We start from the raw sequence: 111650 nt of genomic DNA on the forward strand, positions 1-111650 counted from the left end.
CGCGGACTGCTTGTTATTGGTGACGCCGAAGACCTCATCGAGGGCAGGCGGAAAGTCGATCTCGACCCCCCACCACCGCTCGACCGGGTCGTACGAGTTGGTCCATCCGGTGTCGAGGTCGAGTTCCCGGTCGGCTCGGATCAAGGAAATGCCGAGGTTCTTGGCCGCGTGCTTGCCCCAGGGAGTATCGCCGGGCTTGAGACTGGGGGAGATTTCGCTGGGCCATTCCTGACCCTCGATGTCAGGGCGCCGAGAGGCATCCACGGCGAGCGAGGAGCGCACAAGAACGGGGTGCTCCTTGCCATCAGCACCCTCGACCATGAAACGCTGAACGCCGATCTCGCCGGTGTTACCGCCTCCAACGGGCCGGAACATCGGCCTGGTGTCGAACGGGACCGGCGTCGAGCTCGGGGCGGTCAGGTAGAGCGGATCGTTCGGCAGCGTGTCACGCACGCCTGGTAGTTCAGCCCAGCCGCGCACGGGGACCAGCTTGATCCGGGTTCCCTGAATGATCTTGCGTCGGTAAATCCGTCCGATGAGCTGCTCGGTGTTACCCAAGGTGGCTTCGGCACCACGCCATTGAACACGTTCCAGCTGCGTCCACTGGACGAGGGTCCCGGTGGGGCCAAGCCCTTCGGTGAGTGCCTGCCACTCAATGGGCAAACCGTCGTGCTTGGGCTCGGGTACCTCTTCCAGCCCCCGGCGCAACTCCGCCAGATCGAGGTAGGTATGCATCGCATTATCGGGACCATTGGTCCAGGACCAGACATCGACGCGGTCGCACTGGGAGATGCTGGAGTTGGGCAGGCCCACACCGAATCGCCCTATACCCTTGCGCTGCTGACGGGTTCCAGCACCAAAACGCAGGGACTGGCGCAGCGTCTCAGGGTCCATGCCAATGCCGTTGTCCAGTACAGCGAGCTTCTCCACCCTGTGGCGGGCGCGCAGGGACGGTCGGTCGGGGGACTCGACGACGAAGAGTTCCACGAGTTCGGCGCCGGCCTCGATGCCGTTGTCGATCAGTTCTGCGATGGCGTGTGCCGTGGATTTGTATCCGCTGTCCTGCAGGGCCTTGACCGTCAGATCGGCTGTGACGATCGAATACTTGGATGTCATTGGGCCTTCCACACGTCTTCCCAGTTGGTGAATGCGTCTGCCACGTCTCCGAAGCCCGGGAGTGTGGGATCAACAACGGTCACTACGTCGCATGTCGGGGTGCCGCCAGCTTTGGGGCCGCGGATGACCCGTCCGACCATCTGGCTGTAGAGCACCAGAGACCGAGTGGGTCGTGCAATGACAGCGGCGCTGGCCGCCGGGGCGTCGAATCCGGTCGTGAGCACACCGTAGTTGGACAGGACCATCGGTCGAGTGCCGGCGCCCTTGAAACGGTTGATGACCCGGTCGCGGTGCCGTGGTGAGGATTCAGCGGTGACCTGGTCGGCGTCGAGTCCGAATACGGACAGGATGGCGACCAGCAGGCGGCTGTGTTCGACGGAGGCGGCGAACAGCAGGATCCGGCGGTGCTGCTGGCTCAGGTCGAGGATGGTGCGTACGACCTGCAGGTTCCACTGCACGTTGTTGGCGAGTTGCCCGATCAAAGCTTCGGGGATATCAAAGGATGCAGCCAGTGCCTGCTTGTCTCGTGTGCTGAGCTCCATGCCGGAGTCAGCAGCCACGGTGCGGAAGTCCGGCCGTGCGAGGTACCCCTGCTCGATGAGGGCGGTAACAGGGTTGTCGTAGCCGTCGATCTCCAGCATCACCTTCTGGCGCGCGAAGAAGTCGGACAGCTTCTCGTCTTCGGAAATGTTGGCCCAGGTGCGGCCCGGGGTGGCTGTCAATCCCATCAAGCTCGCGTCACTACGTAGCGTGAGTGCGTCGACAATCCTGCGGTAGGTGGGTGCGATGGCCTGATGGGCCTCGTCGAAGACCGTGAGGGTGGCGGTCAGGGCGAGCCGGTCCAGGAAGGTCGGATCAGCCTTGGCGGCTGCGCTGGCCTTGTCGAGACCGAGCACGACAATTCCGTCCGTCACGCCACCGAGATCGGTGGGGGCATCGCCCCACATGCGAAGGACGGTGACTTCGCGGTTGCCGAGGTTGCCCCAGGCCCGCTCGAATTCCGCTGCGGCCTGCTCCAGCAGCTCTCGGCCACGAGCTAGCCACACTACGACGGTCGGCTCGCCCTGTCGCAGGTGGTCGCAGATGAGGTTCATGCCGGTGCGGGTCTTCCCGACGCCGGTCGGCAGATGTAGCACGGCCCGGCGTTCCCCGGAGTACAGCAGGCGCCGCACCTTGCTGGCGGCGAGCCGTTGGTGGGGGAACATCGCGTAAGCGGGCTGACTGCTGCTGCGGAAGGAAACGGGGACCTCGGGCGCCCGGTCGACGACCAGGCCGAGGAAGCCGAGAAGCGTACGGCGCTGTTCGAGCGACCACGGCTGTCCCTCAAGGAGCGAGCCCGGCTCGCCTGTACCTTCGAAGCCGAGTCGGACAGCGAGTTCCGCCCGCTTGGCGTCGGGCATCAGTTCCAGGAGCTGTGCTCGCTCTTCGGGGTCGCTGATCAGCTGTTCTGGCGACACAGCCGTTGCTGCTACCTTGCGGAGAGTCTCTTCGGTCCCGTTTCCGCCGTGGAGCAGATCGAGCAGCTCGCAGGCGTGCTCACCGAGCAGCCTCTTCACGTAGGCCACGGGAGCTGCGTCGAGGAGCGACTGAAACGCGATGCCTGGAGATCCGGTCATGGTGTTCCCTGGCTCCTGCCTGCCCGACGAACACCTGGTATTTCCCCGAATCGCAACCTTGGCCCCTTGTCTCTGCGTGCGGCGCGTCACATCACGGTGCGCAGAGGGTGCGCCGCGACCTGCGTACAAACACTAGTGGGGACCACTGACACCTCGCAGGACCCTCGGCGGAATCCGCGGCCCCGGCGCTCACCAGGCGAGATGGTCTGGCGATCGGAGAACTCAACTCCAGTGTTCTGACGCCCACTTCAGCTATGGGCACCAGCCGCCACCTATGCGAACATTAGTTCTCACAAGTGGCGCAACACGGGCACCGAACTGCACAAATCCAACCGGTTACCACCGCAGCGTGCTCGTCCGGCTAGGATCTCGGCGTACTGCTGGTGGAAGCAGTCGCACCGGGCGACGACTTCCTCCAGCTCAAGCGAGCAGCGGGTCGCAAAGCGGGGTGGAGCATGACAGAACGGGATCTTGATTCAGATCTGGCATACCTGGACTACAACGCGACCGCACCGACACGCCCTGAGGCCCTTGCGGCCACCCTTGACGCCATGCGCACCGTGGGTAACGCCTCTAGCACGCATCGTTCGGGACGCGATGCCGCACTGCGCGTTGACATAGCCCGTCGTCAGGTGGCCGGTCTACTCAACTGCTCTCCCGGAGAGATCGTCTTCACCTCTGGGGCCACCGAGGCGAACAACCTCGCCCTACGTGCGGCGTTCAGCGCGGACGGGGCTCTCGTAACAAGCACGGTCGAGCACCCCGCAGTGCTGGAGACCGCTAAGGCCCTTACGGGCGACGCCCCCAAGTCGCTCGTGCTGCTGTCGGTCGATGAAGACGGCCTGGTGGATCTGAGCGGCCTACACCTCGCGCTAGCCGGAAGAAGCGTAGCGATCGTTTCGTTGATGGCTGCCAACAACGAAACGGGCGTCCTCACGGACCTCGCCCCGATCGTCAATGCTGCCCACGCGGCAGGCGCCCTGGTCCATACCGACGCGACTCAAATGGTCGGTCGGTTGCCGATCGACCTGCTGGAGACCGATGTGGATCTGCTGTCGCTGTCGGCTCACAAGTTCGGGGGGCCGCAGGGCGTCGGTGCGCTGTTTGTTCGCCGTGGCATTGCCCTGCCGTACCGGCCGCTGATCTTCGGCGGCGGACAAGAGCGCGGCTGGCGGGCTGGAACCCTGAATGTCGCCGGTATCGCGGGCGCAGGAGCAGCGGCAGAAGCCTCCCGCCGCGATCTGATCGGCGACGGGGCCCGAATCGCACAGTTGCGTGACTCTTTGGAGCGCACGCTCGTTGAGCAGGTCGGCGATTGCCGGATCAACGGCGCGGTCGATCAGCGGCTTCCTGGAGTTACCAGCATCACGTTCCACGGCGCGCCGGCTGATGCGGTGCTCGCTGCTATGCCGGACGTCGCGGCCTCTGAGGGGAGCGCGTGTGCCGCCGGAGCACCAACTCCCAGCCACGTGCTCTTGGGCATGGGTCGCAGTCGGGAAGAAGCAGACTCCACGGTGAGGTTGTCCCTTGGGTACGCCACCACGGAGCGTGATGTCGATCGGGCTGTTTCCTCCATCGTCCGGGCCGTACGGAAGGTGCGAAAGCTCCTGTCGGCCCCGATCTGATTTCACGCATCAGCTTTGAAAACCACTGAAACCTGAACGGACACGGAGAGATCCCGCATGTCAGACACTCGGCTCGCGGAAGCCGCCCATTCTTCCTTCGCGCGCCATGAGACGTTCGCGCCGCGCTTTGGGTGGCTCCACAAGGCGTACATGCAGGTGAAGGACAACCCGCAGACGTTCCTCGCAGATGACGCTCCGGTGCAACTTGGCGTCGGCAAGAACATGGTCAATGCCATGCGCTATTGGTCCCGGGCGTTCAAGCTCACCCGTGAGCACTCCGGCGACGACACCAATTCGCGCGCCATGTTCTCGTACCCGACATGGGAGGCGCGGTGGCTGCTCGACGAGGACGGAGCCGACCCCTATCTGGAGGAGCCCGGCAGCCTGTGGTTGCTGCACTGGTGGCTTCTCTGCTCCCGGCCGGGTGCCAAGAGCTGGGCCCCGGCTTGGTATGTCGCTTTCCACATCGCGCCGTTCTCCCGGTTCACCGGGGAAGATCTGACGCAGCTGATCGTGCGTCACGTCAACCTGTCCTTCCGCGAAGGGCCGGTGGAGGCGTCCATCGCCAAGGACGTCGACTGCATCACCAAGATGTACGCCCCCGCGCCTCGGGGGAAGATCGGCGCCCCTGGCGCACTTGAGGACTTGCTCGCCTGCCCCTTCCGTGAACTCGGGCTACTGGAGCAGGTTGGGCAGCGGGGCAAGATGGAATGGCAGTTCACCACCGGCGTTCGCACGTCCTTGCCGGCCCGCATCGTGGCGTACGCCTGCCTGGACTACGCGGCCCGCACGACCAACGGTGCCGGCTCCATCTCGCTGGCCCGCCTCGCCAACGAGCACGGCGGTCCCGGCCGGGCGTTCCGTATCCGCGAACCGGATATCGCCGCAGCCCTGGAGAAAGTCTCCGGTGACCATCCTGGCTTGCAGATTATCGAGGCAATTGGGCAGCGGAGCCTCGCGTTCTCCTCTGATCCGTTCGAGCTGGCCTGGGACGTTCTGGATGAGCAGTACGACAAGGTCCGCTCACGACCGGGGTTTCCCACTCGCGATGACTGGAAGCGCCAGTACCCCAAGCTCGTGGACGCTGAGAAGCGCGAGCTGAAGAACCAGGACGCCGTCGAGCCGCAGCTCGCCCTGACCGAGGAGACCGTGTGACCACCGCGACCCCCATGCGGCGCAACGCCGCCGACAAGAACCCCGGTGGCCCGCAGTTCCCGACCGGCATCACCTTGGTCGGCTCTCAGATGCGCTCGACCAATCTGGAACGCGACGTCCAGACCGAGCTGAACTCTCTCTACATGGGCACGCGGGCCGTCGATGTACTGGAACGCGTCACGAGTTCCCTTGGTAATTTGCGCCGCCCCCGGTCCTGGTCGTTCACCGGACCGTACGGCTCCGGCAAGTCCACTCTGACCAACCTGATCGATGCGCTCCTCGGTCATGACAAGGTTCGACGCACCGAAGCGGAGTCCCTGCTCGAAGCCACCAGCCCCAGTCTCGCCAAGCGTCTGCCCGCCGGCCGGGAGCAGCTCGCCCCTGCCGGCTTTCTCGGCGCTGTCGCCACAGCCCGCCGCGAGCCGCTCGTCGCGACGCTGTCGCGGGCTCTACACACTGCGGCTCAACGGCGCTGGAAGACCCGCCCGCCCAAGGCAGTCGCTGCGGCCCTCGGCGCCTGCGCCGACCCGGCGACCGCATCACCACAGAACATCCTGAAGGCCGTCGAAACCCTGTGCGCGCTGCAGCCGCTGCTGCTGGTCATCGACGAGTTCGGCAAGACCCTTGAGCACCTAGCCGGACACAGCGAGTTCGCCGGCACCAAGGACGACCTGTTCCTGCTGCAGGAACTCGCCGAGAAGAGCGCCGGCGATGAGGGTCTGCCGCTGTTCATGATGACGCTGCAGCACATGTCGTTCATGGACTACGCCGCCCGCTCCAGCGAACTACAGACCCGCGAGTGGGCGAAGATCCAGGGCCGGTTCGAGGACATCACCTTCACCCCGCACATCGGCGACGCCGTTCAGCTGATGCGCCGCCGGCTCGACCAGTCCGCTGCCCCTGAGTCCGGCCAGAAGCTGATTCGGGCCCAGGCCGAGGCCGCCGAGGAGGCCTGGAAAGATCACGGCCTGAACACCGTCGTTGACCTCAAGGCAGGGGACTTTGCGGATCTGTACCCGCTGCACCCGCTGACCGCGGTCGCGGCCCCTCTCCTCGCTGCTCAGATCGGCCAGCACGACCGCAGCCTTACGAACTTCCTCAACAGCGACGAGCCCAACACCGTCCGCCGCTCGCTGGACCTGTTCTCGCTCGCCGAACCGCAGCGGGCCAGCACCATCCAGCTTCCGCAGCTGTACGACTTCTTCCTCGACTCCGGCCGTACCTCCCTCCTGGCCTCCACCAACGCAGGCCGCTGGATCGAGATCGAGGCCAGGGTCACCGAGGCCAATGGACTGTCCACGGCCGACCAGAACCTGCTGCGCACCATCGGCATGCTGAATCTGATCGACTCGGACGGTGCGCTTCGAGCGACCGCCGCAATGATCTACTTTGCGCTACATGAGCCGTCCGACGGGGCGGACGCGAAGGCTTTCGCCGCCCTTGAGAAGCAGCTGCAAAGCCTGGTCGACCGGGGCTTCCTGGTACACCGCAAATTCAACGGTGAGTACCGGACATGGCTCGGCACGGACGTCGACATCGACGGCCGTCTGAAGGACATCACCAACCATCTCGACAGCACGTACGTCGTCCAAAGGCTCGGCGAATATCTTCCTCAGGCGCTCACCGCCGGCCGTCACAGCCAGGTCACCGGGATGATGCGCGCCTTGTTCACCCGCGTCACCGGCCCTGAGACCAAGACCGTCAAGGGCCCGGATGAGCTCAACGACCACGCTGACGGGCTGCTCGTCTTCCACCTCGGTACGACCGATGACCGGCCCGTGGTCAAGTCCTCGCTGCCGGTAGTGCTCGGCGTCACCGAGGAGCCGGAACTCGTCCTAAGCGCCGCGACGTACCTCGTAGCCCTCCAGGAGCTACTGCTCGACAAGTCGCTGGACCCGGTAGCACTGCGTGAGATCAGGGAACGCACGACAGGGGCCAAACGCGAGCTGCTGGAACTCCTCGACGCAGCCTTCTACCCGCAGACCCAGCGTGCGACCTGGCGGTTGTGGCGCTCGGGGATCGCCGCCGACGACAGCGAAGGTGAGGTGATCGAGGGCCGCAGCCTCAGCGGCCTGGCCTCGATCGCCTGCGATCGCGTTTTCTCAGCCACTCCGCACATCCGCAATGAGATGCTCGGCCGCCACGAACTCACCAGTCAGGGTGCCAAGGCCCGCGGAATACTGCTCACAGCGATGCTGCTGAAGTCCGGTGAGCGGTATCTCGGCATCGTCAAGCACCCGGCTGAGCGTGCCATGTACAGCGGAGCCCTGGAATACATGGGCCTGCACCGGGAGAACACCGGCACCCCGGCGGACGACTCGTCGACCTCCCTGTTCCCGTACGGCTTCTCCCGCCCGGGTGCCTCCCACCCGTACACCCTGCCGGTCTGGGAGGCCCTGGAGGCGTCACTCACCACGGCGGACAAGCGCACCAGTCTCGACGAAATCTTCCGTGCTCTGATGGTGCCGCCGTACGGTGTCAAGGCTGGCGCCGTGCCGTTGCTGGTCGTCACCGCACTGATCCTGCGCAGCCAGGACGTAGCGCTGTTCGAGGAGGGCACCTACCTGCCCCGCCTTACACCCGACATCGTCGAGCGCATGCTCAAGGCCCCGAAGCGCTTCTCCGTAAAATCCACTCCACTCGGTGACGGCCTGCGCCAGAGCGTCGTAAAGAATCTGTCGCTTGCCCTGAAGGTGGACTCTCCGCGCTCTCAGGCCATCCGTAATCCAGCGCTGCTCGCGGTCACCCGGGCGTTGATGGAGCGGGTGATGGTCCTGACTCCCTACGCCCGCCGCACCAAGCGAATCAGCAAGGACGCCGTCGCTGTCCGAACCGTCCTGCTCACCGCTCAGGACCCGGACGACCTGCTCTTCCACACGCTGCCGCAGGCCATGGGGCTGGATCCGATCAGCCCTGAGGCGCGCATCAGCACCAGCGGCAACAAGGGCTACGCGGAACGGCTCGCTGCCGCAGTGGAGGAACTCTCCGGAGCGGAGACGGCACTGCGGGCCGAGGTCATCGAGACCGTCAGCCGCGAGTTCCGTCTGCCCGCCTCACTGCCGAAGCTCCGCCGTGAGCTTGCCGCACGTCTCAAGGGCTTCGCCGGCGTCTCCCTGAGCCTGGACCTGCGGGGCTTCGTCTCCATCGCTCTCAACGAGTACCTGGCGGATGAGGACTGGCTCGACCCGCTGATCGTACGGCTGTCGAACTCGGCCCTCGGCGACTGGTCCGACAACGACGCGACCGTCTTCTCCCGCCGCGTCAAGGAGATGGCTTCCGCTCTCGACCGGGTCAGTCACCTGTACGAGAGCCGCGAGCAGACCACCGACGAGACCGAGAATCTCCAAGCCAGGCTGCTCACGCTGACCGACAACGACGGCGTCGAACAACGGACACTGATCTACGTTCCGGAGCAGTCCCGCCAGGAGGCCGACAGCCTCGCTGTCAGTGTCTTGGAGCAAGCTAGGAACATGCTCGGTCCAGACGGCGCCCGCATTCTGCTCGCCGCCCTCGCCCAGCGCGTGGCCGAGCCCGTTACCAACACTGCAGTCGAGAGGACGGAGTGACCATGACCGACGACACCACTTCCAAGAAGAGGGTCCGGCACGTCCTGGGTCTGTCCGGCGGCAAAGACTCCTCCGCACTGGCGATCTACATGCGTGACCGCGTGCCGGAGATGGAGTACTTCTTCTGCGACACCGGGGCTGAGCTGCCGGAGACCTACGAGTACCTCAACAAGCTTGAGGCGGCAGTCGGCAAGCCCATCACCAGGCTGAACACGGACCGGGACTTCGACCACTGGCTGGAGGTCTACCAAGGCACCCTGCCGAGCCCCCAGATGCGCTGGTGCACCAAAAACCTGAAGATCAAGCCGCTGGAAGAGTGGGTAGGCGAGGACGAGGTGATCTCCTACGTCGCCATCCGCGCGGACGAGAACCGACTCGGCTACGTCAGCACCAAGCCCAACATCACCGCGGTCTTCCCCTTCCGCGAGGACGGCATCGACCGCGAAGGCGTCGGCCGCATCCTCGACGAAGCGGGCACTGGCCTGCCCGGCTACTACGAGTGGCGCACCCGCTCGGGCTGCTACTTCTGCTTCTTCCAGCGCAAGCACGAGTGGGTCGGGCTCAAGGACCGCCACCCCGAGCTGTTCGACAAAGCCGTGGCGTACGAGGAGAAGATCCGGCACCAAGGGACCGCCATGCAGGGCCGCGACTACACCTGGTCACAAGGGGAGTCCCTGCATCAGCTGATAGAGCGTCGGGACGACATCGAAGCGAAGCACCAGGATGCGCTCGATCGCGCTGCGAAGCGCGTGAAGCCGAACCGGCCTCTGCTGGAGGTCCTGTCCGACGCGTTGGACGCGGACGACGACGAGGCCGGCTGCTCGGTCTGCCACCTCTGATTGACCGAAGTACCCCAGTGGGCCCCGATGGTGATGGTTGATCACCATCGGGGCCTACTTTCGTCTCATCGCACCGACTGTCAGTGCCGCGTGCAAGGATGTTCCTTCACCTACCGACACTGCAGCCGGAGTGCCTTGAGGAATGGCGACACCAGACACCCATGAGCGCTCCGTCATCCGCCACCGCACTGAAGCCGGCCCATCACTGGACATCCGACTCGGCATCGCACCCATGCTCGATGTCCCAGCCCACAGAGTCCTGCAGGACGACCTGGAGGAGCATGCCTCTCTCTGGGAACAAGTCCTCGCAGTCGAAAGTCTCGGCAGCGCGCTACCCGACGAGGCCGGGCTCTACATGTTCGTCTGGCGCCCATCGATCAGGCTCGCGATGGCTGACGACTCATGGAGCAGCTTCCACCAGGTTCTCTACATAGGCCAGGCAGGCGGATCAGGCCAACGCGGCAACACGCTCCGAAATAGGTACAAGGACTACAAAAAGCACCTTCGAGGCAACCCCGAGAACCTCTGGACCGAGGAGCCTCCGACCACGCGGGCCGGCCGGCTCACGCACTACCTTGCCCTTCGCCCGCTGGAGTTCTGGTTCGCCACAGTCGACGACCGAGCCAAGATCAAGAACCTAGAGGCCCGGCTGATCAACTTGTACAACCCACCGCTCAACAACCAGAACCGGCCGAAGCTGCGTGGCCGGCTCAGCAGCATCCCCCAACCTGCTCTGCGCGATAGCTGACTTCAGCATCCCGACACCGAGGAAGACATGGCATCCAAGACCTTCGTCCCCGCCTTCAAGGCCCAGGTGGGCAACTGGACCTACTACTCCTGCCTCATGAGCTACGCGCAGGTGGCGCGAGAGATCAACTTCGCGCATGAGCTTGGGGGCAACCAGGACCTCGGCACCATGATCCAGCGAGGCGTCGGAACCCGCACGGCACAGATCACCGACTACCTACTCAGCAACGAGAACCGCTTTCTCGGGGCCATCATCATCGCGGTGTGGGGTGGGGATCCCAACTACCTTGAAGTAACGATGGACACGGACGATGCGAACCAGGCAGTACTTGCCGGCCTCGACCGTAACTTCGGCGTCCTCACCTTCGATGGAACGCAACAGTTCTTCGCCCTCGACGGTCAGCACCGTCTCAAAGCGATCAAGGATGCGATCAAGCGTGACCCCGACTTGGGTGGCGAAGACATCAACGTCATCGTCGTACCCCACTTCGACACCCCGGACGGACGTCGCCGCACCAGGCGGTTGTTCACCAATATCAACCGCAATGCGAAGAGCACCAACGCGCAGGAAAACATCGCGCTCGACGAGGACGACAGCTTCGCTATTCTCACCCGCCGCCTGCTCGATGATCACCCCTTCCTGAGCCGGGACAAGGTCGTCCTCGTGTTCAGCAAAGTCGGCCAGGACGGCGAACTGGTCCTCGCCCAGCGCTCGATCACCGCCACCAGCCCTGCCTGGAGCACGATCGGTGTGCTCTACGACGTCGTCAAGGAAATCGGCTTCGACCTCCCGTGCACCGTGGAGCAGTCGACGCAACGGGCTACGGACGATCTCCTCGACCAGAGCTACGACCTCCTCGCGGTACGTATCCAGGATCTCCTTGACTCCTGCGGGAACCTGCGCCAGCGCTACCTCGCTGCCCAGGCCCCCAAGGATGTGCGCGCTCCGAAGGGTCGCGATGGTGCAGGGCACCCGTTCATGCGGCCGGCGGTGCAAGTGCAGGTTGCTCGGGCCGTACGGCACATCCTGGAGCAGCAAGCGCTGGAGTGGGACGAGTTGGTGAAGCGCTTGTCAGGCCTCGACTGGAAGATGTCAGCAGCACCCTTCTCGTCCATGTGGATCGAGACTCCTGAGGGGAAGCAGCAGGGCAAGATGGCCAGCGGCAAGGACCACACCCAGCTGCTCTACGATCTGCTTCTCGTCCACCTCGCCCCGCGCACAAAGGTACAGATCACCAGGGCACTTCGTTCCTACTCCGACCTGATGAAGACCAAGTACCCTGTCCCGATGGAGTCGTTGACTGCCCTTCTCCCGATGGACGCTGACTGAGCCAACCCGTACCTCAAGTGGGCTGCAGTGAACGGTCACGCTAGATCCTTGTCACCTGTGCGGTCGTTCATCTTTCGGCTCCGACACTGTGGTCATGCAGCACGCGGCCACGTGCGTGAATTCGCCGAATCATTCACAAAACACCACCCTAAAGACGAAACTCATTTAAGAGGTCACCGGTATTAATGTTAGGAGATTGCATGGAAGCCATCAATGAGACATGGACCGTTTACACGGTACATCAACGGCGGCGCAGGATCGATCCACGACCGCCGTATCAGCGCGGTCCGGTATGGAGTCCGAAGAAACAACAACTGCTCATTGACTCCCTACTACGCGGCTATGACATGCCGAAGATTTACCTTCGGAAGGTATCCCGAGACCCGTACTCACACGAGGTAATCGATGGCCAACAGCGATTGCGCGCGCTGTGGTCATTCCTCGACAATGAATATCCAATCGGAGAGGATTCGAGCGATCTCCCCGGAGACCTAGTGGGAAAACTCTACTCGGAACTTTCGGAGGACGAGCAGGATAGTATCGGACTTTTCAAGGTTAGCATCTCCGAACTGCGCGATACATCCGATATCTCCGTGCGCGAACTATTTCTTCGACTCCAGGAAGGAGAATCACTAAACGCAGCCGAGAAGCGCAATGCCATGGGCGGCCCCGTACGGGATTTCGTAAATTCCCTAGCGGAAGAACACCCATTGTTCCCCGTATTGAATGGGAATCCAAACAAGCGGTTTTCTTGGCAGGAACTAGGCGCCATCGCGTTGCGCCTGGAGCTGTCTGACGGCCCAACAGATCTCAAAGCAAAAGATCTGTACGATATGTATAAGGATCAAGACTTCTCCCCGAACGGACCTGTTGCCACTAAGTGCACTGCGACCCTGGATTTTATGGCCCGAGTCGCACGCACCGGCCCGGGGAAGCTAAAGACCCGCTGGGCCTTTGTGGACCTCTACCTGGCACTGCGGATTCTACTCAATGAATACGATCTTAAGGGGCTAGAAAGGGATATTCTAGAGAGTCATCTGGTTCTTGAATCCGAGAGGGTACAAGCATCAGGGTCACTGGATGAGCTTCTTGCACAAGATGATCAAGGCGCGCCCGATCCAGCCAGAGTCGACCTCTTCAACTATATTTCCGCCTTCACACGCGAAGGTGCCACACGTCGCAACGTGGAAGCTCGGCATCAGATCTATCTCAAGAGGCTGCGAAACACTCTATTCTCGGAGGACGAATCCCTCGAAGACTCATCCGCCACTCACGACTGAACGGCATGAGGATGAATACCGCCGTTTCAATCGTGCGCGCTATTATCCAGGCAGCTGCTGCGGCCGTAGTGGCAACCAATAGTTTGCGGGCTCCGAGTCACAAAAATCGAGTAACTCTCGTGACTGCAGTGCTGATTATCGCGGCAATGGCTATTTACGAACCAATCAGAACGTCTCGGAAAGAGCGGAAAGACGCACGAGCCAGAGTAAGACAAAGTAAAGTAATTGCGGCTCTCGGATCCGCCTTGGCCCAGATTGAAGAAGTCACAGCCTTGCGCGCTAACGAGATTGGGTTGCAAGCATTTACCATCGAGCGAAAATGGTACAAGCGAAACGACCGTCTCGTTCGACTCGCCCGCCTTCGATTCAATGAAACGCAACCACCAAGCGAGATCAGTTGGAGTGAAGGAAAAGGTGTTATTGGCGAATGCTGGCGCGTCCGCAGATACCACGAATACAATTTCGACACCAACCACTCTCATCAAAGCATTTGGACTGAGCAGATTTGGGACACCCTAGCTCAAGATTTCACTATGGGAATGAGCTGGCCCGAGTTTGAGCAGGTTCGCGGGCGGTACGGAATAATCGGGGCGTTTCCGATGGTGCATTCAGAGACCCATCGCTTAATTGGCGTTTTTGCTCTCGATGGGACTCCAGGAAATTACAGCAACCTTACAGCTGGTCCAGTGCGAAAGATATGCGCGTCAACGGCAGCGCGCATTGCCGACCTCTTCACCGACGAATAGCGTTCACGATTAAACCGTCACTCGCATCTACCAGGCCGGAGCTTCACCTCAGCGGTCGGCCGACAGCGTCCACCATGGACATCCACCGGGCGGCAGTGATCTGCAATACGCCACGGACGCCCGAGCCCGGAATACTGCCTGCCTCGGGGCGATTGTTCCGTAGAAGATGTTGGGGTGAACGGGAGAAGCCGGTGAACGATCTGAAGCTGTTCCGCGTCGTGGATGGCAGGGCAGTCGAGGTCGCCGGATCGGCGGTGGCGCTGGAGCGTCATCTGCAGACCCTGATCGAGGCGAACATGGAGGCGATGCTCGGCATCCGGTTCCTGGCCTCGGAGTACGCCACCGGCCCTCGTCATCGCGGGAGGATCGATTCACTCGGTCTCGACGAGAACAGCAACCCGGTCATCATTGAGTACAAACGTTCGAATGGCAAGGCGGTGATCACGCAGGCCCTGTCGTACCTGGCGTGGTTGCGAGATCACCGACACGAGTTCGCGAGCCTGGTGAAGCAGCGACTGGGCGGCGAGGCAGCCAGTTCGGTCGACTGGAGCAGTCCCCGTCTGGTGTGCATCGCGGGAGATTTCACCGTGCACGACGTGAACTCCTTGGAGGAGATCGGACGCCGCATCGACTTGGTGAGCTACCGCGACTTCGGAGACGGGCTCCTGGCGCTCCAGCTCGTGGCCTCCATGGCCGGCTCCTCGACATCACCTCGGAACCTGGTCGGTGCCATTGGTGCCCCGTCGGTCGCGTCTGCGGGTGGCGGTTCGGCGGTCAAGTCCGTACGGCAGATCTTCGAGGGTGCACCCGAGTCCCTGCGGGATCTGTATGCCGACCTTGATGCGATGCTGATCGGCCATGGCGATGTCCAGAAGGAGTTCCAGCTCCACTACATCGCCTACCGCAAGATCAAGAATGTCGCTACGGTCCGCTTCCAGCCCCGCAGCCACACGCTCGTGGTCCGGCTCACCATCGATCCAGACACGGTGGAGCTGTGCGAGGGCTTCACCCGCGACGTTCGGGGGATTGGGTGTCTGGGCACCGGCCCCCTAGAGCTACGGATCCGATCCCAGGAGGATCTGGCAAGGGCTGGCGACCTGGTTCGGCGCAGCGTCGAGGGAAGCTGATCCCAGGACTTCAGGGTGTTCGGGTCATCGGCATGCCGATGACCCGAACACCCTTTTTGCGTTCAGCGGTGGTTGTCTGGGGTGCTCTGGTCTCATTCTTCGGGTCCTGCGAGCTCGAAGTCATCCTGGGTGAGGGCGTTGTGCAGGCGCTGTTCCGCTATCGCGGCGTACTGGGGATCGAGCTCTATTCCGACGAACTGCCTTCCCTCAAGCAGTGCGGCGACGCCTGTTGAGCCGGATCCGGTGAAGGGGTCCAGGATCGTGCCTCCGGGAGGGCAGATCTTGACCAGTTCCTGCATGACCTCGACGGGCTTCTGGGTGATGTGGACGCGGTCCTTGCGGGGCTGGCTGGCGGTGTAGAGGCCGGGGAGGTAGACGGGGTTGCGGTCGGCGTCGACCGATCCCTTGGTGCCCCAGACGATGTACTCGCATGACTGCTTCAGTCGGCCCTTCTGGGGGCGGGAAACGGGCTTGTGCCAGGAGGCGATGCCGCGCCACGTCCATCCGGCCGCCTGCAGCGCGTCCGTGGTCGTGGGGAGCTGCCGCCAGTCGGTGAAGACCAGCGCGGCGCCGGACTCCACGGTGGCGCGGTAGGCCTCGGTGAGCAGGAGGCTCAGCCAGAAGCCGTACGAGCGCTGGTCGCGGTTCTCGCCGGGGAAGTTCGGCAGGCGGTGCTCGGCGTCGGCGGAGGTGTACTTCGCGCGGGCGGTGCGGCTGGTGCGTTCGGAGCTGGTGCGTCCGCCGCTGTTGTAGGGCGGGTCGGTGATGACGGCATCGACGCTGTTGTCGCCGAGGCCGGCGAGCACGGTGAGCGCGTCGCCTCGGTGGAGGGTGTAGGGCATTCGGGGTTCTCACTTTCCGGGGATGAGGTAACGCGCGGTTCTCCTGCGGGGATTGCGCGGCACAGGACGTCCCGCCGCCGAGTGACGCAGGGTGTTGGCCATTCGGGGGGAGCGATGAGCGGGAGGTTAGCGGCTTTTTCCGGCCGCACCCAATGAGCTGGTATCCGCCGTGTCAGCGGTGAATCGGGCCGGATCGAGGGGTCGTTTGGTGCGGCCGGAAATCGCGTCTACTGTCTGGCCGTGTTCGCAGGACGGACCCCGGTTCCGTTCCTGCTGACCTGTGCTTTTCTGTGCTGTCCCGTCCAAAGTGGCAGCGCCGAACTGTGCGGTCGCACGGTCCTGCTGTCTGCCGAAGGGGTTTTCGGATGTGGCGTCTGAGATTACGAGCGCGGCTTGCTGCCGCGCGTTCCTGACACCACCGGCATCGGGGAGTTAGCAGCTCCGGGTGTGCCGAATTTCACCCCTTGGCTGGGGAGTTCGAGTTCATTACCTGCGCGGTGCCGGTGGCCTTTTCCACGAGAGACCGGCACCGCGCCCACCACGAGTAAGGAGCTGCGAATGCAGCATGCCCAGATACTCCTATCCCCGCGAAGTTCTGGCATTCGGCCGGAGCCTGATTGCTCTGGTCGGCGGCGGCCGTGAAGAAGGCCGGAGCCATGGTGGGCCTGCTCGCCACAGGTCCGTTGCTGCTCGCTGCCCCGCTGGTCGTCGTGGCGGCCACGGATGCGGCGGCCTGTACGTCCAGCGGTACACAGGCTGTGGACAGCGCGGCGGTCGCCCGACAGGTGGAGTCGATCCTGAGCGGCGGTACGGGTGATGCGGTCTCGGTCGCGGGCCTGGACGACCCGGCCGAGCAGATCCCGAACGCGAAGACCATCGTCGCCACCGGGATCGCGCTCAATGTGCCGGCTAAGGGCCGGGTGGTAGCCCTGGCGACTGCGCTGCAGGAGTCCGGGCTGCGGAACCTGTCGTACGGGGACCGGGATTCCTTGGGGCTGTTCCAGCAGCGTCCGTCGCAGGGCTGGGGCACCGCTGCCCAGATCCTGGATCCCGTCTACGCGTCGACCCAGTTCTACACGCATCTGATGGCGGTGGACGGTTGGCAGCAGCTGACCGTGGCCCAGGCCGCGCAGGCAGTCCAGCGCTCGGCAGACGGAAGCCTCTACGCCAAGTGGGAGCCGCTGGCCACTGCCCTGCAAACGGCCATCGCGAGCGTCCTGGACGTCGGCGCCGGTGCCAGCGAGAGCGGTTCCACGGGCGCCAGCGCCACCTCCGCCTTCTCCTGCACGGACGGTGGGGAGGACGGGTCGGGCTTCGGAACGATTCCGGCTGGCCTGGTGCCCGACGGCTACGAGATCCCAAGCGACGCACCGGCGACGGTGCGTACCGCGATCCGGTGGGCGCTGGGCCAGCTCGGTACCGACTACCAGTGGGGCGGGTCGTGCACGGATCCGCACGGGTCGGACCCGATGGGCCGCTGCGACTGCTCGTCGCTGATGCAGCGCTCGTACGCCGCCGCCGGCGTGACGCTCACGCGCACTACCAAGACGCAGGTCAAGGAGGGCAAGGCCGTTTCGTTGAGCGCGGTCGAGCCGGGCGATCTGCTGTTCACCGAGGGCACCGCTGCGGCGCCGGATCACGTCGGGATGTACATCGGCTCGGGGTTGATCATCAACGCGCCGCACACCGGTGACGTGGTCCGGATCGCCACCCTGGCCGCCTGGAAGGGCGAGGTGCTGGCCGTCCGCCGCATTGTCACCTGAGCGCCCGCTCTCGCTCATCTCCATTGTCTCCGGCTCACTTCGAGCCGTCACTCCCCCGTACGAAGGACCCTGCTGTGAAGCGCATAGCGACCCTGACCACCCTGACCACCTCCGCCGCCCTCGCGCTGGGCGGTTCCCTGCTCCTGGCGCCGACGGCGCAGGCGTACACCTGCACGTCGTCCTACGTCGTCACCGCCAACGCGGTGAACCTGCGGACGGGCCCGTCGACCTCGTACGCGTCCAAGGGCCACCTCTACAAGAACGACTACGTGTGGAAGATCAAGGCCACCACGGCGACGTGGTGGAAGGTCGAGCTGGACGGCAAGTCCAAGACCGGCCTGAAGGACGGCACCCGCGGCTACGTCGCGAAGAAGTACCTCGCCGCCGGCGGCTGCTTCACCCTCGACTGACCGTCGATCACGTCCGGCCGGGGCGGCATTGATCCGGCTCTGAGGCCGTCGTCTCCTCTCCCCTCCACCCGCTCTCCTCACCGGGCCGCTTCTACGTGCCCTTTATCGAACTGGAGTTCCCATGAATCTCGCCGACCATGCCCGTTATCTGGCCTATGACCCGGGTGTCTCGCCCAAAGAGGGCGGCCTGCCCGGGCTTTCGGTCCTGAAGGAAGTCGTCTCTTCGATCAACCTGTTCGGCATCATCGCCGTCGTCGGAGCCCTCGCCGTCTCCGCCGTGGTGTGGGCCTGGGGTCACCACTCGGGCTCCCATCAGGCCGAGGCCAACGGCAAGAAGGGCGCCACCGTCTCCGCCGGCTGCGCGCTGCTGCTCGGCGCGGCCAACGGAATCGTGGCCTTCTTCTCGGCGCTGGGCACGCAGGTCCACTGATGCCGAAACGTTCACCCACCCACGCCCGTACAAGTGACCTCACGACGCACCGCCGCGTCCTGATCGCTGTCGCCGTCTTCGCCCTGCTGACCGCACTGACCGGGCTGCTCCCCTACCTCACCGGCGACCGCCGTACCGCAGGGCATCCCACCAGCCGCGCCACCGCGTCCCCATCGGCCACGGCCACGGCACCTGCCACCGCGAGCCCGACCCCGTCGGCCTCGGCAGTGACAGGCCGGGGTTCGCTGGCTCGGCCGCCGAAAACCACCGACCCGGTGCTCTTCGGCAAAGCCGCCGCGAAGGCCCTGTGGACCTACGACACCCGCACGCTGTCGCAGCCGGAGCAGCTGGCCGGGCTGAAGGCGTGGATGACGACTGAGAAGAAGTACGCCGACTGGTCCTCCGTGACCGCCCAACTGCCCGACCGGCGGCTGTGGAAGCAGCTCCACGGCAACGGCCAGTACGCCACGGCGAAGGTCAGCGAGGGCCACATCCCCTCGGCGTTCACCACCGCGCTCAACGCCGACCCGGGCGCGATCACGACCGCGTACGTCTACGCGGTCACCGTCACCGGCAGGCAGTCCATCGCCTGGGACGACGGCGGCTCCGGGGCCGAGTCCCGCTCGGTCACCCTCGCCGTCCAGTGCCGCCCCGAGCAGCGCTGCGCGCTGTCCGGCATCGCCCCGAGCGTCAGCCCGTGACCTCGAACGCCCATGAAAGGAGGTATTCGTTGTGAGTGTCTGTGACCTGCCGCTGATGTCCAGCGTCTGCAACAGCATCACCAGCGGGGTCGGCACCGCCGTCACCGACAGCATCGGCGCCTGGATCGCCAAGTCCACCGGCGAACTCGCCGCTTCAGCCGCTGACCTCGCCGCAGAGGCCGTCAACGCCACCACCGCCGTGGACTTGAACGCGTCCTGGTTCCGCGACAACTACGAGCTGCTGCTGCCGATCGGGCTGGTCCTGACCGTCGGCACGTTCTGCCTGGCCCTGATCCGGGCGGCCTGGCGCCGCGACAGCGAGTCGCTGTTCGACGCGGTGAAGGGCACGGTCGCCGGCGTCTTCTTCGCGTTCACCGCGATCGCCTTCACCACCGTCGCCCTGACCGTCGTCGATGCCCTGTCGGATGGCCTGTTCACCGTCGCCCACAGCAGCGTCTCCGACGCCGTACGCCGAACCCTGCTGGTCACCCAGTACGGGCGGATGCAGGAACTCGGGTGGCTGGTCGAGTCGATGGTCGCCCTCGGCGCCGCCGTCGGGGCGTTCATGTACTGGGGCGTGATGGTCTTCCGCAAGGTCGGCATCCTGGTGCTCGTCACTCTGGCGGTGTTCGCCGGAGCAGGCGGCGGCTGGGACGTGGCCAAGCGCTGGCGGCGCGGCTGGATCGAGGCCACCGCCACCCTCGTCGTCAGCAAACTGTTGATGACGATCGTGTTCCTGACCGGCGTCTCGGCGATGGGCAAGGCCGACTCGAACGACGGGATGTCCGCCCTGTCGGACGCGATGGCAGGCATCGTCGTCCTCGCCCTCGTCTTGCTCTGCCCGTACGCGACGTACAAGTTCATCCACTGGGCCGCTGATGGCGGCAATGGTGAGGACCTGCACCGCTCCGGGGCCGTCGGCCTGGCCACCGCCGCAGGGGCGGCCAAGACCGCGGGCAGCCTCGCCATGCGGGCCAGCACCGGCGCCCCGGCCCCGCAGGGTCCGGCGCAGGTGCCCGGCATGGGGACGGACGGTGTTGCGTCCGGCATCGACCCCACCGGTGGCAGCAGCGGCAGTTCGCCGAAGCAGACCACTTTCCGGTACGGCGAAGACCCTGGCGCGCCCGGTGACAAGGGCGGTGCGCTCATCAAGCGGCCTCCGACCGACGGCGACCAGGGCCAGCCCCTCATCCGGCGCTCCGGGCAGTCCGCGGGGGTCTCCGCACCGGGCCACGGCCAAGGGAGCGAGGCTTCCATGTCGTCTCCCAGCCCGCAGCCGCAGGGCGCATCCGCTGGCTCTGAGCAGCCGATGGCGGCGCGGTCTGCGCGGCCTCCGGTGACCGGTCCGTCCCCGCAGGGCTCGGACACACCGCAGCGGTGGGTCTACCCCGATCCCCCGCCGGGCGGATCGGGCTCATAGCCCCCGCGTGAAACCGGGGCGGGCCGTAGCCCCGCAGCGCGGCCCGCCCCCCTTCACCCCTCTCCTCCTCTTTCTCTTCGCATCAAGGACGGCTTTGCCATGCTCTCCGACACCACACGGCCCGACATGCCGGCCACCGTCAAGTTCCCGCACCGCTCCCGGCGCGGCGTGCTGCTCGGCCTGAGCGCCGCCCAGCTCGTCGTGGCCGCCGCGAGCGGACTGCTGCTGCTCGCGGTGCTGCTCACCACCGGGGTCACCGGGGCACTGCGGCTGATACCGCTGTGGGCGGTCCTGCTGGTGGCGGTCTTCGCCCGGCAGCGGGGCCGGTCGCTGGCCGACTGGACGCCCATCGTGGTCCGCTACAGCCTGCGGCGGGCCCGGGGCCAGTTGCTGTGGCTCGCCCGCCCATCCACCCGGCCGCGCCGCGAGGGCCTGCTGCACCTGCCCGGCACCGCCGCCTCACTACGTGTGACCGCCTCCCCCGACCGAGCCTTCGGTGCCGTGCACGACCCGCACCACGGCACGCTGACCGCGGTCGTCAGGATCAGCAGCCGGGCGTTCGCCCTGCTGGACCCGGCCACCCAGAACGCCAACGTCTCCGGCTGGGGACGCACCCTTGCCGCCCTCGCCCGCACCGGCCACATAGCGCGGGTCCAGGTCCTGGAGCGCACCGTGCCGGACTCCGGCGACGCGCTCAACCGCTACTGGGACGAACACGGCCACCCCGACGCACACCTGGCTGGTCCCGTCTATGCCGACCTGCTCGCCGCCGCAGGACCTGCCGCCGCACCGCACGAGGCGTACGTCGCCCTCGCCCTGGACCTCAAGGCCGCCCGCCGGCTGATCAACCAGGCCGGCGGCGGGCTGACCGGTGCCTTCGCGGTCCTGGCCCAGCTTGCCTCGACGTTCGACCAGTCCGCCCGCACCGCCGGTCTTACTCCCGCCGGCTGGCTCACCGGCACCGAGATCGCCTCCGTCGTCCGCACCGCGTATGACCCCAAGGCATCAGCTGCGCTGGACCGCTGGTCCGCCTCCGGACGTCCCGAGGCCGACCCGGCTGCCGCCGGTCCGGTGGTGCTGGTGGAGCAGGCAGACCGGATCACCACCGACACCGCGCACCACGCCACCTTCTGGATCGAGAACTGGCCCCGCATCGAAACCAGCCCCGGGTTCCTGCACCAGCTGCTGTTCACCTCCGGTGTCCGCCGCACCCTCTCACTCACTTACGCGCCCAAGGGACTCGATGCCGCACTGAAGGACGTGCAGCGCAAGAAGGCCACCGTCATCGCGGACGCCTCCGAGCGGCAGCGCAAGGGCCAGGTCGACTCCGAAGAGGACTCGGTGGAGTACGCCGACATCAAGGCCCGTGAGCGGCAGCTGATCGCCGGCCACGCCGATGTCGCCCTGACCGGCCTGCTCACCGTCTCCGCCGACTCCGACCAGCAGCTCAACGCCGCCTGCGCGGCCGTCGAAACCGCCGCCGTCGCGGCGCTGGTCGATCTGCGTCGGCTGACCTGGCAGCAGGCCGAAGCCTTCACCGGCGGTGCCCTTCCTCTCGCCCGTCCGTAACACCGCCCCCTGCTCCTCCCTCACCCGCACCTGCCGAAGGGCACCGCCATGCCGACCCCGCAGCCGTCGATGCCCGACCTCGCGCCGGACTTCGTGCCGTTCGCCACCGCCGCCATCGACTTCCACCGCACGATCAACATCCCCGCCGGAACGGTCGCGGCCAGCCGCACCGAACTGGACTCCCTGCACGCCCACCTGATCTCCCTGCACGGCCTGCTCGACACCCACACCACCCGCACCACCGTGGTCGACCAGGCCGAAGGCGACCACCTGCGCGCGGTACGGACCCGGTTGTGGCAGGCCGCCGAACACCTGCACGCCGCCTACCACGCAGCCCCCCACTCCGACGGGCGCGTGCCCGCCCGGGAGGCGTGCCGGGCCGGACTGCCGGAGGGTGCGCCGGAGCTGTCGGTGTGCCAGCGCCACCTCGTTGCCTCCGTCCGGGTCCGCCGCACCACCACCCCGGCCGACCTCCACGACCCATTCACCGGCCTCATCCGCCACTGACCACGCCCGGGAGCACCACCGTCATGCCGATCCGCAACCGTGCTAGCGCCAGCCCCCTGTTCACCCCGCGCAAGACGTCCCGTGCCGCCGCGCGGGCGGCGCGGGAGGAGTTCACCGCCGCCCGTCGCACCGCCCGCCACGCCGCCCGACCCGAAACCCGGCCCACCTCCACCGGCAGCGACCCCGAGCTGCGAGCCATCTACCCCGCTGGGGGCCGGCCGGGGCCGGCTTCGGCCCGGGGCGGCACGCTCAAGCTCCCGGCGCACCGGATGACGACCGCCACCGCGAGCGGGGCGTATCCGTTCCTGGCCGAGGGCGGGCTCGGCGGCGAGGGCATGTACATCGGCCGCGACGTCCACGCCGAAGCCGCCTTCACCTACGACCCGTTCGCCCTCTACGGGCGCCTGGATGGCTTCACCAATCCGAACATCCTGCTCGCGGGGATCATCGGCATGGGCAAGTCCGCGCTCGCCAAGTCCCTCGCTGTGAGGGCCATCGCCTTCGGCTACCGCATCTATGTCCCCTGTGACCCCAAGGGCGAGTGGACCGTCGTCTCCCGGTCCCTGGGTGGCGACACCATCGCCCTCGGCCCGGGCCTGCCCGGGCGGCTGAACCCACTGGACGCGCCCGCCCGGCCATCCGGGATCAGCGAGCAGGACTGGACCGCCGAGGTCCGCAAGCGGCGCCTGCTGCTCCTCGGCTCGCTCGCCCGCACCGTCCTGCGCCGCGACCTGCACCCCATGGAACACACCGCTCTCGACGTCGCCCTCGACCAGGTCGTCGACGCTACCGAAGCCACCGGCACCACACCGTTGCTGGGCGATGTCGCCCAGGTACTGGGCTCACCGGCCCGGCTGGATACGGCGATAGGCGAGCTGTCCGGGCGGCTCGGCCAGGCCGCCGAAGACCTCGCCCACGCCCTGCGGCGTCTGGTCCACGGCGACTTGGCCGGGATGTTCGACGCCCCCTCCACGGTGGCATTCGACCCCAGCGCACCGATGCTGTCCATCGACTTGTCCCGCCTCGGCGGTGCCGGCGACGACACCGGCTTGGTGCTGGCCATGACCTGCGCCAGCGCATGGATGGAGTCCGCGCTCGCCGACCCGACCGGCGGCAGGCGATGGGTGATCTACGACGAGGCGTGGCGGGTCATGCGGCACGTCGCCCTGCTGGAGCGGATGCAGTCCCAGTGGAAGCTCTCGCGCGGCCTGGGGATCGCCAACCTGATGGTGATCCACCGGCTCAGCGACCTGCTGACCGCAGGCGATGCGGGATCGCGAGGACGGGCGCTGGCCGAGGGCCTGCTGACCGACTGCTCCACCCGGATCATCTACCGCCAGGAAGCCGACCAGCTCGCCTCCGCCGCCGCCCTGCTCGGCCTGACCGGCGTAGAGACCCAGGCCGTCTCGGCGCTGACCAAGGGCCGCGGCCTGTGGAAGGTCGCAGGCAGGTCGTTCATTACTCAACATCTGCTCCACCCGCGAGAGCGCGAGCTGTTCGACACCGATGCCCGGATGAACGACGAGCCCTCGTGGGTTCACTCCAACTGAAGGTTTCTCAATTCCTGTGCACCGCACGAAGGTGCAGTGACGCTGGACATCTCCCAGCGTATCGCCGTCATCCCCGAAGTCGCCGCGCCCAAGCACACCGCTCGCGTTGAAGCCGCGCGGGCCCGGTCCGCTCCGGGAGCCTCTCGTGACGCCTCGGCCCCAGTGCCGCAGCCACCCGCCCGGCCGACACCGGACAGCGCACCGCGCCCCCGCCCCCGCTGATCACTACGACGGCGTTGTCCGCCTGAGCCGGGTCTGTGACGCCACCAGAACGGAAGTCTCCGCATGCCCCGCCCCTACGTCCGTCCGAACCTGAACCGTTTCGCCAGCCAGGTCGCGGCCCGCCTGCCCGGTACCTGGAGCGCCCGCTCCCATGACCCCGATCCACTCGATCACGACCCGTACCGCGACATCTGGGACAGCCAGCTCCTGGACTGGGCCATCTGCGAGTACCGGCCCGTCCGGGCCGGCGTCCTGGCTGGCCCCGCCGGCGAGCGGCTGCTGCTCATTGCCCATCCTCTACGTGACGGCGAGTTCATCGTCGGCGCGCTGGCCCCGCCCGGCCTCGCTCACGAAGCGCTCGGCGACGTGCACGCCCCGCTGGCCGTCACGGTGCCGGCCGACGCGGTCCGGGCCGCAGCCGTCATCACCCGCCGGTTCCTGCCCCGCTGGCAGGAAGCCGTTGTCCGGATCCAGCTGCCGGCGCTGGCCTGCGCGATCGAGGGCGCCGAGCAGGCCGAGGCCGGCTGGGACGCGGTCTCCAACAGCCTCTGCGACAACGACGGCCAGCCGCTGGACGAACACGCCTACGGCGAGCGCAAGTCCCAGCAACGCGACGCCCCCGCCTGGCATCACCTGGAGACGTTCCTTTTCCACGGTCCCGCTGCGCTGGCCGACGCCCGCGCCACCGTACGCGGTCTCGGCGTGGAACCCGATCTCGCAGATCGATGGCGGTGGCGGCTGGGCGCACTGCAGAAAGCCCTGGAAGGCGGACTCCGCGTCCGCGCCGAGTGGGAACTCACCCGCCCCAAGCCCGGTCGGCAGCCCCGCGACAACGCCCGCGGCCTGAAGGCACACGCCGACGCAGTAGCCGAGCGGGACGCCGAAGGCTGGTGCTACGCCAGCGAGTTCATCGCCCACGGTCCCGTGCTGCTGGAAATCGCCCAGGCCGCAGCCACGCCGCAGCAGAGCGACCCGGCGCGTGCCTCTGTCCGCGCCGAGGCCGCGCGAGCCCGATCCACCACCCCCGCATCCGGGGCCCGCCCGGCAGACCTCCGCGAGCCACCGCCGAGCCTCCCGCCGCGCAGCGCTTGCCCCGGCCCGCGTACGCGCTGAGGGCTTCTACCTCAATTTCCCGGCCTCGCCAAACGCCACTTCGCCCGGATCCTCGACCCCACCCCGTTCCGCCGAGCGCCTGTGGCCGGTCTCCCCGGCGTCCGCCGCCCGATCGAAAGACCCCTGATGCCCGAGCCCAGCCCGACCATCCGCATCGCCCGCCGGTCCACCAGCGGCGTCACCGCCGAGGGCGGCGATGCCTTCGCCGTCACCCTGCTGCGGCGAGCCGGATTCATCCCGGAGTCCTCGATCCACCGGTTCTGGCACCGTCTCCACTACGACATCGGGACCGACCGCGAGAACAGCCGGGCCACCCACGCCTACGACATGCTCACCGCCGCCCGCTACCCCGTGGTCATCGACCCCTCGCTGCGGCTGCTCCCGCAACCCGCAGACGACCAGCCCCCGGCCACCCTCCCCGAGACGATCAGCCGAGCCCTTCGAGAACTCGGCGAGCAGGTCGGCCGACTCGACGAAGCCGCCGAGGTCAGCTCACTCCTGCGGGTCCTGACCGACACCCGCAACGGAGCGCTCCTGCCGGTACGGGAGCTGGTGGACAAGGCCGTTCCGTGTGTCGAGGGCCTGCACAGCCCCCGCGCCGCCACAGCGGCCAGCGCACTGCGCGAGGCCAGCAGGGCGCTCCTGGCCGCCCATGTCGAACTCAGCATCGCCGCCGACGCGCTGGAATCCCTCCCCGGCGCCCAGCAGCAGCACCCCGACCCGGCTGCCGCCGGCCCGCGCGTCACCGCCGCCCGCGCCCGCGCCGCTACTTCGCCCTCGCCCGGACGGCAGCGCGCCGCATCGACGCCTCCCGTCCCGGCCACGCCTGCCACCAGCGCGGTCACGGATGCCGGTCCCGCCCAGCGCCGCCGCTGACCGGCCCGACCCGAAGGAGCCCTCGATGGACACCGATCCGCACATCGTCATCGGCCGCCACCCCGAGCTGGGGATCGTGGCCGCCAACCGACACAACACTCCTGTCATCGACCATGTCCTGCGCCGGGTGGGCTTCCATCCCATCCCCGGCCGACGGCAGCTGTACGCGCTCGCCGAGCCCGAGCGTGACGGGATCCGCCGCGCCCGGCAGGCGGTGCAGAGCCTGCGCATCGTGCGCTACCAAGTGGCCGCCGACGCCGTCTTCGAACCCGACACCACCCTTGCGTCCGACCCGGCACCGGCCCGGCCGCTGTCCCAGGGAGCCGCCCCCGACCGCGCCGAGGTCCAGGCGGGGCTGTTCGCGCACGCTCGCGCGCTGACCGCGGACATCGCCTCCGGCCGCCTGGTGCTCCACGAGCAGTTGCGCGACCCGGAGGGCACGCTGCGCGCGGTCGGCACTTACACCGACACCGGCGAAGGTGTCCTGCTGCACGGCGAAGGCCACCTGCGCTACCTCGAGACCCGCCTTGCCGACACCGATAAGGCGCTCGACGCCTTCGCGTACGTGCGCGGCAACGGCCGCCCCGCACCGCCACCTCCCGCCGAGCAGCGGGTCCGGGCCGCCACCGCCGTCTCCCCTGCCCGCTCCGCCGTCCGCCGAGCGCCGAGCCCGGCAGCGGACGCCCCGGCGCGGCGCGCTCTCATCGCTCCGGCTGCCCTCGGTCAGCAGCAGCCGGCCACCCGGCGCTCCCGCTGAACCGTCGCTCCAGTTCTACCGACCGTCAGGAATCCCACCGCCATGCCAAACGGCCCCGAGGTCGCCTTCAGCATCCACCCCGAACTCGGCATCGTCGCAGCCGTCGCCGACGAACTGCCCAACGCCGAAGCAGCCCTGCGCACTGCGGGCTTCCACTACATCAATGCCCTGGGCATCTTCGCCCTGCAGGCGGAGGCGAACCGTCTCCAGGACAAGCGCTTGACGGCGCGGCTCGTCCGCGACCTGCAAGCCATCGGTTACATCGTCGCCGCCGACCCCCAACTCCTCGACGCCCCACCCCCGCCCAGCGTCGCCGACCTGACCGCACGCGTCCTGCAAGCCGAGCGGCCGTCCGACGTCGCCGACGTCTTCGACGACCTCCTGGACGACCGGACCGGAGTCATCCCCGAACTCCACAAGCTGCTGGAAGCCTCCGCCGCCTGGAGTGAGCGAAACCTCGGCTACGTAGGCGCTGACGCCGCCCGCAGCTGTCGGCACCTCGCCGCTCAGATCAACGACCTGAGCGAGTACCTCGGCTTCACCGGCGGCGACTTCCTCGACTTGGACGCCCTCCCGCGAACGCACCCGGCGGGCACGGGGTTGTCCGACACCCCGGCGCGCGCCCGCGCCGCCACCGCCACCTCCCCCACCCGCTCCGGCACCGGCACCGGCACCGGCACGCCTACCGCGACCAACGCTCCCGCGCCGGACCCCGCCGCCCAGGTTCCCACCGCCCCGCCGACCCGCAGCCGGTAACGGCTCCTATATATATAAGGAGCGCTTCCGTTGATCTTCGTGCCCGATGTCGCCTTCGGTATCCACCCCGACCTCGGTGTCGTCGCCGCCCTCGCCACGGACCATCCGTACGCCGAGCAGGTTCTGCGGCAGCACTACTTCCGCCACCGCCCCGATTTCGCCCTGTACGCACTGCCGCACGACGCCCCGTACAACCGGGTCTTGCAGGTGGTGGCCGGCGCGACCCGTCTCCTGCAGCAGTCCGGCCTGCTGGTGATGGCCGACCCGCGCATCATGCTGGCCCCGCCGATCCCGCAGTCCCCCGGTGCACCCGTACGGGAGGCGGTCCCCGCGCAGTCACTGACCGCCCTGGCCTGTGAGCTCCACACGGTGACCCGCTCGGCGGAGGCCGCCGAGGTCCTGCGGGAACTCCTCGACGAGCGCTTCGGCGCCATGAGCGAGCTGGAACACCTCGTCGATACCGCCGCCACCTGGTGCGAGCGCCTGGACACCATCGAGGGACGCGAACTGGGCACCCGGCTGCGCACCATCGCCAGCCATGTCGGCTTCCTCAGCGACCGGATCGCCGACGTCGAGGCCGACCTGCAGGACATCGCGGGCGTGATCCCGGCCGACGCGCCGCCGCTGTCGGCCACCCCCGCCCGCACGCACGAGAACCGCCCGGCCTCCTACGGCACCCGCGCCCAGGCTGCCGTTGCCACCTCGTCTCACCTGCCGATCCCCATCCCGACCGGTGCGAGCCCCGAACCCCGGCCCACACCCCCGCTGCCCCGGCCCACGCGCACGCGCTGACCCCACCCCTCAATTCACCACCCCGCACAAGGAGTTCCCCCCATGGCCGTCAAAACGACGTGGACCATCAAGCACACCACCTGCGGTCACACCAGCACCGCTGACCTGTCCGCCCGGCCCGCCGACCGGCGGGCCGGCTACGTCCGCTGGCTGGCCGAGCGCGACTGCTCGGATTGCTGGCAGGCCTCAAGGGACGAGGACGCCGAGGACAAGGCCCTCTGGCTGGAGACCAAGCGCGCCGCCGAGCAGGCCGAGGCCAGCGCCTGGGCGGAGCAGTACCGCATGCCTGAGCTGGACGGCACCCCTGGCGCGGTGGCCTGGGCCGCGCGCTGCCGCCACCAGCTCGTCAGCGCCGCCTACACCGCCCTTGTCCTGGAGGGCACCAGCAGCGAGAGCGAGTGGGAGCAGATCGAGGACGCGGCCCGCACCGTCACCCGGGCCGGGTGGTGGCTGGACCAGCGGGACTGCGAGCCCGCCGACCTGCAGGAACTGCTCCAGGCCGCCACCGATGCGGACCGGCCTACGGAAAACCCGTACGCGTAGCACCAACCGGCCGCCGGGCGCGCGTCTATCACGCGATCCCGGCCGGGCCAAACGCCCGATCGCCCGGATCCTCTTGCGCACGGACACCCGCGCCCCCGGGCTGCTCGCCCGGGGCACCGTGTCCGGCCCGCCCGTTCCCGGCTCCCCGCCGGTGCCGCCCCCGTAGGAAAGAGGCGCCTCGTGCCTGAGCCCCTGATCAGTATCGCCATCGAGCCCAGCGGCCGGGTCAGCGCCAAGGGCGCCGACGCCCTGGCCGCCACCCTGCTGCGCCGGGCCGGCTTCACCGAGGTCAACGACTGGCACGGCCTGCGCCACCGGCTGCCACTGTCCACTCCCGCCGAGGAACAGGCGGAGGTGGCCCTCTACGCGGCGGCCATGCTGCACGCCGCCCGCTATCGCGTCGACCTCGACCCCGCACTCGACCCCGGCCCAGCCGCCACCACCACTCCCACCGACCCGCACGGACGGTACGTCGTCGGACGCGCAGTGCTCGACCTCACCGACCAGATCAACGCCGCCACCACCGCCGGGCAGACCGCCGAAGTCCTCGGCCAGCTCCTCAATCCCACCGACGGCGTCCTGATCCGCCTCCAGGAAGCCATCGAGGCCGCCGCCGAGAAGTGCACCGACTTCGATTCCGATTTCGACAGCGGCAGGAACTTCGAGCTGAGCGACCGGTTCACCGCCGCCTCCGAACTCCTCACCCAGATCGGCCACGACCTCGACGGGGCCGCCCTCGACTTCCATGCCCTGGATCCCACCCCGGCTTCGTCTCAGCCGAGTTGGCAGGCCCAGGTCGCCGCCTACTACGCGACCGCCCGCACCACCGCAACGCCCACCGACACCCGCCGGGCCACCGCCGCCGATGCGGCTAGGCAGCCCGGTCCCCAGCCCGCCCGCCGAACCCGCTGACCGCTCACCCCACTTCCGGAGGTATCCCCGTGCTCCCCGACAACGTCATCATCGGCGGCCGTCCCAACGGCGACATCATCGCCACCGGCGGCAACGACACCGTCACCGCGATCCTCGCCCACCTGGGCTTCCGCACCGACCCGACCGAGAAGCACACCGTCACACTCCGCCTGTCCAGCGACGGCGCATACGACCTGACCGACATGGCCTGCTACGCCGCGCAGCTGCTGCGGGCCGGCGGGTTCCCGGTACTCCTCATCCTCCGGCAGGAGGCCCCGCTGCAGGTCCAGCCCCTGCTCTTCCCGCCCTTCGGTGCGCTGACCGACGCGCTGGACGAGCTCACCCGGCAGTTGTACTTCCGCGACCTCCCCGAAGAGGTCGCCGATCTCACCGAAATGATCTTCCACCCCTACGGCGACGGAATCATCGGCGAACTCCACACCCTCATCAACGGCCTGGGTATGGCCTGCGCCGCGCTGGCCATACCCGAAGGCGAACCGCTGGAGGAGCGCCTGCTGGACCTCGGTGTGCAGCTCGCCGCCCTGGCCAGCCCCGACGTCCCCCTCGACCAGCGCATCCGCGGCCTCGCCCTGGACTGAACACCCAGCGCCGTCCACGCGCTTACCCCCACCAGCTCTGCCTCCGTCACGAAAGACCGATCACCCATGAGCATCGTCATCCGCCGCACCGGCGCCTCCGGCATCATCGCCACCGGCGCCGACCAATTCGCCGCGCTCCTCCTCACCCACGCCGGGTTCACCGCCGACACCGACCCGGCCACCCTGACCTGCCACCGGCTCCCCGCCACCGACACCGCCGAATCCAAGGTCGATCAGGCGATACGGATGCTGTGCATCGCCGGCTACCGCGTCCAGAGCGACCCCGGCATCTGGGCCTACCTGGCCAACGTCCACACCCCCGCACCGGACAAAGACGTGACCCGCGCCGCCGACCAGGCGGTCAACGCCCTGATCGCCCGGCTCTACGACTGCACCGGCCCGACTGGTCTCGCCGAGATCGCCAATCAGGTCCTGCACCCCGAGCACGGAGCGCTCGTCTACCTTCGCGAGTTCCTCACCGTCCTGGCCTCCTGGTGCCGCCAGCAGCAAAGCGCCGAAGGCGACGCGCTGGCCAGGGACCTCATCAGCGGCACTTACCACCTCGACGGCCTGCTCAAGGACTACGGCACCCTGCCCGCCGACCTGCGCGCCCTCGCCCGAATCGCCGAATAGCCCGTACCCGGCCGCTTCCTCCGCCGATCCGGCCACGCCGACCGACCTCGCCCCACCATCCCGGATGGTCCATTCCCTCCCGCCGATGACATCGGAGAACTCCATGTCCAGCAGCCTCGCCATCGAATCCGCCCAGGACCAGGCACGCGATACCAGCACCATCCTGGTCGACCTCACCACCTTCATCCCCACCCTGGAAACCCCGAAGGAAGCGGCCCGCGTCACCCAGGAGATCTTCGATCCCACTTCCGGCGTCCTCGCCCGCGTCACCGACCTCGTCGGTGCCGTCTCCCGGTGGGTGCAAGAGCGCGTGCCGCCCGGCACCAACGACGGCCCTGCCTACGAGCTGTGGCACCGCCTCGGCCAGGCCTCCGAGGACCTCTGGGACATAGCCGAAGCCCTCGGCAGCACCTCGGATGACCTCGCTGAACTCCCGGCCACCGCGCTGGTCTCACCCCGGGCCCAAGCCGCCCGCGCCGTCTCGCCCACCGCCCCCGACGTGTCCGGCACCGCCACGACCACCGCACCCGCCGCACCTGCGGCCTCGTCCCCGGACCGCGCCCCGACCCGCTGAGGAGCACCCGACCCATGACCGCCAGAAGAAGCCCCGCCCGTCTCGCCGCCCTCACCCCGGTCCGCTCCAGGAGCCCCTCGTGCCGTCCCCGCGTACTTCCGCGTCCTCGTCCACCCCCGGAACCGACGCCTTCCTTTATCTTCTGCTCTCCGTCGCCGGCCTCGGCATCATCGGCGGTTCCCTGGCCTGGCTGTTCGGCAACCTCGTCAACACCCTCGCGGGCATCGATCCGTGGGCCGCCTACCAGCCCACCGTCGCCCTGCTCCACCCCGACGAGCTCTGGCCCCATCTCCCCCGGCCTGCCGTCATCACCAGCTGCTACGCCCTGCCCGCCGTGGTTCTCCTGGTGGCCGCTGTCCTCGGCGTGAAGCTCTGGCTCCGCCTGCGCGGCAACCCCAAGGGCCTGGCCGGGCAGCGTGATCTGGCCGGGCTGCTGCCCAAGGAGATCGCCGCCAAGGCCAAGGATCTGCGTCCGAGCCTGGCCAAGGCGAGTGCCAAGCAGATCGCGCCGGACGACCGTGGCGTCCTGCTCGGCACCCTCAACCCCGGCACCGCCGAGATCAGGTCCAGCTGGGAGGACGTCCTCCTGGCGATCATGGCTCCGCGCTCCGGCAAAACCTCCGGGCTGGCGATTCCGGCGATCCTACGCGCTCCCGGCCCGGTGCTGCTGACCTCCAACAAGGCGGCGCGCGACGCCTACACCGCCACCTTGAATGCCCGTGCTGGCGTGGGGACGGTGTGGACGCTGGACCCGCAGCAGATCGCGCACGCCCCGCGCGCCATGTGGTGGGACATCCTCGCCGACGCCCACGATCTGGCCGGAGCCCGGCGGCTGGCCGGGCATTTCGTGTCCGCGTCCGTGGACGAGTCCTCCCAGGGCGACTTCTGGTCCACCGCCGCCGCCAACACCTTGACCGCGCTGTTCCTGGCCGCAGCACGCGACCGCAGGCCGATCACCGACGTGCTCGCGTGGCTTGCCTCCCCGGCCGACCGCACCCCCATCGACATCCTCAACGACACCGGGCTGGAGGCGGTCGCCGCCCAGCTCCAGGGGACCGTGGCCGGCGCGGTCGAAACGCGGGACGGCATCTTCGAAACCGCCCGCCAGTACGCCGCCTGCCTCCTCGACCCCGCCATCGCCGCCTGGGTCTCCCCCGCCAAGGACCTTCCCGAATTCCGGCCGGAGTCGTTCGCGACCAGCCGGGACACGCTGTTCCTGTTGTCCAAGGACGGCGGCGGTTCTGCCTCAGCGATCATCGCTGCCGCTGCCGACGCCGTGATGCGCGCGGCGGTCATCCAGGCCGAACGCGACGGCGGACGCCTGGACCCGCCGCTGCTGGCGATCCTCGACGAGGCCGCGAACGTCTGCAAAATCTCGGACCTGCCCGACCTGTACTCCCACCTCGGTTCCCGGGGCGTCATCCCCATCACGATCCTGCAGTCCTACCGGCAGGGCGTACGCGTGTGGGGCGAGGCTGGCATGGACGCCCTGTGGTCCGCCGCCACCGTCAAACTGATCGGCTCCGGCATCGACGACGCCGACTTCGCCGACAAGCTCTCCCGCCTGGTCGGCGATCACGACGTACAGACCATCTCCACCTCGCACAGCGACTCCGGCAAGTCCACGTCCGTCTCGATGCGGCAGGAGCGCATCCTGCCCGCCGACGCAATCCGCGCCCTGCCCAAGGGCACCGCCCTGCTGCTGGCCACCGGGATCCGGCCCGCGCTGCTGGACCTCAAGCCCTGGTACAAGGAACCCGACGCCGCCGTCCTGGGTGCCGCGTCCGCCCGCGCGACCCAGGCGATCACCGAACGCGCGCTGGCCAAGTCCCTGGGCCGTGACGACTTCGGGACCGTGGCATGACCATCCCCACCCTGGCCCCGCTGCTCGGAATGCTCGGCCGTGGAGTTCTAGACGCTGCCGCGGTCCAGCACCAGGCGAGCCGCAGGGCGGCACGGCCGGCCCAAGTCCGCGGATCGCTTTTCGAAGTCTGCTGGGAGCCACCCTCGGCCCAGCAGGCGCGGGTGGGCGGGAAACGCGGCGAGAGCCGCCAGAACGAAGATCAGCGACGCCCAAGGGGTGCTGAGCTGGACGGTCATCTGCCGCCCGCTGTGGGTGTTGATGAAGGTCGTCTGGAAGACGTCCGGAGCGACGAGGTCGATCGTGTTCAAGCCCGTCCAGTCCAGGTCGAGCGAGCAGACGGGATGGCCGAAGTAGACCTTCCGCGCGGTGACGGTGACCTCACCGGTTCCGTCCAGCACCCATCGCGGCTGCGCGTTGAGCGCGGCGGTGCGGCGTCGGGCCGAGTTGCCGACGGCGGAGGCGGCCATGCTGCCGAGCACGAATCCGGTGCTGCCGAACGCGACGACGCTGGTGTGCGTATAGCTGCCGTTCCCCACGGCCCGCCATGTCAGGCGCTGGGCCGGTCCCACGGCCAGTGCGCGATCGCCGGGCCCCAGTCTGGCCATGGTGGCGACCAGCGGACGCTGGCCCAGCCGACCTTCGACAAGATCGGCAAGGACGTCGCACGAGTGCCACAGGTACTCGTCGAGCGGCGACCACGTCGACGTTGGTGCCGGTCGATAACCGTCCTGGGACGGAGGGGCAAAAGGATCGTCCACATGCTCTCCCCGGTATCCCCGCGCCGAGGCACCCGCGGCCCCGTTCAACGCCCGCCCAGCGTACTGAGACAGGCCGTGTCCCCACGAGGAATTCGATCCCGCCTCCGTACGCAAGGCGTTCTCCGCACCTGCGGTTCCCGCTCCTGGTGAGGGCCGCGCCCACCAGGCGCCAGAAGTCCAGACCCGTGCGCTACCGCTGCCTATCCCGGCCCAGGCCCGGCCGGCCATCCCCGCTGGCCGATCGGCTGGACGCCACCCGCCGCTTCCAAGGCCGCAGTGGAGCACAACCGCACGCCATACCTGCGCCGTTCCGGCGGAAGGCTGCCTCCTCCCCGCCAACCGTTCTTCCCCGTCAGGAGCGTCATGTCCTCGCCCACTCCCACGTTCTCCTCCGTCCGTTCCTCCGAGCGCCTGGCCGGTACCCCGGTGATCCGGCGCGGCGCGCACTGGTGGCTGGTCACCCCCACCGGCTCGATCCTCGCCAACGACCCGGCATTCACCGGCGAGCTGGACCGGTTCGCCGCCGACATGGCAGCCGCCGACCAGGCCGTCGCCGAAGTCCTCGCCACACGCAAAGACCAGCGCAAGGCCGCACGCAAGGCGCGACGGTGAGGCCGCTTCTCCAGGCCGAGCAGGCCGTCCTCGGAGCGATCCTGCTGGACCCCGGGCAGCTGCCGCTGCTGTCGGACTGGCTTCAGCCGAAGCACTTCTACCGGCCGCATCACGCCGCGCTGTACGCAGCCCTGTTGAAACTGCACGCCGCCGGACACCCAGCCTCCGTCACACCCCGCCCGGCCCCGCCCACAGCGCCTGCCAACGGCGGCAAGAGCGTGGGCGCGTGGCCCGTCCCGGCCGAAACCCGTGATCCCGACGGCCAGCTGGCGTGGATGGATGCCGCGATCGCCGAGGCGAACGCCACGCAGGTGCGCGGTCTGACCGCGGTCTACGTACACAGCCTGATCAGCGTCTGCCCGCGCCCGGACCATGCGCCGGTCTACGGGCGGATGGTGCTGGAGGGCGCCATCCACCGCACGGTGGCCGAACACGCCACCCGCCTGCACCAGATGGCCCGCGCCGACGCCCTCCGGGACGGCGTCGAGGACACGCTGCACTACGCGACTGTCCTCGGCGAGGTCCTGGACGACCTCGCCCGTCGCTGGGGCACCGACCCCCGCCCCATCGCCCCGCCCGCACAGCCGCAGTCCGCGGGCGCGAAGCGGCTGCCGGCGACCAAGGAGCAGCTCGCCGACGAGCAGTACCTGCTGGCGGTGCTGACCGCGCAGCCCGACCCGTTGCGCGACCTGGTGGGCTGGCTGCGGCCCGAAGACTTCGCCGATGACGGGCACGGGCGGATCTACCGCTGTCTGGGGGCGCTGCACCACCGGGGCGAGCCGATCGACGAGGTCACCGTGCTGTGGGAGGCACAGCGGCGCGGTGCTCTGGCCGACGGCAGCTTGACCGCGGAGGAGGTCCTGCTGCTGTGCGACTCCGGTGCCGCCGTCGGTCTCGCCGAGTACCTTGGCGAGCACGTCGTCCGTGCCGCGCTGGTGCGTACGGCCGCGATCGCCGCGCGGCAGGTGCGGGCGCTGGCCGACGACGAAGCCCTCGCCCCCGGCCGCCTCATCGGCTACGCCCTCCACGCCCTCAGCCCGCTGGCGGAGATCCTACGGCGCTGGCAAAGCGCCACCGGCGCACCCCAACCACCCGTCTCACCAGCCGGTCCGCCGGAGCACGTGCCCCAGGCCCGTGCGGATGCCGCTCGCGCCCGTAGCCAGCCGCACCCGCCTGCACGGCCTTCATCTCGCCCTGCGCCTTCAGCCGTTGTCCCCTCCCCTGCCCGCCCTGCCCGCCGGAGCCCCTCGTGACCGATCCGACCGCCCTCAACATTCGCATCCTGCGCTCTCTTTCCCAGGACTTCGACACCGCCCGCAGGCAGCTCGAACGGTCCTGGCAGCACGATGGCCCGCTGACCCTCGACTCCGCTGCCCAGCAGTTCACCGGCCTGAGTTCGCTGCTCGGCCGCCTGTCGGACCAGGTGCGCATCGGCGCCACCGTTCCCTGGGCCCCGGCTCCAGAAGAGCGGCGGGCCGTGGTCATGTTCAGCGGTGCCACGGTTCCGGCCAGCCGCGCGTTGCGGCACCTCGGCGAGGCCCTGGTTCACCTTGGCCTCCTCCACGAGCACGCGGACGACCCCGTCACTCCTCCGTTGACCGAGGCTCGGGTCGTGACCGTCAAGTACCACCTGCACGAGGTCCAGGACTCGCTCGAAGAAACGATTCGCCTTCTACGCAGGGGAGCGGAGCGCCTCGGTGATCTCCCGTCGCGGACCGCCGCAGCCCGTAGCCGCACCACCGCCACCGCTGCTCACACCGTCGCGCCCCCTGCCGCTGCCCGGACAGGGTCTGCGCCGGCACCCCGCCGGAGCCTGTGATGGCCACCTTGCGCTCTGCCGATGCTGGCGCCTTGTACGGACTGGCCCGCGAGTTCGACGGCTCACGCGAACAGCTCGCCCTCTCCCGGCAACACGGCATCCCATCCCTCGCCGAGGTCTCCGGGCAGCTCACCGGCCTCAGCGCCATGGTCACCCTGCTGACCGACGAGGTCCTCTTCCGAGTCACCGCCCCCGGCCGGCCCACCGCGCAGCAGCGCCGCGTCGTCGAAGTGTTCACCGAGGCCACGGTCCCCGCGAGCCGGGCCCTGCAGCACCTCAGCGCCGCCTACCGGCAGCTCGGGTTTCTCCACCGCTTCGCCGACCACCCCGCCAGCCCCGACCTGGCCGACGTCCGCGAGCATGCGATCGCGGTCGTCAACGACCAGCTCGACGAAGTCCAGGCCGCGCTTGTGGAAACCCCGCACCTGCTGCACACCGGAGCAGACCGCCTCGGCTATCTCCCGCCCCGGACCGCGGCGGCCCGTAGCCGCACCACCATCCCAGACGCCCCCGCCGGCGCCCGCCCGGGCACCGCTGCCGAACCACAGCTATTGATCGACACGCCTGGGCCGGCCCAGCACACCACGGTCCGCCATGGCCACTGATCCCACCGAAGCTGGCGAGCCGCTGATCGGAAGCTTGTGTTCCGGCTACGGCGGCCTGGACCTCGGCGTCCAGGCCATCCTCGGCGGCACCCTGGCCTGGCACGCCGAGATCAACCCCGACGCCGCGCGCATCCTGTCCCGGCACTGGCCCGGCACCCTCAACCTCGGTGACATCACCGCCGTGAACTGGGCCGACGTACCTCGGGTCTGCGTGCTGACGGCTGGCTTCCCCTGTCAAAGACGTGTCCGTCGCCGGCCGCCGCGCGGGTCTGACCGAGGGCACCCGCTCCGGGCTGTGGCACCACATCGCCCACGCCATCTCCGTCCTCAACCCCTGCCTGGTGGTGATCGAAAACGTCCGCGGACTCCTCACCTCGCCCGCCGGTACCCCTGGCGACCTGGAACCCTGCCCGTGGTGTCTGGGAAATACCGCAGGCCAGCCTGTTGTGCGAGCACTCGGTGCTGTACTCGGATCCCTGGCCGACCTCGGGTTCGATGCGCGCTGGCGCGTGCTGCGTGCCTCCGACGTCGGTGCCCCTCATCGCCGCGAGCGGGTCTTCCTCACCGCCTGGCCCCGACACCGCTCTGCTGAAAACCCCGACGAGCAATCTCGGCTCCAACGGCGGCTCCCAGCACCCGGACAAGCGCAAACAGGGTGGTCACGGTCCGAATCTGGCCGACGAGGTCGAACATCTGCTGCCGACTCCGAAGGCGAGCGACGGGATCAAGGGCTCGCCGAACCAGCGGCACGGCAACGGCGACCTGACTCTCCCCTCCGCGGCAGCCGCGCTGCTGCCGACACCGCGTGCGAGCGACACCGGCACTCCTGGACGGCGTCCGGGCAAGGGATTTCGGCCGCCGCTGTCGGCAGTGGTGCTGCCGCTGTGGACCGAGTCGACACCGCAATCGCCAACTCCCGGTGGGGACCATACGCCGCCGCCATCACCCGATGGGAGACGCTCACGCGCCCGGCTCCCCGCCCCACCGATGACCTCGGCCGCCTGAAGCCGGCGTTCGTGGAGTGGATGCAAGGGCTCCCGAACGGCTGGGTGACCGCCACCCCCGGCCTCGGGCGCCCCGCCCAGCTCACCGCGCTCGGCAACGGCGTCATCCCCCAACAAGCCGCCCGCGCACTGGAGTTGCTGGCACCGCCGTTCCCCGCCTGCTCGCACTGCACAGCGCCCTGACCAGCCTCTATCGCAAAATCCCGGCCGCACCAAGTCCGCCTTTCCGCGGATTCTCAATCCCGGCAGCCACACCGGCTCCCGAAAGGACGCCCATGCCATCGCGCAGACATCCCTCGCCCAGCCCAGCCCCCGCAGGTCCCGCCACCGGTCCGGACCTGCGATTCCTCCCCCGCGCTACACCCGATCACGAAAGGGACGCCCGCTATGAGCGACCCCGCAGCCGACGGCGCCGACGAGGCCGTCCGCGTGCCCGACCACCAGCTCGACCAACTCGCGGCCACCGTCGCCCGGCTGGTGAAGGACACCGACGCCCAGGCCCGGATGCTGGACCACCTCGCCAGCGAGCCCACCGACGCCGAGCCCGCCCCGGACGACGAAAGCGACGAGCCCGAAGAACCGGCCCCGGACGACGAAGACCCGTCGGCGGAGTCCGCGGCGGAGGCGGAGCCCGAGGAGTCCGGTCCGTCTTCGGTGTTCATCCTCGCGCTGGACAACTCCGCGTACGGCATCGAACTCGACGCGCTCTCCGGATGGGTGAACCACCTCATGCTCCCGGTCTACGGGCGGGAGATCACCACCGGCCGACCCTGGTGCTACCAGTGGCACGAGCACCCCGAGGCCGTCGCCCGCCTGCACGCACTGTGGCTGGCCTGGCAGCAGTTCACCGACGTCGAAGCCGGACTCGCCGGCCCCTCGCTCTGGCACCGCGACCACCACGACCCCACCGTGCTGCAACTGCGCGCCCCGGACGGCCCCTTCGCCGCCTGCACCACCAGCCCCAACCGGCCCAACCACCGGGTCCTGCCCACCCCCACCCCTGCCCCCGCACCGACCGCTCCGGGAGCCTGAGCATGCCCGACCTCCAGTACCGCATCAGCGGATTCGCCCCCGCCGACGACGCTCCCGCCGACGTTGAAGCCACGCTCGGCCTGTGGGACAAGGCGATCGCCGTCCTGGCCGAACACCACACCCCCGACGAGGCGGACAGCTTCTTCATCCTCCACGACGGCTCGGCCACCTGGGGAGCCCCCGGAGCACCCCAGCTCATCTCCCTGCACATCACCCGCGACCTCACCGCGCGGACCTTCACCGTCGACGAAGCCACCCACCCGACCGTCCCGTTCGCCCAGCGGTGGCTCGCCGACCGCGGCTGCGCCCCGGACACGATCCGTCTCCCGGAAGGCACGTACGCCGGGCCCGCCGACGCCCTCACCTCCCGGCTGGAGGAGCAGATCCGGCATTCCGGCGCCCGGTACGAGGTCAAGGACCACTACACACACGATTCCGAGCCGTACGAGACGTGGGTCATGGTCCGCGACACCGACCCCAGCTCCGCCGACCGCCCCGTCCGTATCTTCCTCGAAGAAGCTGACCTGAAAGCCTTCACCTACACCCTGCGCGAAGGCGCCTTCCGCGACGGCACGGCCGCCAACCAGTGGCTCTTCGACCGCGACACCCCGCTGCCCAAACCCACCGAGCATCTCGCCCCGGCCGGCCGCAGGGCCCAGGCCGCCCGCGCCCGCTCCACCACCGACCCGCAGAAACCCGGGACCGCCGCGCCATCCGCCGCGGCAACCACGCAGGCGCCAGCGCCAGGCGTTCAGCAGACCCAGCGGGGTGCGCGATGAGCGGCCCGAGGTTCGCGTTCGCCGCGCACCCCGAAGCCCTCGCCGACCTGCGCCAGGTTCCCGACCACATCCGTGACCTGGCCCTGCTCGAACTTCAGCACCTCGTCCACGGCAACGAACGCGGTGCACCCCTCAAGGGCCGCCTGGCCGACTGCCACAAGGTGTACGTCGATCCCGCAGCCGAATGGCGGCTCGTCCTCCAGTTCCGCGAAGCGCCCGCCAGCAGCGCCCACCGGCGGGAGATCTACCTGATCGCCGCCGGGGAGCGCGAAGCCGGCGCCGTCTACCAGGTCGCTGCCCAACGCCTGAACCGTGCCACCGAGACGTCCGAGGCCACCGCGCTCAGCCGCCAGGCCGAAGCCGCCCGCGCCCGATCCCCCCACCTGCGCAGCGTCCCCAACGCCATCACCGCAGCCGCCTCTTCGCCCGCTCCCGCCGCCTCGCCTGCTGACTCCGCTCCTCGAAGGGCCCGCGCATGAACGCCTCCCGTGACGGCCTGACCACCCTGCTCACCCACGCCGCCGAGCAGGTGGGCACCGTCCTGACAGCGGAATACCCCGCTCCGGGCACCTCCGGCCGCCCGTACCTGGCCCCGCTCCTGGGACCGCTGGCTGCCGCCACCGAGGTCCTGCCCACCCTCTCCAGCCAGCTGGACACCTTCTTCACCGACGATTTCCCCAAGACGTCGGCCGGGCTGTTCACCCTCGCCTCCCTGGCCGCCGCGACCGGCTGGCTGTCGGAGTCCACGGGCGAGTTCATCTCCGCCATCGAAGCCGTCTGCGACCGTGCCGGCATCCCGGTCGATGACGCCGAACCGACCGCCACGGGGACGGCCGTGGAAGCCTTTCGGGAATTCGCGGTCCCGTTCACCACCGCCGAACGGCAGGTGCTCCTGGCAGCCGCCCAGACCAGCGGCCTGGAACCCGAGGAGTTCATCGCGGTCTCCGCGCTCGCGCTGGCGGCCTCGCTCACCTTCACCACCACCTGCCGGGAAATCCACGAAGGACTGCTCGCCGACGCCGAGTACGTCCGCACCGAGGCCGACACCGACCGGCCATTCGGCACCGAAAGCGTCATCCTGCCCACCCTCGTGCAGCAGCTCCTCGACACCACCGACGAGGACGCATGACGGCGCCAACGCAGCCGGACCCGCAGCTGGGCACGCGCATGCTTGCCGAGGCTCTCGACATCAGCGATCCTGCCGACCTGCTCGCCCGCCACGCCCCCGACAGCACGCCCGGCGTGCTCGCGCCGCTGGTCGTCCACACGGCCCTGACGCTGGACGATCTGAACGAGCGGCTCGTGCGGGCGGCGGCATCCGCCGCCGAAGATCTGCGCCGTATTGCTCACGGGCAGGACGCCCACCTGGTCGGCAGCACCGGCATCCTGCACTCCGACGGCCCGCAGATCAACGTCCTCGCCGCCCGGCGCGGACAGGAAGTCGGGCACCTGGAACGCCTCGTCAACGCCTACCAGCACTCCCTGGCCTCATCCACCGACCGTGCCACCGCGCCACGGAGGGCCGAGGAACTGACGTCCCAGCAGACCGCCCGCCCCGACCAGTCCGCCGCCCGCCATCGCACCTCCGCTCCGGTTCGCGTGTCCACGGCGCAGTTCACCACGCTGGAGGCGATCGCGCGAGGCGGCGTCATGCTCCGCGAAAGCAGCGTGGTCCGCGGCATGTTCGTCACCGCCCCGGACCGTGTTCGGATCTCCCGCGCCACCGTGGATGCCCTCCTCGGCAAGGAACTAGCGGACCGGGACACCAGCACCTCGCTGTACCAGGGGCAGCGCCTCACCCTGACCGCTCAGGGCGAAGCGGTCCTGGCCGAGGGGCGCCGCCAAACGTCCCCGCGCGCCGAAGCCGCCCGCCGCCGCACCACCACAACCGCCGTCGCGGCCCCGGACTCAGGCGCTGCCGCACCGGCCACCGCCGCCCGCCCGCACGGTCGCGCCCGTTGACCGCCCTCCCCCGAAAAGGCCCGATCATGACGGATCCCTCTGCCCTGGACTCCCAGCGCCGCCTCATCGAGCAGCAGTACGGACGCCCGATCCGGCAACTCCGGTACGACACCATCCCCCACCCCGACCACGCCCACGACCCGGTGCTCTCCGCACTCCTGCACCGCTACACCGCCCTGCACCAGACCGAGAATCAGCTCGACGACGTACGGCGGCGCCTGCGCCGGCTGCTCGACGAGGGCCAGGACAGCACCACCGACGGCACCGCGCTCCTGGTGCGCATCACCCAGGACCTCCACGCCCTGACCGTCCGGCACGGCATCGAGACGCACATCCTCAGCGATCTCCTCAGCACCCGCCCCCAGCCCGCCCGTCAGTCCGCGCCGGCACCACTGGAGGCAGGGCCCAACACCGGCCCAGCGGACGGCGTTGATGACCTGCTGCCGCTCGCCCGGCGGATCGCCGCCGACTCCCCGCGTCTGACCCGCGACCTGCTCGGCACCGCCATCCGCAGCCACGGCATCCGCCTCAGCAACCGCCGCGTCCGCGCGCTCGTCGACCGCCTGCGCGCCGAAACCGTCCTCGGCACCGCCGCCTGAATCACCCACCCGCGCCTTTGACCACGGAGTAGCCGTCATGACTTTCCGGCCGTCCACCGCCGACCCCGACCACCTGGAGCAGACCCTCAGCCGCCTCGCCCCGCGCTGGACCACCTGGACGCTGCTCACCCTCCAGCGCCACGACCAGCTACTTCTGTCCGAACTCAACGACGCCTTGCCGTGGATCTCTGACACATCCCTCAGCATGCGACTGTCCCGCCTCCAGCGTGACGGCCTCGTCGCCCGTACCGGGCGCGGCCAGTACCAGCTCACCGACGCCGCACGACGGCTCGGACCAGTCCACCAGGCCCTCAGCTCCTGGTCGCACACCCACTTCTCCACGGACCAGCCGACCGCCGAGGCCGAGCGGATCGAGGACGCCCTCGACCGGCTCCGCCCCCGGGACACCAGCACCGTGCTCCAGCACCTGGCCCGGCACCCGAGGTCGTCGTTCACCGAACTGCAGCAGCGCGTCGGCCGTCCCGGATCGGCGTACGCCCGCCTTCAGCGGATGCAGAGCGACGCGCTCCTGGTCCGCACCGGTCACGGCCAGTACGAGCTGACCGAGGCAGGCCACGCCCTCGGCCCCGTCTACCAGTCGCTGAACACATGGTCCCCCAGCCCCACCACCGACTCGACACCGGTCCGCGCCGCCGTTCCGGGTGTTCAGGAGACGGTCAGCGCCCGCACTACCGCGGCGCTTCGGCGTACGACGACGGCTGTCCAGGGCCTGTTCTCCCACGCCCCGGTCCCCCCGCCGGCCGTCCCTGCCGCGTGGACCGCCGCCTCCCACCCCCTGCACACCCGGTGAACCCCGCCATGCCCGAACGCAGAACCCCGGCGACTCCGCCGGCCCACGTGCCCCGCGCCCCTGCCCCAACGGCAGGGGCGCAACCCCGCCCACCTCCGAAAGACACCCCGCCCATGCCCACCGCCCCTGACATGCCGCCCGCCCGGGACGACGAACTCCTCGTCGGACCCGTCTACTTGGCCGGCCCCGGCAACGCCGCCTTGATCACCGATCCCCTGCGCGCCGCGCCCGGATGGGCCGAAAGCAACACCCCCGCCGGCCGGGTGTTCTCAAGTCCGTGCCTGCGCGGGCAGATCGCCGACCTGCCCGGATCCCGCTACGGCGGCTGGAAGATCTCCTGGTCCCGCGAACCTCTCGGTATCCCGACCTGGATCGCCGCCTTCAGCCGCGACACCCCCGCCGAGATCGTGGCAGCCTTCACCGCCACCCTGCTGCGTGGCCTGGACAGCAACCACCGGGACTTCCTCCCCGGCGGACGTCACTACACGCCTGTCAGTCCAGGCGACGTCCTGATCGCACGCGGCTGGAGGGACGAGTACAACGAACTCTTCCAGTACCAGCACGCCCCGGACGGGCACGCCTACCTCAGCCTCCGCCAGAACGACGTCGAATTCCACGCCGAGCTTGACGGCGGCGTCCCCGCCGAATGGACGATGTACGGCTGCGTCGATGCCGCCCGCGGCCCCCGCTGGCACGCGGACTTCACCTCCGCCACCCCCCGGTACCTGATCACCGCCGCCACCGAGGTTCTCTCCAGCCCGGCCGCGGTCCACCGGACCTTGCGCGACCTCCCCGAGCGCAACCTTCCGTACCTGACGACCCGGCCCGCCACCACCTCGCGCGCCGAAGCCGCCCGCGCCCGTACCACCACCCCGCGCCCGACTCCCAGCGCAGCCACCGCGCAAGCCCGCGCGCCGGTGGGGCACCCAGGCGTCGCCAATCCCCGGCGCTCGCGCCGCTGACCGCCTCCCGCCCGCTGACGCTTCAGGAGCCATCCCATGCCCGCCCCCGACGACGACGCCTACTGGCGGGAGTACCACGTCATGCCCCGCTACCTCGCCGGATCGCTCAGCACCGACGACGATCCCAGCCTGCAGCCGTTCGTCGGCCTGAACTGGCCGCGCCACCACCTCGACGACGACCTGGGCAAGACCGTCTTCACCTCTCCCGACGGGCGCCTGCGGATCGGCTTCTTCGGCGACGACTACCTGCTGTGGCACGTCTCCGCCTATGAGGACCCCTTCGGCCCCCGCCGCTGGGCCGCGACCTTCAACCAGAACACACCGCCGGAGATCGTCGCCGGACTGACCGTCGCCCTGGCCCGCGACTACGAAGAAGGCAACGACCGCTTCCTGGCACGTCCTCCCATGCGCTGGGGTGAGCAGACCCATCCCCTCACCGAGGCTGGCTGGACCCGCGACTGGGGCGCGGAGACCGGGACCGTGGAGATCATCGCTCCGGACAAGCAGGCCGGCATCCTCCTCGACACCCGCAGCTACGACCCCGAGGACGAGACCAGCCTTCTGTGGTCCGGTCCCCCGGGCTGGGGAACCCGCGTCGAGGCCACCTTCACCGCCAGCACTCCCGGGCACCTGGTCGCCGCCACCGCCGCCGCCATGGCCGACCCCACACCCGTCGTCCGCTACGAGCACAGCATCCCCCGCGGGCTCCGAGCACTGGTCCGTCTCACCCCGGTCGAGCCGCCCGGCCCCCCGGTCCCCACCCCGCTCGATGTCCGCCGCACCGCCGTCGCCCAGGCCCTCCATCGCGCCACCCACCCCGGCGACCGCGCATCGGCCGCCCGCGCCCGCACCACCACACCGCTCACCGCGACGGCATCGAGCCGCACCGCACCGGCGCCCGCCCCGACCGGTGGCACACCCGCGGCACCCGTCCGGTCCGGCTCACGCCGTTGATCACCCGCCCCGTCACTGGAGTCCTCATGCCCACGGTCAACGACGAGCCCGCCGGGGTGTTCTACGTCCGTCCCCGCTACCTCGCCGGATCCACCTGGACAGGCGACCCGGCGCTGCAGCCCTTCTACGACCAGGGCTGGAGCCTTCACTACGACGCTCGCGGCAACCTGCACGTCAACGCACCGGACCAGCGCGTCCGGATCAGCTACCTCCCCGAAGGCGACGACGACACGCTCTGGAAGGTCGCGGCACACCGCGCCCCGTCGGCACCGCCCTGGTGGGTCGCCGAGTTCAACGACGCCACCCCCACCGAGATCGTCGCCGGTCTCACCACCGCCCTCGCCGAGGACTACCGCAGCGGCACGCAACGCTTCCTGGACGGCTCGACGAACCCGGCCGACGGCTACGAACCCCTCGCCGCCGCCAGCTGGAACCGCATGGATCTCGGCCTCTACGACCGGTACCGGATATTCACCGCCCCGGACGACCTGGCCTACCTCACCCTCTACGACCGATACCTGCGCCCGCTGACGGAACCGGCCGACGAGCAGGAGCGGTGGACGTTCTCCGGCGGACCCGAGGGCTGGCGCTCCCTCTGGTACGGCACCTTCACCTCCCGCACCCCCGCCCACCTGGTCGCCGCCACCGCAGCGGCGATCGTCGACCCCGCCCCCGTCGTCCGCGAAGGCTGGGAAATCCCCGAGCAGTGCCGGGACCTGGTCCACCTCACCCCTTTCCTTCCACCGCAGCCGCCGGTGCCGACCCCGCTCGACGTGCGCCGTACCGCCGTCGCCCAGGCCGTCGAACGCGCCACCCGCACCCGCCACGCCAATCCCCGCGCGCTGGCTGCCCTCGCCCGCACCACCGGCCCTCTCCCGCCCAACGGCGCACGCCCTGCGGCAACCCCGTCCGATCAACGGCCATCACCCGCCGCAATACCTCGCCCCGGCCTCCGTCCCTGACCACCGACCGACCGCGAAGGATCCGCTGTGGAACAGCCCGGCCCGACTCCAATGACCGGCCCGTCCGGCGCCAGCGCGCACTGGACGGCCGACCCCGCGCTCATCGAGCGGCTGTTCACCGCAACGCTGACGCTCCTGGATCTCCTGGACATCCAGCTCGGCGACCACCCGGTCTTCTCCCAAGCCCTCGAAGGCGGCGGCGAGCACGTCTGCGAACTGGCAGACCTGGACCCGTCGTGGGCACCGGTGATCGAAACCGACGCCGTACGGCTCGTCGCCGGGGCCGCCGGGCTACCCGCCGCGTCGGCATTCTCACCGGCCATGCCGCACATGATCGCCGCCATCGACCGACAGCCACCCGACGTCCAACGGGCCCTGGTCCAGCGGGCATCCGCCCATCACGTCGGCCAGGGCACCACCATCCCCAACGCCCAGTTCATCGGCGCCGTCGCACAGCGGCCGGTACGCCCTCCGCGCTACGCGCAGCCGAGCAGGAGCGATCTCACGGCCGCGTGGTCCGTGGAGGACGCCCGCGCCCGCACCACCGCGCCTCAGGCAGCGACGCAGCCGGACCGTACAGCAACCGCCCCCGGCCAACAGCACACCTCCGCGCCGACGCCACCCCGGTCAGCTCCCCTCCGCTGACGCTGCCCTCGCCCCTCACCCCTCGCGCTGGAAGAGCTCGATGAACCCGACCGAACCGCCCCGCCCACCGGTCCCCGGCACCAATTCCCTGGGACTCGCGGCCCTGGGCATCACCGACCCGGCCTTCACCGACCGTGCCCGGAACGCCGTGTCGCTGCTGCTGGACTCGGTCAAGGACGTACTCAACGACGTGGACACCTTCTCCGAAGCCCTCGCCGGCGGCGGCGAGTTCGTCTGCGGGCAGCTGGGTCTCGCCTCGTCCTTCGCGCCGTTCCTCGAAGCCGAGGCCGCCCGCCTCGTCGCCGGACTGCCGGCGTCCAACCTGTCCGCACTGGCCCTGCCCGCCATCGTGGCCGCCATCGACCAACAGCCCCTGGAAGTCCAACAAGCCCTGGTCGACGAGGCCGCCGCCCGGCTCACATCGCCCGAGTCCACCACCGTGCAACGGCGCGCTGCCGCAGCCCGCGCCAAGACCACCCGCTACATCGGCCCCGCCACCACCCCAAGGCCGGACACCGCCTCCCGGACGACGGCTCCGGCACCCCGATCAGCCCCGACGCCGCTCGACGTCCGTCAAGCCCAGGCCGCACCCGCGCAGTTCCCCCCGGCCAGCCCCGGCCGAGCCGCTCCACGCGCCAGCCGCTGACACCACCACCTTGCTCTGATCGCCCCCACCCTCGCCCTGGAGTCCTTCCATGCCCCGCCCCACCACTGCCTCCGGCCTGCCCCCGGGCTGGCTGACGCGCTGCTATCTGCTGCGGGCCGCCGACGGCGTTGCCGGCACCACCGTCATGTACGCCGTCCCCCTGATCATCCTGACCACCACCGGATCCACTGCCTGGACCGGCCTGGCGTTCCTGCTGGAATGGGTGCCCCGGCTGGCCACGATCCTCGGCGCCGGTCCGCTCGTAGACCGCCACCGCGCCGAGCGCGTGGCCACGCTCGTCGGCCTCGCGCGCACCACGGCAGCCGCCGCGACCGCCGTCGGCCTAATGCTCCTGCCGCCGACGGCGGGCACCGTGCTGCTGCTCGGCTTCGGCGTCGCCTCCGGAATGCTCACCGAGGTCTCGTTTCTGACGATGGAGGCACTCGGCGCCCAAGCCAGCCGCCACACCCCCGGCCGCGCCCACCGCATCCAGACCGCCCAGGTCGGAATCGACCAGGCCGCACTGCTGGCCGGCCCGCTGCTCGGCGGGATCCTGCTGCTGGCCGGACCCACCGTCCTGCTGACCGCGCTCGCCGTGCTGTCCCTGCTCGCAGCCAGCACCGCCCACACCCTGTCCGCCATCTCCGCCCCGCCAACCGGTCCTACCGCGTCGGCGGTGTCCTCGGCTTCACCGTGGGCGGGGCTGCGGACCGGTTGCCAGGTGATCGCCTCCATCCCCGCGCTGGGCTGGCTCGTGACGGCGCTGACCGCCAGCGGTCTACTGTCCGGCATCGTGCAGGTCAGCGCCCCCATCACGCTGACCACCGGCTTCGGCGTCTCCACCGCCGTGACGGGCACCGTGTGGAGCATCGCCACCCTTCCGTCCCTGGGAGCGATCGCCGCCACCGGCAAGGCCATCGACCGCTACGGGCTGTTCCCCGTCGGCCTGGTCGGCGCGGGCGCACTCTCCCTCGCCGGACTGGCCGCCGCGCTGGCCCCCTCCCCGATCGCCTACGGGGCCGCCCTCGCCATACTCCTCGGCGGTGAAGGCGTGCTGACCGTGGTCATGCGCACCGCCCGCGCCGCGCTCATCCCGCAACCGGTGTTCACCTCCACCCTCGCCGTCACCCTGCTGTTCATCCTCGCCCCGCTCCCCCTCGCCGGAGCCCTGGTCGCCGCCCTCCCCGCCAGCGGCATCCCGGCGCTGGTGCTCGGCTGCGCGCTGCTGCAGGCCGCGGTGACCGCCGTCGCGTTCCGGGGACTGTGGCGGCACCGCGCCGCCTACACCCGCCCCGCCCCAGACAGCCCGCCCGCCGAGGCATCCGCCGAGCTGCTGCACACCGCCTGATCTCGCCCTTCCCCTTGCTTTCTCTGCTGTCCAATCCCTTTGCCCTTGGAGGCTATTCATGCCCAAGCCCGGTGTCCTTCTGATCGCAGGCAGCTCTGAGCGCGCCTACCGCGAGTACGGACTGGCCCAGATCGCCGAGCACTTCCCCATCGTCCTGATCAACCCGACCGAACCGACGTGGCAGCTGCCCTACCTCACCGACCACGCGGTCGCCGACACTCGCGACACCGACCAGCTCCTGGCCGCCGCCCGCGACCTCGCCACCCACTACCGCATCAACGGTGTCCTCACCTGGGACGAGTACGCCGTCCTTCCGGCCGCCGAGCTCACCGCCGCCCTCGGCCTGCCCGGCAACACCCCGGCCGCGGTGGCCGCCTGCCGGGACAAGGCCACCACCCGCCGCCTCCTCGCCCACCACCGCGTGCCCTCCGCCCGCTCCCTGCCCGCCGAGACCCTGCCGCAGGCGGCCCGGGCAGCCGAAGCAATCGGCTATCCTGTCGTCCTCAAACCGGCCAGCCATGCCGGATCCATTGGAGTCATCCGCATCGACACCCCCGACCGGCTCCCCTCCGGCTTCGCGTTCGCCGCAGGTGCCGCCGCCGGCCAGGGCCCCGAGGGCACCGGCGTGCTGGTCGAGGAGTACCTCGACGGCCCCGAGATCAGCGTCGAATGCGTCACCCGGTACGGAGCCACGACCCCGGTCGCGGTCACCCGCAAACGGGTCGGTTTCGCTCCGTACTTTGAGGAAATCGGCCACACCGTCACCGCCGACGACCCGCTCGTGCCCAAGGTCGCCCCCATCGCAACCGCCGCGCTCGAAGCGCTCGGCATCGAGCATGGCGTCTCCCATGTGGAGATGCGCCTGACAACCGACGGCCCGAAGATCATCGAGGTCAACGCCCGCCTCGGCGGTGACTTGATCCCCCACCTTGTCGATCTTGCAACCGGAGTCCAACTCCCGCTGGCCGCAGCTGCCCTGGCCTGCGGGGAAGGCCATCCCCTCACTCCGGACCGACGCAACTCGGCCGCCATCGAACTGCTCTACCCGCCCATCTCCGGCACCCTCGTCACCTGCCACGCCGACCCCACCCTGGACGCAGACGCGGCAGCATGGCTGGACCGGCTGGTGTGGGAACGAGAGATCGGCGACGACGTCACGCTCCCGCCCGACGGCGACGTCGACACCGCCCGCCTCGGCCACCTCGTCGTCACCGCCCCCACCCCCGACCACTGCCACCAGCACGTCGAGACGGCCCTGGCCAAGCTCACCATCCAGGTCAGCCCCTACCCCCATCACAACCTGGCCGCCTGATCACCGCCGGGGCCCAGCCGAGCTGTACCGGCCACCAGCTGGGCCTCGGCCCTGCGGCGTCGCATCATGACCACCCCGCCTCATCATCAGGACGCGTCCCGCCGCAGCGGCGTTCATGAGCGCCAGCCCGCCGCCGCCCATGCGTGGACCACGGTGGACCGAGGTCCCACACCGAGGACGTCGACTGCGGACATCCAGCACCCGCGTTCAGCCTTCGGATGGCGTGGAGCCCAGTTCGCCCACGGCAGACGCGATCACGCGGCAACTGACTGGAGACCTCGGCTCGAACGATGTCAACGTACGGATGTCGGGAAAACCCGCAGGTCAACGAAGGGATAATCGCTCGTGACGATCGCTTCTACCACCCCGTTCCACACTCCCTCCGCCGCTGTGCTCCTCGTCTCCGATGCATCCGGATCCGCGCCTGCCGAGGGGCGCGACTGGCTGATCGGCGGCGGAATCGGCAACCCGGTCACCGACTTCCTGCTCGGCCAAGGCTGGTCGGTCGTCTCCGACGACCTCGCCAACGTGCACTGCTCCAGCCCCGACGGCCGGGTCTACGTCGGCTTTCTGCCCGAGATCCCGGACAACTACCAGCGCCGGATCCTGTGGCGCGTCTCCGTCAGCGCACCCGGCGGCGGGATCGGCTGGACCCAGACCTTCGGCTCGGACACCCCCTCCGAAGCCGTCGCCGGGTTCCTCGCCGCGCTCATCGCCACCCCCAACCGCTGAACCCTGGCCCGACTCCCGCCGGGCCGCCCCATCCCAACGCCTCTGTCGAAAGGCTCTCGTTGAAGCTCTCGGTCGACCCCCACCGGCTGCCCGCCCCCGCGATCGCCGGACTCGGCCCCATCAGCGCGGTCAACACCTCACCGGACAACGCCATCACCTTCGTGCTCAGCCTGGCCGTCACCGTCAGCGGCGCCCTGCTCGCATCCGCCGACATCTACGAGGACTCCCTGCGCCGCGACGCCCGGATCGTGGCCCCCTCGCCAAGGTCCCCGGAGCCCGCACCCGTCAGATCGGCCGAGCCCTGGACCTGCCCGACCCGGCCGTCGGCAGATCGCTCTCCCGCCTGGTCAAGGACGGCCTGGTGGTGCTGGAGGCCGAGAACGAGTCACTCCCCATGCGCTCCTACCGGCTGTCCGCCTGACGATCCCCATCCGCCCGCCGATCGGCTCGCACACCGTGCCGACCGGCCCCCGCCCGGCACGCCGAAGGGAACTCCCGTTGCTCCACCGCGCCCCGCTCACCTCCCATCACGCCGACGGCTCCACCTGCCCGCCCGACCACAAGCACACCACCTCCGGCATGCCACTCCACCCCGACTGCGACGGCCGCGCCTACGCGCAGGCCATCTGCTCGTGCGGCACCTGGAGCCTGAAGAACCCCGGCAAGGGCTACGTCAACGAATGCCGCAAGCGCCACCTCGCCACCCACCGCGAAGCCAAGACCGACTCCGGCCCGGCCGTCCTGAGTGAGCTGCTGCGCTTCACGGACTGACTTGCCCGTGGCGCCGGCGCCTTCCCCCTTTCTCTGCTTCTGCTTCTGCTTCCCGTAGGAGATCTTCCATGCCCCGGTCCCTCACCGTCGGCCAGCTCGTCCACCAGCTCCAAGCGCTCGACCCCGAGTTGCTGGTGCGCCTCGCCGTCAACCCTGACTGGCCGTTCAGCCACTTCGCGGGCGGCGTCCACGAGGCCCGCGGCATCAGCGGCCCGGTCGCTTACATCACTGACGACGGCCAGGAGGACCACCTCCTCCCCGACGTCTGCCGTCAACTCGGATGGGGCCCGGAGAACTGGACAACCGGTCTCACGCCGGACGCCCCGGCCCCGGATTCGGACGCCGAAGACGATCCCTGGTACCTCGATGGCCAGGACGCGGGCTACATCGTCACCGAGCTGCTCCACCGCCCCGACTGGACCATCGACGACAACGATCTCCCTGCCGTCTACACCGCGCCCGGAGGCCACCTGACGGTCCGCTGCGCCGACAGCGGCTGGTCCTTCGAAGCCCGCCGCACCTTGGGCGGCGAGGAGATCTGGCACGCCGACTTCGACCCGACTGTGCCGCCCGCCGCCATCGCGGCCTTCACCAAGGCACTCCTCAACCCCGAGCCCACGAACACCTGAACCTCGTCCGTTTCGGCTCCGCCCCGTGCAAGCGCACCCGCCTGCGCGGGGCGGTTCCTTCGTTCCCTGCCAATCATCAATTGGAGGATCCCCATCACTGCTTCCGCACCCGCCAGCTCGTCACTTGTCGACCTCCCGTCACTGACCTCCCGACCGATGCCAGCCGACGTACGAGGAGCCCTCGTCCACCACGTATCCGCAAGCCCCGCCGACACCATCCAGATCAGCTGGACAGCCGACGACGACCCCGCGCGCATACCACCCGGCCGCATTCTGCTCAGCTGGAAGCCCGCCGCCCGCAGCAGCATGGACGTCACCGCCCACCTCGGCCTTCCCGGAGCCGAGGTCCTGCTCGCAACCTGGCCCGGCCTGACCGGCAACTGGAGTCACGTCGTCCACCCCACTGTCGTCGAGGTGATGGGCCTGCACTCCGCCCTCACCCTCGCCGCGGTTATCGCGGAACTACTCGCCGATTGAGTTCTCGCCGCTCAGCTTCGACGGCCGCCACCGCGCTGCGGTTGCGGCCGTAGAACTACCCCTCGGGAGTGAGCATTCGGGCAGGGCCACCGAGGGCGCCTGACGCCTCATGCACCTTCAGCATCTGTCGATTGGCCGTCGTCACGATCTTGCAATAGAGCCGGGAGTGACTGTCCGGGCGGGGACGGTAACGGGCAAGATGATCGCCATGGCTGGATCTCGTACGCGCCGCGCGGGCCGCATCCTTCTCGGGATGCTTGTCATGAGCCTGATGCTGGCGTTGTGGCTGTCCAAGCAGTTCCACGCCGCATCCGTCGCCGCCACCCTGGTCAGCGTGGTGCTCGCCGTACCCAGCATCGCCTTGGCCTGGTTCGCCTACCGCAGTGACCGCAAGGAGGCTGCCTCGGACCTGGACGCGAAAGCCAGGACGCTGGCAGCCGCAGTCCTCGCCGCTGAGACGGACCAAGTCAAGCAGCTGCTCGGCCGGGGTGGTCACCGCATCAATCTGACGTTCCGCTACTTCCCAGAGCCGGCTAACAACGCCGCCGGTGCCGCCCCCGAGGGTCATCTCAGCGATGTTCTGCGCTACTACCGGGAGTTGCAGCCGGCCCGGTTAGTCATCACCGGCGAGGCCGGCGCGGGCAAGACCCTACTCGCCCTGCATCTGCTCCTCGCCTTCCTGGACGAACAGCCCCGCACTGGCACCGCCCATGTCCCGGTACGTCTCTCACTCGCCGGCTGGGACACCGTGCAGCCGCTGCAACGCTGGATCGCCGAGCAGGTCAGCGAGCGTTTCCACGACCGGGGCATCACCTTCGACGACGCCCGCGCCCTGGTCGACCAACACCGGATCCTGCCCATCATGGACGGTCTGGACGAGATGGACCCCGACAGTATTCCCGTCGCCCGCCGCCGAGCCACCAGCGCTCTGAACCAACTCAACGCCTACCAGATCGCCATGGGCAGCGCGCCAGTCGTCCTGACCTGCCGCACCACTCAATACGCGGAGCTGGCAGCCGTGGACATGCGCATGTACGAGGCGGCCCGCGTCGAGATCGCCCCTGTCACCCCCGGCCAGGCCAACGACTACCTCACCACTCGCACCACCAGCCCCCGACGGTGGGAACCCGTCTGCACCACCCTGAACACGGCTCCCCACGGCACCTTGGCCCGATCCCTGGATACCCCCTGGAGGCTGAACCTGGCCGTCACCGTCTACGAGCAGCGTCACCCCGATACCCTTGTCTACCTCCGCGACCCTGCCGACCTGTGCGCCCTCCCGTCCCCTGGCGCCGTCCGAGACCACCTCCTGGCCCGTTATCTGCCCGCCGCCGCCAGCCAGCACCCCAGCCGCCCCGACCGCTACACCCCTCAGCAGATCCACCAGTGGCTCGCCGCACTTGCCACGCACCTCGCCACCACGGGCACCACCACTGATACGACCACCCGCACCGGCACCGACCTGGTACTCCACCAGTTGTGGCCGATGGCCGGCACCAGGCGCGTCCGCGCCACGGACGGCCTCCTCATCTCCCTCGTCACTCTCGCCTTCGCCGCTCTCATGCTGAGACAAGTCCCCGCCGGCCTCCCTGCCCGCCAGCTGCTGTCCGGCGCGTCCCCTGCCCTGGCCGCGATCGTCGCCATATGGCGAGCCTGCGATGCTTCTGTTCCCGCTCCGAGAACAGGCCAGCTCCAGCGGCTGCGCGGCCCGGTCCGACGCCGCCAACTGGACCGGATGATCATGGGCGGGCTGAAACTGGCATTGGTGCTCGCGCTGGGAGGCGCACTGACGGGTGCACTGGCGCTCGGGCCGACGGGCGCACTCACGGGTGCGCTTTCGGGCGCGCTGGTAGGCATAGTGATGGGCACACTGACCATCGGGTTGACCGACTCCGCAGTGGATACCAGGCCACGAAGCGACTTTGCCCCGCCCACCGACCCCCGGCGCCCCGTCCGAGACGACTACCTGTTCGGGCTCGCGTACGCGCTGATCGCAGCCCTGATGGGCGCGCTGCTGGGCGGCCTGACGGGAGGACTGGCGATCGGCATGACGGTCGGGACAGCAAGCGGACTGACGCTTGGGCTGACGGGCGGGCTGGCGATCGGGACGAGCGCAGGTATGTACGTTCTGGGCGGTGCCGGCCGCCGCTACAAGGTATTCCTGCTGTGCTCCGGCGGCCGACTCCCCAAGCGACTCGGCACTTTCCTCCACTGGTCCTACGGCGCAGGACTCCTGCGAATCTCCGGCATGGCCTACCAATTCCGCCACCGAGAACTCCAGGACTGGCTCGTCCAACATCCCCAGCCCTTGACCGGCCTGGAAAGCCGTGAGGCCGCACCTTGACCTAACAGACCAGGCCGACCTCGTGCGTATCTACCGCAGCCCTCCGGGGAAGACTGACTCCTTGTAGAGTCCAAGGACCTGATTCACGTTGCGGGAGGGGCAGTTGGGGTACCGGGTCGAAACCGTCAACCTGGTGGAATCGTCCTGGGGGATGCTGCAACTACGGGACTTGATCTTCGACATGCTGTCGGCTCTCGTGACCGAGCTTGCCGAGCAGCACGGCATGGCCGGCGACGACGACGCCGGGCGCACCTTCGCCAGCGTCTACAAGGAGTCGGCCCGTACGGTGGTCGATCAGCTCAGCCATGCGTCGTTCGTGATGAGTCGCGGGGCTCAGGGGCTGCTGGACACGGCTACGAACTACATGGCGGCGGAGAGCGCTGCGGCTGCCGAACTGCTCGGCGACAGCGGCGACACGGGTGTGGCGGCGCAGCCGTCGAATGAGGACTGCACGCCCCGACCGAGTCACCAGGGTGAGGATCTGCCGGAGGTGGTGGGCGAGACCAGCGGCGTCGACCAGTTCGTGTTCGATGACCGCTATCGCGGTAACCCGGGGAAGGTCCGTACGGTCGCCGCTACCTGGCGCAGCGCTGCCGGCGTGGTGGAGGTGGCCTTCGACGAGGTCAAGGGCCATTGGCGCCGGGCGAACCTCAATCACGAGGGGGTGGCGGCGGACGGCATTGAGGACTACTTCAAGCGCTTCGTCGGTAAGGGCGACCCGCCCGGCCAGCCGCAGGAGGACGAGCCGCTGCTGCCCAATCTCTACGCCGCCTGCCGGGCCCTGTCCTCGGCCTGCGAGAAGTACGCCGACCACATAGAGACGGCCCTGCAGCAGATACCCAAGGATGAGAACCCCCTGACCGGCGAGTTCCTGTGGCCCTGGGAGAAGGCAGAGTTCGGCGGCAACGGGTACGACGGCGGCCTCAGCGAACTCGTCTCCGGCGACTCCGCCATACTCCGCCTGGCCAGCGTGCCCCACGCCCTCGACAGCTCCAAGGCGCGGATCAAGGTGCCCGAGACCGACACCGGCCCCAGCCTCCCCACGCTGCCGCCCTTCCTGGGGCCGCTCATCCGCGCACCCATCATGGTGCCCGTCGGCTACAAGGTCCCCGACTCCAACGTCCCGTACAGGCAGCCCATCCCGGCACCGGTTCCCCCCGACCCGCGCTTCCCGGCGCTGACGCCCCCCGCCCGCCAGAAGTTCAGCATCTGGCTGGACAGCCTCAGGGACGGCGGCTACTCAGGTGGCCTGGCACAGGACAAGGCCTACCAATACCGCGTGGCCGGCTACCCGGAGAAGGAAGTGCCGATCCCGCCGGGCCTGTCCAAGGGCAACACCTTGATGGTGGACGGCTTCCGCGCCACCGACGGTATGGCGATCGAGGCAAAGCACGTACGGAACCAGCGGTCCTGTCCTCGCACCATCGACGCGATCAGGCAGGCCCATGTCACCGGCAAGAAGGACTTCCTGTACCGCGATGACCGGGAGGAGCTCACCAAGTACGCCGCCGCGATGGCCGACCCGCGCAACAAGGAAATGCGTGGAGTCGAGATCGACACGGACTACCAGGACTCGGTGCCGTACTGGCGCGCGATGATGGCCGCGTACGGCGTCAAGGGCTACTCCCGCTACGTCCCGTAGCCCGCTTGCACAGCCAGAACCCCGAAGGTGACCATGCCACAGCCCCCCACGCCACTGGATGAGATCCGTGTGATGTTCATTCTCACCGCGCCCGACGGCGGCGACTGGGGCATGACCCTAGATTCCTTCGCCGACGCCCTGCGTGAGCGCAATCCAGACGAGTTCATCAAGGTCTGGGAAGACGAACCCGGACCCGGCCCAAGCAGCCCCTCGCTGTCCTTCGGCATCACGCTGGGCGACGAGGACTTCGAAGGCATCGCTCTGACCGCCCCGCAGGGGGCTTCCGTCAAAGACTGCACTGCGGCACACGCAGCCGAGTTCGCGCAGTGGCTGCGCGAGCGCATCGTGCCCGCTAGCGCCGAGATCACCTTCAACACCGAAGCCGGTATGGAGTGGGAACTGCCCGATGTGACTCTCCCAAACGCCCCGGCGGAAGAACTGCGGGACGTCTTCCTCAGCCACCTGGCCGAGGTGGAAGAAGAGGACGAACGCCACACCCGATGAGCGCGGCCGTACGGGCTACGGCACGGTGGGCCACGGCGCGGCGTTGGCCCACAGGGCCTCGATCTGGTCCATGTGAAAGTCGAACCACTGACCGTCAGCAGGGCGGAGGATCATCTTCATGTTCTCCAGCCGCTGGATCTTGTAGGCGTAGTACTGGAGGTAGAGCGTTGCGCGGGATGTTCCTGGTGCGATGAGCGTCCACCCGAAACTCAGCTCCTCCGTCGTCACCCGGACCTCGAGGCGACCGCCCACCGTTGTATGGAGCCGTTGGAGGTGGGTGAGGGTGCCGTGAGTCTGCGCGGTCCGGCGGCCGTGGTCGGCCTGGATGCCCAGCCTGTTCTCGGCCAGTTCCTCGGCTGGTGAGGCGGGCTTGATCACGAGGATCCGGACGAGGCTGCCGGTCTGCAGTCGCCGTTCCAGTGCATGGAGGATGGACGGGACCGTACTGGTTAGGGAGACACCCGCGAGGTACAGCTCACCATCGCCCTGGAGGTCCTCCTCGTGTGCGGCCGGAAACGTCGTCAGGAGTAGCGGGGTCGAAGCAGACTCCCTTGTCGCGGCGATCGCTTCGAGCTTGGTGCGTGTGACCAGCGTTCCGGTGGCGAGAAGCGCGAGCACGGCTAGCAAAGCGCCCAGAACCTTGTCCGCAGAGACGACGCCCGCAAGGTTGAGCACCGCCAGGACGATCGATGCCGCAATCGTCAGGTAAGCGTCGAGGTTCTCTCCCTGGCGAATCTGCCGGCCCGCCTGCCCTATCCACGACACCCGATCAACGTAGTGGAGAGGGGACAGGGGCGGGGCGCAGTTGCCTTGATTCAAATGGCGTGGCTGGTTGGTACCCGATGCCTCGAGTTACTCCCAGTATGTCCCGGCTAGATCTCCGTGGTAGCCGAGTGCCCGGACGGCGGTTTCTTCGGTCTTGAACACCTCGTTTACGGGACCGGCCATCGCCTCGAAGTCCGTACGCCCGAGTTCGCGCTCGACCCACTGGTTGCCGCAGCGGCAGCGGATACTGACTTCATTGCGGTTGCAGATGATCATCCAGTCGCGCCGGGCACCGCACTCGGAGCACATCTGGATGATGCCGGTGATCGTCAGTTCGCCAGGATGCGTCGTGCACTGGAGAAGGATGTCCCCATCGGCCTGCTGCAGCTCGTTCTGGAGCCGCAGCAGTGGGTCTTCGGCTGATGCCGCCGTCGGCATATCAGTTCTCGGTCGAACGGCTTCGTCTCGCAGCACCGGCATCATCTCCTTGGTCACTACATCCAGCCATAACAGGTCAGCTTGTCCGGTGTCCAGCGTTTTGAACGGGACCTCAGCGCCTGGGACCGCGTGGGCGGGACTCTGCCGGCGCAGGGTGGGTGGAGCTTTCGGCCTTCTGCGACGGGGCGCTGCGTGGCTGAGGGCTACTGGACTTCTTGGGCTTGGTCTTGCCAGCGGCCTTCGCGGACGTGCCGGAGGTGTCGGCGGTGGCGGGGAGTTTGCCCAGCAGCCGCAGTCGCCAGACCAGGACGTCGGTGATGTTGTCGGCGGTGTCCAGCTCCCGCCACTCCACGGCCTCCTTCAGCAGCGCTTCGGGGTCGTGCCCGGCGCGTTCGGCCTGGTCGAGGGTGACGGTTAGCGCGTCCCAGCCGGGCTCGCCGTTCAGGCGGCCGATGTGCTCGGGCAGGGCGGTGCCGATGGTGTCGGCGTGCCGTTGGCGGACCGGTTGGGTCAGGTTGCGGCCCTGTTCGCGCATCGCGCGCATCGGGGTCTGGGCGGCGGCGCGGTAGGCGGCGCGCAGGTTAGCTGCGGCCTGCTCGGAGGCGGCGGCTTGTTGGGCGTGGCCCCGGGCGGAGTGCCAGCGGGCAGCTGCGATGGCGACCAGAACCAGGGTGGACAGCAGCATGGCAGTGGCACCGCCGTCCTCGCCCCGGCCCAGAGCCCCGCCGGCCTCGATGATGCCGCGTGCGGCTGCGCGTACGGCTCGGTTGTCGGCCCTCTCGCCTCGAATGTGGGAACGGCTGGCGCGTTCAAAGGAGCGGGCCGCTTCGCGCAGTTCCTTGCGGGTGTGGGCGGCGGAGGTATGGGCGGTGGCGTCGAGGAGTTCGCCGATGCCGACGAGCTGGGCGGCAGCACCTTCGTCGTCGTCCTCGGCGAGGACGCTCAGGGCGCGTTCGGCCTCCTGCGCGGCCTGGCGGCGGGCCTGGGCGGGTAGCGAACGGCGGGCCGTGGAGGTGCCGGGGCGGGCGGAGCGCAGATCGTCGTCGGGGTCCTGGTCCGGGCCGAGCGGGCTGTTGGCGAGGCGTTGGCGGATTCGGGGGAGGGAGAGATCGGGGGCGAGTTTGGAGCCGGAGAACCAGATGGGCTGGCCGTCGCGGTTGTGGTCGCCGGGGATGGCGACGGTGTAGCCGAGGGTGTCGCCGGAAGGGGCGATGCGCTGGTTGACCAGCAGTCCGGCCTCAGTGAGGCGGGTGAAGAACTCGGCCTCGTCCCGGGCACCGGATACGGCACGGCGAACGGTCTCGCGCAGGATCTCGCGTGGGGTGCGGTCGTGGCCGGTGCGCTCGGCTTTGAAGCGCTCGGCGCTGGTGGGGTTCTGGGCTGCGGTGCCGTCGCCGGCCTTGAGTTCGCGCAGGCCCCACTCCTTTTCGATGCGGCGGCACTCGGCCTGCGAGCGCGGCCAGTCGTAAGAGCTGCGTGCTTGTCGCAGGTCGCCCCGGACGGTGGTGGCCAAGATGTGGATGTGGTCGTCGGCATGGCGGACGGCTACCCATCGGCAGCCATCCGGGTCATCTGCGGGTGCGATGTTGGTGGCGTGGACGATCCGGCGGGCGACCTCGCCCCACTCAGTGTCGGTGAGGTAGCGGTCACCGGGGTCGTTGCGGACCGAGCAGTGCCAGACGTGTTCCTTGGGGGCACGGTCACCGAGCTGGTCGACCCGCAGGTCGAGCACCTGGGCGAGCTGGGGCAGCGTGGCGTCGGGGTCACGGCCGGGGTCGGGGGCGAAGCCGTCCCAGGAGGCGACCTGGTGGGGGTCGGTGTGCTCGTCGCGTTTGCCGGGCCCGTACAGGTAGGCCAGCAGGCCGTAGGTGCGCGAGCCCCGGCTGATGTCGGGAACCATCTACGTCCGCTTCCGTACCAGGTCGTGCGCGGCGGCGTCGACTTGGACGAGCGTGCGGACCAGGACCTTGAGGGCGTGGTCGAGTTGACCGGGGCGGGGCTGTCCGCCGGCGTTGTAGACGTAGGCGATCTGGTTGATGTTGTTGCCGACGCGGGCGATTTGGGCGCGCACGGCGGCCAGCTCGTCGATCGCGGTGTCGAGCTGGTCGTTGGTGTCGAGGATGGTGGTGGAACCGCGGGCGACGGCAAGGCCGGCCGTGGCGAGGAAGCCGGAGGGATAGACGTGCCTGCCCGCTGCGGCGGCGATGATCTCGGCTTTCTCGTCGGCGGTGAAGCGGACGGCGATCACGTCTTCGCGATGCGAGGGCTGGTAAGCGCGGCGTCGGGGACGGCGGGCGGGGAACGCGGCGTCGCTCGCGCTCGGCGGGTCGTCGGGCTCGCGGTCGTCGGCTTCTCCCCCCTGCTGTGGCGCCCCCTGGTGCCGCAGGTCTGGCTGGTCCCCGTGCGCCCTCGTGCGGGGACCAGCCAGACCTCCCTCGCCCCCCTGGGCGAGGGCATGCGCCGTGGATATCCCTTTGGGATATCCACGGCAGTAGCTTGCTCCGCTCGTGGTCCCCGGAGCCTCGCGCTCCAGCTCAGGGGTGGTGTCCGCCGGGTCGGCGGTCGTCATCGGCCCGTCTCCGCGCTCCGGCTACGGACATCGCGGAGGATGTCGGCGATGTAGTCGATCGCCAGCACCGGGTGGTGCAGGGTCCAGGACTCCGCGTCGGGGGTGCGTTGCACGGTCCAGGTCCCGTCAGGGTCGGTCTGGACGTGGTGGAGGTGGCCCCGGTCGCGCAGGACGGTGAGCCAGGTGTCGGCTTCGGCGGCGGTGGCGGGGGTGGTGCGCATGTGGCTGTCTCCGGTGCGGGAGGACGACAGGGTTCGGGCTCCAGGGCGGGTGGCCTGACGGGAATGTTCCCGGCCGGCCACCCGCCCCCGGCGGGTGCGATCGGTCAGCCGACGCGGTCCTGGGTGAGCTGTCCGGGCTCGTCCCGGACAGCTCGCATCAGGTCGGTCAGCCGCTGGTTGGACAGCGGGAGACCCTGTCCCCGGATGGCCTCGGCGACCACCGCGCGGGTGGCCCGGCCGGTGTCGGTGACCGCCTTGCGGGCGATCGGCAGCAGTTCCTCGGTCACCGGATCGGCCACCCGGTCACCACTGACCGAAGTGACCGGGTGGGTGACCGGGACGGTCTCCAGCGCCGAGGTCATCGGTCGGTCACCGTGTGGCCAGGTGACCGGCGCGGGTCTGGCTTCCGGGTGACCGACCTGATCAGCACCCTGACCGGGTGACCGAGTGACCGTCTGGGCAGGTCGGGTGACCGGCCCGCCCAGCGGGTCGGTCACCCGAGTCATCCGGTGACCGGCGGTGTCCTGGACCGGCGATGTCCCGGGGGCCTGGCGCGTATTGGATGGGATGACCGATGCTCGGTCACTGTCCTGTCCGGCACGGTCGGTGTCCTGTCCGGGTGTCCCAGTCAGCTCGGCGGGCTGCTGTCCGGGAGTGACCGTGACCTGACCAGCGCCGGTGGTATCCGGCTGGTCGGCCTCGATCCGGTCAATGTGGTGACCAGCGGCGGACAGGTGTCCGAGGGGAGCGGGGACAGCGGTCTCGGTCACCCGGCGAGCGATGAGGATGTACAGGTGGACTGCTCCGGCCAGGGCCAGCGGGGCGATGGTGGACAGGACACCGACCGCGGTGTCCCCCAGCCGCAGCTCGCCCTTGGTGAAGAACTGCTCGTTGAGGCGGACTGCGTGCAGGGCGTTGGCCCAGATACTGGCCGAGGTCGCGGTTCCGAACAGCGTCCACACGTACAGCCGGGCTGCGAACCGCGCCGCGCGCAGGACCACCAGCGCACGGACCCCGTAGGCGATGAAGCCGTCGATCACCAGGGGGAAGAGGTAGGTGAGGACACCTCGGACGTGGATGGCAACGGCGATCTGCTGCAGCGCGTCATACGACAGCGCGCAACCCGCCGCCCCCAGGGCCATGATGGCCGCACGGTCCCAGCCGGTCATCCGCACCGGTATCGGCACGCCGGTACTCACGCCGCCGCCCGGACATCATCGCGGGTTGCGGCTGTCTTCTTCTTCGGGCGCCCACGCTTCTTGGGCGTGGCCGGGGACATGGTGGCATTGCGTAGGCGTCGGCGGGACCGACGGTAGAGCTTGTCGGCGTGCTCGTCGGTGATCTTCAGCAGCCAGGCGAGGCGTCGGGCCGGGATGCCGGCGTGGAAGGCGGCCCGCTCGACGGTCTCGCGTTCCCTCTTGGTCAGGTGGATGTCGCGCCCGGCCAGGACAGCGTTGACGCGGGCGTAGTCCAGGCGGAGCGGGAGGTTTTCGTGCAGCGGTTCGCGCTCTTCCTCAGTCAAGCCGCCTCGGATGCCGTCGCGGTCGAGGTTTTCCAGGGCGGCTTCCAGGCAGGTGCGCCGGACCGGGCACTGGGCGCACAGGGCCTTGGCGGCGGCGATCTTGTCGGTCTCGTCGGGCTCGGGGAAGAACAGCTCGGGGTCGACAACGTGGTCGTCGGTGGAGCGGCAGGCGGCCCGGTCCTGCCAGGTGTGGTCGCCGAGCGTGCGAGGCTGGTGGGCAGGGGTCATCGAGGTCTTGGGCATGCGCGGGGTGTCTCCGATCGCCCTCCACGCGCCCGGCGGGGGCGTCGGCGGAGGGTTGGGCGTGGTCGGGGAGGTGTGCGGGGCACGGCGGTGGGGCCGCCCCGTGGGATGACCTATGGGCCGGTCAGGCGGTGTGACCGCGTCTGCGGTCGGTGCCGGTCAGCACGACGCGCTCGGTCATCTCCGCCAGCCGGGAGGCGACCCGGTCACCGACGGCCTGGCGCAGGTCGCGGATGGCCAGGTTGGTGGTGACCAGGGTCGGCAGCATCTCGTTGTAGCGGTGGTTGACCAGCCGGTAGGTGATCTCCTCGGTCCACTCCGAGGTCTTGGCCGCACCGAGGTCGTCCAGGATGAGCAGCGGGCATCGGGACAGCGCTCGCAGCTCGCGCTCAGGGTCGGTGCCGGGCCGGGGGCGCAGGTGGGCGTACAGGTCGGCGGAGGTGGTGGCGTGCCAGCGCACCCCGACCCCGGCACCGACCAGCGCCCGGATTCCGCCGTAGGCCAGGTGCGTCTTGCCCGTGCCGGTGGTGCCGACGAGCAGGAGCGACGGGCCGGTGCGCACCTGGCGCCGCGCGCCCTGGCTGGGCGCGACGGCCGCCGAAGCAACGGTGCGGACCCAGGCATCGACCTGCGGGTGGTCGGCGACCGCGCTGCGGTAGCGCATCGGGATCCGGGCCTCGGCCGCCTCCAGCGCAGCGATCGGCTCCAGCGCGTCCTGCACCGGCGCGGCGGTCGCATCGATGTTGCGGGCGGCCAGGATCCGGGCGATGCGGGCCATGGTGCCCTCACCGCCAAGGGGCTTGGGGTCGCGGTTACGGTCGCGCATCTAGAGCTCCTCGGCGTAGGCGGCGGCAGCGTCGACCGGGTTGGTCCACGCCGTGTGACCGGGCACGTTAGACCGGATTTCCGGCCGCACCAAACGACCCGGCCCGGCGTTCATCGCCTCGTTGACCAGGCTCGGCAGGACCGACGGGTGCATCGGTTTGGCACGGAAGCGCTCCAGCCCGGCCCGGATGTGTTCCGGGGCGATGCCCTCGTCCAGCAGCTGGTTGATCTTCCGTCCGAGATGGCCGAGCACGTCTTTGGGCGGGCGGCTGGAGCACCCGGCGACGTACTCTCCGATCAAGGCTCGCGCCGATGGTGCTGGTGCGGGCGCTGTGCGCCCCGAAGGATTAGAAGATCCAGGATCCAAGATCCTAGATCCAGTACCCGAGCCCTCACTGAGCCCTTCGGTAGGGCTCACGTAGTCCTCACCCAGTCCTGCGGTAGGGCTGGGTGACTCCTCGGCAAGGGCGTTTTGACCTGCGGATTCGGCCGCTACGGCAGAGCGAAGGGAGTGTTCGGTGAGCCCTGCGGTAGGGCTACCGGAAGGCTCGGTGAGCTCTGGGTGAGGACTCACCGAGCCCTCCATGACCGTGGACGGCGTGAGGCGGACGGCGGGCTTGGCGCAGGGGGTGGCCTTGCAGACGCCGCACTGCTTCTGGTGCTGATGCTCGGAGCAGCCGGGCAGCCGGGAGGCCGAGGGATTGTTGATCTTCTGGTGCTGGAACCAGGTCACCACGTGCAGGTACGGCTTGCCGTCGCATCCCTTGTAGCGGCAGATGAGCCCGGCCGCCTCCAGTTGGGTGAGGTCCTCCTCCACGCACATCGCGGTGTGCTCCGGCCGTAGCGGCCACAGCAGCCCGGCGATGATCGCCGCCTGGTCGCGATGTCGGCCGTGGTCGTCAGCCTGGGTGAGCAGACCGAAGAAGGTCCGCTCAGCGGAGATGCTGACCTTCGCGAGGGACTCGCTGGTGAAAGCCTCGGGTTTGATGGTGCGGATTCTCGCCACGTCAGCGCCGCCGGCCTGCGGCAGTCGGCATGGCGGCGCGACGCAGTTGCGCGGTGGCGAGGTCGAAGGTGTACACCTCTCCGCCCGCGATCTCCGGGTGGGTACGGATGATCCAGCGGGCGGCAGTGATCGCCAGGGTGCGGGTGAGAGTAAGCGGCTCGCCGTCCTCGTCGTACGCGCGGGCGTGGGGGCGCGGCCAGGCCGTGGCCGGGTCGTGGAGGGTCACGCGGAAGGTGGCGGCTCCGGGGACCAGGTCGGCGAGGAGGCCGGCCAGGCGGCGCTGCTGGCCGCTGGCCTCAGCGGAGTTGGTGCTTCCGCTCGGGTGCTCGGACATGCGAGTATCCTTCGTTCATGGTGAGCGAGGCGGCCGTCTCGTGGAAAAGGTCCGGCCGAACCGCTTGGTAGTGAATCCGCAGCTCTTCGGGGCTGCGGCCCGGCGTCTGGGAGCTGCTAACTCCCGGACGCCGGTGTCATGTGCGCTCCGCGCGCCCTCAGGGCGGCATGCACGTCATTGGTTTCTCCTCAATTCGCCGTCCGGCCCGTCGCGTTACCTGCGCGGCGACCAGCACCATATGAGCACCTCTGCCACACGTCCAGGCCGTTCTCACCCTCCCGCTAGGCATATGCCAGTCACGTGGCCGGGTTGCCCGCCCGAGGTCGGTGCAGGGGTAGCGAGCGCGGAAGGGGGTACAACCCGCCGCGTCGGCCGAGACGTTCGACCCTTCGTGGAGGGCAGTCGGTGTGCGACACCGCGTCAAGATCCAGACTTGACCAGAGAACTCTCCACAACTCGCGACGCCGAGCAGCGTCTGGACGGTCTTCGTGCCCGCCCGGCGGAGCGGGCGATGGGCTGGCCAGCGTCCGGGGCGCGAGATTCCGGACGCCGATGACGGGGTCGCCCCGCACCTGGCACACGGCAGGCTCCCCTCTCTTTGCTTCCTCCGGTCCCGGCAAGCCAGGAGGCGGCCGAAGGCGAAGATCGAGTAAGCGTGCGACGCTCCCCGGATTTCGCTAAGCTGAAGCTATTCCGGAGCAAGGGAAAAGTCAACGAGCCGAGGTTCCATCGGTTCGAAGGAAAATGGTGGTGGGATGTCCGCTCGTCACTTCGACCGGGGCCGTGTCCGCACGGTACGGCGGGCTGCCGAGATCTCGCAGGCCGAGGTGGCCGCGGCCCTCGGCGTGGCCGACTCGACAGTCGCCGGCTGGGAGACGGGGGACGCAGTCCCCGACGCGGAGAAACTGCCCGCGCTGGCCCGCGTCCTCCAGCGGGGGCTGGACGAGCTGTTTCCGCGGACAGGGCTGCCCGATCTGACGGATCTGCGGTGCGATGCCGGCTATTACCAGTACGAGACGGCGGCGCTGATCGGAACCAAGAGTGCCGGACCGGTGGCCGGGGCCGAACGCGGGGCGCGGCGGCTCAAGGACAAGTACATCCCGGAGCTAGCGGCTGCCTACGGGGTGCGCGAGGAGGACCTGCGGCGGGCCGAGGATCGGTCGATCGCCAAGGCGCAGGCCCCGGGCGGCGGAGCGGAGTCAGCGGACGCCGAGGCTTTCCCGGCAGCCCCTGCAGGCACGCCCGGCACGCTGGCCGAGAAGATCACCCTGATCCTGGAGCGCTCGTATCCCGGGCCGCAGGGGCCGCCGACGGATGCGGAGATCGCCGATGCGGTCAACGCGCATGCCGGAGCGCAGGTCACCTCCGCAGAGGACGTCCGGGATCTGCGGACCGGCGCTGAGGAAACGGCCCCACCGGTCGTTCTTGAGGGCTTGTCCGCATTCCTCGCGGTGTCCCCGCTGTACTTCCAGCCGGACGATGCTGTGGCGCGTCAGGTCTACGAGGGCCTGCGGCTTCTGTCGGCGTCAAGGAAGGGAAGGGTGGGCCGAGTCAGGGGACGCGGGATGGGACCCCAGGGCTTGCCGGCGAACGTCATGGAGTTCGTCAACGACCTGGTCACGGAGCTGGAGGAGAGACAGCCCGAGGCGAACGACTAAGCACCCTGTCCCGTGCTGCACAAAGCCCCGGACAGGGTGCTGGGTGCCGGTGGCGCTACTGCTGTGCGGCGCTCTCGCGCGGCCCGCGATCCCGGCCTGCGGCGACCACGGCCCGAACAGACTTCAGCGCGCCGAGGTCTTCGAGGGGATCGCCGTCGATCACCAGCAGATCCGCACGGAATCCGGGAGCGATCCGGCCGGTCGTCTCGCCCAGCCCCAGCGCGTCCGCCGCGTTCACGGTCGCCATGTCGAGGATCGTGCTGTTCGGCACGCCGAGGTGTGCGTAGAACGACAGCGCGGACACCAGCCCGTCGAAGCCGGCCCGCTGGACGCCTGCGTCGGTTCCCGCGATGAGGCGGGCGCCGGCCTCGGCCATCTGCCGTACGAGATCGAACATGGCTGCGGCCCGCTCTTCACCGAAGAAACGGGGAAGCATCTGCCAGTGAGGGCTGACCGCCGGGCATACGGCGATGCCTTCGTCGATGATCCGCTTCAGGACGTCCTGCCGCAGGTCGAAGCCGTCGCTGGTCATCCACGTGCAGTGCTCGATCGTGTCCACGCCCGCTTCCACGGCCGCGGTGATGCCGTCCGTGCCGTGGGCGTGGGCAGCCACCGGAACGCCGGCCTGGTGGGCCTCGTCCACCAGGACCCGCAGTTCCTCGGAGGTGAACTGGCTCTCCCAGCTCTTGGGCCCGTCCTTGGTCAGCCCGCCGCCGGTCACCATCGCCTTGATCACGCCCGCGCCCGCCGCGATGTTGCGTCGCACCAGGTCGCGGACCTCCGCTGCCCCGGAGACTTCGCCGCCGAGGAAGTGGCAGTGACCGCCGGGCGGGGTCAGGGGCGTGCCCGCGGACACGATCCGCGGGCCCGGCGTGCCGCCGCCGGCGATCTCGCGATCCAGACGCAGGGCGAGGCCGTTGCGGTCACCCAGGTCCCGCACCGTCGTCACGCCGCTGGTCAGGAGCTGCTGCGCACGGCGGCGCATCTCCGTCAACAAGGTCTCGTCGCCCGATTCGCCCAGGGCGGCGACGGGGTCCGCACCGCCGTCGAACGCGAGGTGGACGTGGGCGTCGATGAGACCGGGCACGACCGTGCCGTCCGGGAACCCTAGACGCGCCACGGTCGGGCCGGCCTGTTCCTCGACCTGTGCCCGTGGCCCCACCGCGGCGATCGTGTCGCCTGTCACCAGGACCGCACCGTCGTCCAGGTAAGCCCCGGAGCCGACCAGAACCCGGGCAGCGGTGATCAGCATCTTGTCTCCTCAGTTCCTTTGAAATCCTTGGTCGTCACGCGGACAGGCGCAGGGCGTCCGACACCGCGATCAGCTGACGGACATCGGCTTCCCGGTCGTCCCCGGCAGGCATCGCCAGAGGCACCGCCGCACGCGGAGCAGGGGTGCCGCTTCCGATTGTGCCCACAGCCCGGCGGAGACGTTCGGCCAACACGGCGGGAGGAAGGTCGAGGACATCGGTGTCCTCGGATTCTTCGACCAGGTAGGGGCTGATGTCGACCAGGCCGTCACGGCACTCCACGATCCGCCGGTGGTAGCGCCGGTGCACGCCGTGTGCACGCCACCGGTCCCACAGCGCCGTCGAACCAGGGGGCAGCACGTTTTCCGGGTAGGCCTCGGACAGCAGCTGCCACAGCGGGACCAGCCGCCGGTGATCACGCCGACGGCGCAGCCAGAGCCGTACCGCCGTGGTCCGGGCGCGGGCCCCCGAGTAGGTGACGCCCGCGACGAACAGCAGGATCGACACCACCAGCCCCAGCGCCACCGTGGCCATGAGCGGCTGCGGAACGCTCCGTCCGCTCCACCGGACGGTGACGATGACCGCGCGGACGGCGCAGGCCACGGCCATCGCGGTCAAGCCGGTCGCGGCCATCCACAGCCCGGTGGCGTGCGGGCGCCGTGACATGCGGGCGTACTGGCGCGTCCACCGCCCGGCCACGCCCAGGGCGTACATCAGGTACAGGCCCGCGCCGGCATAGAAGAAGGCGATCTGCGCAATCGTCATGTCTGCCGTGCTGAACGAACCGGCGAAGACCTCGCGCGGAACCGACAGCGCCGCCACCGTGATCGCCACCGCGACCAGGGCCACGACGACGGCCTCCCGGCGGGCCCGGCGGCGGGCACTGGGCCCGTCGGCCGAGTACAGATAGAAGCACATCAGGAAGTAGACCGTCAGCAACAGCAGCACGTTCTGCAGCAGCTTCGCCGTGCCGTATCCGGCCACGGTGTCGACTCCCGAAGTGCCGCCGGGCATGGCCAGGGGATAGGACAGGACGGCGGTCAGCAGGCACAACGCCACGCAACGCACCGGTGCGTCCCGTGGGGCACGCCACCACTGGTACAGCTTCCAGGCGACAGCCGCCGCCAGGCCCAGGAGGATCAGGTCGGTCACCGCTACAGCCATCCCCGCCGGTCACCGAGTGCCGACTGGACGCGGCGAAGCGCGGGATCCTCCGCCAGAGGGGGCACTTCGTCGAGCACCGACGACCACTCCAGGATGATCGTGGCCGCGAGCTCAACCTCGCACTCCTCCCCGTCTTCGTACGAGCACCGCCGCGCCACCCGGCGCACCAGCGCAGGATCGAGCACCGGGATCAAGCTGGCCCAGCCCTCGACGAAGTCGTCAGGAGCCTCCTGCTCCTCATCGGCGTCCTCGTCATCGGCGACCAGGATGTGGCCCACCTCGTGCAGGATGATGTGCTCTTGGTGCAGGCGCGTCGTCTCCTGCTGGTACAAGATCACGTCCATCTGCGGCGTATCCACCCACAGCCCCGACGGCCCTGGCTTCTCCAGCGGGAAGGGCTTCAGGACGATCGGACGGCCCCGTCGCTCGCCCAGCGCCCGGCACAGCTCCTCCACATCCAGCGGCGGCTGGATGCCGAGAGACTGAAGCTCTCGCCGTAGCCGACGGTGCAGGTCCTTCTCCACCGGCTGCTTCTCAGCACCACGCCACTGCCCCAACCACCGACGGCCCGCTCGGCCCTGCCCAGGCACCGCCGGTTCGGCAGCGCCGCGGTCACGTCTTCCCGGCCACATGAGTAAACCCCTTTGCACCAGCCGCTGTTGGCTCCGACATAAAGCCGCCCGCGACGGCCACGCCCGAAATTGTTCAGCCCCCATCGCACGGCGGGCCGGAAGCGATCAAGAAAGCATGCGTCGTCCTAGGTCGCGAACAGCCGGATCCGTCCGACCCAAGCACCTGCGTGCAACCTCCCGAAATCCCAAAGATCGCTAACACGAACGGGTAGCGATGGTAGGTCGTGCACCCTTGGCAGGCTTTCGGGGACTGGGTCGGACACTACGCGAAAGTCCCAATCAGAAAAAGGCCGGAATGCGACGGTCGCACGGCGGTAGATCCAGCGCCTCAAACCGCACCAAATCGGTATCATCAATTTTTGATCATGCGCTTGACCTGGCGATTCCTGTAAATGTCGTGACTGCGTCAAGAACGCCAGGCGTACTCACATCCGTTACCGATTCGAGATATTTATATTGGGATGTGTGTAGCAAACAGGCATCTAATGACCCTGGCGTCCTTCATGAGAATCGAAGAGGCGGAATGTGCTCCTGGCCACTTTGAGACAGCTGAGACATCGCTCGCCATTAGGATCCTCGACATGCACGACGCGATACGCAGCCAAAGCAATGGCTACCTAGAATTCTGGAACGAGTACCACCTGTGCACGCTGACGACGGTGCGTCCCGATGGTCGCCCACACGTTGTGCCCGTCGGTGTAACCATTGACGCCGACGCTGGTATCGCTCGGGTAATTACCCTCAAATCCAGTAGGAAGGTCGCCAATATCCTGGCGGCGCAGCCCGGTCAAGCCCGTGTAGCCGTCTGCCAAGTCGACGGAGGGCGCTGGGCCACGCTGGAGGGCACAGCGGAGGTTCGCACACACCCGGCTGTGGTCGGCGACGCAGTAACTCGCTACGGCGACCGATACGGGCGCGTGCCAACTCCAGAGCCTGAGCGAGTGGTCATCGAGATCACGATCGAACGAGCCATTGGTCACGTGACTGCGCCCAAGCCCAACGCTGCGAACGCCGCCGCCTAGCCCGTTCAGGGAACGGCTGCTGCGGACGGGCCAGGCGACGGGGTACCCCCGTGTCCCGTCCGGGTGCCGACTCAACCTCGGCCGATCGAGATGAGCGCTGCACCGTCACCCGGTGCTGCTTCGCGGTCCGGTGAAAGCAGACCCGAATAGACATCAGCGCAGCGACGTTGATGACGCATCTGAACGAACCTGCCTGTCGCCCTACCCGCGGTACGTCACATGGACATGGAGATGCTTTGACTCCTGGTACCCACCAAGATTTGTGATCACCGCGCACGCCCCGTACTCCGCCGTGACCTCCGCCGCCACGTGGCTAACCACGTGCATCACCTCAGCCAGAAGAGCAGGACCGCCCTCCCCGAGATCGATCAATGACGGCGTGTGAGCCTTCGGCACCACCACGATGTGCACCGGGTGTGCCGGACGGGTGTGGTGAAAGGCCAGCACCGTCTCCGTCTCCAAGACCACGTTGACTGGCGTCTTCCCGCTGAGGGCTTCATCGCAGTAGAAGTCGGAAGTGCTGGTTTCACTCACGGATCACTTCATCCCTGTCATGGAGTCGACCGGATCCCGGCGGGTGAGGTGCCGCGTCCCTTCAGGAGTGGATCCCGAGGCTGTAGCCGAGGAGCATTTGGAGACTGTCGACGACGATTGGCACCCGCCGCAGGACCGGATACGGACGGTCGATGGTGCGTAGATGGCGCCACGCGGTAGCGACCGGGTCGCTGGGGTCGTCGAGATCGTGACCGAGCGCCTGCAGCCGGGCTTCCCACCGTTGTGGAATGTCCACGGTCTGTTCGCCGGGCCTGGGGTCGGCCATCTCGCGGACTGACGCCATCGGCACCTGGGCTGGGGCGATGCCCTCTTCCCGGGCGATGATGTAGAGGGCGGTCGTCAGTGCCGCAGCGCCGTTGCTGAAGATCTCGTCGCGCACCCGGCAGTCCTTGAATTGCGCCTTGACCAGATCCAGGGTGCGGTCCCAGGCGGCCTGCCATTCGGCCGACCCGCCCTCGGCCTGCCAGGCGCGGAGGTGGTCCATGAGCGGCCGGCGGGTGAGGGCGTAGCGTGCTGCCTCCTCCTGCAGATCGGTCAGCAGGGCGCGTACTGTGCCGGCGAGGAGGCGGCCATCGTCGCTGTCGCCGACGGTGGGTGTGCCGAGGGCGTGAGCGACCTGGACCAGGAGCAGCGTGAGTTGGTTGCCGCTGTGGCGCTTCGGCAGTTTTGGCTGGAGAGTCGAGGTAAGGGCTTGGCGGAGATCGTCGGCTGTCGGATCGATGGATGCGACGACGGCTACGTCGTGATCGTCGGGCCCCCTGTACCAGTCGGTGGCGCGGCGCTTCTCCTCTTCTGCCTGGTATGCGACGACCTGCTGGTGGAGGCGTCGCGCCTCGTAGGCGGGGTCTGCGGCGCACAGGATGAGTCGTTGGAGGAGATGGCGGCCCCAGTCAGCGGAGGGAAACCGCGTATGCTCGGCGGGCGTCGTCACGGTGGCGCCGCAGGAGCAGTGCAACGTCAGCGGATCGCCCCATCGCCCCTCGGCCACGAAGCTGCGGAAATTGCCGCAGGAGGGGCATGTGAAGGCCTCCATGCCCGAGACGTGCTTGTAGTCGGTGACGCTCGCCGACGAGTCGTCCATGATCACCATGTTGTGACGTTCAGCGTCGGCGTCGTAGCGTTCGAGGACGATGCTGTCGACACCGATCTGCCACCGATGGTCCTCGGGGTAACCGGTCGGGGCGCCCTCGATCGGTTCGCCCTCGCGATATCCGCCCTTGATCACTGCTGGCTCCGTCACTCGTCGCCGCCTGCCCACTGACGCTGCTGCACACTCGTCTGTCCAGAACCGCCCGGCGCAGCCGCGGCGCTAACACAGAGTCGCCCTCTTCTCGTCACTTTAGTTTGCCCTAAATCGCTCCGCCGGAAGTCGAGTTGGAGGGGAGTTAACCATCGGGAGCGGGGATCGGCAGTACTTCCTCCGGCGCCATGAGCCAGAGCGCGCAACTGCGCGCTCACTCAGTGCCTGGGGAGTCGGGGACAGCGTGGAACGATTCGGCGGTGTGGTGGCTGGCGTCACTTCCCGCTCGATAGCGGAAGGCGCCGTGCAGCAGTACGGCTGTCGCGCCTCGCGGGACGCTGGCCACGAAGCTGTACCTGGTGGTCAGCCCCGGTTCGATCAGGGTCGCGGCCCACTCCTGCGGCAGCCAGGAGCCCGTGGCGAGGACGTGGGGGATTAACACCTGGCCGCCGATGTATGCACCTCCGGCGACCAGGGGGTCGCCGGGATACAGGCAGCGGAGCTCAAAGGTGAGGTGGCTGGTCGCGTACTGCACCTGCCCTTTGTCGTCGAGCATGGCAGCCAGTTCTACGAGCCAGGCTTCCCCGTGCACGCTCACGAAGCGCACCTCAACGCCGAAGTCGATTCGTTCGGCGTGTTCGCGTTGCTGAAGGAGCCGTCGGTCCTCTCGCCGCCAGATCAGGCTCTGCTGGCGCAGAGCCAACATGTGCCCGAGTACCCCTCCGATCACGGTTCCGCCTACACCCACCAGCACATCTACAGTGCCCACGCCCACCCCTCCGCTGGTTCGGTGCAACGTCATGAGAGCCGCCCGGCTCAGTGTGGTCATTCCCAGCCCACTACGCGAGACCACAACGGCGCCGACACAGCCGGGCGCCCTCCCCCGTACTGGAGGGCTCGGCTCAACATCGCTGAGAAACCGTGAGATGGGGAACGGGAGCAAGTCTGGGGAAAGACCCTAGTGCGGGTGGCGAATTCATGGGTCTGGGCGGAACCAGCAAGCGAGGAATGCTCGTGTCACGACTCGAACACGACTGGGACTCACATGAAGAGGAGACACATGACGACTGCCCAACAGGTCGCTGCATACATCAACGACAGGGCGATCAAGGTACGCGAAATCCTTGGGCTCACGGCCGTGTTCATCGCTGGCTGGCTCGATCTGTTCGCCGTCAGCCAACAAGGGTGGTGGAAGGTCGCCTCTGGCCTTGGAGCGGTGGGCGCGCTCGCAGCCGCCGTGCTGATCACCCGGCCGCTCTTCGACTCCCTCAACCGGAAGTGGCAGCGAAGGCTGAGTAGTCTCACCCTCCTCCTCTACGGCGCGCTGATCTCCGCCTTTCTGGTCGCAGCCACAAACTCCCTGTTCTTCGAGGACAACCGAGGTGGTGCAGCCAGCCTGTTGATCGGGATCTGGGTGATTCACTCCCTCGTGGGCGGTAGCTTCGAGCCTGAGGATTTCCCCCTTGAACGGCTTCGCAGCCGCATCGGACGGGCTGCCGCGCTACGTGTGTTCGCTAACTGGTGCGGCACGATGGGGTTCATCTGGCTCATTCAGTACAACTCCAGCGACAAGAAACTCGACGGGCCGCTGTTCAACATGACCCTGACCTTGTTGGTGACTATCACAGTCACCTCCCTCAAAACCCTCACCCGCGTACGCAAGTTCTGCACTCAGCTGCATTCCGATGCCCAGTCACTGATCCGCGCCTTGGAGGAGATACGCGACGCTGACGGCCTCCAGGAGCAGAAGCACAAGCGAGCAGCGGCACTTCGTACCTGGGACGCGCTCCATCGCACCGTTGTCAACAGAGTCGACACCGGCTTCTACCGCTACGGCACCTTCGTGCTCCCCAAGGACGCAATCGCGGACCTGGAGGAGAAGGTCAGCGCTGCCATCAACGCCGTGCCGGATATGGACACCGCCCACAGACTGTTGACTGACGATCTTCGTGTCATCCAGAAGGCCTGCGAAGGACGCTTGGATAGTGTCGCGTGATCCAAGGTCACCGACGCCTGAGGAGTCGGCGATCGTCGACTCCTGGAGGGCCACTCTGTCCGTCCACGGGCAGCCCCGCCTACGCCTTGCCCGGGTTCGCCCTCGAATCCGGACGGCGACTGGCTACTTGTCCCGGGGATCGAGGTCGTCCGCCCGTGCGATCACGCGGTCGCTGTGCGGAGCGGGGGCCTCCGTCTTGATCGCTCCTTCGATGGTCGACACCACCACCCTCCGCACCTCATTGTCCTGGCCTGGGCCGAGGTCTACTTCGTAGCCGGGCCTTGACCCTGGCACTACGGTGCGGTGCTCGTCGTCCATCAACCAGCGGGGCGTACCACTTGGCCTTCGCGGTATTCGTCCTCGCCGCCGACCACTCGTACCCGCGTACGGGGTGGCAGGCCTGCTGGCCGCTCGGCGGCAAGCGCATCCTGCTCAGCCGCAGAGTTCGTGACCACGTCGACGGCGGGCTCGCAGGAACCGCGCGCGACACCCTCGCGGCATCCCGCCGCTCTTGGCCAGAGCAGGCTCGCTCGGCCAACGGCGGATCAACCAAACCCACTCGGATGCGGCTTCCAGCAGCTGCGTGCCCTCGTCGCTGGCGAGTTCGTACGCCATCGCCGGCCCTTGATTGAGGCGCCACAGCACGCTGCCGGTCTCCACCTCGGCCACAGGTTGGTCCTGGCGCCTGGCCACGCCCGCCAGGGCGACCGCCAGCACGCCACGAATCCCCCGTCCGTCCCACGACGTTGCCGGGTGATGTCCGCGAGCGGCGATCTGATCGGCTCGCTCCATCGCCTGCTGCCAGTCCACGCCGATCATGCTGCGAGCCTCGCAATGGTCTCGAACGGGCGATGCTTGTCGCTATTTCCTGAGACAGCCGTGAGCACGATCCCCGTCCTCGGCACGGGGCAGCGAGAGCCGGTCCGTTGAGACAGCACGGGCCCTGAAACACCCGAACTGTTCCTGACGATCAACGGATCGGCCCTCAGGAGCGCGCCGTTGTCCGCGGCAGCGGCGGGGCATCGTCCGGTGCCGGCCGGTATGTCGCCACCAGCGACTTCACCCAAGTGGGGGTTTCCTCAGAAGACTCCCCATATGCACCCAGGCTCCGTTCCTCGCGGGGCTCTTGTACGTCGCCGGTCTCCTGCGCGTGGACCGTCGCAGCCGTGATGGTGGGAGCCCACCATTGCCTGAACTGGTGGTCGTAGCGGTAGAGGCAGGTCAGCGATTCGACGCGGAGCAACGGGGCGTCCGGCGCATGCCGGATGGTCAGATCATTCCCTGGCATCCAGCGCGTATAGGGCGTATGCCCGTCGGCAAACCGGACGTTGAGGATCTTGACCGTTTCGGCGGTCCGCTCGTGCTCAGGGCCACGTTCCTCCTCCCCCCAGGACAACTGAGCCTCGGCAACCTGTACGTCGTCGTTGTCCAACGGATACAAGACTTTGCCGTAGAGCGGGTCGTCCGCGGCCCGGTAAGAGACCTCGTACCGTTCGTAACCCTGGCGTGCGCCGTTCGACCACCTCTCTTTGAGCGGACCGGCCACGTGGACCGCGTCAAGATGAGGAATCCACTCGTCCCACTCCAGGAAGATCCACCGGGCCAGATCGTCGGCTGAGCAGCGTTCCTTCAGGATGGCGTCCACGTCGTTGAGGCTGCGGCGTTCGAGGCGATCAGCCACCCACGTGTCGAACTCGGCGAAAGCGGTATGGACCGCCACTGACTGGTCGTCGGTGAGGTTGTCCTTCGCGACGACCTCCAGCCTGACGGACCACTGATGCCCGTGCTGGAGATGGCACTCGTGGAAGCTCGGCAACCTCGGGCTGCGGTGTGTCGCACTGAAGTCCGCCTGGCGCGTCAACGTCATCATCAGCAGTCCCCTCCCGTTCTCGTCATCGGGCAGCGCGGCGTCGCCGGCCCTCCGCCCACGCAGGCGGCCGTCGCGACACCGGAGGCGGCCACTGGCGACGCACCGTCGCAGGCAGCGGCAGAAGACGGGCTGCGGTCGCCTGCGGTGGCGGGCGCGTGGTCACCCTCGATCGTCACTGGCAAGGAGCGGCCGGGACCGGATCCGGTCTTTCCACGGCCGGGGGTACGGCCGGCGGCGCGGGCTGTCGTCTCCACCGCCCCAGGATGCCTCATTCGGCAGGCCGCTGACCGGCACATGCCCAGTCCGGTCCCGCCACGAACTGCCGGTGGAGGCATCGGGCCGGTGTCGCCGGAGAGCGTAATGCACTGATGGGGCACCAGCACCTGATGGCTGGGGCCGACCCGTTGGTTGACAGCTGGCGGTGGACGGATCGAGGCCGCACTGGGGCGAACCAGACAGCGCTGGTGCGACGGCACGCGCAGGCCCGTTGACAGCAACCGTGGTTCGGGAACGGGGCATGTGTGGGCTCGCCGTCGGGCAGACTGCCGTTATGACGCTGGCGCCAGACGAGCAGGCCTTCATCCGGGAGTTCCATACCCGGTGGCAGGAGGCGGACGAGCGCTACGAGCGGATCTACGGCCGACACCCCTATACCGATTTGTGGCGGTGGGCGGAGGCGATGGTCGCCTGGCGTGAGCAGACCCCGATCAAGACCTGGCGACGCCTTCCGGCGTTGGAGCCGGGCGACCGCCCACTGCTCGTGGCGGCTGTCGCCGAGGCCCTGCGCCTTGCCACCCGCAACGGCACACCGCTCGGTGATGTGTACCTGGGATACCCGTACGACCTGCACAACTGGCTCTACCCGCCCGCGACCGCAGACGAGGACGAGTGTCCCCCGCCGGGCGGCCTGGGCTGGCCCGCGCCCACCGGGGCGTATGCCGAGCAGTGGCATCACCTCATGCAGACCGTTGACGCCGATCCCGTCTGCCGTCGGCGCATCGACCGCAACGTCATCGATCTCCTCGACGCCCTCGGCATCTACGCGAGCAGCCGCCCGCACCACCAGGAACCCACCATTGAGGAGGGGCTGGAGAGCGGGTCATTCAACGATCCCGTGTACATGACGGTGGCTTCGGTCGCACCGAGCCTGGGCATCGGCCCCATCAACGTGGCCGACCCGAGCAGGTATGAGCGAGCCGGGATGGAGCCAGACGCCGTGGAGCAGGCCGCCTGAGTACACGGCGGAGCCGGTCGGGGAGACATGACAACACCGGGGCAATAGGTTGTCGGCATGGGAGACATGCGGGATCTGTGGTGGGCGGCGGGCCGGTTGGACTTTCCGGTGTCGACGAGCGACTGGATGAACTACCGGTGGAATAGGGCCCTGCGCCGTTCGGCCACGCTGATCGAGCCGGGGTGGCCGAAGCACTACAGCTCCGGACCGTTCACTCATGCCCTGCCCACCGTCGCGCTGGTGCTGTACGCGGGCCGCTTCGAGGAAGAGCCGGACAAGGTGCCGGTGGAACAAGTCGTCGCGGCCCTCACACCTGGCCGGATTGGCGAGCCACAGATCGAGGACACCGTCCGTGAGGCCCTGACCAAACGAAGGCACGACCTGGACGATGACTCGCCGCTGTCCGCGCTGTTCCGTCAACTCACCCAATACCACCAGCCGATCGCCTACACCGCGTCAGGCTTTGAACTGCCCTCCGCCGAGCACTGGCCCGGCGGGACGATGATGCGCGAGGCGGCGCAATGGGCGGCACACTGCCTCAACTACCACCACCTCGGTGTCAGCGACAGCGCCTGACCACCAGCCCGCCCCCCCTCATCTGGGATCGCTCGATGGCCATCGCGAGGGACGCGCCGCCAGTTCGCAGTCGGGTGGGCTTACCCCGTGCGGAGCCTGGGAGCGTCTCCGGCGAAGGTACGTCTCGCACGTGATGCAGGAGAGCCGTCCGCGCTCGCCAGCTACACGCCCGGTCAAGGCCGCAATGCTTCCGACAGATCCCGCCCGGTCACCGCCTCCAGCGCCAAGTTCAGCAGGTGCAGGGGCCCGGTAGCGGCCTGCATCGCCACCTCGGCCTCCAAAGCGCGGGCCCAGGCCCCCACCGGATCGACACCGGGGACCTGGCGCCGCTCCACGCGCTGAAGCAGCGTCATGCCAGACACTCCACGCTGCTCTTCGACATTCGGCCGGTGCCGCATCCAGTCCGCCCGCAGATCAAGCAGGGCCTCGATTTCAACGAGAGCCCGCTCGACCAGCATCGCCAGACCGGCGGGCAGCTCGTGCGCACGCAGGCCAACCACTGCCTGGTAGACCGCCGCACTGTCCTGGACGGACTGAGCCCCCGCGTGCTCACCGGCGCCGGTGAGCACCACCCGGTGCCGTCCTGCGACCGGCATACAGCGGACGATCTCCAGCTGCGCCGCGTACGCCGCGCTCACCAACTGCGACGCATTGGTCATCGGTCTCCATGTCTCGCCGTCACCGGAGGTCATCATGCGGCAGGCTTCCACGGGTTCCACCCCGGCCAGTACGAACAAGCGGGGCCGTCACGGTCGCGAGTGCTGTGCGAGACAGTTCTTCGCTGGTTTCCTCGCATGTATTCCCTGCCTCTGCAGTCATCGGCCCGGAGATTGTCGGCGACACATTGTGGCAGTGGCCTTCGCGGACGTCTCTGGCCAATGGCCGATGACGGTGCGAATCGGCGTCATCGCCTTCGGGGCGGCCCCTCGCCATTGTCTCGGTCATATGCCGGGCGCGGGGAGGAGCAGGAGGCCCAAGCCGGGCACAGTGGGCTAGCCGCTCGGAGACTGGCCACGGGCCGGGCGGTTGTCTATCCGGTTATGGCCCCCTGGGTCCGGCGAAGGAGTCCGGTGGATGGGTGCTGGGCGCCCAACATCCGCGCGGCGGTCGTCAGCGCCGTCTCGATGAGGGCCTGGGCTTCGTCGGCTTGGCTGGCCGCGTGGAGGGTGAGCGCGAGGTCGGCATGGGCGAGCAGAGGGTGCGGGTGTTCGGTGCCGTGGTGGCGCTCTCGCTCGGCGATCACTGACCAAGCCCCAAACCCTGGCTTCTCGTGTCGCCGACAGGACCGACGATCCCCCGCCTGGGTGAGCCGATACCGTGAGAGAGTCGGTGTCCGGCGAGAACGTCGGTACGGGTAGCCAGCGGGAGGACAGCCGGGGTGGACTGGCAGCAGGCGATGGAGCGTGCGGACCAGATAGCCGCTCACGGGTTCGACCCGCCTGATACTTGGGACGGAAGAGCGATACGCGGCGTGCTGACTGTCACCTTCGCAGGCCTGGCCAGGCGACAGGGACGTGCTGTCCCCGATGTTGAGACGGGCAGTGTGCTGTGGCACCTGGACCAGGGCGGGCCCGCCCTGGTGTACGAGCTCGGCGAAGAGCTGGACCTGAACGCCGAAGACGCACAGCCCGTGAACGCGGCCTCGCAGTGGGCATGGTTGACGCGTTCGTGGCCAGGCGAACCTGGGCTGACCAACAGCGACGGCATGCCGCGTGGGATCGGCCGCGGCGCCCCGTTGCCAGCGGTGGACGTCTGCACCCTGTGGGCCGCAGCCGCCGCCCGCGATGCGCTGATCGCCGAACGGCCCGCTGGGCTGGCACCGCGTACCCGCGTTCGGGTAACCGGCGGCGACGCCACGGGACGGACTGGCGAAGTCATCGCCCCGGCCTGGCTGAGGAACGACGAACTGCGCACCATCAAGCCCGGGCCGCCCCACGGCTACCAGGTCGCCCTCACCGCAGCCGAGCAACACGACGAAACTCGGCACATCGCGCTGGCCGCTCGTGATGGTGAGGTCAGCATCGACGTACCCGGCCCGCCCGGCGAAGTGGTCATCATCCACGCTACTGATCTGGCTCCCGTGGACCAGTAACCGGGCACGGACGCGAAGGGAGTGCGCAATGCCGTTTTCACTGCTGGTGCTGGGATCCTCGCGGCCGGTTGGCCGGGCTGTCGCTGCTGAGGCTCGTCGACGGCGCTGGGCTGTCACCGCAACTGCTGGGGATGACCCGCAAGCGGGGCCGAGCGTGGTGGCAGGGGCAGGCCGCCGCTTGGGCTCTGGGCGGCGATGGGATGCGGTGGTCGATGCGGCAGGGTGGGGTCCTCGCGTCCTCGCTGCATCCGGTGGGGTGTTGTCGGAGATGGTGGGCCGCTATGTGTATCTGTCGCAGCTGTCGGCCTACGCCGACTGGCCGGACCAGCCGGTTACCGAGGACTCGCCCCTGCGGGAAGCGACCACCAAGGCCGAAGGCGATGTACGCGCCGTTGCGCGCGGCCGGTGGGCGATATTGCGGCTTGGCCAGGTTCTTGATCCGTTCGACGTGGACGGGGATCTGGGGTGGTGGTTGGTGCGGATTGCTGGTGGAGGCCAGGTGTTGGCCCCCGGCGCGCCGGACCGGCCGCTGTGTCCGGTCGACGTGCGTGATGTGGCGGCGTTCGTTTGTGACCAGGCCCTGGTCGGACATCGCCGCTCGGTTTTCAACGTGGTGGCTCCGGCCAGGCACACCACCACCGGCGCGCTGCTGGACGCCTGCCGCACGGTGACCGGTTCGGACGCGACGTGGCGCTGGGTACCGGATGAGGCGCTGCGCGAAGCCGGCGTAGTGCCCTCCAGCGGGCTGCCCTTGTGGCATCCGTCGGCAGCGGCGTGGCAGGTGGATTCCCACCGGGCTGAACAGGCCGGGCTGACCTGTCGCCCGACGGTTCACAGCGTCACCGATGCCTGGCGGCAGCTGACCGACGGCCGGGCGGCGGTACCGGCCCACTTTCGGGAGGCGATGGCGCGCAGCCGGATCAGCACCGGCCGGGCTGCTGAGCTGATCCAGGCGCATGCTGCTGGCGGTCCGGTCCTTCGACCATGACCGCCGAGGGGGTACGGCGGGTCCACTTTTGTGGCGGACCGTGGAACCGCCCGCTCGCGGCCACGTCGGTGGGCTGATGGGCGGCCCTGCGACGCCCTGTGGGCGCCGCAGGGCCGCGTGGCGTTACCTGTCGACGTCGTCGAAGGAGCCGATGTCGGTCACGCCGGGTTGGGTTACGGGCGGGTGGTCCCGCTGTCGCCGTCGGAGAAGGCGTCGAAGTCGGTGGCGCCGGTGCCTGGGTCGCAGGTGTCGTAGGAGCCGAGGACGGCCGTGACGCTGCGTGCGGCGGGGTTGGTGTCGGATATCGGTTCGGTGTGCGGGGGTGGGGTGGTGGTCATGCAGCATCTCCTGGGCGGTGGGTGTGCGGTGACAGGACGGCGACCAGGTCGCGGTCGGCGTCCGGGTCGGCCACGTCGAGTGCGGCGTGGACGACGGCTTGGCGGGAGCCGCGGCAGTGCGCGGTCTCGGTGACATCGAAGCGGCCGGTTTCGCAGAACCGGTTGGAGGCGTATCCGCCGTAGCACAGTGACCAGAATGGGCAGTTGGCTTTGCAGGCGGTCAGGCCGCGTTCGAAGGCGGCGACGTAGGGGATCGTGTGATGGCGGGTCAGGATGTCCTGGATCGGGGTGGTGAGGATGTTGCCGACCACGAAGTCGTCGTGTTCGGGAACGGTGAGGTTGGTCAGTTCCGGGGAGAGCAGGACGATGTCGCCGTTGTGGGTGACGGTGGGCAGCACGTCACGGACAGGGACGTTGCCGCCGTCGAGGTAGCGGGAGAGGGTGCCGAGTTCCCGGATTTTCGGTGGGGTGGCGGTTTGCCGGCAGTAGGTGATGATCTCGCGCCAGAACCGGCGTGCGGCAGCCTGGCCGACCATCGGCCGGTCCTCGTTGACGCCCTCTCGCTCTTCAAGGTTGAACCCGATGCGGTCAAAGCCGGCCCCGTGCAGGAACTCGATGATCTCCGTCCCCCGATGAACCGTCTCGGGGGTGATGACCGCGATCACCGACAGAGCGAGACCGGCGGCCTGGAGGCGCCGGACACCGGCCATGATCTGCTGGTGCGCGGGCCGGCCGGCGCGGTTGACGCGCTCGGTGGTGGTGTCTGGCGGGCCGTCCAGGCTTACTCCCACGGAGAAGCCGTAGGTGCGGAACAGCTCGCACCACTCGTCGGTGATCAACGTGGCGTTTGTCTGCACGCTGTGCCGCACCCGCCCGGTTGAACGCAACTCCTCGAAGGGTTCGAGGAGTTGGCGGAACCTGGCTGGCGACAGGGCGGTCGGTTCGCCGCCGTGCCACAGCACGGTGACCTGGGCGGAGTCGTCCTGGACGGCGATGTCGGCGGCCACGGCCGCAGCGACGCCCGGCGGCATCTCCAGCCGTTCGCCACGCAACGCCAGGTAACAATAGCGGCAATCCAGGTTACAGAAGGTAGTGGGCTGCATGACCACCATGCGGTAAGCGTCGGCCACACGGGTGGGGTCCGGAGCCAGCGGCACCGCATCGGTTGCGGTGCCGGGCCCCGAAGCGGGGACAGTCCGACCGGTCAGCCTTGCTGTGTGGTCGGAGGTTGTCGTGGAGCTCATGTGTCTCTTCCGGTTACAGAGGCGCCACGAAAGGGGCGCAGTGAGGGGGCGGCCGGTGCCGGGCGGAGCAGGCAGCAGCTGGCCCTTACCGTCCGGCTGTGGTGCGGGTCAGCTGATGGTGATCGCCTGGTGGGTCTGCCGCACCCAGTCGGTACGGGGGTGCTCGGGCCCCAGGGTGCGTTCGCAGGTGGTCAGGGCCTGCCCGATCAAGGTTGCGGCTTCCCGGGGGTTGCCCGTGTGGTGGAGGATCCGGGCGAGGTCGGCGCGGATCATCAGGGTGTGGGGGTGGTTGGTGCCCAGGTGCCACTCGCGCACGGTGAGGAGGGCACGGGCCTCCGGCTCTACCTCATCCCATCGCTGCTGATCGCACAGGACCCGCACCAGCAGGTTGCGGGCGGACCACGTGAGCGGGTGCTCGGCACCATGGACTTCCTCGATATGCCCGACAGCCTCGCGGACGTGCGGTTCGGCCTCGCTGTCCGCGGTGCGGGCCAGGACCCAGGCCAGGGCGAGGCGGTTGTTGAGCGTCACCGGGTGGCGGGCCCCGAGCGCGGTCTCGGCCCGGCGCAGGGCTTCACGGGCGAGTTCCTCCGCCTCGGTCCACCGCTGGCCCTCGCCGATGGCCTCCGCGAGCCGCCCCAGGGTGTCGAGGGTGTCGGCATGGTCCGGGCCGAGCACCCGTTCCCGGGCGGCGAGCGTACGCCGCAGCTGCGCGGCGCCGTCTGCCCAGCGGCCGAGACCGTACAGCGCGAGCGCGCCTTCGTGCCGCACCCGCAGGGTGAACGGGTCCTCCGCACCAAGGTCCTGCTCCAGGTCGGCGAGCAGGTCGGTGTACAGCTGATGGGATGCGGCGTACAGCCCGCGCCGCTGCCTGACCTCGGCCTGCTCGCGCTGTTCGTCGTAGGCGGACGTCTGTATCCGGGTGGTCATGATGCTCTCCAGGGGGCTGGAATCAGGGCGCCGGACTGGGCCGTGATGGGGCCGGGCCGTTGGTGGTGGGTCAGCGGGGTGGAGTGAGCGCGATGGTGGCGACCGGATCCCAGGACAGCTCCCAGCTGTCGGGGTGTTCGCGGAATCCGACGTCCAGCAGGTGCACCGCGCCGATGGTGAGCGGGGCATGGCTGGGGGTGATGCTGCGCAGTGCGGACTGCAGCGGGTCGGAATCGGTTTCGGCGCCTGCGTAGCCGAGCGCGAGGTGGTGTCGGCCGCCCTGGTGCTGCAGCGTCTGCGGACCCCGGGCGGCCACGAGTGCGCCACGGACCCGGCTGCGCAGGTCCAGCAGGTCCGCGTCGGGTGTGAGGTCCAGCAGCGCGCCGGCCCGGTTGGCGATGGGCGAGCCTGCCATGACCTGGAAGGGCGCCACACCATCCAGGTGCGAGCGCAGCGAATCGGCCAGAGTGTCGCGCTCGGTAGCGCTGATCTTGTCGGAGGTGGTGTCGGCGACCATTTCGACGGTGACATGCAGCAGACCGTCAGGCAGCGGCCGGATCGGGTAGGGGGCCATGGCGGTACGGCAGGCCGCCGCCAGGGCTATCAGGTCCGTGTCGAGATCCGCCTCGGGCAGCACGTACACATGCAGTACACGAGCGCCATCGGGCCAGGGCCCGCCCTGGAACCTGGGAGTAAAGCGCTTCACGCGAGGTCCTTTGCGAGGTGGATTTCGTGGATCGGCTCGAACGTGTAGGTGGCGAGGTCTGGGTGCTGGCGTTCCCAGACCAGCCACACCGACGAGACGGTGGCCCAGGTGCGGATACCCGGGCGGATCCTCTGGCCGAGCGCGGAGGCGAGCTGATCGGAACGGGCCGCCAGCTCGGGAGTGTCGGTGTCGGTAATCCCGTAGCCGAGCGACATGTGACACCAGAAATGATCTTCTGCGGGCGGAAGGTCCAGGCCCGCCGACACCAGGGCCCTGCGCACCCTTCGGTTGAGCGCCGCCGGGCCCTCCTCCGGCCAAATCTCGACGATCGCAGCCGACCCCGAGGCCCTGGTCGGACCGATGTCGAGGTCGAACGGCTCAAGAGAGGTCAACTCACGCCGGAGCGCGGAAGCAGCACGTCGCAGGTGGTCGGCACCCACTCGCTCGCCCGCAGTGTCGCGGGACTTGATCGACTGGATCGTCATGTGCAGGTCGGCATCAGCGACCGGTGCGATCACCTCCGGGAACGCAGCGGCCACCTCACGCAGCCGGCGGAAGTAGTCGATCACCTGGAGCTGCCTCTGCGGCAGCCACAGCACGTGCGGCCGGACCCAGTCCTGGTCCGGACCGCCGTCGTGGCCCCACAACCTGGCCGGGGACATGAACCTCCTCAACGTGAGGCCTCCTTGGAAATCAGGCTGTTCGGGATCCGCCGCCACCGTGCGGTGACCGGCGGACGGTGGGGTTCCGCCCGTGGGGTCAGCGATAGGTCCAGGGACTGGTGGTGTCGATCAGGCCGGTGTCGATCACGACGACAAGGCCGTCGTGGTCACTGGCCTTGTCGGGCTCGGTCAGGCGCCGGTAGGACACCAGGGCGGGAACCAGCGGGGAGCTGACCCACAGCTGGTCAATGCGGTCGTCGGTACCGGTCGGCGCCAGCACGTTCTCGTCCCCGCTGCGCTGGTACAGCTCCCACGCGGCATCGCGCAGCCCGTTGGCGTGCAGCTTCCAGGCCACGCGCCGGTCTGGCTGAAGTGGAGCGTCGCTGGCAGGGTCCGTCAGCACCGTGCGGCTGCCGGCGTTATACGGGCGCATCTGGCCGTAGGCCGGCTCCGGACCGCCCTGAGGCGGATAGTTCACGTCACCTCCGACGATGACGTACGGGCCGCACTTGTACGACCGGGACGCAGCGAAGTCGGCCTCCATGACGGCTTTGTCGGCGGAGTAGGGGGTGAAGTGGACCGAAGTGAAGGTCAGCGGGGAGTCCAGGCCGGGTATGGCGAAGCCGGCGGTGCCGAGGCCGTGGTGGGTCTCGTCGATCGCGTAGTCGGTGTTCCAGTACACGTACCGGCCCAGGGTTTCGCGCCGGAAGAGGATGCCGGTGCCCAGGCCGCTGCCCGACGGGGTGAGCAGGAGGTCCATGCCGAGGTCCTGCTGAGCGCGGGCGGCCTGGCGGTGTCCGTCGGCGGTCCAGCCTTCGAGTTCTTGGAGCAGAACAACGTCGGGCTCGCAGGCGCTGATGCGTTCGACGAGCAGCGGCCACCGGTCCTGCGGCTGGCCGGCCCCGGTTTTCAGCCCGCCCCGGCCGGTGTTCTGAACGACAATGGTCAATTCCACGAGGTCTCCTTGTGGCCGCAGGCAGCGGTGATGGGGTACAGGCGTGCTGGGGGATGGTCGATGGGCAGGTCGGGGCGCCAGGCGGTGAGGACCTGCGCGCTGGGCACGAACAGTGGGCTCGGCAGACGGTCAAGGTCGGCCCAGATCCACTGCGCGTACAGTTGCGGCTCCGCGACCGTGGGTTCGCCCTGGTAGGTGGTGATCGTGGCGGCGGCGGTGAGGCGGGTGACTCCGGCGACGTCGTCGAGGAGCATCGCGAACACGCTCACGTCCCGGGGCTCGGCCAGCAGGCCGGTCTCCTCGAACAGTTCGCGGGCGGCGGCGTTGTGGATGGATTCCCCGGCATCGATTTTTCCTGAGGGCAGGTCCCAGGTTCCCTGGTGGTGCAGGCCCAGCAGAACCCGCCCGTGGGGGTCGGTGACGATGACGCCCACGCCGAAGGCCGCCTGGACCTGGGGCGGCTTGGCGCTGCGCGGGCGGCTGGTCACCACATGCGGCCGGGGCTGCACGTGGCGGCGGGCGCGGATCAGAAGGTTCGACACCCGGTCACCGGGGTCGGCGGTCTCGATGACGTCGATCGCCTCGACGGTGAAGCCGTGGTCGTCCAGGAGGTTCTTCCACAGGTCTGGGGCCAGGACCCACATCTGCACGTCGAGCATTTCCCCGCCGGGCAGCGGCAGTTGCTCCCTGCGCGGCTCCACCGTGGTCGACGGGCCGGCCCCGTGGGTGTTGGTGTGGAGGACGGAGAACACCAGCCGCCCGCCGGGGCGTAGCGCGGTGGTGAGCACGGGCAGCAAGCGGAACGGGTCGATGTACGCGAGCCCGTGGACGGAGTAGATGACGTCGTAGGGCTGAGCCTGGAGGAGGTGGTCGACGGCGTCGGCCAGGATGAAGCGCACATCGGGTTCCTGGCCGAAGTGGTCGAGGGCGCGTTGGTGCTGGGTGGGTGAGCTGTCCACGGCGTCGACCACGGCGCCGTGATCACGTGCAAGATGTACGGCGACGTGGCCGGGGCCGGAGCAAAGGTCCAGGACTCGGTGCCCACGGACCTCACCGAGAACCTCGGTACCCGGACCGCCGTCCCGCGAACCCCAGCCCACCCGTCCGGGAACAGGGCGCAGCGTCCCTCGCCGAAGGTGACGCTCCCCGTATTCCCCCCATGCCGCCTCGTTGATGGTTTCCGTGTCGTCCGCTGCCGCGCCGGTCATCACCGGTGGCTTCCTGTCCAGGTGAAGTGGAGCCGGGCGTGGTCCTTGTCGATGACGGACCCGTCGGGGAGGAGGCCGTCCGGGGCCGGGGTGGCGCGGGGCACGACCGTCATGGTCGGTCCGGCACCACCTCGGTGGTCGCGGTCCCATACCCGTACCCGCTCGGCCATCGCGTCCGCGAGGCGCTGCGCCTGCGGTCCGTAGCCGAGGACGAGGAATTCGTAGGTCCCGCGTCCCGGGGCGGGATCCTCGCTCACCTTCGTATAGGTCAGGTAGGCGAGGTTGTCGCCGTCGGTCACGGCGGCGGCGTCACGGGGCTTGGGCAGGGCGGCGAGGCCGGTGTCGACGCCGGGGTCGACGGCCAGGCGGCAGAACCCGGGTGAGGTGGTCGCCAGCCACAGTTGCAGGGTGGCGTACGGCTCCTCGCCCAGGACGGTCACGCCGGTGCGCACCTCCACATGCGGCATGCGAAGGGCATCGGCCAGTGCAGCGACGTCCACCGGCTCGCCGTCCTCGAAACGCACGCCGAGCTGATCGCCTCGCACTGGCAGGACGCTGGTGTGGTGTGCGCCGGAGCCTTGCATGGGGACGAAGCCGCACACCGTGAAAGCCCGGCTGACCAGGCGTCCGTGGCGCTTTTCGAGGGCGATGCCGCGGCTGTAGCCGTGGATGAGGAGCGGGACGACCAGCCGTCCGCCTTCGGCGAGCTGCTCGATCCACGCCGTGGGGATGTCCCATGCCTGGACGGTGACGATGATCGCGTCGAAGCCCTGCTCGGGGGCGTGGCCGGGGGCGCCGTGCTCGCCGTCGCCGAGTACCACGTTGACGTGGTCGTACCCGGTGTCGGCCAGGAACCGGCTGGCGCGTTCGGTGACGAACGGGTCGATATCCAGCGTGGTGACCTCGCCGGCAGGGCCGACCAGTTCCGCGATCAGCGCGGCGTTGTAGCCCCCCGACCCGATTTCCAGGACCCGATGCCCGGGGGCGAGGGCGGCGTCCTCCAGCATCATCGCCTGCAGCCAGGGGGCGGACAGGGAGCTGGTTGCCTTCCCGTCGGCGTCGCGTTTGGTGACGACCACGTCGTCGGCGTACGCCTCCTCCAGCGACGCCTCGGGCACGAAAAGGTGCCGGGGCACCCGCCGCAGGGCCGCCTCCACTCCAGCGGTACGGAAGGCTGCGCGTGCGGCGAGTTTGTCGGCCAGGGCCGTGCGCAAAACGCCGGCGTCGGGCACGGCGGTGATAGTGGTGGCCGGTTCCGGGGCGTGGGACACGAAAATGCCTCTCTTCGCGGTGGCGGTCGTGGTTGGCGGGGTGGTGTCAGGGGTGCAGGGCGTAGCAGTTGAGGGTGTCGAGGGGGTGGGTGTGTGCTGAGGACCAGCCGCTGAGGAGTTGTTCGGCCTCTGTGTCGGTGATGCCGATCTCCTTGCGGGTCTCCAGCCGGGAGGCGAGCGGGGTGCATATCCACAGGCAGCCGCCGGGGGCGAGGAGGGCGCGGACGCGGTCGAGGAAGGCGGCCTTGTCGTGGATGAACGCGTACACCAGGCGGCAGGTGATGAGGGAGTACGCGCAGTGGGGCAGGGCGGTGAGGTCGTCGGTCTCGATGTCCAGCTGCTGGAAGACCAGGTCGGGAACGTCGCCGTGTTCGGCTGCGAGGGCGAGGGCGGCCGGGGAGCAGTCGACGGCGGTGGTGCGATAGCCCAGGTGGTGCAGGTGCCGGGCCAGGGCACCGCTGCCGCAGCCTAGGTCGAGCGCGAGACGTTGGTCGCCAGGGCCGAGGTGCTGGTCGAGCAGCGTGGTTTCGGGGCCGGTCAGGGGGCGGTAGCGGCGGCCGTCGGCCCACAGCGGATCCCAGTAGTCACTGGCAGCGGACGTCACAGAGCGGCTCCTTCGGGGACAGCGGGGCCCGGTGTGGTGGGGCTGGGGATGGCGGGGATCGCGCGCAGGGTGCGGATCGGGGAGAACCACGCCACGGCGAAGGGCCCGGCCAGCAAGGCGGCGCCGACGATCAGGGTGGGCCGGACGCCGATCAGGCTGGCCGAGGCACCGGCCAGCAGCGCGGCGAGCGGCCTGGACCCGGTGCACAGCCAGGTACTGGTCTGCTGCATCCGCCCCTGGTATCGCGGTTCGCAGATCAGCTGCCGGACGCTGCGCTGCGTGGTGCCCAGCGACGCGGCGCAGAACAACTGGACGACCAACGCGGCACCGACAGCCATCTGCCACCCGCGCCCTGGACCGGCCAGGAGCAGAGGGATCTGGGTGAGCGGGGTGAGGGCGAGCCCGGCGAGCATCATGCGGCCCGGACCGGTCCGGCGGGCGATCCTCGGCGCGAGCAGGGCCCCGGCACAGCTGCCGAGACCGCCCACGCCCATCACGGCGCCCAGCCCGGCCGGCCCCAGGTGCAGCGCGCTGATCAGGTAGTACGCCCAGTACGTGTTCATCATGCCCAGGGCGAAGCTGACCGTGGCATTGACCAGCGTCAGCGAGCGGATCAACGGAACGTTCCACACATACTTCAGGCCCTCCCCGATCTCGCCCAGCAGCCTCCCCGGCTTGCGGACCGGGGCGGGTTCGGGGGTGCGGATCCGGGTGATGCACCAGGCGCTGACCAAGTAGGAGAGTGCGTCGGCGGAGACGGCCCGGGCCGCGCCCAGCGCGCCGACCAGGACCGCGCCCAGGTTGCTTCCCCCGGTCGCCGCGACCGCATAGAGCCCGCCGATCTTGGAGTTGCTCTGCTGCAACAGCGACCGGTCCATCAGGGCCGGCAGGTAGCTGACGGACGCCGCGTCCCCGACGGTCTTGGCGATCCCGAGCAGCAGCGCCACCGCGTACAGCTGGGCGAGGGTGACCGTGGCGAACGCGGCGGCGGCAGGCAGGGAGATGAGGGTGGCGGCGGCCACGAGATCCCCGAGGATGATCAAGGGCCGCTTGGGGCGGCGGTCGGCCCATGCCCCGGCGTGCAACGCTCCGAGGAAGGCCGGCAGCTCCCGCAGGAAGGCCAGCAACGCCACCTGACCAGCGTCGGCGTGCAGTTGCGCCACGGCAAGCAGGGGCAGGGCAACGGAGCTGACCGAACTGCCGCCCACGCTGGTGGCCTGACCTCCCAGATAGAAGAGGAAATCGCGGTGCCGCCACACCGACGAGGGCCGCTGAGAAGCATGACCCGACGTCACGCGCACCCCCTTGGGGCGATGCCGGTACTCAACAGGAGCGGGACGCGGACCAGGCCGCGCCGCCAGCCACAGGGAGGCACCACAACAGATCCGCCACGTCGGGAGCGCGGTTTCCCGGCGGACGGCAGCAGTGACGGTGCGCCGTGACCGGGGCGGTGCTGCATGTGCCCAACCCGCGCCGACGGGGTGGTCTGCTCACGGTTCACAGGAGTCCTCCTCCCGAGCTTTCGGCCGGTCACTGGTTGAGGAGCCGGGCGGCGAGGGCGGATACGAGGAAGCGCGGGTGGCGGTCAGAACAGGGCGGTCTGCGACGTGGGTTCGGTGACGCCGGCACGGGTGCGGTCGGCTTGGAGCATCCACAGCTCCCGGAACAGCCCGTCGCACTCCAGAAGTTGCTGAAACGTGCCGTGCCGGGCAGCACCTACCTCGGCCTGCACCCAGGCCATCAGCAGTGGCCGGCATCATGCCGGAGCTCATCGGACCTCCGAGCCTGACGTGGCGACCGCGGCGCGGGCGGCAAGCCAGCGGTCCACGACCTCCCGCAGGTAGGGCGGCATCCGGTAGCCGTCGAGGTCGGCCGGGGCGACGAACCGCAGCTGCCGCCCCTCGCCGAGCACCAGGTCCTCGGCCGTGCCGGAGTACGGCACCGCGAAGACATGCGTCACTTGACCGGAGTCGGGATTGCTGAGCCGCTGGACCACCTGCGGGTCATCATCGACGCGCAGCTGCGCCTCTTCAAGCAGCTCACGCCGGACGGTGTCCTGCGGCGTCTCGCCGGGCTCCGCGCGCCCGCCCAGTAGCGACCAGTACTCGGGCCAGCAGTGGGCGTGCTCGTCGCGCTCGTGCAACAGCAACTCACCCGAGCCGGGGTGGTAGACAATAGCGACGACGCTCTCGCCTCCGGGCCCGTCGGGCAATGACTCCGATGCTTCCGGCCAGCCGGCCTGTGAGTACGGCAGGCCCGTCGCGATGGCCCGCAAAGCCTGGCCGGTGTAGTCGACCAGAGGGACGGGCAAGGCATCGAGCGGCCACCATTGCAGGGCGCTGCAGCGGTCCGGCTCCATGTTGTGGGGCGTTCCGCTCCAGGCCGTCACCTGGAAGAAGAGCTGCATCCTCCCCTGGTGGTCCTCGACTTCCCGGTAATGCAGGACATGAACAAGGCGCAGGTCGTCCTCGGCGATCCTCACCCCAAGTTCCTCGTACGCCTCGCGCGCGGCACAGGCGGTGGCTGATTCGTCCTCTTGATGACCGGCGGGCAGATGCCAGGTATCGGGGGCGAAGGCGGCATCCGGGGAGCGCCGGCCCAGGAGCACGCGGCCTTGGCGTTCGAAGACCAGGTGAATGCCGATGACGTTGGTGTGACGGCTCATTCAGGCTCCCGGGGTGACGGCGATCCGGACAGGTGCTCGGACAACGCAAGTGATCTGCCACCCGTCACGGGGAATGGGGGGCGAATTCTCGCCTTCATGTTCGATATTGATGCCGTGCCCTACGGGGGACGGGCGGGCATTCGCGCCACCCTGTTTTCGATTCACTCCGGCGTGGCGGGTCACCCGATTCGGGGATTGCGCAGCGCCGAGGGCCAAAGGGCCCGCGCATCGTGCGGCCGGGTCCTTGTCGGTGGCGTGCTGGTCGGTCACCGAGGCCGCCGTCTTCCGCTGCACCGGGGGCGGTGGGCGATCAGCACGGTGAAGGTGTTGTCCTCGATCAGCACCCCATCGGTCGCGTAGTCGGTGAGGAGGTTGGTGGCGGCCTGTTCGAACTGCGGCAGCCGGTCGCCGAACAGCGACGGTTTCGCGAAGCTGGTGGAAGCCAGATAGCCCAGGACGGTGGCCACGACCCACGCCCGGACCACCGGAATCCGGTAGGTGCGGACCTGACTGAACGCCGAGGCCGCCAGGACCTGTTCGTACGGGGTGCTGGGCGGGTTGAACACGGCGGTGCCGGCGCGGCGCTGCTCGCCGAGAAATTCCTGGATCAGGGCCCGGATGGCCTGCTGCCACGGGGTGCGGGCGGTCCACAGGCTGTGGTCACTGAGCACCGCGACCGCTCCGTGCGGCGTGACCTGCTGGTCCAGGCGGCTCAGGACAGCGGCTTGGTCGAGCCAGTGGAATGCCCGGCAGATCGTCACCAGGTCGGCCTGCCAGCCGGGCGATGCAGTGAAGTCCTCGGCCGTGCCGTGCTGCAGCAGCAGCCGGGATTGGGCGGGGAGCACGGGCCGCAGCAGGTGTTCGGCCGCGACCAGCATGTCGGGTTCTGGGTCCAGGGCGATGATGTCGTCGAAGTGCGGCATCAGGGCCTTGACCACGAAGCCAGGGCCGGTACCGATGTCCAGCAGCCTGCGCGGCGAGGTCGAGGGAACTGCCCCATCCAGGACCCGGACGACGTCCTCGGGGATCCCGGGACGGAAGGCGGCGTAGTTCAGGACGGTGCCAGAGAAGGCGCTCATGCGTGGAAGCCTTCCCGCCCGGCCACCGGCTGTTCCCCAGTAGAAAACGTGCCGCAGTGGGGGTTCAGTCGTTCCTTGGTGATCCACACCAGCACACCGGCGAACAGCGCGTCGCGGCCCGCCGACATCAGAAGGCCGGACGTGCTCGGCACCGTGCTCAGCAGGTGCGTGATCAGGCACGCCCCGGCGGTGGCGCAGGCGAGGCCCAGGGTGGAGGTTGCCGCGTCCTGTCTGGTGAGCACGAGCTTGATCAGCCAGAACGCGGCGACCGCGGCGCTGGCCAGGTGCAGGTCCTGGGCGAGCAGGGCTCGTGTCGCCGAGGTGAGCGGCTGGTGGTTCAGTGCCGCGATGACGGCCGTGGCCGATGCCGTAGCCGCCGGGCCGCTGGCCAGCAGCACCGGGCCGTACAGCCGTCGGTGCCATGACGCCGACGCGTAAGACCCGGCTGACGGCCGGGTGGACGGGGCGGAGTCCACAGGGGGTACCTCTCCTTGCGGTGAATGGTGGGTGGTCACTGGGCCGGGGATTGGCCGCAGGTTTGGTCCGGACGGCGATCACGCTGCTTGGTGAGCGTCGTCTGGTCTGCTGCGGGCCAGCTGGTGTCTGTGTTTGCGGACGTCGTTCTGGCCCCGGCCGCGCAACCGGATTCCGTTGTCCAGGAGCAGGTTGCGGATCCCGCCGTAGCTGCCGCCGTACGCCTCGACGAGTTCCCGGATCGACGCGTTGTTCTTCCGGTAGTCGCGGATGATCGCCTTGGCCGTTTCGGGCTGGTAGCCGCGTGGGGGCACGTCGATGTTGGCGTCCCGGATCCAGGCCCTCATCGTCTTGCGGCCTACGCGGTACTCCCGGGCGAGGGCCCGCACCGACACCGGCTTGCTCTCGGCGTACGGGCTGGCGATCTCGGCGATCTCCGTGATGGTGGGCTGTCGTGGCATGGGCGCGGTCCTGGCGAAGCGGTCGACGGGGCGTGGACGGTCAGGCGGTCTCGTACAGGTAGGCGGCCTGGCCTGTTGCACGGGCCTGCAAGGCGGCACGGACCCGGCGCTGCTGGTACGGCAGGGCGTGGTCGTCGAGGACGGCGGGGGTGACCCAGGAGTAGCCGCTGAGCGGGGGCTCGCCGTCGTCGGGCTGGGGCAGCGTGATGGATGTGGCGGCGTCGATGGTGCCAGCGTAGAAGACGATGTTGATGCCTTCGGTCGGGTCGCCGTTGGGGTTGGGCGGGATGTGGTGGACGACGAGCAGGTCAGCGTTCGACGGGAGGGTCAGACCGGTCTCGTGGCGGAGCTGGCGGGCGCAGGCCTCGTGCGGCGGCTGGTTCGCGTCGGCAGCACCACCCGGCAGGATCCAGCCGGGCTTGTAGGACGGTTTGACCATCAGCACCGCGTCGTCGGTGTTGAGGACCAGGGCCAGGCAACCGATCCGGCGGGGCGGGTGCTGCACTTTGCGCGTGTCCGAGGCCATGTTGCGCTCCTTCTACGGCCGGGTGGGCGAGCGTGGTGTGGGAGGGGGCCTTTCAGCTGGTGGGCGTCAGGCTCTGCACCAGGCGGCGGCGGGACAGCTGCACGTACACCGCGTCGTGGTCTGACAGGCCCTTGAGGCTGATCACCCGCAGGTCTATGACGGCGGGGAGGATCCCGTCGGTGGTGTAGACGCGGTCGATGCGGCCGGGGCCGCCCTGGTCGGGGTAGCCCTGGGTGGTCGGGGCGAGGTAGCGGGCGCGGTTGGCCTCGTCGGTGGCCGCGAGGTGCCGGGCGATGTCTTCCAGGCCGGCTCGGCGCAGCGTGCGGTCGCTCTCGCAATCCGGGATATAGGTGCCGTCAGCGGCTTTGACCGTGCGGTGCACCCGGTGCCGCTTGTCGGGGATCGCGTCGAAGTCTGGGAGTTCGACGTCGCCGTCGAGGCGGTCCGCAGGAAAGCCGTTGGCGTCTTCGAACACCACGGCCTCGCGGGGCCTGCCGTTGGGGCACTCACCTGTGCGGTCGCGCGTGTCCCGCTTGTCGGCGAGTTTGGTCAGTTCCTCGGCCTCGCGCTGGCGGGCGGTCGGGGAGGCGTAGTGGTGGTGGGCTGCGGCGACACAGATCTCCCGCCGGCAGTCCGGATCACCCGGATACTGGACCAGCCGGACCGTCAGGTTCGTGGGCGGAATCCCCCACGGGTCCCCGTGCTCCCACTCGTTGACGGGCACGAAGACATCGGGACGCAAGAAGATCGCGGTTCTGTTGTCGCTGACGGCGGACGGACCGAGCCAGCCGCGCGGGCGCAGCAGCGGCTGGCCGGGAGGGGCGAGTGCTTCCTCCGCCGCGTGCAGCCCGGCCTTCCCGTTGGCGGCGGTGCCTTGCATCTCGCCTCGCCCGAATATGTGCGGTTCGAGAGAGCGGACAAGGGCGTAAAAGTCACGCCGCAGTTTCGGGTCGCCCTTGCCTTCGTTTTCGAAGTTGGCCCAGAGCAAGTTGATCGTGTCGGGTGCTGCCGGGGTCATGGGTGAAGTCCTCCGTACGGCTTTCATGGGGCGGGCAGGGGCGTCGGTGGGCAGCACGTCACGCGGCGGATGAGTGTCTGACCTGCCGGGGCTGTGGCCCGCGCGTCCCGGGCGAGGCGGTGGTCGCGGGCGCGAGGCGTTGTGACCACTGCCCGCGGGAGGCTCCCAAAGCCTTCTGCGCGAGGCGGTGGAGCTGGATGTCGCCGGTGCCGGCGGGTGCGTAGGTGTGGAAGGCGTCGCGGACGAGGCGTTCGAGCGGTCGGTCGGTTTGCAGGCCGGCGGCAGCGTGGATTTCCATGGCGGTGCGAGCGGAGTCGTTTGATGCTTCGACGTTGAAATGTTTGGCGTTGATCAGGTCCTCGTCACAGGGCTGGCCCTGATCGAGCAGGTGCACGGCGTGGTAAGCGGCCAGTTGCGCGGTCATGAGCTGGGACTGCATCTGTCCGACCTTGTGCTGGATCGTGGGAAGGTCGGCCAGCGGGCCGCCATACCGCTTGCGTTCCAGCACGAAGCCCGTGGTCTCTTCGACGATGGCCTGGTGGAGGCCGAGGGCCACGGCAGTGAGGTTGGGTCTGCCGTACAGGATGCTGGAGGAGTAGGCGATGGCCAGGCCGTCGCCTATGTCCCCGACCAGGTTGGCGGCCGGTATTCGGCAACTGTCCAGGACGATCTCGCCGAAAGAGAATCCGTGCAAACCCATGGCCCGCCGGTGAGGGGCGAGGGAGAAGCCGGGCCGGTCGCCCTCGACCAGGAACGCGGACAGGCCCTTGGAGCCGCGACCGGTGCGCACCACGATGCCGTGCAGGTCGCCCAAGTGGCTATTGCCTACGTAGACCTTGCGGCCGGTGAGCACGTACTCCTTGCCCTTGCGCCGGGCTCTGGACTGCATGCCGAGGACGTGGCCGCCGGATCCGGGCTCGGTCACCGCGATGGTGGGCAGGCATGATCCATCCCCGATCCGGGGCAGCCAGGTCCGCTTCTGCTCGTCACTCCCGAAGTGGATGATTTTGGCGGTGCCGAGCATGGATGCCTGCGCCATGGCGCCCATGGCGCCGCTGACGCGCGAGAGTTCTTCGATAATGAGGGTCTTGGCCAGGTGACCGGCGCCCATCCCGCCATACTCGGCGTCGATGGTCACCCCGATCCACCCTTGCTTGGCGATCAGTGCTGACAGCGCACGTTCAACGGACGCGGTGGATTCCATCTGCTCCACGCGAGGCGCGACTTCGGCCTGTGCGAAGGCCCTCACCTGCTGGCGAAGGCGCTCGTGTTCTTCTGTCAGATACGACGCGGCGGACATTCCCATTCCCCTCTGCTCTCGGGCATCTGCCGGGTTGGCCCGGCAGCGGCTTTCGCTACTGCGGTACGTGGCCGGTGCGCTGGTAGATGAGTTCCATGAGCGCGTCCCGGCGGGCCTTGATGAGCGCGAGCATCGGCTGGCCGGTTTCGCGCGGGAGTTCGACAGTGCCCACGACACACACGGTGCCCAGCACGGTGCCGGTGGGCTCGTGGACGAGCTTGGCCCCGGCGTAGGTGCGGATACCGATCTTGTCGACCACGGGGTTACTCGCGAACCGGGGGGAATCCAGGACGTCGGGAAGGACCAGCGGCGCCTCGCGCTCGATGGTCGCCGGGCAGTAGCCGTGGTCCAGCGGCATGGTCCGGTCGACCTCTGGGAAGTCGCCCTCCGGCGAGCAGTACAGGCCGGCGAAGACCTGCCGGTCCTTGAACAGGTTGACCATGCCGTACGGCAGGCCGGCTTCACGGGCGAGGTCGGCCGCGAACGCGTCGAACTGCGGGTCGGGACCACCGAGCCCGAGTTCGCCGAGCACCTTGATGCGCTGCTCGCGACCCGCGTCGGCGGAGGGAACATAAAGGCTGGATTCGGAATCGAAGACGGTCACGTGTGGGCTCCCAGAGGGTTGACAGGCTGGGTGTTGCGGGCGGTGGACAGGGCGTAGCGGACCAGGGTGATGAGCACGGAGACCGCGGAGCGGGTCTGGCGGGCGTCGCACAGCAGAACGGGGACGTCTTCGGGCAGTTCCAGTGCCTGGCGGACTTCCCTGCAGGTGTAGTCGTAGGCGCCGTCGAACTGGTTGACCGCCACCACGAACGGCCGGCGGTGTTTCTCGAAGTAGCTGACCGCGGTGAAGCTGTCCTGCAGCCGGCGGGTGTCGGCCAGGACGACCGCGCCGATGGCCCCGTGGGACAGGTCGTCCCAGGTGAACAGGAACCGCTCCTGTCCCGGAGTTCCGAACAGGTACAGCACCATGGGCTGTGGCTCGTCGAAGGTGACGCGGCCGAAGTCCATGGACACCGTCGTGGTGGTCTTGGCCGCTACTCCGTTCAGGCTGTCGGTGCTGCTGCCGGCGGTGGTCAGGTACTCCTCCGTGGTCAGCGGGGGGATCTCGCTGACCGCTCGGACCAGGGTGGTCTTGCCGACCCCGAAGCCGCCCGCGACCACGATCTTCAGCAAGGCCGGGACCGTGGCGGTGGAAGCTTGGTCAGGCGGCATCGGGGAATTTGTGGCGTAGGCCGGCAAGAACTGCCTCCAGGAGCTGCGGGTTGTCGGCGGGGTCAGAAACGGTGTCGGGCACCGCGATGATCAGCGCGCCGGAATCGATCAGATCAGACAGAACGATCTTGGTGACCTGGACGGGCTGCTGGAGCGTCGCGGCGATCTCCGCGACCGACCGCCGCTCGCGGCGGCACAGCGCGAAGGCCTGCTCGGCCTCCGGGCCAAGACCGCCGGGAGGCGGCGTGCGTCCTGCCGCCAGCAAGGAGACCAGGCGCATCGTGTGTCTGGGCCGGGTCCGTCCGCCGGTGATCGAGTAGGGGCGTACGTCCTGCTCGTCCTCGTCGCTCCACGCGCCTTGCTCGAAAGCCGCCATCTCACTGGCCGTCGCCGAAGGGCGCGTCGCTGTGACGGGTGGGAATCACCAGATGCTCCGCGACGCTCTTGAGCAGGGTCGCCATCTCGTATCCGACCATGCCCGCGTCCGCCTTCGGTCCGGCCAGCACCCCCAGGAGCGTGCTGGCCGTCCTGGGATCAGCGCCCAGTTCCCGGAGGGTCTTCTCGGGGAGGCCGTCGATACTCATCACGAACATGAACGCTGCGTCGTGCTCGATGACGACCTGCCGCACATTCCCGTCGCGGGAATCGGTGATCTCACCGACGCCCCGGGACAAGGAGTGCAGGCCGGACATCAGCGCGGCCGTCTTATCCGCTTGGTCCGCCGTCACTCCCGCGAACGACAGCTTCAGCCCGTCACGCGAAGCCAGGACAGCGCTGTCCGTCCCGGGAACCCGCCTGACGAAGTCCTCCAGCAGCCACCCCAGGCCCGTGTCGTTCGCCGTCGTATCGTTGGTCATCACAATCTCCGTAGGTGGGGGGCCTCGGCGTGGGGGCCAAGCCCGAATCGAAAGGTGCCGTGGCTTCCGGCGTCACTGCGCGGGACCACTGGGTTGTGGTGGATGAGGGTCGGTCTCCTCGACGCCGCGCCGGACACCGGCGGTGTAGCTGGCCATCAAGCCCGCAGTGGCCGGACCGGCCGGCGCCGCCGAACCGTGCCGCCTAGTGGAAGCGAGCGGATCCACCGTCCGCGGCGCGGCGCTTCTCTGAGGAAGGGGCGGCCTGCTGCCCCCTTGCGGGCCCTGCTCCGCAGCGGGCCCGGCATCGGGTTCCCCTGATGAGCCGGTGCTCCTGCGACGCTGTGGCAGCGGGGCGGTGTCCGGCCCAGCCAGCAACGTGTCCCCTTGACCGGCTCGTGCAGCTGGCGTCGCGGCGGGGTCTGGCAGATCAAGCTGGGAATGGCCGGCCATCGCGCCCGATCCGGAAGCATCCTCGGGCAGGAGGGCCCCGGCGGGGCCCGATGGCGGTGCCAGGGGTTTCGGCCGCTCAGGTGCGACGAGCAGATTGTGGGGCAGGACGACGAGCGCCTGGGTGCCGCCGAGAAGATTCGGCCGCAGTTCGATCTTGATGCCGTGGCGCTGAGCGAGTCGCGCGGCGACCAGCAAGCCGATCTGCCCGGACTTCAACTGGTCGCGCAGGTTGACGGCCTCCGGAGCGGCCAGCAACCGGTTCATCTGCGCCATCTTCTGCGGCGACATCGGCACGTTGCCGCGGTCCTCGACCTCGATGGCCAGGCCCGCGGGCACTTCACTGGCCCGCATCAACACCTGCGTCGTCCCTGGGGAGAACTTGGTGCCGTTCTCCACCAGTTCGGCCAGCAAATGGATCACGTCAGGCCCCGCATACCCCGGCAGGGCCAATTCCAGCCGGGAGTGAGGTACCCGGACTCGCTTGTACTGCTCGATCTCCGCGACCGACTGGCGCAGCACCGTCGACACCAAAATCGGCTTGATGACCAGACGCGGGGTCTTGCCGCCGAGCACTGCGAGGCTCTCCACCGCGCGCCGGGTCTGGGTCACCAGATGGTCGATGACGAACACGCCGTGCAGGAGATCGGGGTCCTCCACGACGTTCTCCAGAGCGGACAGCGCCGCCAGCGTCCGGCTGACCAGGGTGTGCAGGCGCTGAGCGATGTACACCAGCACCTCAGCCTGCTCCGGCCCGATACGTCCCGCCTCATCGCCAACAGCAGCAGCCTCGCCAGGGAGATGCCGTCGCGCAGCGGCAGCAGCGACAGCATGAAGGGCCTCGTCTTTCACCTGGCGAAGAGCGGTCGCGAAGTCGGCGAATACGTCACCGGTTGGACCCTCCCCCACGGCCAGGTCAGGGACAGGAGGGCACTCACCGCGATTGATCTGCTCCAGCATCCAGGCGATGCCCTTGCGCCCCTCGGCGACCACCGACTCGTAGTACACGAGCCATTCGCCCGTCCTCTTCTGGCTCTCCTGGTATTCCGTCCGCTGACGGGCGAGCTCCCGGTCACGGTGTTCCCCGATGGCCCGCGCCGCCGAGATGGCTCCGCGATCACCGGCGAACACCACCACGCCGCACCCCAGCCCAGCCACCACCGCAGTCCATTCCCGCGGGAGCCCCGCGAGGACGTGCACCACCCACGCCGCACACAGCCACGCCATCACCGACACGGCGCGCACCGCCGAGAGCATCCGCAACCGTGACCGAAGGCCCTGCTCAGTCATCGGGCCGCCAGCAAAAGACATACCGCGCCGCCGGCCGTGGCCGTGCTCGGGAACGGAAGGAGACAAGCGGTCAGACATCAGCATCCTCGGGAACGGCGGTGGTCGTCAGGGGAAAGGAGCCGCGCGCAGACCTGGCCAGTTGACGGCCCGGGACGGGCTGACCAGATCGGATCTTCAGCAGGTGGGCAGCGAAGGAACAGGCCCTCGGAGCACGGGCCTTAGCCGTAACCGACGCGGATCTGCCTACGGTCCCGGAAGTCCTCCGTGCCCCGATGACCCGTCCCAGCCGGATGCCACCCACGCCCTCCATGCCAGGAGACACGGCGGCGGCGTGCGCGGAAGGAACCGCGCTCACCACTGCGGCCTCCGAATCAGCAAGCCGGCTCCGCCCCGGATCCGGGCGTCGTACTCGGCGAAGGGCCCCAACCCCACCCTCCTGCGACGGGTGTCCAGCCGCTCGGGATCCTCCACCCGGTGCAGGACCAGTTGCCCGTCCCGCATCCGGTACTGCGTGCCGTACACCTGGGGCTGCCCGGCGTGCATGCGACACCGGTCGGTCAAGTACGCCAAATGCTTCAGCGAGGCTTCGCCGAGCTGCGCGGACCGAGAGAGCAACAGAAGAGCCCACCGCTGGAATTCACGGTTGGCGTCGGCGTGCTGGGCGATGATCCAAGCCGCCTCCGCCGCCTCCTCCCCGACAAGGGAGATACCGGGCCAACCGTGCCGCTGCAGAATCCCACGCAACACCGCGGAGTTCGCTCTGTCGACAGCGACAATCGCCGCCACCTCGGCTGCGGTTGTCGGCTCTCCGCCCGCGCGAGCCTCATCGTCCGCTCGCTTGCAGCGCAGCAGCTCCAGACGGATGTCCGGCCACAGCGAACCCTCGCCGTTCACGTCGTCATCTCCTGATCCGGGACAGTGGGTGGATACGGGCCACCGGGGCGCAACCTGCGGGCTTTCACGGCTGGGGGTAGCCGATGCGGCCCGAGGCGGTCGATTGCACCCCGGCGGCCGGTCTTAGGGATCCAACTTGCCGATCGCGCGTGCGATGTTGTTCGTGAGATCGCGGATGCTCGGCGCAAGTGAGGAACTCGCCAAGTAGAAGCCCAGCAACACGCACACGACCGCATGACCGGTCTTCAGACCGCCCTTCCGCACCATCATCACGACGATGACCAGCAACACCAGAACGGCGGAAACCGACACGGCCATCAAGAGGCCCCACACCGGACGCGATGGATCTCGTGGAAGACCTCCACGAAATCCGTGAGCACGACCTCATCCTCCGGTCGCGGCGGCAGCAGCCACATCCGGCCGGCGCAGTCGGCGTACGACCACGGCCCATCTCTCGGGCAGGACGTGTCAAACGGCCGCACCGACAGCCCACGGCCCAGCGGAGAACCCGTCCAAGGCGTCACCGGAATGTGCACCAGGCCGTGGATCGTACAGCTCAGAACTGGCCCCACCTGCAGTCCTTGGACCTGCATCAACCCAAGGGCACACAGACCAAGCTGCTGGTTCAAGCTCAGCACGTCCCAGCGCAGATCCCGCGTCAGCGCGGCCGGACGCGGATGATCGCCGGGGCGGACCCTCCAGAGAGCAGCGGCGAGTTTCATGGACAACTCCGTCAAGAACATGGTGGGGGAATGAGCCGGTCAGCGAACTCGAGCCACGGCCCCGTAACACGACACAGCCCTGTCGGTGAGTTCGACCCGGTCCTCGCCGGGCCTCCACCGGGAGACCACCTCAAGCCCGGGGGAAACCATCTCGACGCTGGCGAAGAAACGTTGCACCTCAGGACGACTCCGAACCTGTGCCGACATGCCGTTCTCTCGGTACATCCGCACAATCTGGCCCCACGTCTCCGGCGCGTAATCCCCGGTGACGTGCGACAGGGCCAGATAGCTCCCGGGCGGCAGCGCCCGGAGAAGGCTGTCCACAACGCCGTACGGGTCGTCACTATCCTCGATGAAATGCAGCACGGCCATGAGAAGCAGAGCGACTGGCCGGTCCAGGTCCAGCACTCCGGCCAGCTCCGGAGCCCGCAAGATCGCTGCCGGGTCCCGGAGGTCGGCATCGATATAGGCGACTGCCCCGGACTCCCCGCTGCGCAACCTCGCTCTGGCGTGGGTTAGCACGATCGGGTCGTTGTCGACGTAAGCCACCCGGGCGTGCGGTATTCCGGCCTGGGCAACCTCGTGAGTGTTCCCCTCACCGGGAATGCCCGTTCCGATGTCCAGAAACTGATCGATTTGCGCTTCCTCCGCGAGGAAGCGCACCGCGCGATGAAGGAAAGCGCGATTTGCCCGGGCGGTCTTTGCTACATCCGGGAAGACCTCCAGGACCCGCTCCGCAGCGATCTGATCAACCTCATAGTTGTCCTTGCCACCCAAGTAGTAGTCGTACATCCGCGCAGGCTGAGGACGATCAGTTCGAATTTGACTCGGGTGGTAGCCACCGGAGCCGATCACAGAGCGGGTGCTGTCCACGGGGCCTCCTGTCGGGTGGTGTCGGCGACGGTTGCTCAGGCGCGTATGAAGCGGGTTTTCTCGCGGGGAGCCCACGGCCAGTGGCGCGGTGGACCTGCCGGGGCGGACGAGCTGAGTGCTGGAAAACTCGCCGACCCCGGCAGGAGTGTGGTGGCCGCCCTACGCCCTTCTTGCAGGGCGGCCGGTGGGGAAGGCCCGCACGGAGTGGGTGACGGGGACACCCACGGACCTATCCCGGTCGTCTCCTCCTCCTTCGGGGAGAAGACGGTCGTTCCCCTGCAGCGGTCCCCTGGCCACGCCACTCGCGGGCATCAAGAGGCGTCCGATGCGGGAGTCATCCGGGCGATATCGGCACCGTTGTCGCCCGTCGGGCCGCTACGGCGCGGGCTCCTGATCAGGCACAGGCGTACTGGGTCCCCTGCGCGCCTGGATCAATGCGCGGCGCAAGGCTTCGGCCTCCGTGAATATCCTTGGCCCTCGCGGCAAGTAGTGCCAGTGCAGACCGGTCGCAGAGACCCTGTCGTACGGCGGTACGACGACATGGCAGCCATGTCCGAGTGCCACGGTCTCCGGCTCATCCCAGCCCGCGCTTACACCGACTGGCACGAGGAAGTACAACCGCGGTTCGAGGCCCTCTTGGTCAAGGATCACCGGCCCGACAGGCTGGCTTCCAGCCTTGAGCAGCTCGATCACTCGTGTGCCAATTGCTTCCGGTACGCGGATGGCATCCCACCACTCGCCTGCACCGCAGAGCTCGGTTTCGTCGCCGGTGGGCATCCACCGCGGCTGTAGTGCTTCGCCCGGCTTGGCGTCGGACATCATGAGAATGGTCTCCTCGCAACTGGGTGTGAGGAGACCATTCCACTGTGCAAGCGCCGTGAGCGGACAGTCTGTCCGCAGGGAGTTTCCGCAACCCCCTTGACAGCTAATCAGTTTGTGCTAAGGCCCACCCAGTTGCCGAAAGCGGAGAGCTCGATGGACGGGTGGGTTTCCACGCGCAGCAGGGCGGAGGCGGTCTCGCGTGCGGAGGGGTGGAATCGAGTGTGGTGTGGTGCACGCTTCCGCGCCTGTCGCAGTTCGTCGAAGGCGCCAGGGCGGTCGCCGACGGCGAGCTTCGCCGAGGCGACGTCGATGTGGTGGTGGCTGGAACGCTCACCAACAGTCGCAGCGGGCGGAGCCCACTCCCTGCTGCCAGATGGCGCCCACTCAGTCAGCCGGGCCAGAGCCTGCTCCGTGTCCCCCATGTCGATCAAGGCGTGGACCTCATGGATCCTGATGTTGGTCGGCCCGAAGGACATCTCGTACGCGAGTGAGTCACGATTGTCTGCCATCTGAGCGATCTCTTGGGCTTCGCGCAGATACTCGCTCGCGGCCTCCGGGTTGTTCTCCCTGGATTCCACCACGGCAAGCTTGAGCACGAGGGCGCCGTCAACTGCGATGGCTTCGTTCGTGTAAGAGCGTTCTGGCTGCAGCCGCTCCAGCTCCTGCCTCAACGCAAGAAGCTTGCTGCGGGCCGGCCCGTACGCACCCAACCGCAACATCGCGCCAGCAACCAGGTACGCAGCTGTGACCTGCATCAACGGGTCGCCGGATTGGTCAGCCGCCCACCGCACCCGCTCCAATGCCGTGCTGGACAGATCGTGGTGACCCAACTTGTGTGCCAGCGAGTTCACCGCCCGATACGCGCGGGCCAGGTGCCAGAACGCCCTGTTCCGCTCCACACCGGTGGCGCCGAATGCCACATGGGTCAGCTCCGCGATGATCGGAGGCAGCAGCGGCCCCATGGGGGCGTAGCGCGCATCGCGACGCAGGGCCGACACCTGGTCGACCTCGGAGCCCAGGACAGCGAGCGAGCGGGGCTGAATCTCCAATTCGGACGGGGAGTCGTAGCACAGCAGAAGCCGGCGCAACTCGGGCACAACCGCGTGCACCCTCTCCTCGCCTTCGGGCTGCCCGTAATACGGCTGGCCCGTCAGGACCTCCGGGCCGAAGTGCAAGGCGCTCGCGAGTGCCAGCACCAATGATGGCGTCGCCTTCCGGGCGCCAGACTCCAGCTTTTGGACGTAGCTCGGCGAGATCGCAACCTTGGCTGCGACCTGGGCAGCAGATAGGCCACGCGTCCTGCGGGCCACCCGGAGTCGGTCGCCCAGCATGAGGCTTTCTGTCATCGACGGTTCGTTCCCTTCACGACGTAGCACTCGCAATCAGCGTACGGATGATGTCCACCCCCCAACACTTCGTCGCCAAGAGTTAACGAAACCGCCGATCGATAGGGGCCTCACTGCCAGGCGGCACGCTCTCTGCCCCTGCAGGCAACGTGCGCTTGGTGACTCCATCAAGCCCACCATCCACCCCCAGCCGCCGGAGCCTAGTTGTGACACATCCACTGCGGCAGCCGTGTCAAGGGTCCCGCACGAATTACCTACGGACAGTTTGTCCGCGCATCAAGGCTGCAGAATGAAATGCTCTCATCACCGTTGGTTGTGGCTGTTGAACGGCCAGTGCACAGGCGGACCTTCACGGCGCCTCTTCTGGAGCAGATCACTTCGAAGCACACACCGGCGCGCGCCTGGCCCCCGTCGCGCCGCGTTGCTGGCGCGCGTACTGGAAAGCGTGGTGCGCACCACGATGTCAGCACTGCGTCAGGCATGGCGAGAAATGCCCTATCTTACGACTAATTCAACATGTTCACTCAAGACTTCCCACCAAGGTTCTGGCGGGAAAAGCGGAATGGAAGGAGCACAAGGTGGCAGAGAGCGCAGCGTCACCCCCGGCCCGGAGTGGCCTCCTGGTGGCGGTAGAGGAGCTCACCGCTGTCCACGATCGGTACGACAGCCTCCGGTCCGACAACTCCGGGAGTTCCGGCGATTCACCGTGGCCCGGCGGTGACGGCAACCTGAACGACACTGAGTAGGGACAGGTTGCGAGGGTCCGCGTGGTCCGCCGCGCGGACCCTTGTCTGCTGCCGCATCACACGATCGAGCTCACCAGGAGGAAGTGATGGAACACCGACTGATCAGCGCTGTCGAGGCTGCCCTCGGTTGGAAGCGTGCGGAGGAGCTGGGAAAGGGTTTCGTGCGGGGAAGCATCGATGACCCAGAGCTGGTCGCCCGCATCCTTACCCCGAACCGCATGCTCGATATCGCGATGCGCAGGAGCCTGAACCGCCCGCAGTTCCGGGTCTTCCAAAATGGCGATGAGGTACACCCCGCTGTCTACTTCACCGACAGCGTCAGCCCTCGGGGCCAGAGCATCCCCATGGTCAATATGCACAGTCTGGGCAGGCTCTTACGTGACGGGGCCACGGTCATCCTCGACCAGGCCAATGTCTTCGACCCGACGATGGAAGTCGCGTGCCGGGCGTTGCAGTGGTGGTCTCGCGAGCGGGTACAGGTCAATGCGTACCTGACGACGAACGAAGCCGCCGGCTTCCCGCTGCACTGGGACGACCACGACGTAATCGTTGTCCAGCTCGCCGGCGAGAAGGAATGGGAGGTGCGCGGAACCACCCGCAGAGTCCCCATGTACCGGGATGCCGACCCCAACAACACCCCGAGCGAAGAGATCATCTGGGCTGGGGTCATGCAGGCCGGCGACGTAATGCACATCCCCCGAGGCCACTGGCACCAAGCAACCCGCATCGGCCACGGATCGGGAAGGAGCCTTCACGTCACGTTCGGGATCACCAAGCGCACAGGGGCGAGCTGGCTCACCTGGCTGGCCGACTGGTCCCGCGAACACGAGATCTTCCGGCACGACCTGGACCGCTCGCACCCAGCCGGAAGCGAGCCCCTGACCGAGGCTGTCTCCCGACTGATCGCCGAGAGGCCCCCGGCCAGCTTCCTGGCCGCCTACGAGCAGGAGATGCCGCTGCCTCGGCACGTGCCATTCCTGGAGATTTTCGGGCCGCTCGACGCCGTGGCGTGCACGACACACTTCCCTCCCCAGATCCGGGAGAACGGCGAAACGGTCGACGTGCTGACCTCGGGGAAGAAGCTCACGTTCGCGGCCAAGGCCCTTCCCGCGCTGCGTCTGCTCTTGAGCGGCAAGCCCGTCCACCTGAACCAGGCCGCAGGACTGGTGGGCACCGAGGTGTCAGAGGTAGCCGAGATTCTGGTGGAAGAAGAGGTATGCGCCCCACTCACCCCCGAATTGTCCTGGGGCTACACCGGTCTCGTTACGAACGCCGAATCCTGACTGCTGCACTGGACCTCGGTGTCAACGCGATCGACACCAGCTTCAACTACCGCGGCTTCACCGCTCATGCGACCTTGGCGGACATCGGCAGCGACCTTCTGCCTCACTACACGGTCTCTACCAAGGTTGGCTACTTCCTCGGGCAGGACGGGGCCGAACACTCCCTCGACCCCAAGCGCCTGCTCAGTGCGTTGGAACAGACAAACCGCGATCTTGGGCGGGCTCCGGATCTCGTGTTCCTGCACAACCCGGAATCCTCCGTCCAAGACGATTCCGATCGTGCTCGGGACGCCCTGGCGCAAGCGTGTGCCGCGCTGGCCGACGCGAGGGCGAAGGGTCTGTGCGGGTCCTGGGGCATCGCCTCCTGGAGCCCGAGCCTCCTCGTCAACGTCCTTGAGAGCACGGCGCCGAAACCGTCCGTTCTCATGATCCGCGCCGGCCTGCTGGTCGGGGCCAATATTCTGGATGCGGGGGAATCACTCGCCACTCACTGGGGTCTGAGCAGGGACGCATTGTGGGGCATGAGTCCATTCGGCGGCAGCGCCCGGGATCCGGTGTGGGACAGGATCGATCCCCGTGTGTTCCTCCGAGACGGTGGTGGTGAACTGTCCCACACCCAAGCCGCCTTCCGAGTCGCCTACGGCCTCCCGCAAGTCGACACTCTTGCCGTGGGCACCGACGATGCCGATCACCTGCGCGAACTGATCGGTGCCCTACCCGGCGAGATCGATGAACAGGCCGTTCATCAGTACCGGGGACTGCTTCGAGACCGGCTACGAGGTCAGCCTGCCTGAAGCTCCGCCATGACCTGCTTTGCCATACGGCGTGCGGGATCCAACCGAGGATCCTCCGGGTGCGCGTCCGGCCCGAGAATCTTCGAGCACGCAAACAGCGTCATCAGCTTGCCATCCCGGCTCTCGAAGTCGCGGCGCCTCTCTCGTCGCACGCGATCCGCCAGAGTCGGGACCGCAAGGGAGCTAACCCACAACGAGGCGGAGTCCAGCCCCAGCGGCGCGTTCCCCCAGTCCTCCCAGTCGAAAAGGCAGAACGTCGGTCCGCTCATGTTGGCCCAGTTCAGATCTGCGTGCGCCGACACCCACTGTTCAACGGTCGTGTCCAAGTCACAGGAGAACACTTTTCGGATGGATTCGGAGACTCCGGCCTGGGTGACAGGGACAGTGTCCGGTGTGGCGAGACGCATCGTGCGCTGCCCAGCGAGCGCGTCCAGTGAGGCGTTCAGCGTCTGCCACCAACTATCAGGCAACTGAGGATCGACGGTAAGCACGCTCGTGCCGAGCGGGTTTCCCGGCAGGAGACCGGTCTCGTCGGCCCGCCACATCACCGCCTCGGACAAATCCCGCCAGGCCAAGCCCGCCAACCATGCCGGCTTAGCGATCCCATTCAGAACCGCGGCGCACTCTGTCCCGTTCCAGCCCTGGCCCACGATCTTGTCGAACCCCCGGCGTTCGATCCGCACCCAGGTGTCACGGTCCGTCCGCCCGCCGACCGAGCGGCGCTTGCGCACAATCGAGTTCCGGTCCAAACGCGCCTGAAGAGACCGCTCCACGCGATCGAGCACTTCATCCACCGGTTCAACCCGCAGGTCAACAGCACGGGCCGTAGATGCCGAGAGCGTCATACATACGACCGTAACAGCAGGTCAGCTCGTGCAAGCTCATCTCGGCCGATGTGAGCACCACCAGCCTCGAGCTTCGTTCAGGACCTTAGGATCCACTTCGCCTTCCTCGGGTCGCAGCTACCGTCTGGAGTTTTCTCAGATCTCTGTGGAGGGGGTGTCGACGGCGCTGACCGCGCCGATCTCCGGGACCTTCCGAAGGGAGCATGGGGTCTTCGCCGTGAGGATCAGGGTTCGGCACGTCGTCGTTGAGCTGCCTTTTGCCTCGGTAGGCTTGGTGGCATGTCTGATTCCCCGGTTCGCGTTCGTTTTGCTCCGTCTCCGACCGGCATGTTCCACGTTGGTGGTGCTCGGTCCGCTCTGTACAACTGGGCGGTGGCGCGACAGTCGGGCGGGACGTTCGTGCTGCGGATTGAGGACACCGACGCGGCCCGCAATCAGCCGGAGTGGGTACAGGGCATCATCAGTGCACTGTCGGCGATCGGGATCAACGAGTCCGACGCCGCTTTCGAAGGTCCGTACTTCCAGTCGCACAACGCCGACCGGCACCGCGAGGCTGCTCAGCAGCTGTACGCGGCCGGGAAGGCGTACTACTGCGACTGCACGCGCGAGCAGCTCAAGGAGCGCACCGGGTCGGAGCATCTCGGCTACGACGGCTATTGCCGTGAGCGCGGGCTCGCGTACGAGACCGGCCGGGCGCTGCGGTTCCGGACCCCCGACGAGGGCGAGACCGTGGTGGTCGACCTGATCCGCGGCGAGCCGTCCTTCCCGAACGGTGCGATCGAGGACTTCGTGATCGCGCGAGGGGACGGTTCGCCCGTCTTCCTCATCGCGAATGTGGTCGATGACCTGGACGAGGGCATCACACAGGTCATCCGGGGCGAGGAGCATTTGTCGAACACTCCTAAGCAGCAGTTGCTGTGGGAGGCGCTCGGGGCGAAGCCGCCGGTGTGGGCGCATCTGCCGGTGATCGTGAACGAGAAGCGGCAGAAGCTGTCCAAGCGCCGGGACAAGGTTGCGCTGGAGGACTACCTGGCCGAGGGCTATCTGGCTGAGGCGATGGTGAACTACCTGATGCTGCTGGGCTGGGGTCCTGGCGATGATGTGGAGATCCGGCCGTTCGAGGAGCTGGAACGGCTGTTCCGCATCGAGGACGTGAACACCTCGCCGGCGTTCTTCGACGTGAAAAAGCTGACGGCCTTCAACGGTGAGTACATCCGGGCGCTCGCCCCGGAAGCGTTCGTCAAGGCGTGTGCGCCGTGGCTGACGGCTCCGTACGCGTCGTGGAAGCCCGAGGCGTACGACCATGCGGTCTTCGAGTCGGTGGCGTCACTGGCGCAGACGCGTCTGACGGTGCTGTCGGAGATCACGATGTACGTCGATTTCCTGTTCCTCGACGAGCCGGTGTACGAGGAGGTGTCGTGGAACAAGGCGATGAAGGCCGGCGCCGGCGAGTTGCTGCGTGACGTTCGGGCTGAGCTTGCTTCCGCGCAGTGGGAGGCCGAGCCGCTCAAGGCTGTGCTGGTGGCGGTGGGTGAGACGCACGGATTGAAGCTGGGCAAGGCTCAGGCTCCAGTCCGTGTCGCGGTGACGGGGCGCACGGTCGGACTGCCGCTGTTCGAGTCGCTGGAGGTGCTCGGACGCGATCGGGTGCTGGCCCGGCTGGATGCGGCTCAGGAGCGGCTGGCCGGGCAGTAGTACGTCAGGCGGCGACCGAGGCCAGCAGTTTGCCCCAGGCGTCGGCGAAGTAGCTGGGGTCGAAGCGGGCGAGGGCGTCGTAGGCGGCCTTGGTGTCGGCTTCGGGTGTTGCGGACCGCTCGTAGACCTGTTCGCGGAGTCGGGTGAGGTCGGGGGCGGGTTGCCCTGTGATGTGGGCGAGGTCGCCGAGGCCGGCCAGAGGGCGGATCAGGCAGGGCATGCCTGTCAGGAGGGCTTCGGCGGCGCAGCGGCTCCAGCCTTCGTGCATCTGTGGGGCGAAGACGCCGACGT

At 68.6% G+C, this 111650-nt stretch carries 119 protein-coding genes and 2 pseudogenes (2 of these 121 cut by a window edge); 67 read left to right on the forward strand and 54 right to left on the reverse strand.

What is annotated here, in order from left to right:
• Positions 1 to 1116, reverse strand: the 5' portion of a protein-coding gene (locus ACFXJ5_RS08825) for an ATP-binding protein (RefSeq protein ID WP_384628844.1). The gene continues 750 nt to the left of window position 1, outside the view; only the first 1116 of its 1866 coding nucleotides appear in the window; its start codon is at positions 1114 to 1116; the stop codon falls past the left edge of the window.
• Positions 1113 to 2732: a DEAD/DEAH box helicase gene (locus ACFXJ5_RS08830; protein WP_384628847.1), complete on the reverse strand. Its 1620-nt coding sequence runs from the start codon at positions 2730 to 2732 to the stop codon at positions 1113 to 1115. Before ACFXJ5_RS08830 ends, ACFXJ5_RS08825 begins: the two co-directional genes overlap by 4 nt.
• Positions 2733 to 3187: 455 nt before the next feature.
• Here ACFXJ5_RS08830 and ACFXJ5_RS08835 point away from each other — a divergent pair, with 455 nt between their 5' ends.
• The 9 genes from ACFXJ5_RS08835 (at position 3188) to ACFXJ5_RS08875 (ending at position 15147) form a co-directional block, all read left to right on the forward strand.
• Positions 3188 to 4357 (forward strand): cysteine desulfurase family protein, encoded by a 1170-nt coding sequence (locus ACFXJ5_RS08835; protein WP_384628850.1) that lies wholly within the window; start codon positions 3188 to 3190, stop codon positions 4355 to 4357.
• Positions 4358 to 4414: 57 nt separating this feature from the next.
• Complete coding sequence (locus ACFXJ5_RS08840; protein WP_384628853.1) at positions 4415 to 5512, forward strand: DUF4007 family protein; 1098 nt, start codon at positions 4415 to 4417, stop codon at positions 5510 to 5512.
• A complete protein-coding gene (locus tag ACFXJ5_RS08845; protein WP_384628856.1) occupies positions 5509 to 9078 on the forward strand; it encodes an ATP-binding protein in 3570 nt (1189 codons plus the stop codon). Before ACFXJ5_RS08840 ends, ACFXJ5_RS08845 begins: the two co-directional genes overlap by 4 nt.
• Before the next feature lie 2 nt (positions 9079 to 9080).
• The gene (locus ACFXJ5_RS08850) at positions 9081 to 9917 is read left to right on the forward strand and encodes a phosphoadenosine phosphosulfate reductase domain-containing protein (protein ID WP_384628859.1); all 837 of its coding nucleotides are present in this window, start codon (positions 9081 to 9083) and stop codon (positions 9915 to 9917) included.
• 232 nt (positions 9918 to 10149) lie between these two features.
• Entirely contained in the window at positions 10150 to 10665 is a 516-nt protein-coding gene (locus tag ACFXJ5_RS08855) for a hypothetical protein (RefSeq protein ID WP_384628862.1), read from the forward strand.
• Between the two features lie 27 nt (positions 10666 to 10692).
• Positions 10693 to 11994 carry a DNA sulfur modification protein DndB gene (locus tag ACFXJ5_RS08860; protein ID WP_384628865.1) on the forward strand — a complete coding sequence of 434 codons (1302 nt, stop codon included), beginning with the start codon at positions 10693 to 10695 and terminating at the stop codon, positions 11992 to 11994.
• Positions 11995 to 12194: 200 nt separating this feature from the next.
• Positions 12195 to 13274: a DUF262 domain-containing protein gene (locus ACFXJ5_RS08865; protein WP_384628868.1), complete on the forward strand. Its 1080-nt coding sequence runs from the start codon at positions 12195 to 12197 to the stop codon at positions 13272 to 13274.
• Positions 13275 to 13393: 119 nt separating this feature from the next.
• Entirely contained in the window at positions 13394 to 14020 is a 627-nt protein-coding gene (locus ACFXJ5_RS08870) for a hypothetical protein (protein ID WP_384628871.1), read from the forward strand.
• Positions 14021 to 14211: 191 nt separating this feature from the next.
• A complete protein-coding gene (locus ACFXJ5_RS08875; protein WP_384628874.1) occupies positions 14212 to 15147 on the forward strand; it encodes a DUF5655 domain-containing protein in 936 nt (311 codons plus the stop codon).
• Between the two features lie 92 nt (positions 15148 to 15239).
• Here the strand turns inward: ACFXJ5_RS08875 and ACFXJ5_RS08880 are convergent, their stop codons facing one another.
• The gene (locus tag ACFXJ5_RS08880; protein ID WP_384628877.1) at positions 15240 to 15989 is read right to left on the reverse strand and encodes a DNA-methyltransferase; all 750 of its coding nucleotides are present in this window, start codon (positions 15987 to 15989) and stop codon (positions 15240 to 15242) included.
• A 638-nt stretch (positions 15990 to 16627) separates the two neighbouring features.
• On the opposite strand from ACFXJ5_RS08880, the gene ACFXJ5_RS08885 reads away from it, so the two are divergent.
• The 19 genes from ACFXJ5_RS08885 to ACFXJ5_RS08975 all read left to right on the forward strand — a co-directional run bounded on the left by ACFXJ5_RS08885 (position 16628) and on the right by ACFXJ5_RS08975 (position 33980).
• Positions 16628 to 17752, forward strand: coding sequence for a C40 family peptidase (locus ACFXJ5_RS08885; protein WP_459253983.1), 1125 nt, complete (start codon positions 16628 to 16630; stop codon positions 17750 to 17752).
• 74 nt (positions 17753 to 17826) lie between these two features.
• On the forward strand, positions 17827 to 18162 hold the full coding sequence (locus ACFXJ5_RS08890; protein WP_384628879.1) for an SH3 domain-containing protein: 336 nt from the start codon (positions 17827 to 17829) through the stop codon (positions 18160 to 18162).
• Between the two features lie 121 nt (positions 18163 to 18283).
• A complete protein-coding gene (locus ACFXJ5_RS08895; protein ID WP_384628882.1) occupies positions 18284 to 18592 on the forward strand; it encodes a DUF6112 family protein in 309 nt (102 codons plus the stop codon).
• A complete protein-coding gene (locus tag ACFXJ5_RS08900; RefSeq protein WP_384628885.1) occupies positions 18592 to 19293 on the forward strand; it encodes a hypothetical protein in 702 nt (233 codons plus the stop codon). The genes ACFXJ5_RS08895 and ACFXJ5_RS08900 overlap by 1 nt, the downstream gene beginning before the upstream one ends.
• A gap of 31 nt (positions 19294 to 19324) precedes the next feature.
• Entirely contained in the window at positions 19325 to 20713 is a 1389-nt protein-coding gene (locus tag ACFXJ5_RS08905; RefSeq protein ID WP_384628888.1) for an SCO6881 family protein, read from the forward strand.
• Positions 20714 to 20812: 99 nt separating this feature from the next.
• Positions 20813 to 22282: an SCO6880 family protein gene (locus tag ACFXJ5_RS08910; RefSeq protein ID WP_384628890.1), complete on the forward strand. Its 1470-nt coding sequence runs from the start codon at positions 20813 to 20815 to the stop codon at positions 22280 to 22282.
• A 48-nt stretch (positions 22283 to 22330) separates the two neighbouring features.
• On the forward strand, positions 22331 to 22789 hold the full coding sequence (locus ACFXJ5_RS08915) for a DUF6238 family protein (protein ID WP_384628893.1): 459 nt from the start codon (positions 22331 to 22333) through the stop codon (positions 22787 to 22789).
• Between the two features lie 23 nt (positions 22790 to 22812).
• On the forward strand, positions 22813 to 24339 hold the full coding sequence (locus tag ACFXJ5_RS08920) for an ATP-binding protein (protein ID WP_384628896.1): 1527 nt from the start codon (positions 22813 to 22815) through the stop codon (positions 24337 to 24339).
• A gap of 285 nt (positions 24340 to 24624) precedes the next feature.
• Positions 24625 to 25674, forward strand: a complete 1050-nt coding sequence (locus tag ACFXJ5_RS08925; RefSeq protein ID WP_384628899.1) for a hypothetical protein — start codon at positions 24625 to 24627, stop codon at positions 25672 to 25674.
• Positions 25675 to 25800: 126 nt separating this feature from the next.
• Positions 25801 to 26550: a hypothetical protein gene (locus tag ACFXJ5_RS08930; RefSeq protein ID WP_384628902.1), complete on the forward strand. Its 750-nt coding sequence runs from the start codon at positions 25801 to 25803 to the stop codon at positions 26548 to 26550.
• Positions 26551 to 26575: 25 nt separating this feature from the next.
• Complete coding sequence (locus ACFXJ5_RS08935) at positions 26576 to 27307, forward strand: hypothetical protein (RefSeq protein WP_384628904.1); 732 nt, start codon at positions 26576 to 26578, stop codon at positions 27305 to 27307.
• Positions 27308 to 27349: 42 nt separating this feature from the next.
• Positions 27350 to 28063 (forward strand): hypothetical protein, encoded by a 714-nt coding sequence (locus ACFXJ5_RS08940; RefSeq protein WP_384628906.1) that lies wholly within the window; start codon positions 27350 to 27352, stop codon positions 28061 to 28063.
• Between the two features lie 30 nt (positions 28064 to 28093).
• Positions 28094 to 28855 carry a hypothetical protein gene (locus tag ACFXJ5_RS08945; protein ID WP_384628908.1) on the forward strand — a complete coding sequence of 254 codons (762 nt, stop codon included), beginning with the start codon at positions 28094 to 28096 and terminating at the stop codon, positions 28853 to 28855.
• Between the two features lie 42 nt (positions 28856 to 28897).
• Positions 28898 to 29398, forward strand: a complete 501-nt coding sequence (locus tag ACFXJ5_RS08950) for a hypothetical protein (protein ID WP_384628911.1) — start codon at positions 28898 to 28900, stop codon at positions 29396 to 29398.
• A 180-nt stretch (positions 29399 to 29578) separates the two neighbouring features.
• Complete coding sequence (locus tag ACFXJ5_RS08955) at positions 29579 to 30310, forward strand: hypothetical protein (protein WP_384628914.1); 732 nt, start codon at positions 29579 to 29581, stop codon at positions 30308 to 30310.
• A 29-nt stretch (positions 30311 to 30339) separates the two neighbouring features.
• Positions 30340 to 30909 (forward strand): hypothetical protein, encoded by a 570-nt coding sequence (locus ACFXJ5_RS08960; protein WP_384628916.1) that lies wholly within the window; start codon positions 30340 to 30342, stop codon positions 30907 to 30909.
• A 66-nt stretch (positions 30910 to 30975) separates the two neighbouring features.
• The gene (locus tag ACFXJ5_RS08965; protein WP_384628919.1) at positions 30976 to 31542 is read left to right on the forward strand and encodes a hypothetical protein; all 567 of its coding nucleotides are present in this window, start codon (positions 30976 to 30978) and stop codon (positions 31540 to 31542) included.
• Positions 31543 to 31627: 85 nt separating this feature from the next.
• Positions 31628 to 32116, forward strand: a complete 489-nt coding sequence (locus ACFXJ5_RS08970; RefSeq protein ID WP_384628921.1) for a hypothetical protein — start codon at positions 31628 to 31630, stop codon at positions 32114 to 32116.
• Positions 32117 to 32195: 79 nt separating this feature from the next.
• Positions 32196 to 33980 carry a type IV secretory system conjugative DNA transfer family protein gene (locus ACFXJ5_RS08975; RefSeq protein WP_384628924.1) on the forward strand — a complete coding sequence of 595 codons (1785 nt, stop codon included), beginning with the start codon at positions 32196 to 32198 and terminating at the stop codon, positions 33978 to 33980.
• Positions 33981 to 34027: 47 nt separating this feature from the next.
• Here the strand turns inward: ACFXJ5_RS08975 and ACFXJ5_RS08980 are convergent, their stop codons facing one another.
• Positions 34028 to 34585, reverse strand: coding sequence for a hypothetical protein (locus ACFXJ5_RS08980; protein WP_384628926.1), 558 nt, complete (start codon positions 34583 to 34585; stop codon positions 34028 to 34030).
• A 516-nt stretch (positions 34586 to 35101) separates the two neighbouring features.
• Here ACFXJ5_RS08980 and ACFXJ5_RS08985 point away from each other — a divergent pair.
• From ACFXJ5_RS08985 to ACFXJ5_RS09120, 28 genes and pseudogenes are all read left to right on the forward strand, one after another.
• Positions 35102 to 35350: a hypothetical protein gene (locus ACFXJ5_RS08985; RefSeq protein WP_384628929.1), complete on the forward strand. Its 249-nt coding sequence runs from the start codon at positions 35102 to 35104 to the stop codon at positions 35348 to 35350.
• A complete protein-coding gene (locus ACFXJ5_RS08990; protein WP_384628932.1) occupies positions 35347 to 36603 on the forward strand; it encodes a DnaB-like helicase N-terminal domain-containing protein in 1257 nt (418 codons plus the stop codon). Before ACFXJ5_RS08985 ends, ACFXJ5_RS08990 begins: the two co-directional genes overlap by 4 nt.
• Positions 36600 to 37169: a hypothetical protein gene (locus ACFXJ5_RS08995; protein WP_384628935.1), complete on the forward strand. Its 570-nt coding sequence runs from the start codon at positions 36600 to 36602 to the stop codon at positions 37167 to 37169. Before ACFXJ5_RS08990 ends, ACFXJ5_RS08995 begins: the two co-directional genes overlap by 4 nt.
• Positions 37169 to 37774 carry a hypothetical protein gene (locus ACFXJ5_RS09000; protein WP_384628937.1) on the forward strand — a complete coding sequence of 202 codons (606 nt, stop codon included), beginning with the start codon at positions 37169 to 37171 and terminating at the stop codon, positions 37772 to 37774. Before ACFXJ5_RS08995 ends, ACFXJ5_RS09000 begins: the two co-directional genes overlap by 1 nt.
• Positions 37764 to 37943: pseudogene (locus ACFXJ5_RS09005) on the forward strand (DNA cytosine methyltransferase); the annotation flags it as partial. The gene ACFXJ5_RS09000 and the pseudogene ACFXJ5_RS09005, both read left to right, overlap by 11 nt.
• Before the next feature lie 73 nt (positions 37944 to 38016).
• A pseudogene (locus ACFXJ5_RS09010) lies at positions 38017 to 38346 on the forward strand (DNA cytosine methyltransferase); the annotation flags it as partial.
• Positions 38347 to 38658: 312 nt separating this feature from the next.
• Positions 38659 to 38961: a hypothetical protein gene (locus ACFXJ5_RS09015; protein ID WP_384629566.1), complete on the forward strand. Its 303-nt coding sequence runs from the start codon at positions 38659 to 38661 to the stop codon at positions 38959 to 38961.
• 204 nt (positions 38962 to 39165) lie between these two features.
• The gene (locus ACFXJ5_RS09020) at positions 39166 to 39810 is read left to right on the forward strand and encodes a DUF4913 domain-containing protein (protein ID WP_384628940.1); all 645 of its coding nucleotides are present in this window, start codon (positions 39166 to 39168) and stop codon (positions 39808 to 39810) included.
• A 2-nt stretch (positions 39811 to 39812) separates the two neighbouring features.
• Positions 39813 to 40589 carry a glycosyl hydrolase gene (locus tag ACFXJ5_RS09025; protein ID WP_384628942.1) on the forward strand — a complete coding sequence of 259 codons (777 nt, stop codon included), beginning with the start codon at positions 39813 to 39815 and terminating at the stop codon, positions 40587 to 40589.
• Positions 40586 to 41068: a hypothetical protein gene (locus ACFXJ5_RS09030; protein ID WP_384628945.1), complete on the forward strand. Its 483-nt coding sequence runs from the start codon at positions 40586 to 40588 to the stop codon at positions 41066 to 41068. The genes ACFXJ5_RS09025 and ACFXJ5_RS09030 overlap by 4 nt, the downstream gene beginning before the upstream one ends.
• Entirely contained in the window at positions 41065 to 41718 is a 654-nt protein-coding gene (locus ACFXJ5_RS09035) for a hypothetical protein (protein ID WP_384628947.1), read from the forward strand. Before ACFXJ5_RS09030 ends, ACFXJ5_RS09035 begins: the two co-directional genes overlap by 4 nt.
• Entirely contained in the window at positions 41715 to 42551 is an 837-nt protein-coding gene (locus ACFXJ5_RS09040; protein ID WP_384628950.1) for a hypothetical protein, read from the forward strand. The genes ACFXJ5_RS09035 and ACFXJ5_RS09040 overlap by 4 nt, the downstream gene beginning before the upstream one ends.
• Before the next feature lie 26 nt (positions 42552 to 42577).
• Positions 42578 to 43150, forward strand: a complete 573-nt coding sequence (locus ACFXJ5_RS09045) for a hypothetical protein (protein WP_384628953.1) — start codon at positions 42578 to 42580, stop codon at positions 43148 to 43150.
• 37 nt (positions 43151 to 43187) lie between these two features.
• Positions 43188 to 43961: a winged helix-turn-helix transcriptional regulator gene (locus ACFXJ5_RS09050; protein WP_384628956.1), complete on the forward strand. Its 774-nt coding sequence runs from the start codon at positions 43188 to 43190 to the stop codon at positions 43959 to 43961.
• Between the two features lie 113 nt (positions 43962 to 44074).
• Complete coding sequence (locus ACFXJ5_RS09055; protein WP_384628959.1) at positions 44075 to 44923, forward strand: DUF317 domain-containing protein; 849 nt, start codon at positions 44075 to 44077, stop codon at positions 44921 to 44923.
• A gap of 36 nt (positions 44924 to 44959) precedes the next feature.
• On the forward strand, positions 44960 to 45877 hold the full coding sequence (locus ACFXJ5_RS09060) for a DUF317 domain-containing protein (RefSeq protein ID WP_384628961.1): 918 nt from the start codon (positions 44960 to 44962) through the stop codon (positions 45875 to 45877).
• Between the two features lie 26 nt (positions 45878 to 45903).
• The gene (locus tag ACFXJ5_RS09065) at positions 45904 to 46839 is read left to right on the forward strand and encodes a DUF317 domain-containing protein (RefSeq protein WP_384628964.1); all 936 of its coding nucleotides are present in this window, start codon (positions 45904 to 45906) and stop codon (positions 46837 to 46839) included.
• A 27-nt stretch (positions 46840 to 46866) separates the two neighbouring features.
• Positions 46867 to 47484, forward strand: a complete 618-nt coding sequence (locus tag ACFXJ5_RS09070; protein WP_384628967.1) for a hypothetical protein — start codon at positions 46867 to 46869, stop codon at positions 47482 to 47484.
• Between the two features lie 40 nt (positions 47485 to 47524).
• Positions 47525 to 48130 (forward strand): hypothetical protein, encoded by a 606-nt coding sequence (locus ACFXJ5_RS09075; protein WP_384628970.1) that lies wholly within the window; start codon positions 47525 to 47527, stop codon positions 48128 to 48130.
• Between the two features lie 49 nt (positions 48131 to 48179).
• A complete protein-coding gene (locus tag ACFXJ5_RS09080) occupies positions 48180 to 49478 on the forward strand; it encodes an MFS transporter (protein WP_384628972.1) in 1299 nt (432 codons plus the stop codon).
• A gap of 58 nt (positions 49479 to 49536) precedes the next feature.
• Positions 49537 to 50790, forward strand: a complete 1254-nt coding sequence (locus ACFXJ5_RS09085; protein ID WP_384628974.1) for an ATP-grasp domain-containing protein — start codon at positions 49537 to 49539, stop codon at positions 50788 to 50790.
• A 345-nt stretch (positions 50791 to 51135) separates the two neighbouring features.
• The gene (locus ACFXJ5_RS09090) at positions 51136 to 51522 is read left to right on the forward strand and encodes a DUF317 domain-containing protein (RefSeq protein ID WP_384628977.1); all 387 of its coding nucleotides are present in this window, start codon (positions 51136 to 51138) and stop codon (positions 51520 to 51522) included.
• A 498-nt stretch (positions 51523 to 52020) separates the two neighbouring features.
• Positions 52021 to 52293 carry a hypothetical protein gene (locus ACFXJ5_RS09095; protein ID WP_384628980.1) on the forward strand — a complete coding sequence of 91 codons (273 nt, stop codon included), beginning with the start codon at positions 52021 to 52023 and terminating at the stop codon, positions 52291 to 52293.
• 68 nt (positions 52294 to 52361) lie between these two features.
• The gene (locus ACFXJ5_RS09100; protein WP_384628983.1) at positions 52362 to 52922 is read left to right on the forward strand and encodes a DUF317 domain-containing protein; all 561 of its coding nucleotides are present in this window, start codon (positions 52362 to 52364) and stop codon (positions 52920 to 52922) included.
• Positions 52923 to 53078: 156 nt separating this feature from the next.
• Positions 53079 to 53399 carry a hypothetical protein gene (locus ACFXJ5_RS09105; RefSeq protein WP_384628986.1) on the forward strand — a complete coding sequence of 107 codons (321 nt, stop codon included), beginning with the start codon at positions 53079 to 53081 and terminating at the stop codon, positions 53397 to 53399.
• Positions 53400 to 53652: 253 nt separating this feature from the next.
• Positions 53653 to 55743 (forward strand): NACHT domain-containing protein, encoded by a 2091-nt coding sequence (locus ACFXJ5_RS09110; protein WP_384628988.1) that lies wholly within the window; start codon positions 53653 to 53655, stop codon positions 55741 to 55743.
• 133 nt (positions 55744 to 55876) lie between these two features.
• Positions 55877 to 57385 (forward strand): restriction endonuclease fold toxin-2 domain-containing protein, encoded by a 1509-nt coding sequence (locus tag ACFXJ5_RS09115; protein WP_384628991.1) that lies wholly within the window; start codon positions 55877 to 55879, stop codon positions 57383 to 57385.
• Positions 57386 to 57457: 72 nt separating this feature from the next.
• Positions 57458 to 57889 (forward strand): hypothetical protein, encoded by a 432-nt coding sequence (locus ACFXJ5_RS09120; RefSeq protein WP_384628994.1) that lies wholly within the window; start codon positions 57458 to 57460, stop codon positions 57887 to 57889.
• A 15-nt stretch (positions 57890 to 57904) separates the two neighbouring features.
• On the opposite strand, the gene ACFXJ5_RS09125 is transcribed toward ACFXJ5_RS09120, so the two are convergent.
• From ACFXJ5_RS09125 to ACFXJ5_RS09170, 10 genes are all read right to left on the reverse strand, one after another.
• The gene (locus ACFXJ5_RS09125; protein WP_384628997.1) at positions 57905 to 58708 is read right to left on the reverse strand and encodes a hypothetical protein; all 804 of its coding nucleotides are present in this window, start codon (positions 58706 to 58708) and stop codon (positions 57905 to 57907) included.
• A gap of 33 nt (positions 58709 to 58741) precedes the next feature.
• A complete protein-coding gene (locus tag ACFXJ5_RS09130; protein WP_384629000.1) occupies positions 58742 to 59149 on the reverse strand; it encodes a hypothetical protein in 408 nt (135 codons plus the stop codon).
• Positions 59150 to 59204: 55 nt separating this feature from the next.
• Complete coding sequence (locus ACFXJ5_RS09135; protein ID WP_384629003.1) at positions 59205 to 60992, reverse strand: relaxase/mobilization nuclease domain-containing protein; 1788 nt, start codon at positions 60990 to 60992, stop codon at positions 59205 to 59207.
• Positions 60993 to 61661, reverse strand: coding sequence for a plasmid mobilization relaxosome protein MobC (mobC, locus tag ACFXJ5_RS09140; RefSeq protein ID WP_384629006.1), 669 nt, complete (start codon positions 61659 to 61661; stop codon positions 60993 to 60995).
• Positions 61658 to 61882 carry a hypothetical protein gene (locus tag ACFXJ5_RS09145; protein WP_384629009.1) on the reverse strand — a complete coding sequence of 75 codons (225 nt, stop codon included), beginning with the start codon at positions 61880 to 61882 and terminating at the stop codon, positions 61658 to 61660. The genes mobC and ACFXJ5_RS09145 overlap by 4 nt, the downstream gene beginning before the upstream one ends.
• Positions 61883 to 61986: 104 nt before the next feature.
• Positions 61987 to 63081, reverse strand: coding sequence for a DUF2637 domain-containing protein (locus ACFXJ5_RS09150; RefSeq protein WP_384629012.1), 1095 nt, complete (start codon positions 63079 to 63081; stop codon positions 61987 to 61989).
• Positions 63078 to 63647 (reverse strand): WhiB family transcriptional regulator, encoded by a 570-nt coding sequence (locus ACFXJ5_RS09155; protein WP_384629015.1) that lies wholly within the window; start codon positions 63645 to 63647, stop codon positions 63078 to 63080. The genes ACFXJ5_RS09150 and ACFXJ5_RS09155 overlap by 4 nt, the downstream gene beginning before the upstream one ends.
• Positions 63648 to 63771: 124 nt before the next feature.
• Complete coding sequence (locus ACFXJ5_RS09160) at positions 63772 to 64473, reverse strand: ATP-binding protein (RefSeq protein WP_384629018.1); 702 nt, start codon at positions 64471 to 64473, stop codon at positions 63772 to 63774.
• Complete coding sequence (locus ACFXJ5_RS09165; protein ID WP_384629021.1) at positions 64474 to 65478, reverse strand: hypothetical protein; 1005 nt, start codon at positions 65476 to 65478, stop codon at positions 64474 to 64476. It lies immediately after the preceding gene.
• A 1-nt stretch (position 65479) separates the two neighbouring features.
• On the reverse strand, positions 65480 to 65812 hold the full coding sequence (locus ACFXJ5_RS09170) for a transcriptional regulator (protein WP_384629023.1): 333 nt from the start codon (positions 65810 to 65812) through the stop codon (positions 65480 to 65482).
• Positions 65813 to 66567: 755 nt separating this feature from the next.
• Between ACFXJ5_RS09170 and ACFXJ5_RS09175 the strand changes: the two genes are divergently transcribed.
• Entirely contained in the window at positions 66568 to 67470 is a 903-nt protein-coding gene (locus tag ACFXJ5_RS09175) for a helix-turn-helix transcriptional regulator (protein ID WP_384629026.1), read from the forward strand.
• 55 nt (positions 67471 to 67525) lie between these two features.
• Here the strand turns inward: ACFXJ5_RS09175 and ACFXJ5_RS09180 are convergent, their stop codons facing one another.
• The 3 genes from ACFXJ5_RS09180 to ACFXJ5_RS09190 are packed head-to-tail and all read right to left on the reverse strand — an operon-like array spanning position 67526 to position 70408.
• A complete protein-coding gene (locus ACFXJ5_RS09180) occupies positions 67526 to 68722 on the reverse strand; it encodes an amidohydrolase family protein (protein WP_384629029.1) in 1197 nt (398 codons plus the stop codon).
• A 34-nt stretch (positions 68723 to 68756) separates the two neighbouring features.
• Positions 68757 to 69872, reverse strand: coding sequence for an MAB_1171c family putative transporter (locus tag ACFXJ5_RS09185; protein ID WP_384629032.1), 1116 nt, complete (start codon positions 69870 to 69872; stop codon positions 68757 to 68759).
• Positions 69873 to 69874: 2 nt separating this feature from the next.
• The gene (locus tag ACFXJ5_RS09190) at positions 69875 to 70408 is read right to left on the reverse strand and encodes a hypothetical protein (RefSeq protein WP_384629034.1); all 534 of its coding nucleotides are present in this window, start codon (positions 70406 to 70408) and stop codon (positions 69875 to 69877) included.
• Between the two features lie 689 nt (positions 70409 to 71097).
• Between ACFXJ5_RS09190 and ACFXJ5_RS09195 the strand changes: the two genes are divergently transcribed.
• A complete protein-coding gene (locus tag ACFXJ5_RS09195; protein ID WP_384629037.1) occupies positions 71098 to 71538 on the forward strand; it encodes a pyridoxamine 5'-phosphate oxidase family protein in 441 nt (146 codons plus the stop codon).
• A gap of 201 nt (positions 71539 to 71739) precedes the next feature.
• Here ACFXJ5_RS09195 and ACFXJ5_RS09200 read toward each other — a convergent pair whose 3' ends face one another.
• The 3 genes from ACFXJ5_RS09200 to ACFXJ5_RS09210 form a co-directional block, all read right to left on the reverse strand.
• The gene (locus ACFXJ5_RS09200; protein ID WP_384629040.1) at positions 71740 to 72072 is read right to left on the reverse strand and encodes an HIT domain-containing protein; all 333 of its coding nucleotides are present in this window, start codon (positions 72070 to 72072) and stop codon (positions 71740 to 71742) included.
• Between the two features lie 61 nt (positions 72073 to 72133).
• Positions 72134 to 73318 (reverse strand): hypothetical protein, encoded by a 1185-nt coding sequence (locus tag ACFXJ5_RS09205; protein ID WP_384629043.1) that lies wholly within the window; start codon positions 73316 to 73318, stop codon positions 72134 to 72136.
• Positions 73319 to 73547: 229 nt separating this feature from the next.
• Positions 73548 to 74039, reverse strand: coding sequence for a hypothetical protein (locus ACFXJ5_RS09210; RefSeq protein WP_384629046.1), 492 nt, complete (start codon positions 74037 to 74039; stop codon positions 73548 to 73550).
• A 354-nt stretch (positions 74040 to 74393) separates the two neighbouring features.
• Here ACFXJ5_RS09210 and ACFXJ5_RS09215 point away from each other — a divergent pair, with 354 nt between their 5' ends.
• The gene (locus tag ACFXJ5_RS09215; RefSeq protein ID WP_384629049.1) at positions 74394 to 75329 is read left to right on the forward strand and encodes a hypothetical protein; all 936 of its coding nucleotides are present in this window, start codon (positions 74394 to 74396) and stop codon (positions 75327 to 75329) included.
• A 432-nt stretch (positions 75330 to 75761) separates the two neighbouring features.
• On the opposite strand, the gene ACFXJ5_RS09220 is transcribed toward ACFXJ5_RS09215, so the two are convergent.
• Together ACFXJ5_RS09220 and ACFXJ5_RS09225 are read right to left on the reverse strand one after the other, a co-directional pair.
• Complete coding sequence (locus tag ACFXJ5_RS09220) at positions 75762 to 76148, reverse strand: hypothetical protein (protein ID WP_384629052.1); 387 nt, start codon at positions 76146 to 76148, stop codon at positions 75762 to 75764.
• A gap of 166 nt (positions 76149 to 76314) precedes the next feature.
• Entirely contained in the window at positions 76315 to 77199 is an 885-nt protein-coding gene (locus ACFXJ5_RS09225; protein WP_384629055.1) for a 6-pyruvoyl tetrahydropterin synthase family protein, read from the reverse strand.
• Between the two features lie 550 nt (positions 77200 to 77749).
• On the opposite strand from ACFXJ5_RS09225, the gene ACFXJ5_RS09230 reads away from it, so the two are divergent.
• Positions 77750 to 78433, forward strand: coding sequence for a hypothetical protein (locus ACFXJ5_RS09230; protein ID WP_384629057.1), 684 nt, complete (start codon positions 77750 to 77752; stop codon positions 78431 to 78433).
• A gap of 57 nt (positions 78434 to 78490) precedes the next feature.
• Entirely contained in the window at positions 78491 to 79009 is a 519-nt protein-coding gene (locus ACFXJ5_RS09235; protein ID WP_384629059.1) for a hypothetical protein, read from the forward strand.
• A 173-nt stretch (positions 79010 to 79182) separates the two neighbouring features.
• On the opposite strand, the gene ACFXJ5_RS09240 is transcribed toward ACFXJ5_RS09235, so the two are convergent.
• Entirely contained in the window at positions 79183 to 79668 is a 486-nt protein-coding gene (locus tag ACFXJ5_RS09240) for a hypothetical protein (protein WP_384629062.1), read from the reverse strand.
• 419 nt (positions 79669 to 80087) lie between these two features.
• Here ACFXJ5_RS09240 and ACFXJ5_RS09245 point away from each other — a divergent pair, with 419 nt between their 5' ends.
• The 3 genes from ACFXJ5_RS09245 (at position 80088) to ACFXJ5_RS09255 (ending at position 82089) form a co-directional block, all read left to right on the forward strand.
• Entirely contained in the window at positions 80088 to 80255 is a 168-nt protein-coding gene (locus ACFXJ5_RS09245; protein ID WP_384629064.1) for a hypothetical protein, read from the forward strand.
• Positions 80256 to 80387: 132 nt separating this feature from the next.
• The gene (locus tag ACFXJ5_RS09250; protein WP_384629066.1) at positions 80388 to 81101 is read left to right on the forward strand and encodes a hypothetical protein; all 714 of its coding nucleotides are present in this window, start codon (positions 80388 to 80390) and stop codon (positions 81099 to 81101) included.
• A 259-nt stretch (positions 81102 to 81360) separates the two neighbouring features.
• Entirely contained in the window at positions 81361 to 82089 is a 729-nt protein-coding gene (locus ACFXJ5_RS09255) for an NAD-dependent epimerase (protein WP_384629068.1), read from the forward strand.
• Positions 82090 to 82262: 173 nt separating this feature from the next.
• Here the strand turns inward: ACFXJ5_RS09255 and ACFXJ5_RS09260 are convergent, their stop codons facing one another.
• From ACFXJ5_RS09260 to ACFXJ5_RS09400, 29 genes are all read right to left on the reverse strand, one after another.
• Positions 82263 to 82427 (reverse strand): hypothetical protein, encoded by a 165-nt coding sequence (locus tag ACFXJ5_RS09260; RefSeq protein WP_384629071.1) that lies wholly within the window; start codon positions 82425 to 82427, stop codon positions 82263 to 82265.
• Positions 82424 to 83671, reverse strand: a complete 1248-nt coding sequence (amcB, locus tag ACFXJ5_RS09265; RefSeq protein ID WP_384629073.1) for a cyclophane-forming radical SAM peptide maturase AmcB — start codon at positions 83669 to 83671, stop codon at positions 82424 to 82426. The genes ACFXJ5_RS09260 and amcB overlap by 4 nt, the downstream gene beginning before the upstream one ends.
• Positions 83672 to 83779: 108 nt before the next feature.
• Positions 83780 to 84601 carry a tetratricopeptide repeat protein gene (locus ACFXJ5_RS09270; protein ID WP_384629075.1) on the reverse strand — a complete coding sequence of 274 codons (822 nt, stop codon included), beginning with the start codon at positions 84599 to 84601 and terminating at the stop codon, positions 83780 to 83782.
• Between the two features lie 70 nt (positions 84602 to 84671).
• A complete protein-coding gene (locus ACFXJ5_RS09275; RefSeq protein ID WP_384629077.1) occupies positions 84672 to 85307 on the reverse strand; it encodes a hypothetical protein in 636 nt (211 codons plus the stop codon).
• On the reverse strand, positions 85304 to 85876 hold the full coding sequence (locus tag ACFXJ5_RS09280) for a 2'-5' RNA ligase family protein (protein ID WP_384629080.1): 573 nt from the start codon (positions 85874 to 85876) through the stop codon (positions 85304 to 85306). The genes ACFXJ5_RS09275 and ACFXJ5_RS09280 overlap by 4 nt, the downstream gene beginning before the upstream one ends.
• Before the next feature lie 190 nt (positions 85877 to 86066).
• Positions 86067 to 86924 carry an endonuclease/exonuclease/phosphatase family protein gene (locus tag ACFXJ5_RS09285; protein ID WP_384629083.1) on the reverse strand — a complete coding sequence of 286 codons (858 nt, stop codon included), beginning with the start codon at positions 86922 to 86924 and terminating at the stop codon, positions 86067 to 86069.
• Positions 86915 to 88132 carry an NUDIX domain-containing protein gene (locus ACFXJ5_RS09290; protein ID WP_384629086.1) on the reverse strand — a complete coding sequence of 406 codons (1218 nt, stop codon included), beginning with the start codon at positions 88130 to 88132 and terminating at the stop codon, positions 86915 to 86917. Before ACFXJ5_RS09290 ends, ACFXJ5_RS09285 begins: the two co-directional genes overlap by 10 nt.
• The gene (fxlM, locus tag ACFXJ5_RS09295; protein ID WP_384629088.1) at positions 88132 to 89403 is read right to left on the reverse strand and encodes a methyltransferase, FxLD system; all 1272 of its coding nucleotides are present in this window, start codon (positions 89401 to 89403) and stop codon (positions 88132 to 88134) included. The genes ACFXJ5_RS09290 and fxlM overlap by 1 nt, the downstream gene beginning before the upstream one ends.
• 46 nt (positions 89404 to 89449) lie before the next feature.
• The gene (locus tag ACFXJ5_RS09300; protein WP_384629091.1) at positions 89450 to 90007 is read right to left on the reverse strand and encodes a class I SAM-dependent methyltransferase; all 558 of its coding nucleotides are present in this window, start codon (positions 90005 to 90007) and stop codon (positions 89450 to 89452) included.
• Entirely contained in the window at positions 90004 to 91302 is a 1299-nt protein-coding gene (locus tag ACFXJ5_RS09305; protein WP_384629094.1) for an MFS transporter, read from the reverse strand. The genes ACFXJ5_RS09300 and ACFXJ5_RS09305 overlap by 4 nt, the downstream gene beginning before the upstream one ends.
• A 290-nt stretch (positions 91303 to 91592) precedes the next feature.
• On the reverse strand, positions 91593 to 91748 hold the full coding sequence (locus ACFXJ5_RS09310; protein WP_384629097.1) for a hypothetical protein: 156 nt from the start codon (positions 91746 to 91748) through the stop codon (positions 91593 to 91595).
• A gap of 27 nt (positions 91749 to 91775) precedes the next feature.
• Positions 91776 to 92672 carry an NUDIX domain-containing protein gene (locus ACFXJ5_RS09315; protein WP_384629099.1) on the reverse strand — a complete coding sequence of 299 codons (897 nt, stop codon included), beginning with the start codon at positions 92670 to 92672 and terminating at the stop codon, positions 91776 to 91778.
• Between the two features lie 266 nt (positions 92673 to 92938).
• Positions 92939 to 93751, reverse strand: a complete 813-nt coding sequence (locus ACFXJ5_RS09320; RefSeq protein ID WP_384629102.1) for a class I SAM-dependent methyltransferase — start codon at positions 93749 to 93751, stop codon at positions 92939 to 92941.
• A complete protein-coding gene (locus ACFXJ5_RS09325) occupies positions 93748 to 94149 on the reverse strand; it encodes a hypothetical protein (RefSeq protein ID WP_384629105.1) in 402 nt (133 codons plus the stop codon). Before ACFXJ5_RS09325 ends, ACFXJ5_RS09320 begins: the two co-directional genes overlap by 4 nt.
• Positions 94150 to 94305: 156 nt before the next feature.
• Positions 94306 to 94686, reverse strand: coding sequence for a helix-turn-helix domain-containing protein (locus ACFXJ5_RS09330; protein WP_384629108.1), 381 nt, complete (start codon positions 94684 to 94686; stop codon positions 94306 to 94308).
• A 40-nt stretch (positions 94687 to 94726) separates the two neighbouring features.
• Positions 94727 to 95212: an NUDIX domain-containing protein gene (locus tag ACFXJ5_RS09335; RefSeq protein ID WP_384629111.1), complete on the reverse strand. Its 486-nt coding sequence runs from the start codon at positions 95210 to 95212 to the stop codon at positions 94727 to 94729.
• 52 nt (positions 95213 to 95264) lie between these two features.
• Positions 95265 to 96230, reverse strand: a complete 966-nt coding sequence (locus tag ACFXJ5_RS09340; protein ID WP_384629113.1) for a hypothetical protein — start codon at positions 96228 to 96230, stop codon at positions 95265 to 95267.
• Positions 96231 to 96288: 58 nt separating this feature from the next.
• A complete protein-coding gene (locus ACFXJ5_RS09345) occupies positions 96289 to 97530 on the reverse strand; it encodes an acyl-CoA dehydrogenase family protein (protein ID WP_384629115.1) in 1242 nt (413 codons plus the stop codon).
• Positions 97531 to 97585: 55 nt separating this feature from the next.
• Entirely contained in the window at positions 97586 to 98134 is a 549-nt protein-coding gene (locus tag ACFXJ5_RS09350; RefSeq protein ID WP_384629117.1) for a GAF domain-containing protein, read from the reverse strand.
• Positions 98131 to 98745: an ATP/GTP-binding protein gene (locus ACFXJ5_RS09355; protein ID WP_384629119.1), complete on the reverse strand. Its 615-nt coding sequence runs from the start codon at positions 98743 to 98745 to the stop codon at positions 98131 to 98133. Before ACFXJ5_RS09355 ends, ACFXJ5_RS09350 begins: the two co-directional genes overlap by 4 nt.
• Positions 98735 to 99121, reverse strand: a complete 387-nt coding sequence (locus ACFXJ5_RS09360; RefSeq protein WP_384629121.1) for a DUF742 domain-containing protein — start codon at positions 99119 to 99121, stop codon at positions 98735 to 98737. The genes ACFXJ5_RS09355 and ACFXJ5_RS09360 overlap by 11 nt, the downstream gene beginning before the upstream one ends.
• 1 nt (position 99122) lies before the next feature.
• Positions 99123 to 99602 (reverse strand): roadblock/LC7 domain-containing protein, encoded by a 480-nt coding sequence (locus ACFXJ5_RS09365; RefSeq protein ID WP_384629124.1) that lies wholly within the window; start codon positions 99600 to 99602, stop codon positions 99123 to 99125.
• Positions 99603 to 99674: 72 nt separating this feature from the next.
• The gene (locus ACFXJ5_RS09370; RefSeq protein WP_384629127.1) at positions 99675 to 101417 is read right to left on the reverse strand and encodes an ATP-binding protein; all 1743 of its coding nucleotides are present in this window, start codon (positions 101415 to 101417) and stop codon (positions 99675 to 99677) included.
• A 273-nt stretch (positions 101418 to 101690) separates the two neighbouring features.
• Positions 101691 to 102233, reverse strand: coding sequence for a DUF6624 domain-containing protein (locus ACFXJ5_RS09375; protein WP_384629130.1), 543 nt, complete (start codon positions 102231 to 102233; stop codon positions 101691 to 101693).
• 123 nt (positions 102234 to 102356) lie between these two features.
• Positions 102357 to 102551, reverse strand: a complete 195-nt coding sequence (locus ACFXJ5_RS09380) for a hypothetical protein (RefSeq protein WP_384629133.1) — start codon at positions 102549 to 102551, stop codon at positions 102357 to 102359.
• Positions 102551 to 102955 carry a hypothetical protein gene (locus tag ACFXJ5_RS09385; RefSeq protein WP_384629135.1) on the reverse strand — a complete coding sequence of 135 codons (405 nt, stop codon included), beginning with the start codon at positions 102953 to 102955 and terminating at the stop codon, positions 102551 to 102553. The genes ACFXJ5_RS09380 and ACFXJ5_RS09385 overlap by 1 nt, the downstream gene beginning before the upstream one ends.
• A gap of 39 nt (positions 102956 to 102994) precedes the next feature.
• Complete coding sequence (locus ACFXJ5_RS09390) at positions 102995 to 103828, reverse strand: SAM-dependent methyltransferase (RefSeq protein ID WP_384629137.1); 834 nt, start codon at positions 103826 to 103828, stop codon at positions 102995 to 102997.
• A gap of 375 nt (positions 103829 to 104203) precedes the next feature.
• Positions 104204 to 104650: a hypothetical protein gene (locus ACFXJ5_RS09395; protein WP_384629140.1), complete on the reverse strand. Its 447-nt coding sequence runs from the start codon at positions 104648 to 104650 to the stop codon at positions 104204 to 104206.
• Between the two features lie 107 nt (positions 104651 to 104757).
• Positions 104758 to 105996 (reverse strand): helix-turn-helix domain-containing protein, encoded by a 1239-nt coding sequence (locus ACFXJ5_RS09400; protein ID WP_384629143.1) that lies wholly within the window; start codon positions 105994 to 105996, stop codon positions 104758 to 104760.
• A gap of 832 nt (positions 105997 to 106828) precedes the next feature.
• Here ACFXJ5_RS09400 and ACFXJ5_RS09405 point away from each other — a divergent pair.
• Positions 106829 to 108025, forward strand: a complete 1197-nt coding sequence (locus ACFXJ5_RS09405; RefSeq protein ID WP_384629146.1) for a JmjC domain-containing protein — start codon at positions 106829 to 106831, stop codon at positions 108023 to 108025.
• The gene (locus tag ACFXJ5_RS09410) at positions 107959 to 108819 is read left to right on the forward strand and encodes an aldo/keto reductase (protein WP_384629149.1); all 861 of its coding nucleotides are present in this window, start codon (positions 107959 to 107961) and stop codon (positions 108817 to 108819) included. Before ACFXJ5_RS09405 ends, ACFXJ5_RS09410 begins: the two co-directional genes overlap by 67 nt.
• Here ACFXJ5_RS09410 and ACFXJ5_RS09415 read toward each other — a convergent pair.
• Positions 108807 to 109664, reverse strand: a complete 858-nt coding sequence (locus ACFXJ5_RS09415) for a hypothetical protein (protein WP_384629151.1) — start codon at positions 109662 to 109664, stop codon at positions 108807 to 108809. The genes ACFXJ5_RS09410 and ACFXJ5_RS09415 overlap by 13 nt on opposite strands.
• A gap of 279 nt (positions 109665 to 109943) precedes the next feature.
• Here ACFXJ5_RS09415 and gltX point away from each other — a divergent pair, with 279 nt between their 5' ends.
• Positions 109944 to 111359 (forward strand): glutamate--tRNA ligase, encoded by a 1416-nt coding sequence (gltX, locus tag ACFXJ5_RS09420; RefSeq protein ID WP_384629153.1) that lies wholly within the window; start codon positions 109944 to 109946, stop codon positions 111357 to 111359.
• Between the two features lie 4 nt (positions 111360 to 111363).
• Here the strand turns inward: gltX and ACFXJ5_RS09425 are convergent, their stop codons facing one another.
• Positions 111364 to 111650: the final stretch of a glycosyltransferase gene (locus ACFXJ5_RS09425; RefSeq protein ID WP_384629156.1), read on the reverse strand. The gene runs 703 nt beyond the window's last position; 287 of the gene's 990 nt are visible here — the last part of the coding sequence; its start codon lies off the right edge, out of view; the stop codon is at positions 111364 to 111366.

This window comes from Streptomyces sp. NPDC059373, assembly GCF_042751495.1.
In the GTDB taxonomy this organism is placed as follows: Bacteria; Actinomycetota; Actinomycetes; order Streptomycetales; family Streptomycetaceae; genus Actinacidiphila.

Coding starts and splice junctions, on each gene's coding strand:
- ACFXJ5_RS09405 (WP_384629146.1), top strand. CDS start 106,829: ATGGAACACCGACTGATCAGCGCTGTCGAGGCTGCCCTCGGTTGGAAG.
- ACFXJ5_RS08930 (WP_384628902.1), top strand. CDS start 25,801: ATGCCCGAGCCCAGCCCGACCATCCGCATCGCCCGCCGGTCCACCAGC.
- ACFXJ5_RS09230 (WP_384629057.1), top strand. CDS start 77,750: ATGACGCTGGCGCCAGACGAGCAGGCCTTCATCCGGGAGTTCCATACC.
- ACFXJ5_RS08880 (WP_384628877.1), bottom strand. CDS start 15,989: ATGCCCTACACCCTCCACCGAGGCGACGCGCTCACCGTGCTCGCCGGC.
- ACFXJ5_RS08840 (WP_384628853.1), top strand. CDS start 4,415: ATGTCAGACACTCGGCTCGCGGAAGCCGCCCATTCTTCCTTCGCGCGC.
- ACFXJ5_RS09415 (WP_384629151.1), bottom strand. CDS start 109,664: ATGACGCTCTCGGCATCTACGGCCCGTGCTGTTGACCTGCGGGTTGAA.
- ACFXJ5_RS09360 (WP_384629121.1), bottom strand. CDS start 99,121: ATGGCGGCTTTCGAGCAAGGCGCGTGGAGCGACGAGGACGAGCAGGAC.
- ACFXJ5_RS09170 (WP_384629023.1), bottom strand. CDS start 65,812: ATGTCCGAGCACCCGAGCGGAAGCACCAACTCCGCTGAGGCCAGCGGC.
- ACFXJ5_RS08830 (WP_384628847.1), bottom strand. CDS start 2,732: ATGACCGGATCTCCAGGCATCGCGTTTCAGTCGCTCCTCGACGCAGCT.
- ACFXJ5_RS09410 (WP_384629149.1), top strand. CDS start 107,959: ATGCGCCCCACTCACCCCCGAATTGTCCTGGGGCTACACCGGTCTCGT.
- ACFXJ5_RS09380 (WP_384629133.1), bottom strand. CDS start 102,551: ATGGCCGTGTCGGTTTCCGCCGTTCTGGTGTTGCTGGTCATCGTCGTG.
- ACFXJ5_RS09320 (WP_384629102.1), bottom strand. CDS start 93,751: ATGAGCGCCTTCTCTGGCACCGTCCTGAACTACGCCGCCTTCCGTCCC.
- ACFXJ5_RS09120 (WP_384628994.1), top strand. CDS start 57,458: ATGTTCATTCTCACCGCGCCCGACGGCGGCGACTGGGGCATGACCCTA.
- ACFXJ5_RS09135 (WP_384629003.1), bottom strand. CDS start 60,992: ATGGTTCCCGACATCAGCCGGGGCTCGCGCACCTACGGCCTGCTGGCC.
- ACFXJ5_RS09240 (WP_384629062.1), bottom strand. CDS start 79,668: ATGACCAATGCGTCGCAGTTGGTGAGCGCGGCGTACGCGGCGCAGCTG.
- ACFXJ5_RS09060 (WP_384628961.1), top strand. CDS start 44,960: ATGCCCGCCCCCGACGACGACGCCTACTGGCGGGAGTACCACGTCATG.
- ACFXJ5_RS08855 (WP_384628862.1), top strand. CDS start 10,150: ATGCTCGATGTCCCAGCCCACAGAGTCCTGCAGGACGACCTGGAGGAG.
- ACFXJ5_RS09020 (WP_384628940.1), top strand. CDS start 39,166: ATGAGCGACCCCGCAGCCGACGGCGCCGACGAGGCCGTCCGCGTGCCC.
- ACFXJ5_RS09055 (WP_384628959.1), top strand. CDS start 44,075: ATGCCCACCGCCCCTGACATGCCGCCCGCCCGGGACGACGAACTCCTC.
- ACFXJ5_RS08850 (WP_384628859.1), top strand. CDS start 9,081: ATGACCGACGACACCACTTCCAAGAAGAGGGTCCGGCACGTCCTGGGT.
- ACFXJ5_RS08895 (WP_384628882.1), top strand. CDS start 18,284: ATGAATCTCGCCGACCATGCCCGTTATCTGGCCTATGACCCGGGTGTC.
- ACFXJ5_RS09340 (WP_384629113.1), bottom strand. CDS start 96,230: ATGACCCCGGCAGCACCCGACACGATCAACTTGCTCTGGGCCAACTTC.
- ACFXJ5_RS09385 (WP_384629135.1), bottom strand. CDS start 102,955: ATGAAACTCGCCGCTGCTCTCTGGAGGGTCCGCCCCGGCGATCATCCG.
- ACFXJ5_RS09100 (WP_384628983.1), top strand. CDS start 52,362: ATGCCCCGGTCCCTCACCGTCGGCCAGCTCGTCCACCAGCTCCAAGCG.
- ACFXJ5_RS09180 (WP_384629029.1), bottom strand. CDS start 68,722: ATGCTGATCACCGCTGCCCGGGTTCTGGTCGGCTCCGGGGCTTACCTG.
- ACFXJ5_RS09220 (WP_384629052.1), bottom strand. CDS start 76,148: ATGATCGGCGTGGACTGGCAGCAGGCGATGGAGCGAGCCGATCAGATC.
- ACFXJ5_RS09025 (WP_384628942.1), top strand. CDS start 39,813: ATGCCCGACCTCCAGTACCGCATCAGCGGATTCGCCCCCGCCGACGAC.
- ACFXJ5_RS08965 (WP_384628919.1), top strand. CDS start 30,976: ATGAGCATCGTCATCCGCCGCACCGGCGCCTCCGGCATCATCGCCACC.
- ACFXJ5_RS08910 (WP_384628890.1), top strand. CDS start 20,813: ATGCTCTCCGACACCACACGGCCCGACATGCCGGCCACCGTCAAGTTC.
- ACFXJ5_RS08970 (WP_384628921.1), top strand. CDS start 31,628: ATGACATCGGAGAACTCCATGTCCAGCAGCCTCGCCATCGAATCCGCC.
- ACFXJ5_RS09075 (WP_384628970.1), top strand. CDS start 47,525: ATGAACCCGACCGAACCGCCCCGCCCACCGGTCCCCGGCACCAATTCC.
- ACFXJ5_RS09030 (WP_384628945.1), top strand. CDS start 40,586: ATGAGCGGCCCGAGGTTCGCGTTCGCCGCGCACCCCGAAGCCCTCGCC.
- ACFXJ5_RS08980 (WP_384628926.1), bottom strand. CDS start 34,585: ATGGCCAGACTGGGGCCCGGCGATCGCGCACTGGCCGTGGGACCGGCC.
- ACFXJ5_RS09290 (WP_384629086.1), bottom strand. CDS start 88,132: ATGACCGGCGCGGCAGCGGACGACACGGAAACCATCAACGAGGCGGCA.
- mobC (WP_384629006.1), bottom strand. CDS start 61,661: ATGACGACCGCCGACCCGGCGGACACCACCCCTGAGCTGGAGCGCGAG.
- ACFXJ5_RS09195 (WP_384629037.1), top strand. CDS start 71,098: ATGCACGACGCGATACGCAGCCAAAGCAATGGCTACCTAGAATTCTGG.
- ACFXJ5_RS08925 (WP_384628899.1), top strand. CDS start 24,625: ATGCCCCGCCCCTACGTCCGTCCGAACCTGAACCGTTTCGCCAGCCAG.
- ACFXJ5_RS09395 (WP_384629140.1), bottom strand. CDS start 104,650: ATGATGTCCGACGCCAAGCCGGGCGAAGCACTACAGCCGCGGTGGATG.
- ACFXJ5_RS09335 (WP_384629111.1), bottom strand. CDS start 95,212: ATGGCCTCGGACACGCGCAAAGTGCAGCACCCGCCCCGCCGGATCGGT.
- ACFXJ5_RS09045 (WP_384628953.1), top strand. CDS start 42,578: ATGACGGATCCCTCTGCCCTGGACTCCCAGCGCCGCCTCATCGAGCAG.
- ACFXJ5_RS09400 (WP_384629143.1), bottom strand. CDS start 105,996: ATGACAGAAAGCCTCATGCTGGGCGACCGACTCCGGGTGGCCCGCAGG.
- ACFXJ5_RS09040 (WP_384628950.1), top strand. CDS start 41,715: ATGACGGCGCCAACGCAGCCGGACCCGCAGCTGGGCACGCGCATGCTT.
- ACFXJ5_RS08935 (WP_384628904.1), top strand. CDS start 26,576: ATGGACACCGATCCGCACATCGTCATCGGCCGCCACCCCGAGCTGGGG.
- ACFXJ5_RS09370 (WP_384629127.1), bottom strand. CDS start 101,417: ATGTCTGACCGCTTGTCTCCTTCCGTTCCCGAGCACGGCCACGGCCGG.
- ACFXJ5_RS08940 (WP_384628906.1), top strand. CDS start 27,350: ATGCCAAACGGCCCCGAGGTCGCCTTCAGCATCCACCCCGAACTCGGC.
- ACFXJ5_RS09035 (WP_384628947.1), top strand. CDS start 41,065: ATGAACGCCTCCCGTGACGGCCTGACCACCCTGCTCACCCACGCCGCC.
- ACFXJ5_RS09270 (WP_384629075.1), bottom strand. CDS start 84,601: ATGACCACCCGGATACAGACGTCCGCCTACGACGAACAGCGCGAGCAG.
- ACFXJ5_RS09000 (WP_384628937.1), top strand. CDS start 37,169: ATGGCCACCTTGCGCTCTGCCGATGCTGGCGCCTTGTACGGACTGGCC.
- ACFXJ5_RS08920 (WP_384628896.1), top strand. CDS start 22,813: ATGCCGATCCGCAACCGTGCTAGCGCCAGCCCCCTGTTCACCCCGCGC.
- ACFXJ5_RS08915 (WP_384628893.1), top strand. CDS start 22,331: ATGCCGACCCCGCAGCCGTCGATGCCCGACCTCGCGCCGGACTTCGTG.
- ACFXJ5_RS08900 (WP_384628885.1), top strand. CDS start 18,592: ATGCCGAAACGTTCACCCACCCACGCCCGTACAAGTGACCTCACGACG.
- ACFXJ5_RS09105 (WP_384628986.1), top strand. CDS start 53,079: ATGCCAGCCGACGTACGAGGAGCCCTCGTCCACCACGTATCCGCAAGC.
- ACFXJ5_RS09225 (WP_384629055.1), bottom strand. CDS start 77,199: ATGATGACGTTGACGCGCCAGGCGGACTTCAGTGCGACACACCGCAGC.
- ACFXJ5_RS09355 (WP_384629119.1), bottom strand. CDS start 98,745: ATGCCGCCTGACCAAGCTTCCACCGCCACGGTCCCGGCCTTGCTGAAG.
- amcB (WP_384629073.1), bottom strand. CDS start 83,671: ATGAGCTCCACGACAACCTCCGACCACACAGCAAGGCTGACCGGTCGG.
- ACFXJ5_RS08860 (WP_384628865.1), top strand. CDS start 10,693: ATGGCATCCAAGACCTTCGTCCCCGCCTTCAAGGCCCAGGTGGGCAAC.
- ACFXJ5_RS09080 (WP_384628972.1), top strand. CDS start 48,180: ATGCCCCGCCCCACCACTGCCTCCGGCCTGCCCCCGGGCTGGCTGACG.
- ACFXJ5_RS09085 (WP_384628974.1), top strand. CDS start 49,537: ATGCCCAAGCCCGGTGTCCTTCTGATCGCAGGCAGCTCTGAGCGCGCC.
- ACFXJ5_RS09215 (WP_384629049.1), top strand. CDS start 74,394: ATGACGACTGCCCAACAGGTCGCTGCATACATCAACGACAGGGCGATC.
- ACFXJ5_RS09050 (WP_384628956.1), top strand. CDS start 43,188: ATGACTTTCCGGCCGTCCACCGCCGACCCCGACCACCTGGAGCAGACC.
- ACFXJ5_RS09210 (WP_384629046.1), bottom strand. CDS start 74,039: ATGTTGGCTCTGCGCCAGCAGAGCCTGATCTGGCGGCGAGAGGACCGA.
- ACFXJ5_RS09345 (WP_384629115.1), bottom strand. CDS start 97,530: ATGTCCGCCGCGTCGTATCTGACAGAAGAACACGAGCGCCTTCGCCAG.
- ACFXJ5_RS08835 (WP_384628850.1), top strand. CDS start 3,188: ATGACAGAACGGGATCTTGATTCAGATCTGGCATACCTGGACTACAAC.
- ACFXJ5_RS09365 (WP_384629124.1), bottom strand. CDS start 99,602: ATGACCAACGATACGACGGCGAACGACACGGGCCTGGGGTGGCTGCTG.
- ACFXJ5_RS09145 (WP_384629009.1), bottom strand. CDS start 61,882: ATGCGCACCACCCCCGCCACCGCCGCCGAAGCCGACACCTGGCTCACC.
- ACFXJ5_RS09160 (WP_384629018.1), bottom strand. CDS start 64,473: ATGCGCGACCGTAACCGCGACCCCAAGCCCCTTGGCGGTGAGGGCACC.
- ACFXJ5_RS09065 (WP_384628964.1), top strand. CDS start 45,904: ATGCCCACGGTCAACGACGAGCCCGCCGGGGTGTTCTACGTCCGTCCC.
- ACFXJ5_RS09330 (WP_384629108.1), bottom strand. CDS start 94,686: ATGCCACGACAGCCCACCATCACGGAGATCGCCGAGATCGCCAGCCCG.
- ACFXJ5_RS08985 (WP_384628929.1), top strand. CDS start 35,102: ATGTCCTCGCCCACTCCCACGTTCTCCTCCGTCCGTTCCTCCGAGCGC.
- ACFXJ5_RS09155 (WP_384629015.1), bottom strand. CDS start 63,647: ATGCCCAAGACCTCGATGACCCCTGCCCACCAGCCTCGCACGCTCGGC.
- ACFXJ5_RS09175 (WP_384629026.1), top strand. CDS start 66,568: ATGTCCGCTCGTCACTTCGACCGGGGCCGTGTCCGCACGGTACGGCGG.
- ACFXJ5_RS08865 (WP_384628868.1), top strand. CDS start 12,195: ATGGAAGCCATCAATGAGACATGGACCGTTTACACGGTACATCAACGG.
- gltX (WP_384629153.1), top strand. CDS start 109,944: ATGTCTGATTCCCCGGTTCGCGTTCGTTTTGCTCCGTCTCCGACCGGC.
- ACFXJ5_RS09235 (WP_384629059.1), top strand. CDS start 78,491: ATGGGAGACATGCGGGATCTGTGGTGGGCGGCGGGCCGGTTGGACTTT.
- ACFXJ5_RS08950 (WP_384628911.1), top strand. CDS start 28,898: ATGGCCGTCAAAACGACGTGGACCATCAAGCACACCACCTGCGGTCAC.
- ACFXJ5_RS09110 (WP_384628988.1), top strand. CDS start 53,653: ATGCTTGTCATGAGCCTGATGCTGGCGTTGTGGCTGTCCAAGCAGTTC.
- ACFXJ5_RS09310 (WP_384629097.1), bottom strand. CDS start 91,748: ATGGCCTGGGTGCAGGCCGAGGTAGGTGCTGCCCGGCACGGCACGTTT.
- ACFXJ5_RS09260 (WP_384629071.1), bottom strand. CDS start 82,427: ATGACCACCACCCCACCCCCGCACACCGAACCGATATCCGACACCAAC.
- ACFXJ5_RS09315 (WP_384629099.1), bottom strand. CDS start 92,672: ATGAGCCGTCACACCAACGTCATCGGCATTCACCTGGTCTTCGAACGC.